This window comes from Pantoea sp. S-LA4, assembly GCF_054482835.1.
This window is the reverse complement of the sequence record NZ_JBTLRC010000004.1, coordinates 286,344-401,686: the sequence shown is the minus strand read 5'-3', so window position 1 is coordinate 401,686 and position 115,343 is coordinate 286,344. Positions and strand designations below refer to the sequence as shown.

Below are 115,343 nucleotides of genomic sequence, written 5' to 3'. Positions count from 1 at the left end.
CTCCGGCACGCTCGCGCAGAAAAAAAGCTGCCACGTCTGACCGTGACAGCCTTTGCACATTTAACCTTAACTGACGAGCATTACCCGCTTGCGGGGCTTTTTATTACTTCACGCATTTCGCGCAGTGTTGACGCTCGATGTGCTGGAAGAAATCGTTCCCTTTGTCATCCACCAGGATAAAGGCCGGGAAGTTTTCCACCTTAATTTTCCAGATCGCTTCCATCCCCAGTTCAGCATACTCCACGCATTCCAGATGCTTGATGCTCTGTTGCGCCAGTACCGCAGCCGGGCCACCGATGCTGCCCAGATAGAAACCGCCATGCTTCTGACAGGCATCGGTCACCTGCTGACTGCGGTTACCTTTGGCCAGCATGATTTTGCTGCCGCCGTGCGCCTGCAGCAGATCAACGTAAGAATCCATCCGGCCTGCAGTCGTCGGGCCGAGCGATCCCGAAGCGTAGCCTTCCGGGGTTTTGGCCGGGCCAGCGTAATAGACCGGATGATCTTTCACGTACTGTGGCAGACCTTCACCGTTATCAATGCGCTCTTTCAGTTTGGCATGGGCAATATCACGCGCCACGATGATGGTACCGGTCAGCGACAAACGCGTAGAGACCGGATAAGCCGACAGCTGCGCCAGGATCTGCTCCATCGGACGGTTCAGATCGACATGAATCACTTCACCTTCACCCTGCTGACGCAGTGCTTCAGGGATCAGACGACCTGGATTAGCTTCCAGTTTTTCAATCCAGATGCCGTCGCGGTTGATCTTCGCTTTGATATTGCGGTCTGCCGAGCAGGAGACGCCCATGCCGATCGGGCAGGAGGCACCGTGACGCGGCAGACGAATCACGCGGATATCATGGGCGAAGTATTTACCGCCAAACTGTGCGCCGAGGCCCAGTTGCTGCGCGGCTTCCAGCAGTTCCTGTTCCAGCTGAACGTCGCGGAACGCCTGACCATGCTCATTACCTTCGGTCGGCAATCCGTCGTAATAGTGGGTCGATGCCAGCTTGACGGTTTTCAGGGTGCTTTCGGCCGAGGTTCCGCCAATCACAAATGCGATGTGGTAAGGCGGGCAAGCGGCGGTACCGAGGGTACGCATTTTGTCGACCAGGTAATTCTTCAGCTTGCCAGGGCTGAGCAGCGCCTTGGTTTCCTGATAGAGATAGGTTTTGTTGGCAGAGCCGCCGCCCTTGGCGATGCAGAGAAACTTATACTCATCGCCATCCACGCTGTAGAGATCAATCTGCGCAGGCAGGTTGGTGCCGGTGTTGACCTCGTTATACATATCCAGCGCCGCATTTTGTGAATAGCGCAGGTTATCTTCGATAAAGGTGTTATAGACGCCCTGCGACAGCGCGGCTTCATCGCCACCACCGGTCCAGACCCGCTGGCCTTTTTTACCCATGATGATGGCGGTACCGGTATCCTGGCAGGTTGGCAGTACGCCTTTGGCGGCGATTTCGGAGTTCCTTAAAAACTGCAGCGCGACATATTTGTCGTTGTCGCTGGCGTCCGGGTCGTCAAGGATCGAGGCGACCTGCTGCTGATGCGCCGGACGCAGCATAAATGAGGCATCGTGGAACGCCTGCTGCGCCAGCAGTGTCAGGGCCTGCGGTGCCACTTTCAGCACTTCCTGACCATCAAATTCAGCGACTGAGACGTGCTCGCGGCTCAGCAGATAGTATTCGGTATCCTCGTGGGTAAGAGGAAAGGGGTTCTGATAGAAGAAAGGTTTGTTCGACATTTTTTCTCACTTAATGACCAGCTGAACCGTCGCGAAGGGCTGCGAGGGTCAACATCATCGGCGAATTAATCGTTTATTATATTTACCCGCCGCCGGGATGGCGGCGGGTAAGGTGTGGAATGGTATCTTATAACGCGTTGATCTGCATGTTAACCCGGTCAGAACATCCACACCATCCACGGATAGGCAATCAGCATCATTGAAGCCAGGAAGATGGCACCGAAGATGGTACCCAGACGCCAGTAGTCTTTGGTAGGCAGATAACCGCTGCCGTAATAAATCGGACTTGGACCGGTGCCGTAAGGCGTGATGATGCCCATCACACCGAGTGAGGTACACAGCATCAGACAGAAGACTGGCATGTTGATACCCGGAATAGATGCCGCAATGGTCAGCATGGCCGGTAACAGTGCGGTGGTGTGCGCAGTGGTACTGGCGAACAGGTAGTGCAGCAGGAAGAAGGCGATTAACAGCACCACGGCGGAAACCTGCGGGTCATATCCCTGTAACAGCATGCCGCCTTCTTTACCTAACCAGGCGATGAAGCCGACACGGGCCAGACCATCGGCCAGTGCGACCAGGGTTGCGAACCAGGCAAAGGTGTTCCAGGCCGCTTTGTTGCTGGTGATGTCATTCCAGTTCAGCACGCCGGTCCACAGCATCAGGATAATCACCAGCAGTGCCGCCATCGCCGGTTCGATCCAGGCCGTCGCGAAAATCCACATCAGCAGGGCACAGACAACAAATACCAGCAGCAGGATTTCGTTCCGGGTCAGTTTGCCCAGTTTTTCCAGTTCTGAGATTGCCCATTTTGGCACTTCATCATTGATTTTTACTTCAGGCGGATAGAACCAGTAAGCCAGCAGCGGCATGGTCAGAATCAGTAACACACCCAGCGGCAGGAAGGCGAGGAACCACATTCCCCATGAGATATCGAAACCGATAACGCTTTTCACCAGCGCCAGTGCTAACAGGTTCGGTGCCAGCGCAGAGAGGAACATTGAGCTGGTGATACAGGCCGCTGTAATGGCAACCCACATCAGATAAGAACCGATTTTACGTGCGCTCGGATCGTTAGGTTTAGAGCCGTACAGCGGCGGCAGGTTAGCAATAATCGGGTAGATGGTGCCGCCACTGCGCGCGGTGTTGGAAGGCGTAAACGGTGCCAGCAACAGGTCAGCAAAGGTAATGGCGTAGCCAAGCGTCAGGCTGCGGCGACCCAGATATTTCACCAGGATCAGCGCCAGTCGACGACCAAACTGGGTTTTGTCGTAGCCCGCAGCGAACATAAAGGCACCGAAAATCAGCCAGACGGTAGAGTTACCGAAACCGCTGACCGCCCACTTGAACGACTCACCGGCGAGTTTGAATTTCGGGTTAGCCAGCTCCGCCGGACTGAACAGCAAAAACTGACTGAACAGGGCGATGACGACGACACCGGTCAGACCGATCACCGCGCCAGGCAGTGGCTCAAAAATCAGCCCGACAATCACGCCGACAAAGATCGCGAAGAAGTGCCAGGCGTAGGGTTCGAGCCCGGCAGGAACCGGCACCAGTAGCAACAGCACCGCGACCAACACCGGTAAGGCAAGCATGATAGCTTTCTTTTTTCCCGCCGCAGCAGGGGCTGCTTTGGGCGGTTCATTCACAGCTGAGAGTGGTTTCATAGTATTTGTCTGCAAGTTGAGAAGAATGCGATTATGCGCCCCGATCGATCACTGACTGCTTTCTTTATTATTCTTAATAACGTGAATAAATCGTGACGCCGTTATTTTTTTGCCTGACAGCTGCAAGAGTAAGCAGCTTTTTAAATCAATGTGAATATGATGCGATTTCTGAAAATATAGATTTTTGATCCAGATCAATAAAATTAAATCGTTATTCCTGATTTTTAACATTTATTTTTAATTTATATCTCGCCGCTGGACCTTTCACGCTTTTTGTGATGCGGATCGGCAATCAGGTTACCGTCTGACTCACAAGCCTATGTTATAACTCCTTGATATGCAATAAAATGTTTTTAAAGTAAACGAAGGGTTGATTTTTGGTAACTCATGGTTAACAATTAATATAACTTCTGTTATTGTTTTCAGCAAATAAAAACTCTAAACCGTTTAAAAGTTTAAAAAGTAAATTTATCGCTTATATAAGCAAAGAAAATGGTATATTTAACCCATGACATCGGACCACTTAATTAAGCGATACTTTGCGTCCGCTAAAAATTTTCAGGCTTTTAAATTTTGGAGTTTATCGTAATGAATACTCTCACCCCGATTCTCACTCCCCTCACCCTTCCTGGCGGCGCGGTACTAAAAAATCGTTTAGTCATGGCACCGATGACCACCTGCACCGGTTTTTATGACGGCACCGTGACCAGCGAGCTGGTGGAATATTATCGTGCGCGCGCCGGCAGTATCGGCACCGTGATTGTCGAATGCTGCTTCATTGATAACCGTGGCCCGGCGTTTCCCGGCGCGATTGCCATCGACAGCGACAATAAAATCCCGGGACTGAAACGTATCGCTGACGCCATCAAATCAGAAGGGTCAACCGCGATCCTGCAGATTTATCACGGTGGCCGCATGGTGGAACCGGAGCTGATTGGTGGTAAAACGCCGGTGGCCCCCAGCGCGATCGCGGCACCGCGTGAAGGTGCAACCAAACCGCTGGCACTGAGCGCTGAAGAAGTCGAAACCATGATCACCAAATTTGGTGATGCGGTGAACCGTGCGATCAAGGCGGGATTTGACGGGGTAGAAATTCACGGTGCCAATACCTATCTGATCCAGCAGTTCTACTCGCCAAACTCTAACCAGCGCGATGACAAGTGGGGCGGCAGCCGCGATAACCGCGCACGTTTCCCACTGGAAGTGCTGGAAATCACACACAAGATGGCAGAGCGTTTTGCGCATAACTCCTTCATCATTGGCTACCGCTTCTCGCCGGAAGAGATTGAAGTACCCGGCATCCGCTTTGACGACACGCTCTATCTGCTGGAGAAACTGGCGGCGCGCGGGCTGGACTATGTCCACTTTTCGGTGGGTCAGCTGCTGCGTCCGTCGATTGTCGATACCCAGGACCCGACGCCGCTGATTGAAAAATTTGTGGCGATGCGTTCGCCGGTGCTGGCAAAAGTGCCGGTGATTGGGGTTGGCGGGGTAGTGAATAAATCAGATGCCGAGATGGCGCTGGAAAAAGGCTATGACCTGGTTGCAATCGGTAAAGCCTGTATCGCCTATCCGGACTGGACCGACCGCATCGTCAATAATGAGCATCTCGATCTCTACATCGACAGTAACAAACGCGAAGAGCTGCAGATTCCGGAACCGCTGTGGCGCTTCTCGCTGGTTGACGCGATGATCCGCGACATGAGCGAGTCAGGTCGCAAATACAAAGCCGGTGTTTATCAGGAAAAAGTGGAAGCCGAAGCGCTGAAGCTGAAAATCAACGTCACGCTGGATACCGACCGTATTACCGATATTTCGCTGGTCCCGGATGACACGCTGGATGTGGACTTCACCACCACCTTTGAGAACCTGCGTAACCGCATTCTGGTCGCCAATAGCCCGCATGTTGATGCGATTACCGGCGCCACGACGCAAAGTGAAGCCCTGAAGAAAGCCGTATCGCGCGCCCTGACTCATTCCAGCAAAGCGCACGTTATCGAAGAGGGCGGAAATCCTAACGCACCGCAGAATTACGATGTGGTGGTGGTGGGCAGCGGGGGCGCTGGCCTTGCCGCAGCCATTCAGGCGCATGATGAAGGTGCGCGGGTGGTCATTATCGAGAAGATGCCGACCATTGGCGGTAACACCATTAAAGCCTCAGTCGGGATGAACGCCGCGGAAACCCGCTTCCAGAAACTGAAAGGCATTGAGGACAGCAAAGAGCTGTTCTACGAAGAGACGCTGAAAGGCGGCAAATTCAAAAACAATCCGGTGCTGCTGCGTGAGTTCGTGGACCTGGCACCAGAAGCGATTGAATGGCTGGCCGACCACGGTATTGAACTCAATGACATCACCATTACCGGCGGGATGAGCATCGACCGTACTCACCGTCCGGCAGACCGTTCTGCCGTCGGCGGATTCCTGATCAGCGGGCTGGTGAAGAATATCAACAGCCGTAACATCGAAGTGCTGCTGGAAACGTCGGTGGCAGAAATCCTGTATGAAAATGGGGCGGTTGCCGGGGTAAAAGTGGTTGATGAGTACAACGACAGCCGTATCCTGAATGCCAAAAGCGTGATTGTCGCGACCGGCGGCTTCAGCGCTAACCGTGAACTGGTGGTGAAATATCGTCCCGAACTGGATGGCTTCGTTACCACCAACCACAAAGGCGCAACCGGTAGCGGTATCGCCATGCTGACCAAAATCGGTGCCGGCACGGTGGATATGGGCGAAATCCAGATTCACCCAACGGTAGAACAGACCACCTCTTATCTGGTTTCAGAGTCAATTCGTGGCGGCGGCGCCATCCTGGTGAGCCAGGCTGGACAGCGTTTCTACAATGAAATGGAGACCCGTGACAAAGTCTCGGCGCAGATTATCGCGCTGCCAGAGAAAAGTGCCTGGATCGTGTTTGACGAGCAGGTACGGATGAACAACAAAGCGGCCGATGAGTATATTGCGAAAGGCTTCGTGGTGAGCGCACCGACCGTGGGTGAACTGGCAGTGAAACTCAATATGGAACATCGCGCGCTGGAAGAGACACTGGCCCGTTACAACGGCTTTGTCATCCAGCAAAAAGATGAAGACTTTGGCCGCCAGACGGCGCTGCGTCATCCATTAAGCGAAGGTCCGTTCTACGCGATTCGCGTTGCGCCGGGCGTCCATCACACTATGGGCGGCGTCACTATCGACACCACCACGGCGGTACTGGATAGCCAGCAGCAGGTGATTAACGGCGCCTGGGCCTGTGGGGAAGTGGTCGGCGGCATTCACGGCGCTAACCGCATCGGCGGTAACGCAGTCGCCGATATCATTATCTTTGGCATCCTGGCGGGCGGTAACGCGGCAGCCTACGCGAAACGTTAACGCTCTCTCCGGCATCTGCGTCCTGCGGATGCCGGTTCTTCCTCTTCAAAGCAGAGTCGCCTATGTTAACTGATGCGCGTGTCTATGCTTACTCCGCGGTTCTGATGGGTTCGCCCATTCTGCTCAAACTGTTTGAACACAATGAACCCCTTGCCGGACAGGTTTTCCGCCTGATTAAACAGCAGGAGAACCTGTTTACCGTCAATCGTGCCGGTTCTGAAGTGATGGCGATTAACCAGGCGGCGGGTCAGCATCCGGTGGCGGTCAGTCAGCCGGTATTCGATCTGATCGCCTGCGCCCATGCTGTCAGCCTGCTGCCCGACAGCCGGTTCAACCTCGCGATTGGTCCGCTGGTGAAGTGCTGGAAAATTGGGTTTCAGGGCCATAGCGTGCCGCCTGCGGCGTCATTGCAGGCCTGTCTGGCACTGACCAATCCGCATGACGTGATGCTTGATCCGGCGACCCACAGCGTCATGCTGGCGAAAGCCGGGATGGAAATTGACCTTGGGGCGATCGCAAAAGGCTACATCGCCGATCGGGTGCAGGCGTTTTTGCGTCAGCAGGGAGTAAGCAGTGCGTTGATCAATCTCGGCGGTAACGTGCAGACGGTCGGCTCGCCGCAGGAGGAAGACGCAGCGGGATGGGCAATTGGCCTGAAAAAACCGTTTGGTGCGCCAGATGAACTGATCGGCGTGATTCACGTTGCCGATAAATCGGTGGTGACGTCCGGTATCTACGAACGCTTTTTCGAGCTGGATGGCGTCTGCTACCACCATATTCTTGATGACCGCAGCGGTTATCCACTCGATAACGAACTGCTGAGCGTGACGGTTATCTCTGACCGCTCAATCGATGGCGATATTTACACCACACTGCTGTATGGCATGGGCGTGGAAAAGGGAATTGCCTGCCTCGCCGATCAGCCTGATATTGAGGCGATCTTTGTGACCCGTGACAAGCAGATCATCTGCTCGTCACAACGTCACTTTTCCTTCCAGCAACTCGATCCTCATTACCGGCAGGCTTACTGACAATATTGCTTCAGCAGGGTGTGATATTCCGGCTGTAAGCGATAACGATAAACCGGTCTGCCGGTTACGCCATAGTGAATGCTGGTGAACAGAATATTAATCTGCGCCAGCCAGATCAGGTATTTACGGCAGGAAACCCGTGAAATATTCACCTCTGTTGCCAGCTCATCGGTGGAAAACTCGGTACCCGGATGCGCATCGATCCACAGGCACAGCGTACGTAACGTCTGTGGCGTCAGACCTTTTGGCAGCCGTTTCTGTTCACTGGCGCCAGGCGGGTTGCCGTGCAGCAGCTGATCCACATCTGACTGCTGGTAAAACTGGTGATTATCCATCAGCGCTTTTTTCTGCCGCCAGCCGGTCAGCGCCTCTTCAAAACGGGCAAACTGGAACGGTTTAATCAGATAATCCACGACGCCATAGTTGAGCGACGTTTTGATAGTGGCCGCATCCGCCGCCGAGGAGATGATGATCACGTCGACAGGCCGCCCGGCGCTGCGCAGTTCCGGCAGCAGGTCCAGACCGTTCTCCTGCTGCATATAGATGTCCAGCAGCACCAGATCAACCTGCGAATCAGCCTGTAACAACTGCTCTTTGGCCTGCTGTAACGTCGACGCGGTGCCGCAGCAGGTAAATCCGGCGATCTGAGCGATATAACAGCGATTCAGCTCGGCTACCATAGCATCATCATCGACAACTAAGACATTGATCATTCGACTTTTATTCCTCTCTCCCACGGGAGTTGCACTAAGAACTGGGTGAACACACCAGGCTCGGACTCAACGCTGACATTACCGCCCAGACTTTCGGTTTGCTGCCTGACCAGGAACAGCCCCACGCCACGATCGTCGCCCTTTGACGAGACGCCACGTTCAAAGATGGCGGCGAGCTGCGACCCGTCAATGCCGGGCCCATCATCACTGACTTCACACGCCAGCCAGCCATTCTGGTAATGCAGCATCAGGTGGATTTCACCTTCGGTTTCCGGGTCCAGCGCCTCAAGTGCGTTTTCGATTAAATTACCCAGCACGGTAATCAGTACAGCGCTCTGTTGTTCACTGCCGCAGTCGGGCAGAAAACTGGCCTCATCGATAATCAGCTGGTGCCCTTCATCGGTCACCCGACTGATTTTGCTTAACAGAAAGCCCGCAATCACCGGTGATTTGATCTTCTGTATCAACGAACCGATTTCGGTCTGGTAGTTATTCGCCGTTTTCAGGATGTACTCTTCCATCTGCGCATAATTTTTCATGTGCAGCAGCCCCAGAATCACATGCAGCTTATTCATGAATTCATGGGAGCGTTCACGCAACGCATCGACATAGTTTACCATGCCGTCCAGACGCTGCATCAGCTGGCTGATTTCGGTTTTATCCCTGAAGGTGGTTACTGCGCCGATAATGCGTTCGCCGCTGCGTACCGGCACGGTATTGCTAATCAGAATACGGCCGCCGAGAGTCAGCTCTTCGTCATGCCAGGCTGTGCCCTGGTGCAGCGCATCCTGTTGATGACTATGCATCACGCTCTCTTCCGGCAGGCGATCGCCACTGAGCATGGTTTTGCGGGTCGTTTCGTGCAGCAGCTGTTGCGCGGCCTGATTAATCAGGCTGACGCGTGACTGGTCATCCACCGCAATCACGCCCTCTTTAATCGAATTGAGAATGGCCTGACGCTGCTCAAACAGGCTGGAAATTTCATGCGGTTCCAGCCCCAGCAAAATGGTCTTGAGCCGTCTGACCAGAATATAGATGCCCAGCAAACCGACAAGGGTGCCAAATAAGACGGTCCAGACAATGTTCCAGCGGCTTTTTGCTATCTGCGCTGCCACATCATTGAGTGAAATACCGATAGCCACAACGCCAATTTGCTGATGACGGTCGTTAAAAACCGGGGTAAAAACCCGCAGGGCCTCAACCAGTACGCCGTGATTAACCGCGACATTTTCCCGGCCAGTCAGCGCCGGATTAAGATCGTCACCAATGAAATGTTTGCCAATCGCATCGGGATTAGGATGCGAAAAGCGGATGCCGCCCATATCGGTAACCACCACGAACAGCAGGCCGTTACGTTTGCGCGCCGCTTCGGCAATCGGCTGGATCAGCGTCTGACCGTCCGGGCGTCCCAGTCCGCGCTGGACCTCGGGGCTGTCTGCCACCGTACGTGCTACCGCCATCGCTTTATCTTTCAGGTGCGACTGGGCGAAATTATCGATCTGAATGAAATAGAGCAGATGGACGCACAGCAGGACGGTAAAAATCACCGCCGTCATCATCAGCGTGGTCAGCGTGCTGAGCTTCATCGGCCGTCGGTTAAGGGCGTATCGTTTATGTGACTGGATTTTCATGAGCGTTCGGTACGGGTAAGGGTATCGCCAGGAAACATACGCTAAGACGCGGCACCAGTACAGGATTAGCCGCGCGCGTGGCAGTAAAAACAGCGGCACAATATTTGCCTTAGGGGATTGAATAATTCAAAGCACACCCTTAATGTGTGGTTAAAATAGATAGCAAATTAAGTAAGCCTTTTGTAATTAAATTAAGGCGGAAATGCTATTTTTAATTTTATAACTATTTTCACATTAACTCATAAATAACATTATTTTAAACTTTGAGGACTTTTTTTAACCAGTGTTATTAAGTTAACAGTAGATTGCATAATGATTAGATCAACCAAAGTTATTCCTGCACTTTCCCTCGCGGCCTTGCTTGTTTCTTCAGCTCTCCACGCTGAAACTTCACCAGAGAAAACCGACGTACTGTTAATTGGCGGCGGCATCATGAGCGCCTCGATGGGGACCATGCTGGAAGAGTTACAGCCAGGCTGGAAACAGATCATGGTTGAGAAACTGGACGGTGTGGCGCTGGAATCCTCAAACGGCTGGAACAATGCCGGGACCGGTCACTCGGCCAACATGGAGCTGAACTATACGCCTGAGCGTAAAGATGGCTCGATTGACGTGACGAAAGCGCTGGAAATTAACGAAGCCTTTATGGTGTCGCGCCAGTTCTGGACCGCTCAGGTTAAAGAAGGCGTCCTGCACGATCCCCGCAGCTTCATCAACTCTACGCCGCACATGAGCTTCGTCTGGGGCGATAACGTCGACTTTCTGACCAAACGCTACGCGGCACTGCAGAAAACGGCGCTGTTCCAGGGCATGAAGTTCTCCACCGATCACCAGCAGATCGCTCAGTGGGCACCACTGGTGATGGAAGGCCGTGATCCGCAGCAGAAAGTGGCTGCGACCTGGACACCGGTCGGTACCGACGTTAACTACGGTGAAATCACCCGTCAGCTGATCGGCAGCCTGAAGAAAAATGACAACTTCCGTCTGGAAACCTCCTCTGAAGTGACGGACTTCAAACGTAACGGCGACAACTCGTGGCACGTTACCATCAAAGATGCCAAAAATGGCAATGAGCGTGCAGTTGACGCCAGGTATGTCTTCATCGGTGCCGGCGGCGGCGCGCTGAAGTTACTGCAGAAAACCGGCATTCCTGAAGCTGAAAACTATGCAGGCTTCCCGGTAGGTGGGTCGTTCCTGGTAACCGAAAACAGCGCGATTGCCGATCGTCATCTGGCAAAAGTGTACGGTCAGGCTTCCGTCGGCGCACCACCGATGTCGGTTCCGCATCTGGATACCCGTTACCTCGATGGCAAGCGCGTCGTGCTGTTTGGGCCGTTCGCGACGTTCTCGACTAAGTTCCTGAAAAATGGTTCGCTGTTTGATCTGCTCAGCACCACCACTACCCACAACGTGATCCCGATGACGCACGTTGGGATGGATAACTTCGACCTGGTGAAATATCTGGTGGGTCAGGTGATGCTGACTGACGATGACCGCTTTGCTGCGCTGAAAGAGTACTATCCGGATGCGAAGAAAGAGGACTGGAAACTGATTCAGGCCGGTCAGCGCGTCCAGATCATCAAGAAAGATGAAGAGAAGGGCGGCGTGCTGAAACTGGGCACCGAAATCGTGACCGATCAGCAGAAAACCGTTGCTGCACTGCTGGGTGCATCACCGGGTGCCTCTACTGCGGCGCCAATCGCACTGAACGTGATGCAGAAACTGTTCCCGGAAGAGTTTAAGTCAGCCGAATGGCAGGCGAAGATTCACAAAATGATCCCGGGTTACGGCCAGAAACTGAACGACAACGTTCCGCTGCTGCAGCAGGTCTGGAATGACACGGCATCAACGCTGCAACTAACCACCCCGCCGGTGATCCATATGGATGGCAACGCGACCGCAGCGCCAGCAGCACCGGCTGAGAAACCAGCCGTTTCACCACAACACGATATGGCGCTGTAACAGCCGCTTAATCGTCAAAAAGCCCGCGCCGGTTAGCCGACGCGGGCTTTTTATATTCCTCCGGCAACCGCGATTATTCCGGCTTGTTGCCACGCCAGCCCGCCCAGGGGTCCTCTTCAGCCGGCGGTGTTGCGTCAGTTTTCTCATCCAGCGACGCCAGATAGAGTGCTTCGACTTCGGCCCGCGCCCACGGCGTGCGGCGCAGAAACTTCAGGCTCGATTTCACGCTGGGATCGCTTTTGAAACAGTTAATGTTGATGCGTTTACTCAGTTCAGACCAGCCATACTGTGCAACTAAATGGTTTACCTGCATTTCGAGCGTGACGCCGTGCAGAGGATCTTTTGAGGTGTGTGCGTTCATGGTTTATCCGCCCGGTTCAGTTAATTGCGCACATCCTGACGATCGTCGCGCCGGAGTGCAAGCCTCCCAGGCGAAAAAGCGGAGCATCCGCCAGCCATCTCACCTTTTATGTGGCTGAGTTAACGCGATCCATACCCGTTCGGGTAATTTATCACCGATTATGCTAATCATAAGCGATTGATGCGACGACAAAAAGGATCACCTGCCATGTCCGATTCCGCAGATAAGCTGCTCAGTTCCGCCAGCCGTAAACGTGCCTTACTGGCCGGTTCGGTGGGCAATTTTATCGAATGGTATGAGTTTGCCGTTTATGGCTTTCTCGCCACCCTGATTGCGCAGAACTTTTTCCGGCTTGAGGGAGAGTCGGCGCTGACCGGGATTCTGCTGACTTATGCCTCGTTCGCTATCGCCTTCTTTTTCCGTCCGCTTGGGGCGATCATCTTTGGCCGGATGGGTGACCGCATCGGACGTAAGCCGACGCTGATTTTTGTGCTGATCATGATGACGCTGGCGACCACCGCCATCGGGCTGGTACCGACCTACGCCACGCTGGGGGTGCTGGCCCCGCTGATGATAACCGGGTTGCGGATTCTGCAGGGGCTGTTCGCGGGCGGCGAATATGGCGGGGCGGTCTCGTTGATGACCGAATTTGCGCCACGCGGTAAGCGCGGCTTGTTTGGTGCCTGGCAGTCGTTCACCGTGGCGCTGGGGCTGCTGGCGGGCGCAGGCATTGTGGCGCTGCTCTCACTGTTGTTAAGCCCTGAACAGATGCTGGCATGGGGCTGGCGTGTCCCATTCTTTCTCGCGCTGCCGTTGGGTGCGCTGGCGCTCTGGCTTCGGGTACAGATGGAAGAGACGCCGGCCTTTATCCGGCAACAGTCAGAACCCGTACCTGAAAGGGTGACGGCCAGCTTCGGCGCGACGCTGAAAACCATTCTGCTCGGCATCTGCCGGTTGATGGTCTGGTCGGCCGCCGGCTATACCTATCTGGTGATCATGCCAACTTACCTGCAGGCGTCGCTGCATACCGGTTTTAATCAGGCGTTACTGATTGCGGTGATTTCGAACCTCGGCTTTGCCGCGACCATTATTCCGGCCGGTATGCTGAGCGATAAGATTGGCCGTCGCGCGGTGATGGTGACCGCGGCGGTGCTGCTGTTGCTGCTGGCGCTGCCGCTGCTCAACGTGCTGCAGGCGGAAAGCAGTGGGCTCGGGCTGAAGGCGCTGGTGGTGTTTATTGCGGGCGGGATTGTCGGACTGCTGGCGGGACCGGGACCGGCGATGCTGGCGGAGATGTTTCCCACGCGGGTGCGCTATACCGGGCTGGGGCTGGCCTATTCACTCTCGAACGCCGTCTTCTCCGGCTGTGCCGGATTGATCATTACCGGGCTGATTAAACAGACCGGCAATCTGGATATTCCCGCCTGGTACGTGATGATCACCGCGCTGATCAGTATTGTGGCGCTGATGACCCTGAACAAGGATGACCATCTGCGGCTGCTGGATGAGCCGCCGTCGCGCTGAACCGACGGTTACAGGCATAAAAAAAGGCTCCCGGAGGAGCCTTTTTAACAACCGATGACTTACACCAGTTGCTGCGCGGTGGTTTCCACCAGAGTCAGCAGGATTTGAATGTCTTCCAGCGTGACGGTCGGGTTCAGCAGCGTCATTTTCAGGCAGGTGACGCCGTTAAATTCGGTGACGCCGACGTTGGCGCGACCTGACTCCAGCAGGGCATCGCCAATACGCTGATTCAGCAGCGCGATATCCGCATCGCTGAGGTGCGCCAGATGGGCCGGACGATAGCGGAACAGCACGCTTGCCAGCTGCGGCTTCATCACCAGTTCCAGCGCGGGCTGTTGTTCAACATAGTGAGCAACCTGCTGCGCCAGCGTCACACCGTGATCGATGATCGCGGCATACTGTTTCTGACCCAATGCTTCCAGGCCCATCCACAGTTTCAGCGCATCGAAACGGCGGGTGGTCTGCAGCGACTTCGACACCAGATTCGGTACGCCCTGCGCTTCATCAAACTCCGAGTTCAGGTAGGCCGCCTGGTAACGCATCAGCTCATAGTGACGCGCTTCCTTCAGCAGGAAAGCGCCACAGCTGATGGTCTGGAAGAACTGCTTGTGGAAGTCGAGCGTGATGGAGTCCACCAGTTCAATCCCATCCAGATAGTCGCGGTACTGCTCGGAGAGCAGCAGCGCGCCACCCCAGGCGGCATCGACGTGAACCCAGATCTGCTGTTCCGCCGCCAGCGTTGCGATCTCGCGCAGCGGGTCGATGGCACCGGCATCAGTGGTGCCTGCGGTCGCGACAATCGCCAGCACCTGCTCGCCGTTGGCCTGAGCCTGGGCCAGCTTGTGACGTAAATCGTCCAGATCCATACGGGCGAAGCGGTCCGTTTTGACCAGCGTCACCGACTGATAGCCGAGGCCCAGCAGCGCCATGTTTTTCTGCACGGAGAAGTGGGCATTTTCTGAACAGAAGACTTTGATCTTCTTCAGATCGCCGGTCAGACCATCCTGCTGTACGGAGTGTCCCTGGCGGGCAAACCAGGCATCACGCGCCAGCATCAGACCCATCAGATTGCTCTGGGTACCGCCGCTGGTGAAGACGCCCGCGTCGCCCGGCTGATAACCCACCTGCGTACGCAGCCATTCGATCAGCTTCATCTCAATGATGGTGGCGGAAGGGGCCTGGTCCCACGAATCCATGCTCTGGTTGGTGGCATTAATCAGGACTTCGGCCGCCTGGCTGATCACCAGACTTGGGCAGTGCAGGTGCGCGACACACTGCGGGTGATGCACTGACAGGCTGTCTTTCAGAAAGTATTCGATGGCGCGTTCAATCGCGGCCTGGTTGCCCAGGCCCTGAGGATTGAAGTCCAGCGTGATACGTTCACGCAGCTCAGCGACGGTTTTGCCCTGATACATCTCAGGTTGTTCCAGCCACTTAACGACCGCCGCGCTACTCTGGGCAATCGCCTGCTGGTAGGCCTCGGTGCTCTGTGCTGAGGCCGCCAGAATCGGGTTTAACCGGGACATTGCATTCACTCCACTCAAACGGGTTTCACGCCAGCTGACAGCAGGGCGTTTTCAAATTTATCCATAAACACGTCGAGTTCTGCATTGGTGATCAGCAGCGACGGCAGCAGACGCAGCACGCTACCGTGACGACCGCCACGCTCCAGAATCAGGCCGTTTTCAAAACATTTTTTCTGCACCAGCGCCGAGAGCTCGCCATCTGCCGGGAAGCTGCCCATGTGATCGGCGGCTTCGTCAGGTTTCACCATCTCGATACCGATCATCAGGCCCAGGCCACGCACGTTACCGATAACCGGATAACGCTGTTGCAGTTCACCCAGTTTACCTTTCAGCCACTCGCCCTGCGCCGCGACTTTATCTGCGATGTTGTTGTCTTTCAGCAGTTTCAGGGTGGTGAGGCCGGTTGCCATCGCCAGCTGGTTACCGCGGAACGTCCCGGTATGATGGCCCGGAGACCAGGCATCGAACTCTTTCTTAATGCCGAGTACCGCCAGTGGCAGACCGCCGCCAACCGCTTTCGACATCACGATGATGTCCGGCTCAATACCCGCGTGTTCAAAGGCGAAGAACTTACCGGTACGGGCAAAACCTGCCTGCACTTCATCCAGGATCAGCAGAATGCCATGTTCCTGAGTGACTTTACGGATGCGCTGCAGCCATTCCGCCGGGGCCGGGTTGACGCCGCCTTCACCCTGAACCGCTTCCAGGATCACGGCTGCAGGTTTGCGCACGCCGCTCTCAACGTCGTTGATCAGGTTTTCGAAGTAGTAGGTCAGCGCTTTGACGCCCGCTTCACCGCCAATTCCCAGCGGGCAGCGGTAAAGGTGCGGATAAGGCATGAACTGCACTTCCGGCATCATGCCGTCGACGGCTTCTTTGGGTGACAGGTTACCGGTCACTGACAGCGCGCCGTGGGTCATGCCGTGATAACCGCCGGAGAAGCTGATCACGCCGGAACGACCGGTGTGCTTTTTCGCCAGCTTCAGTGCGGCTTCTACCGCATCCGCACCGGATGGACCGGTAAACTGCAGGCAATACTCTTTGCCCTGGCCTGGCAGTAAAGAGAGCAGGTATTCAGAAAATTCATCTTTTAACGGCGTAGTCAGATCGAGGGTATGTAACGGCAAGCCGCTGGTAATGACATTTTGAATACTTTGCAGAACGTCTGGATGGTTATGGCCCAAAGCCAGCGTTCCGGCACCGGCAAGACAATCAAGATACTGATTATTCTCGACGTCGGTGATCCAGACACCTTGCGCTTTCGCAATCGCGAACGGCAATTTACGAGGGTAACTTCGAACGTTTGATTCAAATTCAGCCTGACGGGCTAAATAGGTTTCATTGTTTCCGTTTAAGGTCTGTGCATTCAAACTATCAATACGGACTTTATCCGTCATCATATCTCTCCTACAACCGGGACGGGTGTAACGTCGCAGTTGAATAAATGAATTAAAAAAGTAATGGGCATCGATAAAACGCGGCCAATATATTGGTTTTTCAGGTCCGACTCAATGATTAATTTCATCGGAAGTTTACGGATTATTTGCTTTGTTTATCAACGGTTTGATCTCTTTATGACCATTTTTATCGGCGCGATTCTTTACGGACGCTTTTAATAAAGCACGTAAAAACACGTGTTTACCCTGGCTGACCGTCATTACGTGGCGGTTAACCAGTTGTGTAAAAGGCTGTTTCTGGCAAAAAAACACGGTAAACGACGACGCAAAAATCGGTAAAAAAGCCTGTCGCGGTGTTCGGTTGCGTCCTGATTAAATAATCACGGCATTACAGTAAATTCGTTAAAATATTAAACCTTCTATTAACAATTAATTAATCTCACACCCGCTTACCGTGGTTAACCGCAACGGCAGGGTCGGCGTTATGACGATCTCTGTGTGCTAAACCCAGCGACATTGTTACCGGCACGCGTGCAGAGGGTGCTACCGGATAGGGCCCTGGCGGCGGACGCTGATCGTCTCACCGTGTGAATGGTTACAATTACTGACTCAAACCTTACCTGGCTGCCAGCCGCCGTGGTCAGGGCCTTCAGCGGCCGATGGCACCGCACAGACCGGATAAGCCTTCTCTGGATCAAACTGAGCCCGGCGGGGATACATATACTTTCTGCGACCCTTTCCATTCGCCGTTCAGGGAGTTCTTATGATTACGCTCCATCACGCAATAAAAATCACCGCTGCACGAAGCCAGGTCTATGCCGCCTTAACGGATATCACACAACTCGCCAGCTGGCAGCTGGGCGTGGTTGAAGGGACGATTGCGCCGGGCGAAATCCTGACGTTGCGACCCAGTCCGCACGCCCACATCAGCTGGCGAACCGATCAACTGGTGCCGGATGAAGAGCTGGTACAGACCTCGGTTGAAGAGCCGGACAGCCCGGCGGGAAAAACCCTGCGTATCACCCTGGCCGATTTCGGACCCGCTCAGACCATTGTGGCGCTCAGTCATGGTGGCTGGTCTGACCGCGATCCGCATCTGCCGTTCTGCAATACCCGCTGGGGCGAAGTGTTACTGCATCTGAAAAGCTGGGTAGAAGCCCGATAAGGAGAGAATCATGCCGCAAAAACGCCCGACCTCGTATCTTGAGGTAAAACCTGGCGACCCTCATCCACAAGGCTGGCAGGTGCCGCCGGTTAACGATCTGCGCTCGGCGATTGCCTTACTGCAAACGCTACCGGGTCAATACATTGAAACCGATCGCGAAGTCGATCCCATTGCCGAGCTGGCGGGCGTCTACCGCTACATTGGTGCGGGCGGGACGGTCATGCGACCCACCCGGATCGGTCCGGCCATGACCTTTAATACCATCAAAGGCTTTCCGGATGCGCGAGTGCTGGTGGGATTAATGGCCAGCCGTGAACGGGTCAGCGCGCTGCTGGGCGCGCCGGTGCGGGAGCTGGGGATTCAGATGGCCCAGGCACGACGCAACGTGACGCCGCCGGTAACGGTAGAGCAGCAGGACGCGCCCTGTCAGCAGGTGGTCTACCGCGCCGACGATCCTGGCTTCGATCTGCGCAAAATTCTGCCCGCGCCGACCAATACCACGGAAGATGCCGGACCTTTCTTCTGCCTCGGACTGGTGCTGGGCAGCGATCCGGACGACCGTAATAATACCGATGTGACAATCCACCGTCTCTGCGTGCAGGGTAGGGATGAGATGTCGATCTTTTTCGCGCCAGGTCGCCACATTGACGCATTCCGGCGCAAAGCTGAAGCGGCGGGTAAACCGTTGCCGGTCTCAATCAATATGGGGCTGGACCCGGCCATTACCATTGGTGCAGAGTTCGAAGCGCCCACCACGCCGTTTGGCTTCAATGAACTCTGTGTCGCGGGCGGGCTGCGTGGTCAGCCGGTGGAACTGGTGGAGTGTCTGACGATCGATCAGCGCGCCATCGCCCGGGCGGAGATTGTTATCGAGGGCGAGATTCTGCCTGACGTTCGGGTTGCGGAAGATCAGCACACCCACACGGGCAAAGCGATGCCGGAATTTCCGGGCTATACCGGCGACGCTAATCCTTCCCTGCCGGTGATCAAAGTGAAAGCCATTACCACCCGCCATCAGCCGATTTTACAGACGCTGGTCGGGCCGGGTGAAGAACATGTCAGCCTGGCGGGCATTCCTACCGAGGCCAGTATCTATCTGCAATGTGAGGATGCGCTGCCCGGACTGGTGAAAAACGTATATGCCCACAGTGCCGGTGGCGGCAAGTTTCTGGCGGTGCTGCAGGTGGCGAAACGCAATGCCGGAGATGACGGCATGACCCGCCAGGCGGCACTGATTGCGCTGGCGGTTTATCGCGAACTCAAGAACGTCATTCTGGTGGATGAGGATGTCGATCTGTTTGATACCGATGACGTGATGTGGGCGATGCAAACCCGCTTTGTGGGCGACCTCGATACGATATTCGTTCCCGGTGTGGCCGGCCACGTGCTCGATCCTTCACAGCAGCCTTTTTACGATCCGCGTATCAGCGACAAAGGCACCACCACCAAGACCATCTTCGACTGCACCGTGCCATTTAAACTCAAACCGCATTTCGTGCGTGCGCAGTTTGCCGAAGTCGATCCCAGCCTGTGGGCGCCTTCGCTGTTCCCGCGTTAACCTTTATGGGTTTTAGCCCGCCGCCATCGGGCGGCGGGTCCGCCTCAGTAAAGCGTTTCAAAATCCGCGGTGCCAGTTAGCTTCGCCTGTACGGCAGCGGCCAGTCGGGTCAGCATAATCGCGGCCAGCGCAAAGCCGCTGCCGATAGCGGTGGCCAGCAGGCGATCCTCCGCCACGTTGCCCTGCACCAGTCCGGTGAGCGAAATCATCAGCACCACCATCAGCGTGACAAAAAAGGTAAAAACAAAATAAGAACCGTTCGCCAGCCGGTAGGAGAGCGTAAACGCCAGGTAAGCGGAGAGGAGAAAGGCGGCTGCCAGCACGCCTGGCTGCGGAAGAAGGTGGGTAAGAATGCCCGCCGCCAGACAGCCGGATAAGGTGCCCAGCGTCCGGGCGGGGACCCGCAGCAGCGACTCGCGAAAATGGTTACGCAGGCAGAGTAGCAGCGTCATGCCGGTCCAGTAGCCGTTCTTCACCGAAAAATGCTGCACCGTCACCAGCGCGACACCCATAGCGATGACGGCAAACATCACCGACCAGCGCAGGTGTATTCTGGGCCGCGAGGTCTGTCGAAGGCGTCGCAGCGCGCTGCGCCAGCTCAGCCTGCTCAGCGATTGCAGCCGGAAATCTCCGTTTCGCAGTAGCAGGCAAATCAGCGTGAGCTGCACGGCACCGCCGAGCATCACCAGCCCGGCGCGGCTGGCAGCATGAGTGATATCGCCCGGAAAATAGCCTGAAATCATCCAGGCGATGGCTGACTGCTGAACCACCCAGCCAGCCGTCCCGTTGATCCCACTGATCACCGCGTAGCCAGCGGCAAACAGCATTGCACCGCTGACAAACAGCACCAGGCTGTGGGCCAGCGCACCCAAAAAAGCAAACAACCCGAGGCCGAGCAGCGTGACCAGCAGTAATTTTGCTGACGATCCCTCCCAGGTTTTACTGGCGCCAAACGCCAGCGGCAGCGCACCACTGGCCATCACGCTGGCCTCCCGTAGATGATCGGTGCCCAGTCCGAAGCCAAAAATTAGCAGGATCGCGGGCAGGCAGCAGAGCGCTAATCGCATGTCGTGTCTGCATTGCTGAAAATTGTTCACGGCGTTTCCCTGATTTGAATCGCGATGGCAACATTGCCGCGGCTAAAAGTGTGAACCAGATCTCATCGCTCAGCCAGGTTTTTACCCGGCCGGGCAGGGGGAATCGCCGGACAAGTGGCGGGTAAAGTGTGCGCGATGTCACATTATCGGGTTGCTAACCGGGGGCTTCCTTTCTATAGTCTGCCCGCATTTGCAGCGCGTCAGGACGATAGATGTCCGGCTCTGCGGTTTTGTTATCTGTTCAATCCATTGGGAAATTATGTTGTCAAAAAATAATCGGGAAACCGACGCTGCCGGCTTTGCCCGCTGGGCATTGCTGGCGCTGGCGCTGGGCGGATTCGGCATCGGCACTGGCGAGTTCATCATGATGGGCCTGCTGCCCGATGTATCACGATCGCTCGCGATTACTGAGCCGCAGGCGGGGAACGCCATCGCCAGCTATGCGCTCGGCGTGGTGGTGGGTGCGCCGGTTATTGCCGTACTGGCTGCGCGGATGGCGCGTAAGTCGCTGCTGCTGATCCTGATGGCGCTGTTCAGCGCGGGTAATGTCGCCAGCGCCATGGCTGACAGCTATCACGGGCTGATTGTGGCGCGCTTCCTGACCGGCCTGCCGCACGGTGCCTATTTTGGCGTGGCGTCACTGGTGGCCGCCTCGCTGGTGCCGATCGAGCGACGTGGCCGGGCGCTGGCGTCACTGATGCTCGGGCTGACGGTGGCAACCCTGGTCGGTGTACCGCTGGGATCGTGGATTGGGCAGTTGTTTAGCTGGCATGTAGTCTTCACCTTTGTCGGTGCCATTGGCGTGCTGACCTGTCTGCTGATTGGCCGTTATGTGCCTTACACGCCCGGTGATGCCGATGCGCATCCGTTGCGTGAACTGGGTGCGCTGAAAAACCCGCAGGTCTTGCTGACGCTGCTGGTGGGTGCGGTCGGATTCGGCGGCATGTTTGCCATCTTCAGCTACATCGCACCGACGCTGATCAACATTGCCGGTATGTCAGCGTCGCTGATTCCGTGGGCGATGGTGGCGTTTGGTCTGGGGATGATTATCGGTAACCTGGTGGGCGGTCGACTGGCTGACGGGCGGGTGCTGAATATCATTGGCTGGACGCTGTTATGGAATGTCATGGTGATGGCGGCGTTCCCGCTACTGGTGCAGCATGTGGCAACCGGTCTGCTGGCGACCTTCCTGATCGGTACCTGTTCTGCCATGTTGCCGTCGCTGCAGATCCGCCTGATGGATGTTGCCAATGATTCACAAACGCTGGCGGCAGCGATGAACCACTCCGCGCTGAACATTGCCAACGCGATGGGGGCGTATCTGGGAGGCCTGACGGTGTCGCTGGGCTTTGGCTGGATCTCTACCGCCTGGGTCGGTGTGGCGCTGGGCATCGCCGGTTTGCTGGTGTTCACCGTTACCGCTCGTCACGCTGCGCGACAGCAGCCTCAACCGGCATAATTACCCGCATCGAAAGCGCAACGAAATAAGATATTATCGTTGCGCTTTATCTGAACCTGTCCGGCATTAATATTTCTTGCTATTATCATGCGCCGGGTTATTTATTTTATTCGCACATGCTCTTATTTTCGGCGCCAGGCGAAGCGCGACATTTCCCGAAAGCAGAAAAGCCGCTGCGATTAAAAGCGCTCCGGACGTCTGGATGTTAAAATTAAATTAAAATAGTGTTTGATAAAAGCGATGATGCGTGGCTTAATAGCGTCATCGGTTTGGAACACAGACCTTATGAAAGCAGTTTTAGTAAAGCAGTCTTCAGTGCAAGCGATATCAAACGATACCCCTTCTTGTGAGTCTCCTCCTAAGTGCCTAGTAAGTATCCCTCTGAAAGACAGGCCATCTTCGCCACTTAGTGGCTCATAAATTAAGGAAGTATCGATGTCTAATAAAATGACTGGTTTAGTAAAATGGTTTGACGCTGGTAAAGGTTTTGGTTTTATCTCTCCTCAGGATGGCAGCAAAGATGTATTCGTACATTTCTCTGCAATTCAGGGTAACGATTATAAAACTCTGGATGAAGGTCAGCAGGTCGAATTCACTATTGAAAACGGCGCTAAAGGCCCATCAGCAGCTAACGTCAGCCCGCTGTAAATTTTAATTGTCAATGACGCTTACAAACGCGATGACGGTAACAACCTGAGCAGATAAGCGTAAAATTGATAATTAACAGAACCCGCCTTGTGCGGGTTTTTTGTTTTTTTAAAACGCCACAAAATCCGATAATTTATATTTTATCTCCGCAGTGAAATTTCCTCTTTCCGTTTCGCCTTTCGCCTTTCGCCTTTTGCCTTTTGCCATTGTCATGCCTGCACGCTCTGCGGCGCATAGATTGCCCCTCCTTCAGCCTGGCCTGATGCTATTTTTACCTGAGAATATCGGCGCGGGCCGGACTTCACAGGTGCTGCACGCGTGACAAACCAACGGGTTTAACTGACAGGCTGGAGATCACAATGAAGAAGATCGGCATTAATGGTTTTGGACGTATCGGCCGTCTGGTCCTCAGACGTATTCTTGAGCAGCAGGAAGCGGTGGAAATCGTGGCAATTAACGATTTAACCTCACCCGAAATGCTGGCCTATCTGCTGAAATATGATACCAACTACGGCGCTTTTCCGTTCAGCGTTGAGGCGGGTGACAAAGCGCTGCAGGTGGACGGCAAAAAGATCACCGTGTTCGCCGAGAAAGAGGCGCGCAACATTCCGTGGGGCGAACTGGGCGTCGACGTCGTCATTGAGTGTACCGGCTTCTATACCTCGGCAGAAAAAGCGCAGGCGCATATCGATGCGGGAGCAAAACGGGTACTGATCTCCGCGCCCGCCGGGGAGATGAAGACCGTGGTGTATAACGTTAACCACGACACGCTCAGCGCCGAAGACACCATTGTTTCCGTCGCCTCCTGTACCACCAACTGCCTGGCCCCGATGGCGAAAGCGCTGCACGACAATTTCGGCATCAAAGTGGGCACCATGACAACGATCCATGCTTACACCGGTACCCAGGCGCTGGTGGACGGGCCGCGCGGCAAAGATTTTCGGGCCTCGCGCGCGGCGGCAGAGAATATCATTCCGCATACCACCGGCGCGGCGAAGGCGATTGGCCTGGTGATCCCCGCACTCTCTGGCAAATTAAAAGGTCATGCGCAGCGCGTGCCGACCAAAACCGGATCGGTAACTGAACTGGTGTCGATTCTGGAGAAGAAGGTCACGGTCGGGGAGATTAACGCGGCGCTGAAGCAGGCGTGCGAAAACAACGAATCCTTTAAATATACCGAGGACCCGATTGTCTCTTCTGATGTGATCGGCCTGCCGTTTGGATCGATTTTCGACGCCAGCCAGACCGAAATCAGTGAAGCGGGCGATCTGCAACTGGTGAAAACGGTCTCCTGGTATGACAACGAATATGGTTTCGTTACCCAGCTAGTCCGGGTGCTGCACACCTTCGTTAATCTGTAAGCCTTTCAGGCCGTTCTCGCCGAACGGCCTTATTCGGTTAACGCAGGCTGGCGACCAGCCACTGCTGTAGCTCGTTCAGTTCCAGCTGCTGTTGCGGGAAATCGGCTTTGAGCTGGCTCATCACCGCGTCCAGCGCGTCCGGGCGATAGACGATGCCCTGTAACCGCTGCGCCAGCGTTTCCAGCGGCGTCGGGTTCAGGCTGTCGCTGAAAATCTGACAGCGGGTGATGACACCGCGCTCAATATCAAAATGAATCTCAACGCCGCCCCAGCTAAAGCGCTGATCCAGCAGATGCGAGAAATCCGGTGCCTGACCAAAGTTCCACTCCCAGCTACTCTGGCGGGCAAACAGCTGTTCAAAGCCCGGCAGGTCGGGCAGGGCATCCGGCGAAATATATTCAGGCTCGCAATGCACATTGAAATGTTCAAAACAGGCTTCAGTCACTGCGGAACAGATCGCCTCATAGCTGATGCCGGGGCTTAGCTCTGCCAGATTCGCCACTCTGGCGCGCACCGAAGTGATGCCTTTGGCCTGCAATTTTTTAACGTCAGGATTGAGGTAATCGGCCAGCCGCGACAGATCGGCGTCAATCAGAATGGTGCCGTGATGAAAGCCGCGATCGGGCGTTTCACGGTAGGCCGAACCGGATATTTTTCGCAGCCCGTCGGCAGTGTTAACCACCAGATCGTTACGTCCCGAGGCTTCCGCAGACAAGCCCAGTTTCGCCAGCGCACGCAGGATAATCGCGGTTGAGACGCTTTTATCGTAGCCCGGCTTGCCAGCCATAAAGGTGAAACAGCAGTTGCCGAGATCGTGAAACACCGCGCCGCCGCCGCTGCTACGCCGGGCCAGCCTGATGCCATCTTCTGCCATACGACGGGTATTACACTCTTTCCACGGGTTTTGCGCCCGTCCGATCACCACCGTCTCCGCATTGCGCCATAAAAACAGCACCCGCTGGGCCGCTGGCATCTGACGGAAAATGCACTCTTCCACCGCCAGGTTAAACCAGGGATCGTTCGACTCAGATAACAATAACCGTAAAAAGGACATCAACGACTCCCGTTCCTTTAGAGAATGCGCCCGGCTGTCAGGCAGATAAGAGAGTGTAACAGCAGAGCGGGGCGACATTAAGCTGATGGGGCGATGCAGAGAAGCAGGTCAGGTCGTCAGTAAGGATTAAAGATAGAGAGCACGACGTTATCATTTCGAGAGTTAACAGGGCTGGTTGGTGCAAGAGGAAACTGCTAGTATAAAGACCTGTTAAGCAGTCTCCGGAGAAACTATGCCGCATATTATTCTGAGTGACACCAGTGCCAGCGTCAGCGAACTGAAAAAAAACCCGATGGCGACCGTTAATGCTGGTGAGGGTTATCCTGTCGCCATTCTTAATCGCAATCAGCCCGCTTTTTACTGTGTGCCTGCGGAGTTATATGAGCAGATACTCGATGCGCTGGACGATAATGAACTGGTAAAGCTGGTTAACCAACGTAGCCAGCAGAAGCTGATTGACGTCGATCTGGACGATTTTCTGTGACTTACACAATAAAATTCAGAGAAGAAGCGTTAAAAGAGTGGCTAAAGCTGGATAAAGCCATTCAGCAGCAGTTTGCAAAGAAACTAAAGAAGTGTTGTGAGCATCCCCATATTCCCACTGCGGCTCTGCGCGGGTTAAAAGACTGTTATAAGATCAAACTCCGGGCGTCCGGTTTTCGCCTGGTCTATCAGGTCATCGACGATCAACTCATCATTGCGGTGGTTGCAGTAGGGAAACGTGAGCGCAGTGAAGTCTACAATCTTGCCAGCAAAAGAATGCGTTAGGGCGCTGGCGTAAGGCTCACATTCACCTGAACTGTCAATGGGCGTTAAGCCGCTAGCTCATCTTCCCCACCTCTGACAATCATTCATGCTGCCGCGCCGTGGCAAAAAAACATTAAATGCCGTCTCCCCGCCAATCCCGGCACATCCCGATTCGCCGTTATGCCAGTATTAACCTTCACGTCCCTAAGCACACTGATAATGCTGCTTATTTTACTCGTCCCGAAAGGTGCCCGCCGTTATGAATGCCTCTGCTGGCATAGCGATGAAAATCATGGCTGCATTAAGCTCGACGCTGATGCTGGCCTGCGTCAAAGGTCTCGACGGTGCCATTCCGGTCGGTGAGGTGATCTTCTTTCGATCGGTGCTGGCGCTGGTGCCACTGATGATCTGGCTGAAAACTCAGGGCAGCATAGTGGAGGGCATCCGCACCCGTAACGTGCGCGGTCATTTTCTGCGCGGTCTGGCGGGCACCGGTGGCCTCTATTTCAGCTACCTGTCGCTGCTCTATATCTCGCTGACCGATGCTACCGCCATTAACTATGCGGCTCCGCTGTTTACCGTGCTGCTGGCGGCGCTGCTGCTGCGAGAAAAAGTGCGGCATCATCGCTGGGTGGCAGTGATAGCCGGATTCAGCGGCATCATCGTGATGTTTTCCGGTCACCTGTCACTGAAAGCCAGCTTCTCACTGGCCGCTTCTGCCGGGATCCTGCTGGCACTGATGGCGGCGTTTTGCACCGCCTGCGCGCTGGTGCAGATACGCTTTCTCCATGGGAAAGAGAAGCCCGGTGCGATTGCCTTCTGGTTCGCGGTGACCACGGCAACGACCTCGCTGATCACGCTGGCGGGCGGCTGGATCGTTCCGCAGGGAACGCAACTGCTGCTGCTGGTGGGCTGTGGATTGCTGGGTGGCATCACGCAGATCCTGATGACATTAAGCCTGCGCTACGCCGAAGCCTCGTTACTGGCCCCGTTTGACTACACCACGTTGCTGTGGTCCGTGGCGGTCGGGTATCTGTTTCTGGGGAATCTGCCTGAATCCACCACCGTCATCGGTGCAATTCTGGTGGTGCTCGGCGGGCTCTATTCGCTGTTATATGAGCGTTACCGCTTTCGCCGGAACCGGGCGGTTAGCGCCAGCTCTTAACGCCTCGCCGATTAATTTTGCCAAAACCTCGCGGCGATCGCGTTTTCCGAATGGCGCGCTTCCCGGCGGGATGAACTGTGATCGCGGCGAAAGTTTGATCATTTGTAATCGATTACTTTACAGATCACCAACGGGTAATCGATGACAAATGACGAGGTTCTGATGATAGCGACAGTGCAGGAGAGTGCGCGTCAGCGCATGCAGCAGCGGCTGCTGGTTCCGCGTCTTTCCCTGATGATGTTTATGCAGTTTTTCATCTGGGGCAGCTGGTCAGTCACCCTGGGTCTGGTAATGACCCAGCATAATATGTCGCTGCTGATTGGCGACGCGTTTTCCGCCGGGCCGATCGCCTCGATTTTATCGCCCTTCGTGCTCGGTATGCTGGTGGATCGCTTCTTTCCGTCACAGAAGGTGATGGCGGTAATGAATCTCGCTGGCGCGGTGATCATGTGGTTTGTGCCACAGGCGCTGATTGCAGAGAACGGCACGCTGCTGATTGCGCTGTTGTTTGGCTATACCCTCTGCTTTATGCCGACGCTGGCGCTGTCGAATAACATCGCGTTTCACAGTCTGGCCAGCAGTGAGAAAAGTTTTCCGGTTGTGAGAGTGTTCGGCACCATCGGCTGGATTGTGGCGGGGATATTTATCGGCGTGACCGGCATCTCCGCCAGCACCGGCATCTTTCAGTTAGCGGCAATCTGTTCGCTGTTGCTGGCTATCTACAGCCTGACGTTGCCCCATACGCCAGCACCGGCCAAAGGGTTGCCGCTCAAAGTGCGTGACCTGTTCTGTGCCGATGCCTTTGCGCTGCTTAAACTGCGTCATTTCCTGGTGTTCGCGCTGTGTGCCACGCTGATTTCTATTCCGCTCGGCACCTACTACGCCTTTACCGCTTCCTGGCTGGCGGATGCCGGGATTCAGAACGTCAGTACGCTGATGTCGCTGGGGCAGATGTCGGAAATCGTCTTTATGCTGATCATTCCGCTGCTGTTCCGTCGCCTCGGCGTGAAATACATGCTGCTGATCGGCATGGCGGCGTGGTTTGTTCGCTATGCCCTGTTTGCGCTGGGAATGAGTGACGAAACGCGCAGCCTGATCTATCTCGGCATCCTGTTGCACGGCATCTGCTATGACTTTTTCTTTGTCGTAGGCTTTATCTATACCGATCGCATCGCCGGTGAAAAGGTTAAAGGTCAGGCGCAGAGCATGGTGGTGATGTTTACTTATGGCATTGGCATGTTGCTGGGATCGCAGATCTCCGGTGCGCTCTATAACCAGCTGGTGGCGGGCAATGCCAGCGCGGAGAGCTGGGCGATTTTCTGGTGGATCCCGGCGGTGGCAGCGGCGCTGATTGCGATTATTTTCCTCTTCTCGTTCAGATATCGGGATTAAGGGCGTTATTTAAGGAGGCGGGCATGAAAACAGTAAAAGGGCCGGGCATCTTTCTGTCGCAGTTTATCGGTGATCGGCCACCCTATAATTCACTGGCCGGACTGGCTGAATGGGCGGCGGGTCTGGGATACAAAGCGCTGCAGATCCCCTGTCATCAGCCCGCGATTTTTGATGTTGAGCAGGCGGCCATCAGCCAGACCTACTGTGACGAAATCCGTGGTCTGCTGGCAGGCTATGGGCTGGAAATCAGCGAACTCTCTACTCATCTGGAAGGGCAGTTGATCGCGGTGAACCCGGTGTTTGATGCTGCCTTCGACAGTTTTGCTCCGGCTGCGCTACGCGGCGATCCCGCCAGACGAACCGAGTGGGCCATCGCCACGCTAAAGCGCGCGGCAGCGGCCTCGGAAAAACTCGGCCTGCAGGCGCATGCGACCTTTTCCGGATCGCTGGCCTGGCCGTGGTTCTATCCGTGGCCACCGCAAAGCCCGGCGCTGTTCGACGAAGCCTTTGCCGAACTGGCGCGACGCTGGTTACCGGTGCTGGACACTTTCGATCGGCACGGCATCGATCTCTGCTATGAAATTCATCCGGGTGAAGATCTGCACGATGGCGTAACCTTTGAGCGATTCCTGGCGCAGGTTAATCATCATCCACGCTGCAACATTCTGTTCGATCCCAGCCATCTCTATCTGCAACAGATCGATTATCTGCAATTTATCGATATCTATCATGCGCGGATTAAAGCGTTTCACGTTAAAGATGCCGAATTTCTGCGTAATGGGCGCAGTGGCGTCTATGGCGGTTATCAGCCGTGGCTGTCGCGGGCCGGGCGTTTCCGCTCACCGGGCGACGGGCAAATCGACTTCAAAACCATTTTCAGTAAACTGGCGCAGTACGATTACTCAGGCTGGGCGGTGCTGGAGTGGGAGTGCTGCCTGAAAGAGGGAGAAACCGGCGCGCGCGAAGGCGCAGAGTTTATCCGTCGCCATATTATTCCGGTGGCCGATCGCGCTTTTGACGATTTTGCCGCCGCTGCCGCTGCACCGGTGCGCAGGCAACTGGGGCTGGATTAAGCCCTGTCGGTCAGGCGGGCGACGCAGCGGTTCCGCAAAGTGTGTTAGCCTGCCTGCCACCGATTTGAGCAAGGGTTGCCATGATGTCGATTCAGAAAATCGCCCGGCTGGCCGGAGTTTCGGTTGCCACGGTTTCACGGGTGTTAAATAACAGCGACAGTGTCAAAGATCGCAATCGCCAGAAGGTGCTGCAGGCGATCAAAGAGAGTAACTATCAGCCTAACCTGCTGGCGCGTCAGTTGCGCACCGCCCGCAGCTCAATGATTCTGGTGATGGTTTCGGATATTTCAAACCCGTTTTGCGCCGAAGTGGTGAAAGGGATTGAAGAGCAGGCTGAGAAAAATGGCTATCGCATTCTGCTGTGCAATTCAGGTTCAGATATTGAGCGGTCGCGCTCCAGCCTGCAGTTACTCTCTGGCAAAATGGTGGATGGCATCATCACTATGGATGCGTTCAGCAAACTGGCCGAGCTGAGCCAGCTGATTGGCACTGCGCCGTGGGTGCAGTGTGCTGAGTATGATGACAGTGGCGAAACCTCCTGCGTCGGCATTAATGACCGTGTTGCTGCACAGCAGGTCATTAGCTATCTGGCTGAACAGGGACGCCAGCGCATCGGACTGATCAATCACGATCTGAGTTACAACTATGCCCGGCTGCGTCAGGAGGGTTATCTGCAACAGCTGAGTGAACAACGGCTGAGCTGGCAGGCGATCGCCTATGCCAGTGAACTGAGTTTCAGCGCCGGTCAGGCAGCCATGAATCTGTTACTGCAGGGTGAGACGCGGCCAGACGCGGTGTTTGCCGTTTCTGATACGCTTGCGGCGGGTGCAATGGCCGCCATTCAGCAGGCTGGCTGGCGGATACCGGACGATATCGCGGTGGTCGGTTTTGACGGCACCGATCTGGCTGCCATGGTCTCGCCACCACTCACCACGCTGGTCCAGCCGTCGCGTGAAATCGGCCGTCAGGCGTGTGAACTGGTGCTGCAGAAAATAGCCCGCCCCGACGCCGCGCCGCAGCGCATCATCATGACCGGCGAGTTAATCCTGCGCGCCAGCAGCTAACCCCTCACTCACCCGCCTCCCGATTTCATGCGAAATAGCGCTTAACGTCATTGTCCACTAATCGGTGACAGTGATTGGCTTTTGACGCCATTGTTCGACGATCAGGTTTACTTATATGCTGTTTCTAACGAAGAGCACTCGCGCTTCACACCATTAAACAGCAGGTTAAGGGGCAGAACATGATTGAGCAAAGATTGTCAGAACAACGCGGCGTCGGTGATCACGGCTGGCTGAATTCTCGTCACACCTTCTCGTTCGCTAACTACTGGGACCCGAAACAGGTCGGCTTCTCAGACCTGCTGGTCATCAATGATGATCGGGTGGCAAAAGGACGTGGATTCGGTGCGCATCCTCACAGCAACATGGAGATTATCTCCTATGTACTGGAAGGCGCGCTGGAACATAAAGATTCAATGGGCACCGGTTCGGTTATCGTACCCGGCGACGTGCAGCTGATGAGCGCTGGCAGTGGCGTGACGCACAGCGAGTTTAACCACTCCAGTACTGACGGCGTGCACTTCCTGCAAATCTGGGTGGTGCCGGCAGAGAAAAACAGCCCGCCGGGATATCAGCAGGTTTCGGTCAGTGAGGCGGATAAACGCGGTCATCTGCGGCTGATCATTTCGCCGGAAGGGGAAAATGGCGCGCTGCGGGTGCGCCAGGATATCCGGATTTATGCTGGCCTGTTCGACGGTGACGAGCAGCAAACGCTGACGTTGCCGGACGATCGCTACGCTTATATCCATGTGGCACGCGGCAGTGTAGTCGTCAATGGACTGCAGTTTAATGCCGGCGACGGTGCGCGGGTCCGTAACGAGAAAACCCTGACCTTCAGTGGCGGCAAACAAGCGGAAGTGTTGGTGTTTGATCTGCGGCCAAATGAAGTGAATCATCCAACCCGTTAACCGTTAATAAATCACTGCGCGGCATTTACCGCGCAGTTTTTTTTTGCTGTTAACGCGCGTTCAGAAATGCCAGCAGATCCTGGTTCAGTTGATCCTGATGCGTCACCGCGAAACCGTGTGGCGCATTGTCATAGACCTTGAGTTCTGATCCTTCAATCATCTCTGCGGCCACTTTACCGGTGGATTCAAACGGCACCACCTGATCGTTACTGCCGTGGATCACCAGCGTCGGCACATTGACTTTGGCGATATCGGCACGGAAATCGGTCTCGGAGAAGGCCGTGACGCAATCGACGGTGCTCTTCAGTGAGGCCAGCAGCGCAATGTTCAGCGTCTGGGTCAGCACGCCTTCCGAAACGGTCTGACCGGCATTAAGGCCGTAGAACGGGGTGGCGAAATCACTGATGAACTGCGCACGATCTTTCAGCAGGCCATCGCGGATACCGGCAAACACCGAGAGATCGACGCCCTGCGGGTAATCAGCAATTTTGCCAAACACCGGCGTTACCGCACCCAGCAGCACCAGCGCTGCCACGCGGTCTGTGCCGTAACGACCGATATAGCGCGTCACGTCACCGCCGCCCATTGAGAAGCCCACCAGCGTAACGTCCTGCAGATCGAGATGATTGATGAGATCGTTAATATCCGAAGCAAACGTATCGTAATCATTGCCGGTCCAGGGTTGCTCGGAACGGCCAAAGCCACGACGGTCAAAGGCGATAACCCGGTAACCGCGCTCTGCCAGGAAATTCATCTGGCTGTCCCACATATCCGCATCCAGCGGCCAGCCGTGGCTGAAGAGTACAGGTTTACCGGTGCCCCAGTCTTTGAAATAGAGCTGGGTGCCGTCGGTGGTTTTGAGTGTGCTCATGGTATTGCCCTCTATGTGACGTGATGAATGAAAAGGTTGCTGTGCAGCCGGTCAGGCTGGTGCCACCAGGTATCGAACTTCAGGCGGATTTTCACCCTGATGAAAGGCGTTAACCCGACGCTGGATTTTTTGGTCGTTCATGGTGTAGCGCTCTTTCTGGCGTAAATGTTCTACCCAGGAGCCGACCACAAAGGTTTCGACGAAAATGCCAGGCTGGAGAATATCTTCATACACGGACCAGTTGATGGCACCGCCCCGGCGTCGGACGCGTCGCATATCCTGCATGCAGACGGCAAAGGCATGGGCTTCATCAATATTAATCCGGTATTCGTAATTCACCATCACCGGACCGCGTTCATGACGAATATCCATCGCGGGGGCGTTAACGCCATCACCGATCATATCGAGATTCAGATCGGGGTCCTGATCCAGTCGCCAGCGCCACACCGTGCTGCTGGCCAGCACCATGCCGAGCGTGGCGATACAGAGTGAAACCGGGATGCTGAAGTGTGAAGCCAGCTGTCCCCAGAGCGTGCTGCCCAGCGTCATTGAGCCAAAGAAGACCGTCAGATAAACCGCCAGCGCACGGGCCTTGACCCATTTTGCCGCACTGCGCTGTGCGCCCAGGTTGAGGGTCGACAGCACCGCAATCCAGGCGAAGCCGGTAAAGAACTCAAAGGCATTCAGCAGCCAGAAATGACGCACAAACGCCAGCGCCAGCATGGTCAGAGCGAATAACAGGCTGGCCAGCACCATCAGCCGATCGGAACTGAAGCGGCGGCGCAACCGCGGCAACATCACCGCGCCGGTAATCGCGCCAATGCCGATACAGGCCAGCATAATGCCGTAACCGCCCGGACCCAGGCCGAGGTCCCGACGCGCCACCAGCGGCAGCAAAGCCCAGCCGGCACTGCCGAACAGGAAGAAGGCGACCGTGCGCACCAGCACGTTGCGTAATACCGGCGCAGCGTGAACATAGCGCAGTCCGGCGCGAACGGCCGGGAAGAAGTGCTCCGGCGGCAGGCGCTGGACGCTGGGTTCCGCCTTCCAGCGATAGAGCACCCACGTCACGCCGAGCACCGACAGCGCATTCAGCAGAAATACCATCCACGGGCCGGTAAAGGAGAGGATCAATCCACCCAGCGCCGGGCCGATGGCACGGCTGATATTGATGCCCAGCGAATTCAGCGCAATCGCCGGACCCAATTCAGACTTGCTCACCAGATCCGGCACGATCGCCTGAAACGGTGGCGAACTCATCGCCGCACCGGTGCTGAGCAGGAAGGCGGCGGCCAGCAAAACCGTTGGTGTGACGTGGCCAGTGTAGGCCAGCACCGTCAGCCCGGCGGCGGCGATAAAGGTCCAGAGCTGGGAGAACAGCAGGTATTTGCGGCGGTCAACGATATCCGCCATCACGCCCGACGGCAGCGCAAACAGAAACATCGGCAGGCTGCTGGCCGCCTGCACCAGCGCCACCGCCAGCGGGTCGGCGCTGAGCGTCAGCATGGTCCAGTTGACGCCAACATCGTTCATCCATGAACCGATATTGGAGACTACCGTGGCAATCCATAGCATCCGAAACACCGGCTGATGCAGCGGCTGCATCGGAGAAACAGCGCTCGCTTTCGGCGCGTCGCTGATCTCCTGATCCAGCTGGTGAATGTCATTAACCTGCGCCATGGCGCACCTCCCGTTGCGTGCTGGCACCCAGCCGCCAGTTGCCCGGCCCGGTTAACGCCAGGGTGGTGAAAATAATCAGCAGCAGCCAGCCAAACTGGCCTTCAGCAATCGACCAGCCGGGATGAACCACCAGCATCGCCACCAGCAGCACCGCAATGATCGGCAGGCAGGCGAGGCGGGTCCCCCAGCCGAGGATGATAAAGATCGGACAGACAACCTCGGCCAGAATTGCCGGTAACAGACTCATCATCGGACCCAGCCCGAACGGGTCCTCGATACGCGTCAGTTCTTCGCTGAAATGCAGGATCTTCGGCAGCCCGTGCACATGTAACAGCAACAGGCTGCCCGCCAGGCGCAGGAAGAACAGCCCCGCGTTGAGACGGGGCGGCTGAGTGAAAAAGGTCTTCATGATCAAAACGCGAAGCAGCTGCAGCCGAGCGCGCCCCAGAAGGCGTTATCTTCGGCGACCGGCACGCTGGAACCCCGCGCGATATCGTGCGAGTGGCTGTGTACGCCGCACGGACCGCTACAATGGTGCGCAGCAGGCATCATGCCGACGCGGCTCTGGGCGACCGGCGGAGCGCTGCGGTAATGACCGGGCACGTTGACCACCGGAGACCACTCCGGCAGAACCGGAATCGCTGGTGGCGCTTCAGAGGTGAATGAACCGGCGGCATAGACGATGTTGCCATCGACCACGGTCAGCACCGATTCAATGCCTTTGATCTCCTCTTCAGGCACGCTGAAAAAGTCTTTGCTGAGTACGGCCATATCAGCCAGCTGACCGGCTTTGATCTGGCCTTTTTTACCCTGTTCACTGGAGAACCAGGCGCTGCCCTGGGTCCAGAGCATCAGGGCGGTTTCACGATCGAGACGGGCGTTAACGTCATACATCTGCATTCCGCCAACGGTGCGTCCGGATACCAGCCAGTAGAGCGCCGTCCACGGGTTATAGCTGGCGACGCGGGTGGCATCGGTGCCGAGTCCGACCGGGACGCCGGTTTCCAGCATCCGCGCGACCGGCGGCGTATGTCGGGTGGCCTCAATGCCGTAGCGTTCGGCAAAATATTCGCCCTGAAACGCCATGCGATGCTGAACCGCGATGCCGCCGCCCAGCTCCTTGATACGATCGATATTGCGCTGCGTGACCGTTTCCGCGTGGTCAAAGAACCAGTGCAGCCCGTTAAACGGAATATCGCGGTTGACCTTCTCGAACACGTCGAGCATCCGGCTGATCGATTCGTCATAGGTGGCGTGCAGGCGGAACGGCCAGCGATGCTCGACCAGATGACGTACCACGCGCTCCAGCTCATCTTCCATGCCTGGCGCTAAGTCCGGACGCGGCTCCAGGAAATCCTCAAAATCCGCCGCTGAGAACACCAGCATTTCGCCTGCGCCGTTGTGGCGGAAATAGTCGCTGCCCTGGCCCGGTGTCAGCATATCGGTCCACTTTTCGAAATCTTCCAGTTCGTGACCCGGCCGCTGGGTAAACAGGTTATAAGCGATGCGCAGTGTCATCTGCTTCTTCTGATGCAGTTCGGCGATCACTTCATAATCTTCGGGATAGTTCTGGAAACCGCCGCCCGCATCGATGGCGCTGGTCAGGCCGAGGCGGTTCAGCTCACGCATAAACTGGCGCGTGGAGTTAACCTGCTGCTCCAGTGGCAACTTGGGACCTTTGGCCAGCGTGGCGTAAAGGATCATCGCATTGGGACGGGCAATCAGCATCCCGGTCGGGTTACCGTTGCTGTCGCGCTGAATTTCGCCGCCCGGCGGATTTGGCGTCTCTTTGGTATAACCGACCACTTTCAGCGCGGCGCGGTTAAGCAGGGCGCGATCGTAAAGGTGCAGCACAAAGACCGGCGTATCCGGCGCGGCTTCATTGATCTCATCCAGGGTCGGCATCCGGCGTTCAGCAAACTGAAACTCTGTCCAGCCGCCTACCACGCGCACCCACTGCGGCGATGGCGTACGCAGCGCCTGTTCTTTCAGCATCCGCAGCGCATCCGCCACTGACGGAACGCCTTCCCAGCGTAATTCCAGATTGTAGTTCAGACCGCCACGAATCAGATGCAGGTGCGAGTCGTTCAGACCCGGCACGGCGGTATGACCTTTCAGATCGACCACTTTGGTGCCGTCGCAGTGATATTCCATCACCTCTGCCAGCGAGCCGACCGCGACAAATTTACCTTCGCGGATGGCAACGGCGTCGGCAACCGGATTACTGCGGTCAACAGTGTGAAATTTGCCGTTGGTTAATATCAGTTCTGCTTTACCCAGCGTAACCATAGATCCTCCTGAATGGGGTTGTCCGACTTGCAGCGGGACAGGAAGTGCGCTGCAGGGAGCAGGGCACGAATAGACCGGATTATGGTGAGTGGTCTGTTGGAGCGTCTAGTTATACGAAGGGATACCTATACCTTCGTATAGTTATACGCAGAGATAATAGTTTGCCCTCGCTCGCCGCCCTACACTGCGAACCAGACAGCCAGCGCAAGCCGCATTCAGGCGTGCTGCCCGTCCTTTTTGCTCCGTTACGGTTTACGGAAATCCAGTTACTTAACCTCTATGGGTGAACACATGTCCAACGCTAAACTTGAAGTCCTGACGCCACATAACAGCCAGATTATTTTCATCGACCAGCAGCCGCAGATGGCGTTTGGCGTGCAGTCAATTGACCGTCAGGTTCTGAAAAACAACACGGTTGCGCTGGCGAAAGCGGCCAAAGTTTTCAACATTCCCACCATCATCACCACCGTAGAAACAGAGAGCTTTTCTGGTCACACCTACCCGGAGCTGCTGGACGTGTTTCCGGGTCAGGACATTTTAGAGCGCACCTCAATGAACTCCTGGGATGACCAGAAAGTCCGTGATGCGCTGGCCGCCAACGGCAAGAAAAAAGTGGTGGTTTCCGGTCTGTGGACCGAAGTGTGTAACAACAGCTTTGCGCTGTGCGCGATGCTGGAAGGGGATTATGAAATTTATATGGTGGCGGATGCCTCAGGTGGTACCACCAAAGAAGCGCATGACTATGCCATGCAACGCATGATTCAGGCTGGCGTCGTGCCGGTTACCTGGCAGCAGGTGATGCTGGAGTGGCAGCGTGACTGGGCCAACCGCGATACCTATGATGCGGTAATGAATATCGCCAAAGAGCATTCGGGCGCTTACGGCATTGGCGTCGATTACGCCTACACCATGGTGCACAAAGCGCCATCACGTCAGAAGAGCGAGCATCGCACACTGGCGCCTGTTCACGCGCCTGTACGCTAAGTTGCGGGTGGCTGATCGGCACTTTGTGCCGGTCAGCACTGCCGCAAAACAGGAGCGGGATATGAGTCCACTACTGATTTCACTGGGTGCAGGCGTATTGATTGGCCTGCTGTATGCGCTGCTCAATGTCCGGTCACCAGCACCGCCCGCGATTGCGCTGGTCGGCCTGCTGGGTATGCTGCTGGGCGGCGCGCTGATGCATGCCTGGCTTCCGGCCTCCAGACCGGTGACCACGCTGCTGCAGCCGGCCGTTTCCGGCGATGCCACGTCACATCGGGTAGGCTAAAGATGATGAAATCTTACGCTATTTCTCTGATTGTCGGGCTGCTGGCCGGCGTAGTCTATGCCCTGATCGACGTTAACTCGCCGGCCCCGCCGGTGATTGCGTTACTGGGACTGTTTGGCATGCTGGTGGGTGAGCAGTTGATTCCACTGGGGAAACGCATCATTCGTCGCCAGCCGGTGACGCTGGCGTGGTTCCGCCACGAATGTGTGCCGAAAATCAGTGGCACACCGCCGCCGGGCGGCGATAAAGCACCCTAAGTTCTCGCAGACGGGAGGACTTTCAGAGGATAATTGCATGACGCTGTCACAGCGTATTGTCATTGTTGATGATGAACGCTCAGTCCGCAGTGGACTGAGTAATTTATTGCATTCTGACGGCTACACCACAGGATTATTTGAGTCGGGAGAGGCACTACTGGCCGATGACAATGCACTTTGTGATGCGAGCCTGTTGATTATTGATGTCGGGCTCAAAGGGATGAGCGGCTTCGAGCTTTTTACCCTTCTGAAACAGCGTCCCTCTCTGCCACCGGTCATTTTTATCTCTGCCGACCTGGAAGAGACCACCTTGTGGTATGCCATCGCGCTGGGCGCGCTGACCTTTTTCCGCAAACCGATTGAAGTTGATACCTTCCTGAACCTGATCCGCAGTGAACTGACGGCCGGGAAACAAGGCTAATCGATTCAGCCCCTGTCAAGCTGCGTGTGACGGCGCTGCTGCCGGTCCCGGATCGTACCGGTATCGCGCCTGGTCGCGCCTGAAAATCACCTGTGCGGTAAAAGTACACCGCTGCGGCGGGTCACCAGCCGCAGGCTGCCTCGCCTCAGCGGCGTCGGGTTTGGGCGATATTGAGCCGTTCTGCTGCCCGCACGAGATCAGACAATGAGCGCGCATTCATCTTTTCCATCACTCGCCGCTTGTGTACTTTGGCGGTAATTTCGCTAACGCCCATTTCAGCGGCGATCTGTTTGTTCAGCAGGCCGCTGATCGCCAGCAGCATCACCTCGCTTTCGCGTGGCGTCAGGGTCTGATGGCGCAGGGTCATCTCCCGTTTCTCCTGTGACGTCGCCATGTTCTGTTCAGCAATCCGCATCGCTTCGGAGACCGCCTGCAGGATACGGTCAGGATCAACCGGCTTGGTCAGAAACTCATAAGCGCCGGTTTTCATTGCCCGGACCGTCACAGGAATGGTGCCAAAGCCGGTTAAGAAAATGGTGGGGATGGTGTAACCGCGATCGATTAACACCTGAGCGACCTCAAATCCATCCGCGCCCGGCATATTAATATCCAGAATCAGGCAGCAGGGAAGCGGGGCAAAGTCGTGTGCCAGAAAATCATCTGCGGAAGAAAAAGAAATAACCTCGTAATTGTCTGAGCTGAGCAGATTGCTCAGGGCAGTGGTAACCGCGGCGTCGTCGTCAACGATATATACGATGTGATTCATAGAGATCTCATTCCAGCCAGTCAGAGAAGATTCACGTCTGGAGGATTTAATGTGATGAGCAGTTATTTCATTCTGTGCCTGTCAGCCACGGAAAACCGCCAGTGTTGATTGAATATTATCATAACAATTTTCATTATCATCTAATAATTACGTCATGGATGAAATTCAGATAACCAACTGAAAATAATGGTTAAATGATGAGCGAAAGTCGGAGTTTTCACCCGAATAATTGTGCTCTGCTAACCAACAAGCCGTCATCAAAGCCGATTAAGACTGTCATCATTTCGTCATTTTTTTTAGGTCAGCAGAATAGTGCTGCCTGCAAAGCGAAATAATCCATAGCACCATTAACGGCCCGCAATTGTCAGGGCGAGGGTTTAATCGGGCATTCTGACAAAAAGAAGCAGCCGGTACGTCATTATTTTTTATTATGTCAGCGCGCGGCTGTGAGTGGCTGGTTTATTTGCCAATAAACCAGGTCCATTAATTCTTCATCTTAATCCCGCCTAATGGAACAATTAAGGACAAGGAATTTTTGCCAGCCAGCCGAGGCTCAGCCATCAATGCAGGTAAACGGCGGAAAGAGTCCGCCTCTGGCGGTGGTGCCATTGAGCAACAGTGCCTGCATAGTTACAACATACTATAAGTAATCTCAGTAACAGGATGAGCACCGCAGCCGTAAATGGTCGTAAAGGGAAAAATTCAGTCCTGCTGCGCGTATCGGACCTATCCGTTTGTATAACTATCCATCTTCGACGCTGACCGGAATAATTGCTTCAGCCGGAAATAGCGCCGGCTGCGTTTCAGACACTTTCAGTGCAGAGGGCTTATGTGTGAGAAAGTAAGCAGTGAGGCGAAACCGCCTGCGCCTGACAGTCATAGCGTTAAGGCAATCGATGCCGTGGTCAGCGACATTTTGCCGTGGATCGAACAAAACCTGTTTGATGAACGGGTGCGGGTGAAAACCATCACCCGTAAAAGCGGCTACGGGCACTGGCATTTTCAGCGCGCCTTTCGCGACCGCACCGGTTACAACCTCGGGCAATATATCCGGCTTCGTCGGGTAATGCGTGCTGCGGTAGCGGTGATCGCCACCAACAAAAGCCTGCTGGATATCGCGGTCGAAAACGGCTTTAGCAGCCAGCAGAACTTTACCCGCACATTCCGTAAATATCTGCTCCTGACGCCAGGCGCATTTCGGGATCACTATGGTCACGATCTGCCCGCCTGCGAACGTTACCTGGCCGAACGGATCATTCCCGGCGCGGCGCCCTGGCTACGCGCTGCGCTGGCGGGGCATGAACATGGCACGGCTGTGAGCTGCGCAGCCTGATTGTCGCTGCGGTTCATGCGCGGGCACGTCGCTTTAACTTAATAAATCTAATCAAAAGAAACAGCTGCGTCGGTAGCGGCTGTCTGCTTTTCCCGCTTAGTAAAAAGTCATTACATTTTAAAAAAGTTTAGGATTCAGAGAGTAACCCCAATAAGCGTAGCGGTATCCGTGGCGTGGCTGTTAATCCTCACTAAGCTGAAGAGTCAACCCTATAAATACAGGGATATTTTTCGGCTGGAAGCTATTCGCAATGTCTTCATGAGGCTTATATGAGCGGAGAACACTGCACCATAATTTACAATGGTGAACGGTTAACCGGGTTAGCTGATCAACCCTTGATTGATTTTCTCGATGCGCAGGGAAAAAAACTGCCCCATGTCTGTTATCACCCGGCATTACCGCCTTTACAAAGTTGTGATGTCTGCTGGGTCGATGCCAATGGCGAGCGGGTTCGCGGCTGCACGTTGCGTACCCAGGAAGGATTAACGGTACAAAGCGAAGGCGAGGCGTTAAAAGCGGCGCAGCAGGAGGGGATGGATCGGATACTTAACCGCCACGAACTTTACTGCACCGTCTGTGAACATAATACCGGCGACTGCACGCTTCATAATGCGGTCGCGGATATGCATATTCCGATTCAGTATTACCCGCATCAGCCCAAGCCATACGCAAAAGATCATTCCAACCCGTTTTATACCTACGATCCTGACCAGTGCATATTATGTGGCCGCTGCGTGGAGGCCTGTCAGAATGTCGAAGTGAATGAAACCCTGTCGATTGACTATACCCAGGCACACCCGCGTGTGCTGTGGGATGGCGGCACCGAGATTGCCGGTTCAAGCTGCGTCAGCTGCGGACACTGCGTCACGGTCTGTCCCTGTAACGCGCTGCTGGAAAAAACCATGCAGCCAGATGCAGGACCCTTTACCGCGATGGATGAGGGACTGAAGCGCCCGTTGATCGACTTCGTTAAAACGCTGGAAAACAGTATCGGCATGGAGCCGATTACCGGCGTGTCAAAAATTGATATGGCACTGCGCCAGGCTGAGATTAAACGGACCAAAACCGTCTGCACCTATTGCGGTGTGGGATGCAGCTTCGAAATCTGGACGCGCGACCGCCACATCCTCAAAGTGCAGCCGGTGGCTGAGGCGCCCGCTAACGGCATCTCCACCTGCGTCAAAGGCAAATTTGGCTGGGATTTTGTCAACAGCCCGGAACGCCTGACGACCCCGCTGATCCGTGAAAATGGGCGCTTCCGGCCCGCCAGCTGGGATGAGGCGCTGCAGCGCGTCGCGGAGGGTTTACGGCGGGTGGCAGAGCAGTATGGTGGCGATGCGATTGGTTTTATCGGTTCGAGTAAAGCCAGCAATGAAGAAGCCTATCTGACCCAGAAAATTGCCCGACTGATCTTCGGCACCAACAACGTGGATAACTCCTCACGCTATTGCCAGAACCCGGCGACAGAAGGGCTGTTTCGCACGGTAGGCTATGGCGGCGATGCCGGCACCATTCGCGATCTGCAGCAGACGGAACTGATCGTGATCGTTGGCAGCAATCTGGCTGAGAATCACCCGGTCATCGCTTCGCACATCAAGCAGAGCCACAAGCATCAGGGACAGAAACTGCTGGTCGTTGACCCGCGCCGTCATGAAATGGCCGAGCGTGCCGACCGCTATCTGCGAATCAAGCCCGGTACCGACCTGGTGTGGGCGTCGGCTATGGCCAGATATATGTTTGATCACGGCTATGCCGATCAGGCATTCCTGGCACAACGGGTCAATCAGGTAGAGGAATACCGTGCATCGCTGGCTCCGTTTACCCTGGCCTATGCCAGCGAAATCTGTGGCCTGAGTCTGGATGAGCTGACCGCAGCAGCAGAGATGATCGGTCAGGCAGGCAGCGCCTGTATTCTGTGGGCAATGGGGATCACTCAGCATAGCCACGGAGCAGATACCAGCACCGCCTTATCCAACCTGCTGTTGGTCACCGGTAACTACGGTCGGCCGGGTACCGGCGGTTATCCGATGCGCGGCCATAATAATGTGCAGGGCGCCAGTGACTTTGGCTGCCTGAGCAATGTCTATCCGGGCTATGAAAAGGTCAGCGATGCCGCGGTGCGCGAGAAATGGGCGCGAGCCTGGGGCGTTGCGCCTGAGGCGCTGTCTGACCAGCCGGGCGCGGACAACTTTAAAATGGTGCAGCACGCCCATGAAGGAAAACTGCGCGCCATGTACATCACCGGAGAAGAAACCGCCTTTTCCGATGCGGATTCCACCAATGTGCATGAAGCCTTCAGTAATCTGGAGTTCATGGTGGTGCAGGACATTTTCATGAGCCGTACCGCGGAGTTCGCGGATGTGGTACTGCCGGGCTGCCCCAGCGTGGAAAAAGAGGGCACCTTCGTTAATACCGAGCGGCGCATCCAGCACTTTTCACCGGCGATGGCACCGCTCGGTGACAGCCGGCCTGACTGGCAAATCTTTACCGATCTGGCGGCGCGTCTGGGCCATCCGTGGTATTACCCGAATCCGGGCGCGATCATGGCTGAAGCCGCGGGTATTGCGAAAATCTTTGCCGGCGTCAGCTATGAGAATCTGGTCGGCTGGCAGTCGCAAATCTGGCCGGTCAGCGCCGACGGCGAGAGTACGCCACTCCTCTATACCGAACAGTTCCACTTCCCGGACGGCAAAGCGCGGCTCTATCCCTTGCAGTGGCAACCGCCGGCGGAACAGGAAGATGCGGAATACAATTTGCTGCTCAACAATGGCCGGATGCTGGAGCACTTCCAGTCCACTAATCAGACCGGCCAGGGCGGGCGTTTCATGTCGCTGTCACCGAACGCGTTTGTCGAAATCTCGCCGCAGCTGGCTGCCGAACGTGGTCTGACGGAAGGTGAATGGGTTCGGATTGCGTCGCGACGTGGTTCGATCGATGTGCCGGTGGTGATCACCGATCGCGTAGCGGGCAATGTGCTGTTTATGCCGATTCACCACGGCAAAGATGGCGTCAATACCCTGACCGGTGAACATCATGATCCGGCCGTCAACACGCCCGCCTATAAAGAGGTCGCGGTAAACATGAAACGTGTGGAGCGGCGTATCCAGCCAAATCCTATACCGTTACACAATTTTCGCTATGGCAAACGCACGCCGCTGGATCACCTGCCGGTCGAGCAAAAATGGCAGCAGGCTGGCTATCGCGAACCGCCTGAACATGTAGAAAAACCGGAGAAATTCTGATGGCTGAAAGGATGAAATATCAGGTCACGCCGACCCGAACTGAACCCACTGCCAGAGAGGCGATGGACGAGTTGATTGAAAATCTGCATCAGCATGGTTTTCTGCGGCTGGCGAACGATCTGGTCAAGTCGAACAGCGAGGTCAGCAAGATCCTGGTGTCCGGTCTGAACCAGCCCGGCACCCAGAGTGCGTTGCAAAACCTCTCACTGCTGATGATGACCTTAGGCAGCGTGCCGCCGGAACGGTTTAATCATCTGCTGCTCGCCCTGCGGGATGCGGCGATGGCGATTAAACCGGCCAGAGAAGAGGCTAACAGCGGGAAAGCTGCGCCAGGCATCCGCGGCATTATCCGGCTGCTCAATGATGATGAACTGTGGCGTGGCCTGAGCCCGGTTTTATCGGCACTCAAGGTGTTCTCACGGCAACTCGACGGCGAAGAGCAAAAGCCGATCACGCGCTTCAGCGGTAAGCGCAGCCTGGAGTAACCGCGTCAGAGGGTGCGCTTACCGCACCCTCTGCGACTCAGGCCGGTTTATAGATCAGATGTCCGGCTACGCCACCGGCACCGCCATCTTTAGGATGGTGGATGCCGTCGCTCACCGGCACATCGGTAAAATCAAACGGTGAAATCCCCGCCAGACAGGCAACGTTAACGCCATACTGGTCAGGCTGTGAGCGGCTCTGATGGAAGGTATAAATGCCGCAGACTGAACAGAAGTAGTGGCCAACCTGTTTGCTATTGAAGCGGTATTCGGTGAGCTGATCTTTGCCGCGCGTCACCTCGATTTCACGGGCAAATACCACCACAGCGCCGCGCATCCGACAGAACGAGCAGTTACAGCGCCGTACCGTATTAAATCCATCCTTCAGCGTTACGCTGAACGCCACTGCACCACAATGACATTGTGCTGACATCTCATTTTGCATGGTCAACTCCTGAACCGTCCGGACATCCGGATATAAAAATATAGGCCATGATGCTCTGTTGCGCGGAATACCGAATATTGCTTCGCCTGCCGCCGCATTGATTGCCAAAGCGTTTCATTTCTCCCACTGCTCTTGCTTTTTTACTGATCTGGATCGTGGTAAATCCTGAGCTGTCATGAAAAGGTGATCCACCTTCGGCCTGATAATAACGAGTAAGCAAGGAGCATGAATAACGATGGACACCACGACCTCAATATTGCCTGAGGGCATTGCGCTGACGCTTCGCCAGCCAGTCCAGCCCACAAAACATCCGGTCATCATTCTATGTCATGGCTTTTGTGGTATCAGAGAGATTTTACTGCCTGATTTTGCCGACGCCTTTACCCGCGCGGGTTTTGCTACCATTACCTTCGATTATCGTGGTTTTGGTGACAGTGAGGGTGAGCGCGGACGACTGGTGCCCGCGCAGCAAATTGCCGATATTCTGTCGGTTGTGAACTGGGCAAAACAGCAACCCGCACTGGATGAAACAAGAATAGGCCTATGGGGAACCTCGTTTGGTGGATGCCATGTTTTTGGCGCAGCGGCTGATAATGCCGACATCAAATGTATCGTCAGCCAGCTTGCTTTTGCTGATGGCGAAGCCATTGTGACAGGGCAAATGGATGCGGCAGAAAAAGCGGCTTTCTCGGCAACGCTGGAGAAGATGGCAGAGAAACGCACCAGCAGCGGCAAAGAGATGTTTGTCGCGATTACTCGCGTGTTAAACGATGTGGAATCTAAAACGTTCTTTGAAGAAAATCGACAGCACTATCCAAAAATGGATATTAAGATTCCTTTTCTAACCGTCCGGGAAACACTGCTATATAAACCCGCACTCAATGCGGCAAAGGTTCAGTGTCCGACGCTGGTCGTTATTGCCGGTAAAGATTCGGTCAATCCTCCAGAACAGGGACGGGCCTTATTCGAGGCGATAGCCGCAACGGACAAAAAACTTTATGAAGTGACTGACGCACGCCATTACGATATTTACACGGGTGACTTTTTTAGGCAGGTTGTGCAGGTCCAGACCGAATGGTTTGCTGAACATCTGTAACCAGAATTTGATATCGACTCAGGCGAGTTGATCCCGGCTCGCCTTATTTTTCCGTTAACCCTTCCAGTTGCACCCAGCGCCGTCCCGCCACTACCGTGATGGCGATAATGGTGATGCCAGCAGCCAGATGCATCGAAAAATCGATCAGGTGCAGATGGGTATCATGGCAGAGTGACAGCAGCATCGAAGAGCTGAACGCGCTGCCGCAACCCGCCAGCGCGAGGCTTTTTGCGGGATGCAAAGAGCGTGTACGCTGTAAGGCAATCACCGATAACAGCATCATCGGCAGGCTGGCAGAGAGCATAAACAGATAGCAGTGTATTCCTTCACCCAGGCGACCTGCGCTCGCTGGCGGCACTGAAGAAGAGAGATTGAACAGATTCAGCGTCAGCCACAGGCCCGCCAGCAGCCATAACCGATACAGGCTGACCGGTTTTCTACCCGCAATACTCAGAGTAAAGGCCGCCGCAACGCTGCTGCCAGCAATGACAAACGCGAGTAGCAGAGCACTCAGGGCGACCGCCGCGCCAGGCTGTGACCAGTCGGTCAGCCGGGTATGAAACGCCCAACTGCTGAGCGCGCCGCAGGGCAGGGCCGCGGCAATCCAGCCGGCAACGCGCCAGGGCGTTGGCCAGACGCGCTGCACCGGCTTGACGGATTCGGTCAACCGATCAATCAAGGGGTCATGATTTCTCATGATTGTTTCCATATTTTCGTAGGTTAAGCATTGCGCGATGCAGCAGCGATTTCACCGCTGACACCGACTGATTTGTTTCCGCCGCCGCCTGCGCCAGACTCTGTTCACGCAAATGAACCGATTCGACAATTTCACGCTGACGCAGCGGCAGATTGCCTAAGTAACCAGTGAGTTCATCTGCTTCAGGGGCGCTCTCGGCACTTTCAGCTGGCTGATGATTCAGCGCATCCTCATCCTGTACTTCCTGCCGACGTCCCCGCTGACGCAGGGCATCTATCGCTCTGGCAGAGGTAATCGCGGCGACCCAGGGCAGGATGGGACGTCGCGGATCGTAGGTATGCCGTACCCGATGAATCGCCAGCAAAGTCTCCTGGATCACATCCTCGACCAGCGCAGCATCACTGATTTTTTTGCACGCTAAAGCCCGGATGGCCGGAACCATCGCTTTCAGCAACTGGTTATAGGCGTATTTATCGCCTTCCTGCGCGCGGGCCATCAGCTGTGGCCATAACTGCGCGCGGTTGTCAGTCTCTGGCATTCATTATCAGCGGGTTAACCGCCTGGCACGCTGCCAGCGTGTTGATTCATCATGGGATTCACGTTTTCTTGCCGTTCTCCGTTGCCTGATCCAGCGCTGAAATTACGATCCGCGGCGTCAGAACCTGCGGTAATACCACCGGTTTGCCGCCATTGGCCGGATAGACGACATAGAGCGGCAGTCCGCCGCGGCCAAAATCGCTAAGTGCCTGTTCCACATCCGGATTGTATTTCGTTGAGTCCGCCACCATGTAAATGGTGCTGGTGCGCGCCATCGCCGCTTTGACCGCCTGAGTTGACAGTGAGGTGCGATCGTTAACCTGACAGGTAATACACCATGAGGCGGTAAAGTTCACCAGAATCGGCTTACCCTGGCCTTTAATCGCATCAACATTCTGTGGTGACCAGGCGACCGCGGCGGCGGCCTGTGAAGCCTCTTCGCTTTGTGGTGCTGAGGCAAAACTGTTCAGATTCAGTAATGGCGGAACCACTAATGCCACGAAAAAGGCGGTGGCGAGGTGCAGCGCCCAGTGACGCTGACCCATCATACGGCGTTTCTGCGCCATGCCATACAGCCAGGCCGCGAAACTGAGTAACAGGCAGCAGATGAGAATAGCGGCCAGCGCAGCTGAACCCACCTGACGCTCCAGCACCCAGATCAACCAGCCCACCGCACCTAGCATCGGGAAGGCCAGACCCTGTTTAAGTGTGATCATCCAGGCACCGGGTGCCGGTAAAATGCGCGCCAGCAGCGGGAAAAAGGAGATCAGAGTAAAGGGCGCAGCAAAACCCAGCGCCAGAGAGATAAAAATCACCAGGCTGACCATGGGCGGCTGAGTCAGCGCATAGCCAACGGCGCTGGCCATAAAGGGCGCGCTGCACGGTGTGGCGACAATAATGGCCAGCGCACCGGTCAGCGCCGATCCCAGCAGACCGCCACGGTCACTACCTACGCCGCCAACCCGTTGCACTGACAGTCCCACTTCAAACAGCCCGAGCAGATTCAGTGCAGAACCGAGCATCACCAGAATCAGCAGTGCGATCACCACCGGTGACTGCAACTGGAATCCCCAACCCACTGAAGCCCCTCCGGCACGCGCCAGCAGCAGCACCGCGCTCAGTGCGACCATCGTCACCACGACACCGAGCAGGAAGGCCAGCCCTTCACTGCGCGCATGGGCGGGCTGGTTGTGATGGCGAATCAGGCTCAGCGCTTTCAGTGAGATTACCGGAAAAACGCAGGGCATTAAGTTGAGAATAATGCCGCCCAGAAAGGCGGCTGCAATGGCTGTCAGCATGATGAACCTACTCGGAAAGTGAGATTAAGCCGGATTGGCCTGACGATATTTTTTAACCGCATCCATCGCTTTCTGGATATGGGCATCAGGATTTTTGTCGGTATAGCTGAGCAGAATTTTGCCGTCCGGCGCAATAACGTAAGAGGTACGGTCAGAGAGTTTCTGGCCTTTCATCTCCATGGTGCTGTTATATTCGGCCGCCACTTTTGCGCCAGGATCGGCCGCCACGGTGAATTTATCCCGGCATTCCAGCTGCGAGAATTTTGCAATCTGATCGGTGTTGCCCGCGGTCACGCCAATGACGGTCGCGCCCTGTTTTTTAAATTCATCAGTTGCTTCGGCAAAGTCGTGGGCTTCCAGCGTACAGCCGGCGCTAAACGCGGCGGGGAAGAAGTAGAGCACCACGGGTCCTTTCTGCAACGCCTGTTGCAACGAGAAGGTGGTCGCTTTACCAGCCAGCGCGGCTTCCAGCTTAAAGTCAGGCGCTTTTTCACCGACCTGCAGGGCAGCCAGGGCGGAACTGACCGGGACGCTGAGCGCCATCAGGGTGGCAATAGCCAGGGTTTTCAGGGTGGTTTTCATCGGCATAGCTCTCTCTCCGTTAACAGGCAGGCGGTGTCGCCTGATGACCTTATTAACAGGTTCGCTGGCCAGCTGAAAAAGTTGCGGGTGAGTTTCATTATTTTTTTATTTTTAACCGGCCGGAAATCAAACCGCCTGAACAGGCTGAGTGGATATTAACCATCCTGAATGATCCGGCTGCCAGCCGATTACAGGCTGAATCGTGTAATGCTTTTACTGTTTTCTTCACGCAAATGGCTGCAATAACTGTTAGCGCGTTCATCTTTGTGTGACTGAGCACGCATTAATGCGTCATTCTGATGAGCTTTTTTCAGCAGGTGAGACAGGTCACGTTTCTGTTAACGCGCAGCCCGTAGATTTCCCTTAAATCATGAAAAAACGATTCAGCAAAAGGGATAAATAATGAAGATAAAACTGGCGTTAACGGTACTGGCTCTGCTGGTTTCGGGTTCTGCAACCGCAAAAACCTGGGTGCTGACGAGTGCTGAACAGGGCATGGATAAAGGCAACTGGCAAATTTCCAGCAGTGAGCTGAAACTGTCAGGTAAGCCGTTCAGCATTGAACAGCAGGTGTTGCACGGCGGTAAGCAGCAAGGCAGTAAAATTCTGGTTATCAAAAGTCAGGATGGCCTGACTATTACGCTGAGCCCGACCCGTGGCATGAATTTATTGCGTGTTGAAGGGTTTGGCAGCCGTATGGGCTGGGATTCGCCAGTTAAAGAGGTGGTCAACCCGGCATTTATTAATCTGGAGAGCCGCAACGGACTGGGCTGGCTGGAAGGTTTCAATGAGATGATGGTGCGCTGCGGCTATGAATGGACCGGCCATCCGGTGACCGCCGACGGTAAAATTTATACGCTGCATGGTAAAGCCGGTAATACCCCGGTTTCTCAGCTGGAAGTGGAAGTGGCTGACGCGGCACCGCATGAGATTCGCATCCGCGGTTTAATCAAAGAGAGCACCTTTAAAAAAGCGGATCTGCAGACCCTGACTGAACTGCGCTACGTACCAGGCAGCAACAGTTTCAGCCTGCACGATGTGTTAACTAACCATGCAGATTATCCGCACGATTATCAGATCATTTATCACAGCAACTTTGGTACGCCGATTCTGGAAGAGGGTGCGCGTTTTATTGCTCCCATGTCAGGCATCAGCCCGTTCAACGATTATGCCAAAGCTGGTCTGAAAACCTGGCAAACCTATCAGGGGCCAACCAAAGGTTTTGATGAGATGGTGTTTAATGTCAAACCACTTGCTGATGATCAGCATCAGTCAGTCGCGGCGGTGGTGAATAAAGCCGGTAACCTTGGTGCCTCGATCCAGTTCGATACCCGTCAGTTGCCGGTGCTGTCGCTGTGGAAAAATACCGATACCCTGAAACAGGGCTATGTAACAGGAATCGAACCCGGCACCAGTTATGCTTATCCGGTCACCATTGAACGTGAGCAAAAGCGCGTTAAGCAACTGCAGCCCGGTGCCAGCACGGCTTTTGATCTGACTTATACCTTGCTGCACAGCAGTGAGCAGGTGAATGCGGTTGAGCAGCGGATCAAGACTATCCAGGGCGAGACAAAAATCGATGAAAACGCAACGCCAATAGCCAAAGAGTAACGGTACGATAAAAAATCCCGTTAACGTCAGTGGCGGTTGCGGGATTTTTTTCTGCTGATATTCTGCGGTATTGATCAGCCAGTGCGGGCTGCCGCGCGGAGCAGATAATGAGAGGTTTATTATCAGATTTCGGGGACGCAATGATTTCTAAAGAGAATGCTGAGCACTATCAATGGGGAGATGCCTGTGACGGATGGTATCTGCTGAAGCGCCAGGATATGTTAATCATTCACGAAAGAATGCCGCCTGATAGCCAGGAGAAACGCCATTTTCACTCGATTTCACGCCAGTTTTTCTTCGTGCTCGACGGCGTGCTGACCATGGAACTCAATGGCGAGAAGCATCAGATTGCTGCGAGGCAGGGAATTGAAATTCCACCTGAAGCTAAGCATCAGGCGCGAAACGAATTCGATAGCGCAGTAGAATTTATCGTCATTTCCCATCCAACGACGCGCGGTGACCGCTCTGACTTAGCCGGACAGTAGTGGGACGGGCAGCAGGGACTGGGCGCGTGAGTCTGGCAACCTGCTGGCAATGCGTTTGATTGGGCTTATTTAACATAAGATAGATTATGCGCACCTAATGTGTTAGACCAATTTAGTAATGTCACTTTTTAGCCATTTAGAAATGTCCCTTTTTTTGGCATAAAGACACTAAGCTTTTGCGACTAACCTGACGCTCCAGGACCGATTAATCAAAGAGATGCGACTCGAGGACATCAGCTGTATCGAGAAAGCCAATGTCTGGCTGGACAGCTCCATCCTGGACTGCAACCGCCGCTTTGCTAAGGCCCCCAGGCAGAGCATCGCCTGGAAAAGATACCAGATACTGCGGATAATAGATGGAGCAGTATACTAACAGTTAATAACTGATAGTAATCCTGATGGAGATATGACCATGCCAACCAGCGTAGCGCTCAGTCCTTACTTCGAAGCGTTCATCCGTGAACAGATAGAAAGCGGACGATATAACAACACCAGTGAGGTGATCCGTGCGGGACTCAGGGCACTGGAAGAACGGGAGCAGCAGATGAAACTTGAATCACTGCAAAAAGCGGTCAGTGCAGGTATAAACAGCGGCGAAAGCAAAAGTGCAGAAGAGGTGTTTGGTCGCCTGTCACAGAAATACCGACGTCAGGCTGAAGGCGGTAAGGCTTAATGAAACTGGGTATTTCACCTCTGGCAGAACAGGATATGGAAGCCATCGGCGACTATATCGCGGAGGATAACCCGGTGCGTGCGATGAGTTTCACGGCAGAGCTGTACGCTGATAGCTGAATCACCGGTCATCTACAGAGAAAGGCCGGAGCTGGGGCAGAACGTCAGAAGCTGTGCTTACGGGCGCTACCTCATCGTGTTCAGGGTGCTTGATACCGAAGTCCGCATAGAGAGACTGCTACATGGTTCGCGGGATATCAGCGGACTGTTCGCCGCCGCAGCGCCGCCAGACAACCCGCAGCGTTAGCTGGTTCTCTGTGAGCCGGATTGTGCCGCGATCCGCTTTCATCGCGTTCCGTACCGCGCAGAAATGAATGGACGTGCAGCGGTTACGCAGCCTGCATTATGCACACCAGGCGTGTTAGCCTAAAAGTGATAAACCCCGTTTTCTCCTGCTTTATCGACTTAGCTTTATCGACTTAACCTCAGCAGTCTGTCCCGAGCGACAAAATACACTGATATCAATCAGGACCTGTTCCGGCTTGCGCTGTATAATCCATTGCATATCGAAATGTGAGGACATTATGACAAAGCGCTTTTGGCAGGTATTGATTCCGGTTTTACTGATACTCCTTCCGCTCAGCTCCCAGGCATCACGCCAGATAACCGATCAGATTGGCCGTCAGGTCACGATTCCCGATCGTGTTGATCGTGTTGTGGTGCTTCAGCATCAGACGCTGAACCTGCTGGTGCAGATGAATGCCACCGACAAAATTGTCGGCGTAATGGCGAACTGGAAACAGCAACTGGGCGATGGCTATGCCCGGCTGGCTCCGACGCTGAATCAGAAAGCGGCGCTGGGCGATCTGACGCATGTCGATCCCGAAAAACTGGTGGCGCTGCATCCGCAGGTGGTGTTCGTGACCAACTACGCCCCACAGGAGATGATCGACAGCATTAGCGCGCTGGGGATTCCGGTGGTGGCTATCTCGCTGCGACATGATCAGCCGGGTGAAAAGGCCAAAATGAATCCGACTCTCAGCGACGAGGAAATGGCTTACGACAAAGGTCTGCGTGAAGGGATTACGCTTATCGGCGAGATCGTCAATAAACCCGCCGAGGCGAAAGCGCTGATTGAAGCCACCGATCAGGGTCGTAAAATCGTCAGCGATCGCCTGAAGGATATTCCGGCTGAGAAACGTATTCGTGCCTATATGGCAAACCCACAACTGACCACCTACGGTTCCGGTAAATATACCGGCCTGATGATGGCGCACGCTGGCGCGGTTAACGTGGCGGCGGCGACCGTGCAGGGATTTAAATCGGTGTCGATGGAACAGGTTATTGCCTGGAATCCGCAGGTGATTTTTGTGCAGGATCGTTATCCCTCCGTGATCGATGAAATCAACCATTCGCCACAGTGGCAGACCATCGATGCGGTTAAAAATCATCGGGTCTATCTGATGCCGGATTATGCCAAGGCCTGGGGTTACCCGATGCCGGAAGCAATGGGCATTGGCGAACTGTGGATGGCGAAAAAACTCTATCCGGAGAAGTTCCAGGATATCGACATGCGCAAGCGGGCTAACGACTGGTATCAGCGCTTTTACCGTACCTCATGGCAGGGAAGCGACTAATGCGCGTACTGGCGGCGGGCAGTCTGAAAAGCGTCTGGCCTGCGCTGATGGCGCACTTTCCACAACCCGTTGATACCCTGTTCGGTCCGGCCGGACTGTTACGTGAGCGCATTGAAGCCGGTGAACCCTGCGATCTGTTTGCATCGGCCAATAGGGCTCATCCCGCGTCGTTGCTGGATCAGGGACGCGCGCTGTCGATCGTCCCGTTTGCCAGCAATACGCTCTGTCTGACCGTTCGCAGCGATCTGCTGCACCCGGGAGACGACTGGCTCACCCTGCTCACCCGCAGAAATCTCCGTATAGCTACCTCTACGCCGGGCGCCGATCCTTCAGGTGACTACACGCAGCGGCTGTTCACCCTGATGGGTGACGCCGGGGAAGTGGTTCGCCAGCGGGCGATGGCCCTGGTTGGCGGCCGTGATACTCCGCCTGTTCCACACGGCAGGCTGGCGGCAGAATGGCTCATTCGGGAGGGTAAGGCGGATCTGTTTATTGGCTATGCCAGCTATCGGAGCGCTCTTAGCCAGATTGCCGGGCTGACGGTGCTGGAGATTCCGACGGTTTTTAACCCGCCAGCAGAATATGTTTGTGCGGTCATCACGCCTCAGGCAGAGGCGCTGGCGGTGTTTTTAGCTTCGCCACTGGCGAAATCGGTGCTGCGGCAGGCCGGTTTTGGTGGTTAACCTCAATCCCGATAAGGCTGCGTCCTGCCGTTGCGGTAACATCCCGTCAGCGCAACGGCTGACAGGATATCAATCCTAAAGCGTGGTGAGATCGACTTTTAGGGTATGGCTGATATGCTCAGCCTGTTCCCGGACGTTATCGCCCTCCCCGGTCAGCAGATAAGCAATCGCGAAGGCAAAATCAAAAACGGCACCCAGATCCTGCCCGCTGACCAGGTTGCCATCTTTAACTACTGGCGCATCGACATAGCGACCATCGGTGACATCCTGGTACGACGTTCCGGAGCTGACAAAGTGGCGACCTTTAAGCAGACCCTGTGGCGCCAGTACGCGTGCTGCCGCAGAACAGATCGGGCAAATCAGACGACCTTCCTGATCGTGACGGCGAATAAACGCGATTACCGCCTCATTTGCCGCGAGGTTTTTACTGCCATCCGGCCCGCCAGGAATAATCACCGCATCAAACAGCCTCTCCCGATTGTTTTCCAGCAGATCATCCGCCAGCACCTTCAGGTTGTGATAGCTGGTGACCTCTCTGGTGGACTGGCAGGCCAGCGTTACAACGTGAACGCCCAGCCGTGAAAGAATGTCCAGAGTGACGATGGCTTCGGCTTCTTCAAAGCCAGGCGCAAGCAAAAGAGCAACGTTCTTATCCATGAAATTAATCCTTTTTGCTGTAGATGAAATCTGATTCGGTGGAGAGGAGAATGAGAACCATCAAACCTAATCTGGCCGGGCAGCGGTTTTACTGATCCTTATCAAAACAGAGCACGTCGGCCATAGATTTACATCAGGTGAAGATGGCCAGGTGCCCTGCTCTTGGCTAAAACTCTTCCGGCTCGCCGGGCAGCGGCTCAGTCAGTTCCTGCCCTTTTACACCGGCATAGGTAATTACCAGTTCAGCCGGCTGGTCGAGGGTAAAGCCCCGATGCGCACTGTTAACCGTTTCATTCAACGCCTGTCCGGCATGAAAAGTTTGTTGTTCGCCGCTCTGTTTATCTTCAACAATCAGGGTGCCGGAAAGAACAAATGCCGCATTGGGCATCGGGTGTGTATGCCAGGGTAATGAGGTATTGGCCGGCAGAGAGAGACGCATTACGGTAAGCTCCGGCTGTCCGGCCGGATAGCATTCAATCCTTTCGCCGTTCCAGGCCTGACTGCTGCGCATCACTTCGACGGCGGTGACCTCTGAAGCGCTGCGGGTATCCTGTTTTGACATGGTTAATCCCGGTATTTAATCAGTGAAATCCAGGCGTCTGACGCCTGCTTTGCGCTCTAAGCATAGAATAAAAATGGTGATCTGCTTATCCATTCTGATAAGGCGGGTCGCCGACTTTCTGCCTTGATCGGAAGGGGCTTTATTGCCGCCATTGAAGGTGGTCATTCGGCGCGTAATAAATAACCCGCCTGAGTTGTTTAATTTATGAGCAATAGGATATTTTATGGTTATAAGTTATATCCCTCAGTCAGTACGCAACCTGGCCATTCTGTATTATCTTTGATGCCATCTATTACCTGAGGGATTTCTGATAATGAAAGGTCTGTTTACGGCGTTACTTGCCAGTTCTGTTTTATTATTATCCGCCTGCTCAAAAGATGACGACAACAAAGTTAAAGTAGCGATTAATACCGGGCCGGATGAAGCCATCTGGCAGGTGGTAAAACAGGTCGCAAAAGATAAATATCAGCTGGATGTGGAAGTGCTTAACTTCAACGATTACGTCTTACCCAATGAGGCGCTGAATAATAAAGAGGTGGATGCGAACGCCTTCCAGAGTCTGCCTTATCTTGAAGATCAATCTAAAGAGCGCGGTTACAAATTTGCCGTGGTCGGTAAGACCTTTGTCTTCCCGATTGCCGCTTACTCGCACAAAATCAAAAACATCAACGAGCTGCAGGATGGTGCCACTATCACTATCTCTAATGAAGCAACGACTTTGGGACGTAGCCTGTTATTGCTGCAGGCCCAGGGCCTGATTAAACTTAAAGAGGGTGTGGGTTATTTACCGACCTCACTCGATATTGTTGAGAATCCAAAACATCTGAAGCTGGTTGAAGTCGATACGCCACAACTGACCCGGACGCTGGATGATCCTAACGTTACCCTGTCGATCATTAATACCAACTTCTCGGCTCAGGCTGGATTATCAGCACACCGCGATGGATTATTTATGGAGAGTGCCGCCTCACCTTATGTCAACGCGCTGGTTTCGCGCGAAGATAATAAAGACAGCGATAAAATTCAGAAGCTGAAGTCAGCGCTGCAGTCACCTGAAGTCGCTGCGAAAGCGGAGGAAGTTTATAAAGGCGATGCCATAAAAGGCTGGTAATCAGCATCCATTAAAATCGAAAAGGCCGCAGTGATGCGGCCTTTTTCTATGTTGTGTCAGGAACAAACGCACTGTGTTTATGACACGCTTTCGGCGGTAAAACCCATCAGGCTGCGGCACCTTTTGGCTGGGCAGAGACGTGGCCTGCCCACAGGCTGGCAACCCACTTCACGCCTTTAGCCGTGAAACGTGCCTGGGAAAAGGCATGCTGATTTTCGCCCACGCCGGAGTGCAGCGTGAAATAACCGGCCTGCAGATGGTAATGCTGCGGCGTCAGTGTTCCTTTGGCGCGATACATGATATTGCGTTCCAGCAGGAACTGGCGAAATTCAGGTTCTTTCACTTTCAGCATCTTGCACAACTGGCGAAAACCCAGCGAATCCTCGACTTCGACGAAGTTATCGAATAAGGCCGCCTTGGGGGCGGAAAGCGCCAGCTGCTGTTCAGCGGCCTGACGCTGCTCGAACTGCTCAGCCCAGGCACGAGCGGCTTCTGCCGGATTGGTAAAGTCAGGCAGATGCGTGGTTTTTTCGCGATCCTGCCAGCGGTCCAGCACTTCAGCGGTAAAACCTGGCGACAGGCGTGCCACGGCCAGCAATGAGTCACGTTTGTTCAGCCGGTACTCCTGACGCACTTCCCCTTCCCGCTCATAGTCATTAACAACGATCGGCTGCGACAGGCGCTGGGCGGTCTCCAGGCTTTTAATTAACCGCTTAACTTCTCCATGCGTGATGCCGGTCATCTGCGCCAGTTCACGGCTGCTCATTGTGACCGATTGTTCCAGTGATTTGAGGCTTTCAGTCGAAATCATCATGGGTTGACCCCTCACTAACTCTACCAATACCCAGCGGGCAGTAGAATTATTATACAAACACCTGTTCAAATATCCAGTATTTTATTTAACCGATTGGTTAAAAGGAATCGATGACTTAAACGGGCAATTGAGTGGCGTGCCGTAACGGCCTGAAGACACCGCGAGCTGAAAGATTATCGATCGCACTCACCGCAAGGTTACCGGCCAGCAAAAAAGGGCTGCGACAGGCTCGCTAACGGAAAAGAACCTGCAATTTCACCCTTAAGCGCTGTTAAATAAAGCAAGATCGTTAAAGACGGACGGGGTCTGTTTACATTACAGTATCATCGTAGCGCTCGAATCCGCCTTCGACGCTGCCCAGCGCCCCGGCTATGGGGCAGCAGGACAACCTGATTTGTCCGCCGCTGGGTATCTGACCGTGCCAACCCGCGGGCCATCAGAGGCTCGCCGACAGGGTGGAAAGCGTGGCTTTCCGGGCTAAAACTATTAATCCGGTGGCGCAGGATGTTGACCTGGCCCATTTTCCCCCGGATGTCATCTTAACTGGAGTAAGTCATGCAGCCGTTGAAAGTCGCCTTTATCAAAGCTAACTGGCATAGCGAAATCGTTTCCCAGGCCCTGTCCGGATTTGAGCAGGAACTGGAGAGTCGCGGGACGCCGTATGAGATCAAAACATGGGATGTTCCCGGCGCTTTTGAAATGCCGCTGCTGGCGCAACGTCTTGCGCAGACCGGAAAATTCGATGCCGTAGTCTGTGCCGCACTGGTGGTCGATGGCGGTATCTATCGCCACGACTTCGTTGCGCAGGCGGTAGTCAGCGGTCTGATGCAGGCTCAGCTGGCCACCAATGTGCCGATTTTCTCCGTGTCGCTGACGCCGCACAACTTCCAGCCAGCGCCGGAATTTATCGATTTCTACACTGAGCACTTCGTGAAGAAAGGCAAAGAAGCGGCGCGCGCGGTCAGCCAGATCCATGCCATCGAACTCTGATTGACGGGTCAATGCTGCGGCTCAGCCTGATTGCAAGCGCGGGGAGATAAAGATGGAAAATGCACGTCCGCCTTTGCCGCCGTTTAGCGTGGCGCAACAGGCTATTGAAAAAGTGCGTCTGGCAGAAGATGCCTGGAACAGTCGTGATGCTGAACGGGTCTCACTGGCTTATACCGCCGACAGCCAATGGCGTAATCGCGATCTTTTCATTACCGGCCGCAGGGAAATTGTCGCTTTTCTGCAGCAGAAGTGGCTACGCGAGCAGCAATACCGGTTGATTAAGGAGCTGTGGAGTTTTGATGGCAACCGGATTGCCGTCCGTTTTGCCTATGAATGGCACGATGCCCATCACCAGTGGTTTCGCTCCTATGGCAATGAGAACTGGGCGTTTGACGACAACGGTTTGATGATGCAGCGCTACGCCAGCATTAACGATCTGGCGATCCCTGAGGAGCAAAGACTGTTTCACTGGCCTCAGGGTCGCCGTCCTGATGATCATCCTTCGCTCAGCGAGCTCGGCCTGTAAACAGCCTGTATGCAGATTCACCCAGCGGAAAGCCTGGCTTTCCGCTGCGCTCCCGATTCGCTGTTAACCCTGCTCGTCCGGATGTTCTACAAAGCTCGCCTTATTACGCGTGACGGTATAGGCCACTTTTTTGACGTCCTCAGGTGACGTTGTCACCTCTATCGGAGCAATAGTGACGCGCCCGAGCCCGAACAGAGTCGGAACATAACCGCCCACCTGATGCTTTCCTGCCGGAACATGCAGCAATTTGCTCTGACCATCAGGCAACTCACCCGCATCTTTGCCATCAACGGTTAAAAAGACATTAGAGCCATCATCTGCGCGGGTCTTGATGTGTGAGACATCAATCTGCGTAGGGCCAGCAGCAAAATCGGTGGCAGCATCAGTAGCGCCATGTCTGGCACAACCGGTCAACACAACGGCAGCCGTCGCAACGGCAAGTGTAAAACGATAACGCATTTGGCAGTCTTTCTCCTGGTCATTTGAACCGACTATTTTAGCGTTTTAGCCGGGGGATGAAAGGGAAAGAGAGCTCAGCATGCTCTTAAAAACGGGGGTGTTCGCTGTTTACATAAGCTGTTGTAGCCTGAGAAAACTTTACTGAGTAAATACACAGGCTTTTCCCGCGGGGATACCTGATCATTTAACCACCTGAACAGCCTAAGAATAACCCGCTTTTCAGGGCGAATAAGCGCAGCGTCAGGCGCGTAGCAGGCTGTTTTGTCTCAGTTCAACCCCTATCAATTTGCCTTTATGAGGTTCATAGTGGTTGTTCATCCCCGGTCAAGTCCGGCGGCCTTTCCCTCAGCAGAGGGCACGATATGCATTCTCATACTACTGAAACCATCTGTGCGATTACGGGTACCCATCCGGCGAACCTGAAACGCTGGATGAAACAGGGCTTATTATCGCCGCAGCACCCGCTGAAGCACTGGAGTGACGCACAGTTAAACGAAGTGCGCAGTCTGGTCGCGTTAACCGCAACCGGTGCCACGCTGCAGGAAATTAAACAGGGTCAGGATAGCGCATCCGCGATCATGACTTCGGGCTGGGCTGCGCGTAAAGGCGATATGTTGTGGCAGCTTGAATTTGGTACACCGCTGTCGCTATCGCGTCAGATGCATCAGATGTCCAGCGACTACAGCGGTGATGATTTTATCTATAACCTGTTACGTCCACTCAGCGACTGGCTGCGCGCCGACCGTCGACAGGGTGCCGGACGCCGGCTGGATCGTTTTCAGCAAACGGTGCAGCATCAGGCGGATAAAGTCATGCGCGCTTCCTCGCGCAGTGAAGAGTCCATTCCGCTATTTCTGGAAGCGGTGAGCGTACGCGACGAAACCGAAATCTGGATTGAAGCGATCCGGCTTTCCGCGATGGGCTTCGACGTCGATATTGCCTCGCATGTTACCGGCCAGCCGGCGATGAAAACCGATCTGCATCAGCATCACATCATGTGGTGTGGCGCGGGCATCAGCCAGACGATGCAGGACTATTTTGAACAGCAGCGCCAGGCGGGCAATCCGGTGATGCTGAGCGGCCCGGACCGTAACCTGCACTATATGATGCAGGCGAAAACCTCTTCTGCTGCCTGACTGCAGGCAGCCTTCTCCTTTCTTTCCTCCTTTTCTCTTCCCGTCTCTGGCAGATATTTTTTTCGGTTAAGAATCTCTTAAGCTGGCTGCGTATACTGACGCAACCACACAGACTCATTGACGAGACGATTATGAAAAAAACGTTGCTTGCCCTTAGCTTCTCCCTGTTGCCTTTCACTTTTACTGCGGCTCATGCCGACAGCTCTCTCACCGGTTGTGCCGCGAAGAAGCAGGAGATTGAAACTCAGCTCTCTTATGCTCGCCAGCACAGCAATACGCACCAGATTGCCGGTCTCGAAAAAGCGCTGAGTGAAGTGAATGCGAACTGTTCTGACAGCGGACTGTTGCAACAACGGCAGGAAAAAGTGGCAGAGAAAAAGGCTAAAGTTCAGGAGCGCGAACAGGAACTGGCAAAAGCGCAGGCGGAAGGCCGTAGCGCCAGTAAAATCGAAAAGCGTCAGCAGAAACTGGCAGAAGCACGTCAGGAACTGCAGGAAGCTGAACAGGCACTGCAGCAGTAATTTTATCGGGCCAGCTGCACGGCTGGCTCGCGATATCTCCCCTTTCATTTCTCCGTTATTTTCCCCACAGCGACCAGTAAGCGCTAATTACCTGATAATGCTTCGCTATCCTGACCTGACCCATTACTTAATGTAATCCTTTGATTACTTATTCTCATGCACTTAATTGGTGCAGCAAAGTCAATATCGACTGGATCAATTATTTAACTTTTTGAAGGCCTTCAAAGATCTGAAAAATGGTGATATTTGCTGATTTATGCAGTCACTATGCGCTCACCGCGCATGATTATTCGCCTATGGCGCTGCTGTTTTTCGGATAATTATTCACTGATATTGCCCCAAAATGGCGCAACTGCCTCCCTGTACGGGGGTGGCTCCACATCTTATTTGTTTCAGGAGTGTTAGATTATGTCGGCGCGCTACAACGCGCTCTACTTTCCCGGCTCCACACAATAAATAACTTCATTAAGAAAGGTTTTTTATGGATAAGTTATCTTATGCGTCTGAAAGCAGTACATCTGCCTGGTCCACCTACTTACAACAAATCGACCGGGTTGCGCCCTATTTAGGCGATCTTTCACGTTGGATAGATACTTTGCGTCATCCAAAACGTGCATTGATTGTTGATATCCCTCTGCAAATGGACGATGGCTCAATCCGCCATTTCGAAGGCTATCGCGTTCAGCACAACCTTTCACGCGGTCCGGGCAAAGGCGGCATTCGCTATCATCCGGATGTTGATCTCAACGAAGTGATGGCGCTCTCCGCCTGGATGACCATCAAGTGTGCTGCAGTTAACCTGCCCTACGGTGGTGCCAAGGGCGGAATCCGCGTTGATCCTTTCAAACTGTCCGACGGTGAACTTGAGCGACTGACTCGCCGTTATACCAGTGAGATCGGCATCATCATCGGGCCACAAAAAGATATTCCTGCGCCAGACGTCGGCACCAACAGCAAAGTCATGGCGTGGATGATGGATACCTACTCCATGAACCACGGCACAACGATTACTGGCGTTGTCACCGGCAAGCCGATTCACCTCGGCGGCTCCCTGGGTCGTGAAAAAGCCACCGGCCGCGGGGTGTTTATCACCGGACGCGAAGTGGCACGCCGTGCCGGTATTGAGATTGAAGGCGCACGCGTTGCGGTTCAGGGTTTTGGTAACGTGGGTAGCGAAGCGGCCCGCCTGTTTGATGAGGCTGGCGCACGGGTTGTGCTGATTCAGGATCACACCGCCACGCTGCTCAACACCGATGGCATCGACATGGCCGCCCTGACGGAATGGCAGATTGCTCACAAGCAGATTGCTGGCTTCCCCGGCGCGCAGGCGATTGAGAAAGAGGCGTTCTGGACCACAGAGATGGACATTCTGATCCCGGCGGCGCTGGAAGGTCAGATTACCCGTGAACGAGCGGAAGTCCTGAGCTGCAAAATCGTGCTGGAAGGCGCCAACGGTCCCACCTACCCCGACGCTGACGACATGCTCGCGACGCGCGGCATCATTGTGGTACCGGATGTGGTCTGTAACGCCGGCGGCGTCACGGTCAGCTACTTCGAGTGGGTACAGGACATGGCGAGTTTCTTCTGGAGCGAAGATGAAATTAACCGTCGCTCTGACAAGATCATGACGGAAGCGATGGTCCACGTCTGGGAGAAAGCCAAAGAGAAAGATTGTTCACTGCGCACCGCGGCTTATATTGTGGCCTGTGAGCGTATTCTGATGGCGCGTAAAGATCGCGGTATCTATCCGGGCTAATCTGTCGGGCGCTGCTCTCAGGCAGCGCCCGGTTCACGCCTGCTTCATCAGCACCTGAAACTGGGGATTAAACTCATCAAAGATCGGTAAGGCGGCCGCGCCCAGCGCAGCGGTATCACTGCCGGTCATGCCGGTTTTCAGGCGCATCGCATTCAGATAGCGTCCGCGCACCGACTGATAAAGCGGCGGCAAACGCTGCACCATCTGCTCCAGTAACGGCGCAGGCATCATCCCGCCAATAATCACCGCCTCAGCATCAAAAACCGACTCCAGAATATTGATCGCCTGCCGCAGCGGAACCAGCACGCTGTCAATCCACGCGGCAAAACGTGAGGGTTCGATCTGCAACAGATCCTCTGGTAGCGCGCGCATCGGGTCCAGCCCGCAAAATTCGTAGGCGGCCTGTAGCGAGACGTAACGCTCAAGGCAGCCCTGATTGCCGCAGTAGCAGTCGCGCCCACCCGGTTCGACCACGATGTGCCCTATTTCCCCGGCGTTGTGAGCGTGCCCGGTATAGATATGGCCGTCGGTGAAGATTCCCGCGCCCAGACCGGTGCCGATGTAGAGATAGATAAAGGAGCTGAGCTGGCGTGCCACACCGTGAAAGCGTTCGCCGATGGCGGCGACCGTGGCATCGTTCTCCAGCGTAACCGGCAACCCGCTGAGGGTTCTGAGTTCGGCTTCAATATCAACCTGTTCCCAGCCGTTCAGCGTTGTCGGACCTACCGAAGAAATGCCTTCAACGCCAAATGGCCCCGGCATCACCACGCCAATACCCAGCACCTTTTGCCACTGCGCGCCGAGAAAGGTGCGCATCTCATCCAGCACGCCAGCAATGCGCGCCAGGGTGGCAGCGGGCTGGGGCTTTTGCACCATGATGAGGCGGCGCAGGTGTACTTCACCGCTAAGATCGACCAGCACCAGCAGCAGCGTCTGATGATCGAGATGAATGCCAATCGACCAGGCGCTGGTGGGATTCAGCGTCACCGGAATCGAGGGCTGACCGCGCCCGCTGCGGCGCGGCTGGCGGCTGGTCAGCAGTTCTGCTTGCTCCAGTTCCGCCACTATATTGGAGACCGTCTGCGGCGTCAGCGCTGTCATGCGCGCCAGTTCAGCGCGCGTCAGCTCGCCATGCAGACGAATGGCTTCAATGACCACGCGTCGATTGTGCGCCCGCGCATGTTCAAGGTTAGTGCCCGAGGTTTTCATGTTGTTTTCCATTTCAGCGGGACCGACAGTATTAGTCCCTGACGCGGTGCGGGCAAATAATATCTTTGATCCTGCACACAAATTCATGCCAACAGGATAGGCAGTTATGGTGTAAAAGCGCAGTCTGAGTTTCAGCATTGTTACGGCATTGTTTCATCTGGTCCATCGTTTGTGGCACGCCGTTTGCTTATTCCTTTTCAGGTCAGTGCATTTACTGCGCCAGATTACGCCCCCGATTAAATCAATCAAATTGATTTAATTAATCGACATCCTGTTGCTGCAAAGTGGAGAAGATCATGTCACAGCGTTTTAATCCTCAACTCAAAGCGGGCACTGCCGCCCTGCTGATGCTCAGCGCCGGCAGTGCCGTTGCGGCCAGCCAGATCAATGCCCTGTTTATGACGCAGGCGGCCTACAGCGAAAATGATATTCGCGCCATGACGCAAAATTTCCAAAAGCAGCATCCGGACGTCAGCGTCAATCTGGAATTCGTGCCGTATGAAGCGCTGCACGACAAAATTGTTGCGGCGCGTGGTGCCGGCGGCAACGGCTATGACGTGGTGTTGTTCGATGCCATCTGGCCCGCTGAATTTACCCGTTTCGATCTGCTGCAGGATGTGAGTGCCCGAATTACTCCGGAAGAAAAGGATAAGGTCTTTCCTGGCGCGATGAACACGGTGATCTATAAAGGCAAAACCCTGGGGATGCCGTGGATTCTGGATACCAAATATCTCTACTACAACAAGGCGATGCTGAGCAAAGCGGGCATCACCACCCCGCCACAAACCTGGCAGCAGGTGCTGGATGACGCAAAAATCATCAAGCAGAAAAAGATCGTCAACTATCCGCTGGTCTGGAGCTGGTCGCAGGCTGAAGCGCTGGTGTGTGATTACACCACGCTGGTATCGGGCTTTGGCGGGCAGTTCTATCAAAACGGCAAGCTCAACTTCTCCAGCCCGGCGTCGCTTAAAGCGCTAAACCTGATGAAAAGTTCGCTCGATGACGGGCTGAGTAATCCGGCCTCACGCGAGTATCTGGAAGAAGATGTCCGTAAATCCTTCTCCAACGGCGATGCAGCGTTCGCGCTGAACTGGACCTACATGTACAACATGGCGAACGATCCGAAGCAGAGTAAGGTGGCGGGCGACGTCGGCATAATGCCTGCGCCAGGTGATGCACCGGGCCAGGCGGGCGGCGTCAACGGATCAATGGGGCTGGGTATCGCTAAAGGCAGCACCCATCCGGAGCAGGCGTGGCAGTACATTCAGTACATGACTTCACAGCCGGTACAGAATCAATATGCCCGACTCAGCCTGCCGATCTGGAAATCCTCTTATCAGGACCCGGCGGTGCAAAAAGATCAGGAGAGTCTGATCGCGGCGGCTGATAAGTCACTCAACGTGATGCTGTCACGTCCGGAAACCGCTGACTACTCCCGTCTGTCGAACCAGCTTCAGCAGCAGTTGCAGCAGGTGTTACTGGGTAAAACCACGGCCCAGGATGCAATGGCGGCGGTGGATAAAAGCGCTGCGCGCCTGCGTTAAGGAGTCATGATGCTGAGTTTGCGTCAACGCGAACAGCGTCAGGCATGGGTGCTGCTGGCACCCATGCTGCTGGTGATGCTGTTGCTTACCGCCTGGCCTTTACTGCGCACCATCTGGCTCAGTTTCACCGATGCAGCGCTGATTGGCAGCGGTGAAACGCCAGGCTGGATCGGACTGGAAAATTACGCCTATGCGCTGAGCGATCCCGATTTTCGGGCGTCGATTGGCCGTACGCTCTACTTCACCGTGGTCTCCGTCACCCTGGAGGGGATCATTGGTGTACTGGTGGCGCTGCTGCTTAACCAGAAGTTTGCGGGTCGCAATATCCTGCGGGTGCTGGTGATCTTGCCGTGGGCGCTGCCGACCATCGTCAACGCCATGATGTGGCGGCTTAACTTTAACCCGGACTACGGCAGCATTAATGCCTTGCTCACCCAGCTCGGGATCATTGACGGTTACCGCAGCTGGCTGGGCTCACCGGATGCCGCGCTCAATGCGGTGATGTTCGCAGATATCTGGAAAAACTATCCGCTGGTAACGCTACTGGTGCTGGCTGCATTGCAATCGATCCCTGAGGATCTGTTTGAAGCGGCCAGGCTGGATGGTGCTTCCGCCTGGCGTCGCTTCCGGGCCATCACCTTTCCGGCAATTGTTGCCCCGCTTGGCGTCGCGCTGGTCCTGCGCACCATTGATGCCTTTAAGATCTTCGACATTATCTACGTGATGACGCGTGGCGGACCGGTGGACAGCACTAAGACCCTGAGCTTTTTCGTCTATCAGGAATCTTTCAGCTATCTGCGAGCCGGCAGCGGTGCGGCCTATGCCATGCTGATGACGTTGATGTGCGCCCTGCTGATCACCCTGTATCTGCTGATGTTATGGCGTCAGCGCCGCCGGAGCTCTGCTTATGAAAACTAAACTGCGGCGGGTGTTGCGCTATGCTGCGGCGCTGCTGGTGGCGATCAGCATCCTGGCCCCTATGGGCTGGCTGTTCCTGATGAGTGTCAGTTCGGCCAGCGATCTGTCGCGTGTTCCGCTGGAGTGGCTGCCACGGCAGTGGGATTTCAGCCGCTATCACGGATTGGTTTCGCTGGCCCCTGACCAGCCGGGCAACATCTTTCTGCACGCGCTGGGTAACAGTCTGCTGGTCGCCAGTGTGGCGACAGCCATCTCGCTGCTGCTGGCGATTCCGGCGGCCTTCAGCTTCTCACGTTACGCGGGTCGCGACGGCTGGCTGTTTGGCGCACTGGCGATATACATGGTGCCGCCAGTCGCCTTTGTGCTGCCGCTCTACTTCCTGCTGCAGCAATTGGATCTGCTCAATACCCGGCCAGGCCTGGTGATCGTCTACTGCTCGCTGATCCTGCCGTTCCTGACCTGGATGCTGAAGAACCAGTTTGATTCGCTGCCGCGTGACATTGAACAGGCTGCGCGCCTTGATGGTCTGCGTTTCTGGCAGGTGCTGCTGCGTATAACCCTGCCGCTGGCAAAGCCGGTGCTGGGCGCGGCTGCACTGTTTGGCTGGCTGCTGGCGTGGGATGAATTTTTCTATGCGCTGCTGTTTACCAGCAATATTGCGGCCCAGACGCTGCCGGTCGCCATTGCTGGCTTTACCGCCGGACGGGCCACCGATGACGGGCTGATCGCCGCGATCGGCATTCTGGCCTCGGTGCCGCCACTGTTTATCGCCATCTGGCTGCAGAAGACGCTGGTTAGCGGTCTGGCCAGCGGCGGAAGTAAGGGATAACGATGCTAAACACGACTTCATCCACGCTTTACGTAGTGGGCAATATTAATGTGGATTTGATCATGGGCACGCTCAGCGACTGGCCACAGCGCGGTACCGAAGTGATGCTACAACACAGCGAGCTGCGTCCGGGTGGTTCCGCCGGTAACTGTGCGCTGGCGCTGGAAGCGATGCAGGTGCCGCACCGTGCCATCGCCAACCAGGGCAATGATGGATTCAGTCAGTGGCTCGCCGGTCACTTTCCGCATAGTGCGGCGCACTGGCCGCGTTATGCCTGCGAAACCTCGCTGACGGTGGGCGTGACGCATCCTGACAACGAGCGCTCATTTATCAGCAATTTTGGACACATCACGCAAATGACGGCTGAGGATGTGCTGAAACAGCTGCCCGCACAGGCCACACCGGGCGATATTGTGCTGCTGTGCGGAACCTTTCTCTGTCTGGAACTCTATCAGGCCTATCCGAGGCTGCTGGCGGCGTTACAGCAACGAGGATTTACGGTAGCGGTCGATACTGGCTGGCCGCCCGCAGGCTGGAGCGACGATCTCCGTCACCAGGTTCATCGCTGGTTAGCTGATTGTGACTGGCTGTTGCTGAACGAGGTCGAAACGCGCGGCCTGGCCAATGATGACTCACTGGAACAGAGCGCGGCCCAACTGGCATCCCGGCTCAGTGGACGCGGTGGCTGTGTAGTGAAAAGCGGCGCAGACGGCGCGCGGCTGTGGTCTGCCACCCAGACGCTGCACGTGGCGGCACAACCGGTGACGGTGGTCGATACCATCGGTGCCGGAGACAGCTTCAATGCCGGATTTCTGGCGGCGTTGCTCTACCGTCACGCGGCGTCGACGGCGCTGCGCTGGGGAATTGAGGTCGCTTCACAGGCGATCAGCAGCTCGCCGCGCCGCTATCCCGGCTGGCAACAACTCCAACTTTCAAACGAGGTGCGCTAATTATGGCCAGTGTTGAACTTGTACAGGTGGCGAAGCGCTACGGTAAGCAGAGTGTGCTGCACCCGCTGGACTTAACCATTCCCGATGGCAGCTTTACCGTGCTGGTCGGTCCTTCTGGCTGTGGTAAATCGACGCTGTTGCGCTTACTGGCGGGTCTGGATAGCGTCTCTGACGGCGCGATCATGCTCGATAAAAAACGCATCAACGATCTCGATCCCGCCGACCGCGATATCGCAATGGTGTTTCAGAGCTATGCGCTCTACCCGCACCTGACGGTCGCCGAGAACCTGGCGTTTCATATGCAGGTCAAAAAGGTGGCGCGCGACGAGCAGAAGAGCAAGATTGCCCGCATTGCCGGGATTCTCGGCATCGGCCAGCTGTTGCAGCGGTATCCGCGGGCGCTCTCGGGCGGCCAGCGGCAACGCGTGGCGATGGGACGTGCAATGGTGCGCAATCCGCAGGTGTTCCTGTTCGATGAACCGCTCTCCAACCTTGATGCCCAGTTACGCATGGAGCTGCGTGCCGAGATCAAATCGCTGCATCAGCGCTTTAAAACCACCATGGTGTATGTGACGCACGATCAGGTCGAGGCGATGACGCTGGCCGATCAGATTGTGGTGATGAAAGATGGCGTTATCGTGCAACAGGGCGCGCCGCTGGCGATCTACGATCGTCCGGTGAATACCTTTGTGGCCCGGTTTATCGGTTCGCCGCCGATGAATCTGCTGGATGCGCAGTTCCAGCCGCGTGACGGCGAGCCGGGCGTGCTCTGTGGTCAGCAGTGGCTGCCGCTGCCGTCACGCTGGCACCGTGCGGCGCGTGAGCAGGCGGACCAGCCGGTGACGCTGGGCGTTCGCCCTCACGACCTGATCAGCGCGCCCGATGGACAACCGGCTGATGTCGGTATCGTCGAAATTACTGGTGAATCGACACTGTTACATCTGAACTGGCAGGGTTTTGCCCTGCATATGCAGCTGAGCGGGCGCAGTGACGCGACGCCGGGCGGTACGCTGCCGGTGACTGTAAATCCCGACAAGATGCACCTGTTCGATGCGCACAGCGGTGAGCGCCTGATCGAACAGTAACCCACAAAAAACCCGCCATCAGCGTAATGCTGATCAGCCAGGGTTAAATGTGCAAAGGCTGTCACGGTCAAATGTGGCAGCTTTTTTTTTGGGCGAGCGTGCCGGAGTGCGGGCCTGAGCACCTCTGCTGCTGCCGGGCCGTCCTCGCGCCTCAGCGCTGCGGATAGCCCTTTTCGCAGCAGAGGCGCTCAGGCCTCTATCATCGTGCCCTTTTTAACAATACACACTGTGAAGTTTCAGAGCGGCACCAGACTGCGTTATCACCTGCCGCTTAACTGACTGGCATTACGCCATCGGCGGGTTTTTCTCTTATCAGACACCCAGGCGGGTTAAGCCAGGTGGAACTGCTCGACCGTCTGCGCCAGCTGCTGCGCCTGGTCTTCCAGCGAACTGGCCGCAGCCGACATCTGCTGGACCAGCGCGGCGTTCTGCTGGGTCGTGCCATCCATTTCGTTAACCGCAATCGTCACCTGGGTAATGCCGCGCGCCTGCTCATCAGAAGCGGAAACGATCTCCCCAATAATGCCCTGCACTGAATTGACCGCCTGTGTCATCTCCTGCATGGTCTTACCGGCATCATTCACCAGCCTGACCCCGCTTTCGACCCGCACGCTTGACTCTTCAATCAGCGCGGCGATCTCTTTCACCGCACTGGCGCTGCGCTGCGCCAGATTACGGACTTCAGATGCCACCACCGCAAAGCCGCGTCCCTGCTCACCCGCGCGCGCGGCTTCTACCGCGGCATTGAGCGCCAGAATGTTGGTCTGGAAGGCGATGCTGTTGATCATGGTGGTGATGTCACCGATCTTTTTCGAACTGTCATCGATCTGCGCCATCGTCTGCACCACCTGGCCCACCAGCGTGGCACCGCGACTGGCGATATGAGTGGCATTTTCTGTCAGGCTGGTTGCCTGCTGAGCGTTATCGGCGTTGAGGCGGATGGTGGCGCTGATCTGCTCCATACTGGCTGCGGTCTGTTCCAGTGCGGCTGCCTGCTGCTCGGTACGGGATGCCAGGTTAAGGTTGCCGCTGGCAATTTCGCCCGCGCCCTGACGCACCGATTCACTGGCATCTTTAATCTGGCCGACAATGCTCCGCAGCTGGCTTTGCATCGTCTGCAAGGCGAAGAACAGGCTGCTGCGGTCGTCGGCTTTGACTGCAATCGCATTGTCGAGCTTGCCCTCCGCCACGGCCAGCGCAATTTTGGCCGCTTCGGCCGGCTCGCCACCAATCGGGCGTAGCACTTTACGGCTGAACAACATGCCCAGCACCGCGCCGACCAGCAGAATGCTGAACACCATCAGGCCAATGGCCCAGCTGAGCTGCCGGTTAGCGGCGGCCATCACCTGACTCACCGGCGCCACCACCCCGAGATACCAGGGTTTATCGCTGTCGCCAATCACTACCGGTTGCCAGGTCACTAACGCCTCTTCACCCAGCACCGCATCAAAATGCTGCATCACCCGTGAACTGAAGTGATCGCTTTCCCCTTTCCACGGCTTGCCCGCTTCCTCTTTCACCGGTGAAGAGACGACCTTTCCGCCATTCGAAAGCAGCAGTGCATAGCCGCTGCCCTGCCAGGGTTTGATCTGATTAACTTTCTGTTGCAGCGAAGCCAGTGAAATGTCGGAGGTCACAATGGCTTTTAAGGTGCCCTTATCGATGATCGCCGCCGCCACCGAGGTTAACAAGGTGGGTACGCCGTTATAGGCGTAGCTGTAAGGCTCGATCAGGGTATCTTTTTTCGACTGCTGCGGTATCTGGTAGTAGTCACCCTGGCCTGGAGTCAGGATGGAGAGCAGCGGATGCATGGCGTAATGACCGGCCTGATCGCGATCCACAAACCAGGCATAGCGACCCTGCGGGGCCTGTCCCGGCTGGTTAACAAATTCGGCATCGCGACCGTCGAAGGCGTTTGGTTCGAAGATGACTGACATCGACAGATAATCAGGATTGGCGCGCAGTGAATATTCCATGATCTTATCGACCACTTTACGATCCGTAATGCCTGCCTGCGGTAAGGCGATCAGGCTTTGTCCCAGATGGCTGGCCACATCGCGCGCATGACTCAGCTCCTGTTGCACCTGTAAGCCGCGGCTTTGCGCGATTTGCTGCAGATATTTTTCCGCCAGCGCCTTCTGCTCTTTACCGGACTGCCAGCTCAGAACACCGATCGTCACGCTAAATCCCAGCATAATGGTCAGGCCGCCGGTAATAAGCATCTGCGCCCGGGTACTCATCTTCTTTTTATCGTTTAACTGACTGGCCATATTGGTTCCCCTGGAATTTACCTTTTTGCGACCTCCTTGTGGTTTACGTGCTCCTGAGATCATCTATCGGCGCCGTTTTTTTGAACTTTAACGGCGGCTTGGGGAACGTCAGATGAGGTAAAGCCGGCGAAGTTGATCCTCAAAGGGTTCTGACTTCAGCAATGAATCCGCTTTTTTTGATCTGCAGCAATATCGGCCGACGCAACTACTGTCAGTTTATGTAAACAGACGTTGTCGTCCCTTATCATCGTGGAGAGAAATCAATGGCCGGTAAACTTGGATTAGCAGGCGGAATGATTATCTGGTTAGCGTATGTTGCCTGGATCGTGCATTACTATTCAGACACCTTTTTGCAGTTCTCCCGCTAAACAGACAGGACCTTCGGGTCCTGTTTTCTTTTCTGCATGACTCCCGCATCGATTGTCTTCTGAGCCAAAAATTCGCTACTATTGACTCATTATGTGAGCCGATTAAAAGATGCTATTCGGCTCATTCACCCGAAAATGAGCCGAATATGACCACAGAATGGATCTGGCAACAGGCCGACTGGCCACAGTTCTACTGGCAGGAGGCTGTGCTGCTGCCTCGCCTGCGGCAGCTGCAACAGCAGCGAGGCGTACTGCTGGGCCGGGCCAGCCTGCAGGTCAGTGATGAACAGCAAACGCTCGACACTCTGCTCAGCAATATCCTCTCCTCCTCGGCGATTGAAGAAGAACGGGTGAACGTGCAGTCGGTACGTTCATCTCTGGCGCGCCGCTTAGGCGTGACCGAACAACAGCCTTATCCGGTTTCGGATCGATCGGAGGGACTGGCGGCGATGATGCTGGATGCCATTAACAACCGCAGCCAGCCGCTCACGCTGGCGCGTCTTTACCAATGGCATCGCTGGCTGTTTCCTGCCGATGAGTGGTCGGTGCAGCGTCTGAGCGTGGGTACGCTACGCGGCAGTGAGCCAATGCAGGTGATCTCCGGACGGATCGATCGCCCAACGGTGCATTTTGAAGCGCCGCCGCGCAGTGGACTGGAGCCACAGCTGACGCAGTTTATTGACTGGTTTAACCGCAGCGAGCAGGACGTCATGCTGGACCCGCTGCTGCGCGCCGCCATCTGCCATCTCTGGTTTGTTACCCTGCACCCGTTTGATGACGGTAATGGCCGCATTACGCGTGCCTTAACCGATCTGGCGCTGGCACAGGCGGACAGTCAAAGCATCCGGCTCTATGCCATGTCACCGGCGATTCTGGCGCATCGGGCGGACTACTACCGCATTCTGGAGCGGACGCAGAAAGGCGGACTGGATATCACCGACTGGCTGATGTGGTTCCTCGATATGCTGGATGAGAGCCTGCAACAGGCGATGAACAGCATCGCCCGCACCCAGATCAGGGCGCGCTTCTGGCTACAGCATCGGGAACGCTCTCTGAGCAAAGAGCAGGTAAAAGTACTGAACCGGCTGCTGGATGGCGGCGAGCAGGGTTTTGAACAGGGGATCAGTGCCAGTCAGTATCAGAAGGTGGCAAAAGTGAGTAAGGCGACGGCAACGCGTCATTTAGCGGATTTGCTGGAGAAAGGCTGTCTTTACCGGCTGGAAGGTGGCGGGCGCAGCACGCGCTATCAGGTGAAAACAGACTGAGAGAATGATGCGCGCGCTCAGCCAGTAAAATAACCACGCCGGAAATGGCTTCCGGCGTGATGGGGATCAGGCTGCTTTCACCGCGCGCACTTTCTTGCTGCTGGCGGTTTCTGCTACGGCGGCGTCATCAGAACGCTCCGACACCGTTTCAGGCTGAGCGGCAGTGACGGCCACAGGCTCAGGCAGTTTGCTGGTGCGGAGAATATGCTGCACGGCATCTTTCTGCTCAGCGATCAGCAAGCCCAGCGTTTCTGCCTGCGTCTCATCCAGTGCGGGTTGATGCTGTAACAGCCAGTCGGTGAAGGCTTCGGCCATATCGAGCATTTTGTCGTAGGCATCGGCCTCTTTCTTGTTGGCAAACGTCATCTTCTCTTCACCCTTTCTGACTACTACAAATTTTGTTTCGACAGCCATGTTTTTGCCCTCAGATACTGTGTATACATACAGTATATCACGACGTTGATGCTTTTCCAGCAGAGAATAGAGTTTATCGGTTGTACGCCGCATAACCTTAACCGGGCGCAGGTTTTGGGGTGAAACCGCGTCGCCGGTTACACCTGAAGTTCCTCAAGAAAATCGGCCAGCGCTTTGCGCGGGTCATCCTCTTCCGAGACGATCATCTCGATGCCCCACTGCCCCAGTACCTCTTTTGCCACCGGATTATTGCGGTTGGTAAACAGATAGGACTTGGGACGCGCGGTGGCCAGCCCGGTACGGCCCCACATTTTCGTCAGGCGGTAGAACAGCAGACGAATATTAAAATCGCTGATGCTGTAGCCAACAAACAGCACCGAATTGCCCATCACGTCATGGGTCAGTTTGATGTCGAGCGGTGAATCAAAATAGAGCCGTTCAAAGTAGCTGCTTTCATCGAGCACGATAGAGGTATCGTCATCGAAATCACCGTGCAGCTTGATGATGTGGCGCTTATCTTCGGTCAGCGACACCAGGTCGGCGGCATTAGCCACTTTGTAATAGGGAACGCCATGCGCATCGTGCGCCGCTTCCAGCCAGCGATCGTAATTGGTGGTGTAGATACGCGAGAAGTTGCCCTGGGTAATCATGGTGTGAATTTCTGACGTCCGGACATCAATATCCGGGCGGTGCCATTCGCGATCCATCCAGCTGCGCAGCGGGCCGAGTGACCCTTTCTTCTGTTTGTAATATTCCGCCAGCGACAGGTGGGTACCGTAGGTATTGAAGATTTTAGGATCGTAGCCCAGCTCATTGGCGAGATGGGCAATCAGCTCATGCCACTCCGGCAGGCCAAGGTTGCGTGAGATGCCCGCACCGGCAAACAGAATCAGCTTACCGGAGTCATAGGCACGTTTAAGTTCTGGTTTCATGCAACACTCCGGGCCGTTTTCAAAAAGGTGGCGAAGCGATCGAGCGCGATGCGCCGCATGGAGATCTCATTCTTGAGCTCGCCCATTTCGGCGAAGGTCTGATCGTAGCCTTCCGGGATAAAGACGCAGTCCCACTGAAAGCCGCGGGTACCGGCAGGCTCGGCGGCGATGGTGCCGCGCAGTTCACCTGAAAACTGGTACATCTTGCGGCCATCACAGTAGCCGAGTACGGTTTTTGCCGTCACGGCCTGGCTGTCGAGTCCCTGAACCAGGGCAGTAAAGCGTTCTGCATCCAGCCGGTTCCAGAAAATGCGGGTCAGCCCGGCAGGCAGGCCATTGAGGCCGTCGAGATAGAGTCCGGTATGCTCGACGAAGAGCGGTCGCCCAATCAGTGAAAAGGCTTTGGTCAGTTTATCGCGCACCAGATCGAGTTCATTTTCAGTCTGGATCTCTTCGATGCGACGGGAGATGGGCAACACTTCGACCCCGACAGGTTCGAGGATTTTGCGCACCTCCGCCAGCTTTTGCTCATTGGCAGAAAGGAATCTGATTTTCATGGGGCTTCCAGGTTAATTGCTCCGCCGCGCGCTGAATCGACAGGCGGGCAGGATAGATCACTAACGCTGGAGAGTGTAGCGCAATTCCGGGGTCGATCGCCGTGACAACGGTTCTGTGGCGTGGAGGGTAACGCTGAATAAACGGCGCCGAAGCGCCTGAGAGGCATCAGTACTGAATGCCAGGAGGATTGACCGTGGAGTGGGCAATGGCTTCATCCTGTTCACCCCAGCGCGTCAGCACCTGCTGATACTGCCCGCCGCGAATGGCACCATCGATGGCGGCCTGCAGGGCCGGAGCCAGCCCATTGCCCTTTTTGGTGGTGACCGCCACCCAGGCGCGAAACGGCCCGCTGCCGACCAGCTTTGTCTGGCCGCGTGAAGCCACTTTCCAGGCTGCCATCGAGTGCGGACCGAACATCGCATCGGCCCGTCCCGACAGCAGAGAAAGCGTGGCTGAGGCGTCATCGGTCAGATAGATCGGCGTCACCGCAGGCAGCCCTTTCGCCTGGTTTTGCTCATCCCAGCTCAGCAGGATACGCTCCTGATTGGTGCCGGAGGCCACGATGATGCGCTTACCGGCGATGTCAGCGGGCGCGTTGATCGTGGTGATTTTGCTGTCACTTTTCACCGAAAAGGCGTGGTTATCGGCGCGATAGGTGGCGAAATCAAACTTCTTTTTACGCTCTTCGGTCACCGCGATATTGAACATCGCCACATCGTAACGGCCCGCGCTAATGCCGAGCGGCCAGTCTTCCCACGAAGCGGGCACCAGCTTCAGCTTTAATCCCAGACTGTCGGCCAGCAGCCGGGCAATGTCGGGATCGCTGCCAATGCGTGAGACATTATCCGACCCCAGCAGCGACAGCGGTGGTGAGTTGGTGGCGGAAGTCGCCACCGTCAGGGTTCCCGGTTCAATAAAAGCAAAGCTGGCCGGAATTTTAGCGATCGCCGCCGGATTGGCGGGCGCATGAATCGGCGTCTCATTTTGCCGGGTATCACGCTGCTCAGCGGCGGAAACCCCCAGCGGCGCCAGCAGCGCCAGCACCAGCAGTGACAGAGGATTCAGCTTCATCGTCACCCTCACAGTACGCGCGCCAGGAAGCGTCGGGTTCGCTCATGACGCGGATTGTTCAGCACCTGCGTGGTGCTGCCCTGCTCAACGATCCGACCATCGACCATAAACACCACGTTATCCGCCACTTCGCGGGCAAAGCCGATCTCGTGAGTGACGATCACCAGCGTGGTGCCGGAACGCGCCAGCTTCTTAATCACGTCGAGCACCTCGCCGACCAGTTCCGGATCGAGCGCCGAGGTCGGTTCGTCAAACAGCATCACCCGGGGATTGAGCATCAGGGCGCGGGCGATGGCGATACGCTGCTGCTGACCGCCCGACAGATGGCGCGGCCAGGCGTCAGCTTTATGCCGCAGGCCAACAATATCCAGCAGTTCACCGGCGCGCTGTATCGCTGCCGCTTTGGTGAGCTGGCGATGGGCAATCGGTGCCTCAATCAGGTTGTCCAGCACGCTGAGGTGCGGGAACAGATTGAAATTCTGAAACACATAGCCGACGTTGATGCGCTGACGCAGGATCGCCTGCTCTTTCAGTTCATAGAGCTTATCGCCGCGTTGCTGATAGCCTATGTAATCGCCATCGATCTGGATAAACCCTTCATCTACCCGCTCCAGATGGTTGATGGTGCGCAACAGCGTTGATTTGCCGGAGCCGGAAGGGCCGAGGATCACCGTCACCGATCCCGGCGCCAGCGACAGAGAAACCCCATCCAGCGCTTTATGTTTGCCAAAACTTTTACTGACGCCGGTAATGCTGATGGCACCGGTGGTGTGTGATGTGCGGTAATCAATGGCTTCGGACATGGCTGATCTCCTCGGTTGGATTAAGCGGCGTAACGCGGTTGCGCCACTGCCGCCAGCGCGACGGCTGCGGCTCACGGGTCACGCTGCGGGCCAGCCAGCGTTCAACGCTGTGCTGAATCACCGACAGTACGGTGGTAATAATCAGATACCAGGCGGCACCGACCATCAGCAGCGGGATCACTTCCTGGTTGCGGTTGTAGATCATCTGGATGGTGTAAAACAGCTCCGGCATCGCCAGCACGTAAACCATCGCCGTGCCCTTCGCCAGGCTGATGATTTCGTTAAAGGCGGTGGGAATGATGGCGCGTAACGCCTGCGGCAGAATGATGCGGAAGGTGCGACGGGTTGCCGACAGCCCCAGCGCGGAGGCGGCCTCAACCTGGCCATGATCCACACCCAGAATCCCGCCGCGAATGATCTCCGCGCTGTAAGCCGCCTGCACCAGCGTTAAGCCAATCACCGCCGCCGGAAACTGTCCCAGCACATTGATGGTCTGAAACGCTCCCCACGACAGCGTGGTAAAGGGGACCCCGATCGACAGGGTGTCGTAGAGATAAGAGAAGTTGTACAGGATGATCAGCACGACGATCAGCGGCAGCGAGCGGAACAGCCAGATATATCCCCAGGCCAGACTGCTCAGCAGCCATGACGATGAGAGGCGGGCCAGCGCCAGCAGGCCGCCAAAAATCAGGCTGAATACCGTGCCGAGCAGCGTCAGCAGCAGCGTCTGCCCCAGCCCATGCAGGATCACCGGATCGAAGAACCAGCGGGCAAATACGCCCCATTCCCAGCGCGGATTAAACGCGACCGACTGAATGACGCCAGCCAGAATAAACAGGGCGACGATCGCGCCAAGGGTGCGGGCCGGATAACGCGCGGGCACCACCTGCAGATGTTGATGCTTGCTCATGATCTCTCCTTAACTCGCCTGTGCAACGTCCTGCACGCCGATCACTTTAATAAAACGCAGCCGGCCATCGTGTGGCGGCGCTCCGTAGCGTTCGAGATCGCCGCTGAGATCAAACTGCGGCTGATAGCCGTGGCCGGTATAAAGCCGTACCGCCTCCGGCTGACGAAAACCGGTAGTAAGAAACAGCCGCTGATAGCCCGCCCGAAGCGCACGCCGCTCCAGCTCCTGCAACACCACCAGCGCCAGCCCCTGACGCCGCAAATCACTGCGGGTCCAGATGCGTTTCAGCTCCGCAGTCTGCGGGTCATAAGGTTTGTAAGCACCCATCGCGATGATCTCGCCGTCGCGCTCCAGCACGATGAATAATCCCTGCGGCGGCAGATACCACTCGGTGAGCTCCTGCTCCTTATGGCGGGCAAAATAGTCGCCGTAACGGGCGGCGTATTCACCGAACAGGCCGGTCAGAATCGGTTGCAGTTCCGGGGCTTCCGGCGAAACTTCACGAAATATGGCTTCACTCATCGTCTGCTCCTTAATCGCCCAGTCCGGCCGGGTTAATTTCGGAACGATCAATGCGCTCCACGCCTTCGCCCCAGCGGTTCAGCACCTGCTGGTAATCGCCGTTTTTCATCACGCCGTTGAGCGCGGTACTGATCGGTTCAGCCAGGCCGCTGCCTTTTTTCACCGTCACCGCAATGTGTGCCGCTTTTGGCCAGCCGCCATCGACACTGCCCACCAGCCGGGTTTTGCCATTAAGCGCCGCTTTCCATGCGCCAATCACGTTAGGGCCGAACCAGGCGTCGGCCCGGCCGGCCTGCAGCGCCAGCGTCTGGGCGGCATCATCTTTGGTATAGATCGGGGTAAATGCTTTCAGCCCTTTCGCCTGATTCTCTTTATCCCACGCCAGCAGGATCGCTTCCTGATTGGTGCCGGAGCCGACGATGAGGCGTAGTCCGGCAATATCTTCGGCTTTGGTCAGTGATTTAATCGGGCTGCTGGTTTTGACGTAGAAACCGAGAGAATCTTTGCGGTAGGTGGCGAAATCGAACTTCTCTTTACGATCTTTGGTGACGGTGATGTTAGAGATCGCCGCGTCATATTTGCCGGAGGCGACGCCCAGCGGCCAGTCCTCCCAGGAGGTCGGCACAATGTTGAGCTTCAGGCCGAGGCTGTCAGCCACCAGGCGGGCGATATCGACTTCGCTGCCGAGCAAGGTTTTGTTGTCATCAGAGAAGACCGTCAGCGGCGGGGAGTTTTGCGCCGCGACCGCCACGGTAAATGAACCCGGCACCGCAAAGCGATGTCCGGCCGGCAACTGCGCGACCGCCTGCGGATTTTTCACGCTGTGAATCGGCGCTTTGTTGGCGTCGAGGCTGACCCGCTGGCCGTTGTAGGCCACGCTGGTGCCGTCTGCCAGGGCGCTGCCGCTGGCGGCAAGCATAATCAGGGCGATGAGTTTTTTATTTTTTTGCATAGCACAGGCTCTTATTGTGAGGTGAACTGATTTACCGGCGGCTTCAGGTCGAAACTGTCGCGCAGGGTTTTCCCAGGATAGTCGCGGCGGCTCAGGCCGCGCGCCTGCAAAATCGGCACTACGCGGTCAACAAAGCGCTCAAAGGTATCTGGCGTGCCGCCATTGATGATGAAGCCATCGGTGGCCGCGGTTTCAAACCAAAGTTGCAGGCCATCTGCCACCTGCTCGGGCGTGCCGTGGAACAGCGGACGAGGCGTTGCGGCTTCCAGCGCAGCCTGCCGCAGCGTATGGCCGTGCTCGCGCGCTTTGCGTTTGATCTCATCAGTGGTGCTGCGGAAACTGTTCTGCCCGAGATCACCAAGGTCGGGAAAGGGCTGATCCAGCGGATACCGGGAAAAGTCGTGATGGTCGAAGAAGCGGCCAAGGTAATTGAGTGCATCATTAATCGATACCAGCGCCGCGGTGGTCTGGTACTGCCGCTCAACGTCTTGCGCATCATCGCCAACAATCACGCTCACGCCCTGAAAGATGTGCAGATCCTCTGGCTGACGGCCATTCGCCACCAGCTGCTGTTTAACATCACGGTAAAAGGCCTGTGCCTCTTCACGCGTTGGCTGGTGGGTGAAAATGGCATCGGCATGGCGGGCGGCCAGCTTTTTGCCGTCTTCTGAAGCACCGGCCTGGAAGATAATCGGACGGCCCTGCGGGGTGCGCGAGATGTTAAGCGGGCCTTGCACCTGAAAGAAATCACCGTGATGATTCAGCGTATGCAGCTTCGCCGGATCGAAAAACTGGCCGCTCTGCTTGTCGCGCACAAAGGCATCCGGCTCCCATGAATCCCACAATCCTTTCACCACCTGCAGGTATTCGTCGGCGATGCGATAGCGCAGCGCGTGCTCCGGATGCTGCTGACGCGAGAAGTTTTTAGCCGAGCCTTCCAGCGGCGAAGTCACCACGTTCCAGCCGGCACGGCCACCGCTGAGATGATCGAGGCTGGCAAACTGACGCGCCACGGTGAAGGGTTCGCTGTAGGAGGTTGAAACGGTACCGACCAGCCCAAGATGTTCTGTCACACCCGCCAGCGCCGACAGCAGCGTCAGGGGTTCGAAGCGGTTGAGAAAATGCGGGATCGACTTTTCATTGATGTATAAGCCGTCGGCGACGAACAGAAAATCGAGCTTGCCCTGCTCCGCTTTGCGGGCAATTTTTCGGGCGTAATCGAAGCTGATGCTGGCATCGGCCTGGGCCGCCGGATGACGCCAGGCGGACATGTTTCCCGAGGCGCCGTGCAGCATAGTGCCCAGCCGAAGTTGTCTTGTGCTCATGATGCTCTCTCTTTTTTTAGTCAAAGCGGTGCCTGAACGGCGGTCATGACGACCGCCGCAGTGGGATATCAGTAGATAACAATCAGGTCAGAATGGCTTCCCGACATCGCGCGTTAAGCTGTTGCAACGCCTGTTGGGCCAGTTGCGCAAAGTAGTCCGCCGCGGGGGCGATCAGCGCTTCATCGGGGTTAAAGCTGGCGTGGTGCAGGCCATAATCGCTGGCGCTGCCGATGCTGACGAAGACGCCAGGCACCTGTTGTAAATAGAAGGCGAAATCTTCGCCCAGCAGATGCAGTCCGGCGGGCTGCACCCGGTAGCCGAGCTGTTGCGCCACGTCACTGCTGAACTGTGCCCAGTCGGGATCGTTGACCAGCACCGGCGGACCCGGATGCCAGCTCAGCGTCGCCTCTGCGCCACTGGCCTGGGCAAAGTTTTCCACCAGCGTGCGCACCCGCTGTTCCAGCTCGGCCCGCAGCTGGAGATCGTGTGTACGGGCAGTCCCGCCAAACTCCACGCCGCCGGGCAGCACATTCCAGGTTTTCCCGCCGTCAATCCGGGTAATGCTCATGACCAGACTGTCGAGCGCGCTGAAGCTGCGGCTGGTGAGACCCTGTAAGGCCTGAATGATCTGGCTGGCGACCACGATGCTGTCGACGCCCTGTTCCGGGTGCGCGGCATGAGCGCCTTTACCAGTGACGCGAATAATAAATTTATCGGTGTTGGCGTAGAACGCGCCGCTGCGGGTGGCGAAGGTGCCGACCGGTAACGCTGGTTCATTGTGCATACCAAAAATGGCCTGCACCTCATCCAGCACGCCTGCGGCGATAAACTGCCGTGCGCCACGGGCGATCTCTTCGGCGGGCTGGAACAGAATGCGTACCCGTCCCGCCAGTTGCGGCTCACTGGCTTTAAGCTGGAGCGCCGCGCCTAACATCACCGCGCTGTGCAGATCGTGGCCGCAGGCGTGCATCACGCCGGGATGACGTGAATGAAAGCGTACGCCACTCGCCTCGTGAATCGGCAGGGCATCAATATCCGCCCGCAGTGCGATCACCGCATCACCCTGTCCAATCTCCGCCACGACGCCGGTTTCAAGCGGATAATCAGACAGCCGGATACCGGCTTCCTGCAGCCAGCGACGCAGCCGTTCCGTGGTGGCAAACTCCTGGCCCGACAGCTCCGGCCAGGTATGCAGCTCGCGCCGCCATTCGATCAGTTGTGATGCATTCGGCTTCATGATGACTCTCCGCTCAGGGCGATCAGGCTGCGACCAGATGATGCGTGGCCAGTAATGCCAGCGAATGGTGGCGTGCGACTGGCTCGGCGATCGGCGTATCAATAATAAACTCGTCGATACCAAAGTTATGATGCAGGGCATCGAGCTGGGCATGGACCTGTGCTGCGGTCCCTTTCAGCAACGACGGCGTGCGCGGCTCTATCTGGTAATCACGGTAGCCGCCCTGACGTACATAACGTTCGGCCTGTTCCAGGCTGGCGACATTCACGCCCGGACCATCTTTCACCGACACATGATAATGGCGAAGCGAAGAGACCAGCAGATCCGCGCCGGCGGGTGAATCGGCCACCACCACCTGAACCGCCACCAGCGCCCGCTGGCCGTTGCTCAGGCGTGAATAGGTGCTGAGCACCTGCTCAAGTAACTGGCGGTCACCGTTCAGATGGGCGGCGAACACCAGCTGCCAGCCGAGACTCGCGGCCAGTCGGGCGCTCTCTTCACTGGCACCCAGCAGGAAACGGTTCACTGGCCGTGGCGGCAACGGTGTGGCCTGTAGCCGTTCATCGTCATCGTGACTGTTGCGGTCGGGTTGCAGCCAGTTATCCAGCAGTTGCAGCTGCTCGGCAAAACTGCCCTTCTCTGACGGCTGCACGCCCAGCTGAAGCGCACGGGTCGAAAGCGGTAATCCGCCCGGCGCTTTGCCGATACCTAAATCGACGCGGCCCGGTGCCAGTGACGCCAGCAGATTGAAATTTTCCGCCACCTTGTAGGGACTGTAATGCTGAAGCATCACCCCGCCCGATCCGACGCGAATATGTCGGGTCTGGGCAATGATCCAGGCAATTAACAGTTCCGGTGACGGACTGGCCAGCTGCGCGGTGTTGTGATGTTCCGCCAGCCAGAAGCGGTGATAACCCCACTCCTCCGCCTGCTGCGCCAGTTGCAGCGTGCGCTGCAGCGCGGCGGCAGGCGATTCCCCCTCTGCAACGGGCGCTTTGTCTAACAGACTTAATCGATATGCCATTCACCTGATCCTTATTATTCCGGTTGCTGACCAGTGTGCGGCGGCTGTGTTATCAGGTAAAACATCATATTGTTTTATGGTTTTTTAATTTATTCATATCGGAAAAGATAGAGGCGAGGTAAATAATAATGAGCTTTTAAAACATATAGTTAAATTTAATGATGGCGAGAATTTAAATGACGGGGACTGTTTCGGGCTTAATCCAGATTAATCGGGAATGGTTTGCAGAAAAGCGTATTAAGCCCTCATCAGCTGAGGAGAAAGTTAATTTAGCCGCAAATATGAAGATCAGCAGAAATGTTGCTGTCAGAAAAGAGGCAGAAAAATGCCTGGCCGATCCGGGCTCTTAATCACCACGGCAGCTGAGCGTGCAGATATTTAATATTGCCTGCTTATCCGTTCGCGTGGTGGATGAGTGCGCCAGAGGAATTAAGCAGGTAATACGGCATGTTCAGCCCGATCTACGCCTTGCCATTAAAGGCTTCGAACGGCAGATTAAACCGCGCTGCCAGACGCGCTTTATGTTTATCCGTTAAGGATCGTTGACCACGCAGAATACGGCTCACGTAAGAGCGCTGGCCAATTTCTTCAGTAAACGAGGATTGATTAAGGCCATACTGATCCATCAGTACTCGCAGTAACGCAACGCCCTGTGGCATTTTTGCAATGCGGGCGTTAAACTCAGCGAATTCAGGTGAATTATCTTCGTAACGGGCCACTTTATCAGCCAGCATATCAATTAGCGGGCTATCAGGTTGATGCTCTACCAGATACTCCACCAATTCCAGTGCCTGTTCATAATCCTTTTTCTGAGTGCTCCCTCCTAAAAAAGGAATAATTTCAATCAGTTGGTTGGTAGCCTGAATAGCTTCGGTAATCATTCTTTCTGCTCCCGATACTTCTTTATAAGCCTGTAGTATTCCGGATGCGTAACGATATGCTTGATGAAAATTTTGCTTCGCTCAAAATCAACGAAAAACATTATCCTCAGGTTATTACCGCCTGCATCAATTACCCACCATTTCTCCCGATATTTCATCCGGTCCAGGCTGGGAAATCGCTTTTTTAATGCGTCTGGCGACCTAAAATTTTCGCCTTTTAACACCAGATATATGGCATCCAATGCAGTGGCGTCGTTTGGAAACTCTGCTGCTTCCCTGAATGGCTCCCTTGAGATAACGTGCATGCTTCCCTCGCCTGTCCGGACTCAGTAAGCAGCGTATCGCATTTTCACTAAGTTTCCAACAAGGAAACATAGGGGTTAAATCATCGCAGCTGAGCCTGCCATTCTGCTTTTGCCATCCTTCATCTGATCTCTACCGCAACCGCAATAAAGGTGATATCAATCACATTTTCCATATTAGAAACATTTACAAATAAATTCCCACAACAAAAAGATTGAATGATAATGATTAACATTTACAATCTTCGCATAACAAAAACAGCGATATACGCTGATTAAACCACAAATAAACTACGGAATTTCACATTTTACAGGCAAAAGTGCTATCCCGCGCTGCTGGCAGGGTTTTTGTCTGGTTAGTTAACGTAATGTTTACTGGAGCTTTTGAGCTGATGCCCACACTGACGGTTTTATGCCGGCAGCGTCAATTGGTTACAGCACAGGAACTCAACATGGTCTTACGCTCATCTGTTCAATCGGTACCTGACTCGTCTGATTTGCCTCCCGTCAGCGGTGCCGAAGCGTCACTGTTTAACGATCGGCAACTGGCAGCCTGGTCCCGGCAGACGCAGGAAGTGCTGACGCTGATGACCCGTACCCTCAGTCAGGTGGAAAAACCGTTCAGCGGTATTCTGCCTCATGAACTGGCTGCGGAATTTAGCGGCGTCAATCTGGATCAGCCCCTCGGCAATAACGACGCCGCGCTGGCGGAGCTGAACCAGCTCTATCTGCGCGACGCCGTCTGGTTTCACCACCCGAAATATCTGGCACACCTCAACTGTCCGGTTGTGCTTCCCTCACTGATGGCTGAGCAGATTATGGCGGCGGTCAACAGTTCGGTGGATACCTGGGACCAGAGCGCAGGCGGCACGCTGATTGAGCAAAAGGTGATTGACTGGACGCTGGCACGAATCGGCCTGCCCGCCGGGTCGGATGGCATTTTTACCAGTGGCGGAACCCAGTCCAATCTGATGGCGATGCTGCTGGCTCGCGATAGCTGGTGCGCTGCCCATCATGCCGGTCATTTGATCAAGCAGCGCGGCCTGCCTGAAAACGCCGCCCGATGGCGGGTATTGACCTCAAAACTGAGCCACTTCAGCATTCAGAAATCGATGGCGATTCTGGGGCTGGGCTATGACGCCGTCATTCCGGTCGATCACGATGCGCACTACCGGATGGATGCCCGACGGCTGGAACAGGAAATAGCCCGCTGTCACGCTGAAGGATTGATTCCGATTGCCGTAGTGGCGACCAGCGGCACCACAGATTTCGGCAGTATCGATCCGCTGACAGACGTGGCGCAAATCTGCCAGCGTTATGGTCTGTGGATGCACGTTGATGCCGCCTACGGCTGTGGTCTGCTGGTTTCCGAACAGCATCGCGCCCGCCTGGATGGCATTGAGCTGGCGGACTCCGTGACCGTGGATTATCACAAGTCATTCTTCCAGACGGTGAGCTGCGGCGCGTTTTTCGTACGCGACAGTCAGAATCTGAAACATGTCACCCACCACGCCGACTATCTCAATCCGCTCAGCGCCCAGCAGGAAGGCACGCCCAACCTGGTCAATAAAAGTATTCAGACCACCCGCCGCTTCGATGCGCTGAAAATGTGGCTGACGCTGCGCGTGATGGGACCGGCGGCGCTGGGCGAGGCTTTCGATAGCCTGCTGCGGCTGACCCAAACCGCCCATCGCTTGCTAAGCGCACATCCGGCGATCGAGGTGCTGCACGCGCCGGAGCTGACTACGCAGATCTTTCGTTATCTGCCCAGAGCGGGCATCAGCGATAGCCAGCTTGATGAGGTCAACGCCGCCATCCGTAAAGCGCTCTTCCGCTCCGGCAATGCGGTGATTGCCGGTACCAAAGTTGACGGCCGGCAATACCTGAAATTCACCCTGCTTAACCCCACCACTACCGCCGCCGATATTGAAGACGTTATCGGCCTGATTGCGCACTATGGCCGTGAACATCTGCGGGCATCGGCGCTGAATGCGGCTAATCAGTGAGAGCGCCAACATGAATAACACCATTTATGATTTTATCGGTATTGGCATCGGCCCGTTTAACCTGAGCCTGGCGTGCCTGAGTGAGCCGGTTGAGGGACTGAATGGACTGTTCCTTGATGAGAATCCGGGGTTTGACTGGCACACCGGCATGATGCTGGAAAGCGCCCATCTGCAGACGCCGTTTATGGCGGATCTGGTCACGCTGGCCGATCCTACCAGTCCCTACAGCCTGCTTAACTATATGAAGCAAAAGGGCAAGATCTACTCGTTTTACATCCGCGAGGACTTCTTCCTGATGCGCAAAGAGTATAACCAGTACTGCCAGTGGGCCAGCACGAAACTCAGTAATCTGCGCTGGAACAGTCACGTTGATGATGTCCGTTACGATGAGGCGAGCGGTGCCTACCGTCTCAGCGTGACCGATACCGTCAGCGGCAAGACGCAGCAGTGGCTGGCGCGCCATCTGATCCTTGGCACCGGCCCTACCGCCTGGATGCCGGAATGCAGCGCGCCGCATCGCGCGCGCCTGACCCACTCCAGCGAATATCTGCGTAACAAAGCCAGGTTACAGAACCAGCGTTCGATCACCGTGTTAGGCAGCGGGCAGAGCGCAGCGGAAATTTACTACGATCTGCTGGGTGACATTGACCGCTTCGGCTATCAGCTTAACTGGATCACCCGCGCGCCGCGTTTCTACCCGCTGGAATACACCAAGCTGACGCTGGAGATGACCTCGCCGGAATGGGTCGATTATTTCCACAACCTGCCGGCTGAACGACGCGATGAACTGAACGCCAACCATAAAAACCTCTACAAAGGGATCAACAGCAGCCTGATCAACGATATCTACGATCTGATGTATATCAAGCAGCTGGACGGCGATCTCAACGTCAATCTGTTCACGCACGCCGCCCTGACCGACATGCGCTGGCTGCCGCAGGGAGAATTTGAACTGACGCTGCATCAGGAGGAGCAGGACGCAACTTTTACCCGTCGGACCGAAGGGCTGGTGATGGCGACCGGCTATCACTATCGCCCTCCGATGTTTCTGGAAGGGATTACTCAGCGGCTGCGCTGGGATAGCAAGGGTCGCTACGATGTGCAACGCAACTACAGCATCGATTATCACAACCAAATCTTTGTTCAGAACGCGGAGCTGCATACCCACGGTTTCGTCACCCCCGATCTCGGCATGGCCTGCTACCGCAACTCGGTGTTACTGCGCGAACTGACCGGACGGGAAATCTATCCGGTTGAACGTCAAATCGCCTTCCAGACCTTCCCGGCACAATCGGAGCGTTGATATGTCCTCACCTGTTCTTTTTAGCGCGCCACGTCCGGCGGGCAACTTCAGCCTCAGGCCGCTTGATGCCACAGATATCCCGCTGATCCATCAGTGGGTAAGTGGCGATTACGCGCGCTTCTGGGGAATGCAGCAGCAGCGTCCTGAGCAGGTTGCGGCGTTCTACCAGACGCTGACGGCAGCCGATCCCCATGCGGCGCTGATCGGCTGCTGTGATGAGCGGCCAGTCTGTTTGATCGAATGCTATCGCGCCTGTGACGACGAGGTCGGCAAATACTATCCCGCCGCGCCGGATGATTACGGGATGCACATTCTGATTGCACCCGCCACCCAGCCGATCATGGCCTTTAGCTGGCAGGTTTTCACCCTGGTGATGGACTACCTGTTCAGCCGGCCAGAAGTGGGTCGGGTGGTGGTTGAGCCGGATGTGCGCAACGAGAAAATCCACCGTCTCAACCGGCGTGCCGGCTTCCGCTACCAGCACACCATCGATATGGGTCACAAAACCGCCTGGCTGGCGTTTTGCCAGCGTGAAGATTATCAACACGCTCTACTGCAGGAGTCGCAGACTATGAACACCACACCATCATTACTCAATGGCGCGCATCTGGCGGGCGACAACTGGGCGCGGGCTAACCGTTTGCTGATCCGTAAAGCGATTGCTGAATTTGCCCATGAAAAAATCATCGCCCCGGCTGAAACCGGTCCGGGCAACTACACGCTGGCGGTGCCGGGCGGCGAGGCGGTTTATCAATTCCAGGCGTCCCGGCTGGCGCTGGATCACTGGGAGATCGAGGCGGATTCGCTGAGCAAACAGGAGAATGGACGTCCGCTGCCGCTGGATGCCTTGCAGTTCATCGTGGAGTTCAACGCGCAGATCGGCATCACCCAGGCGCTGCTGGCGACCTATATGGAAGAGATCAGCAGCACGCTGTGCAGCAGCGTCTATAAGCTGCAAAAGAACAATCCCGACAGTCAGGCGCTGGTTAAAGCGGATTTCCAGACGGTGGAAGCGGCGATGACCGAAGGGCATCCCTGCTTTGTTGCCAACAATGGCCGTATCGGCTTTGACGCCCGCGACTATCTGGCGTATGCCCCCGAAGCAGCGGCACCGATCACGCTGATCTGGGTGGCGGTACACCAGCGCAATGCGCACTTCTCCAGCCTGAGCAACCTGAGTTACCAGCAACTGATGCGCGATGAGCTGGGTGAGGAGACGGTTGACCGTTTTCATCAGCAACTGATCGGCAAAGGGCTGGCGGCTGAAGCGTATATTCTGATGCCGGTTCACCCCTGGCAGTGGCAGAACAAGCTGCTGACGGTGTTTGCCGCTGACATCGCCAGCAACGATATTGTCTATCTCGGCGAGGGTGACGATCGTTACCAGGCACAGCAGTCTATTCGTACCTTCTTCAACCGCAGCCAGCCGACAAAACGCTACGTCAAAACGGCCCTGTCGGTGCTTAACATGGGCTTTATGCGCGGTCTGTCGCCCTATTACATGTCGACGACGCCCGCCATCAATCAGTGGCTGGAAACGCTGGTGGCTGACGACGCGTGGCTGCAGGCGTGTGACTTCCGCATCCTGCGCGAAGTGGCGGCGGTCGGTTATCACAACCGCTACTACGAACAGGCGATCACAGGCGACTCGGCTTACAAAAAGATGTTTGCCGCCCTGTGGCGCGATAATCCGGTGACCAGCCTCAGGCCCGGCCAGCGGCTGATGACGATGGCTTCCTTCCTGCACATCGATCAGCATCAGCAGCCCCTGCTGCCGGCGCTGATCGCCGACTCCGGTATAGCGGCGAAGCCGTGGATCGATCGCTATCTGCGCTGCTATCTCAGCCCGCTGCTGCACTGTTTTTATCAGCACGATCTGGTCTTCATGCCCCACGGCGAGAACCTGATTATGCTGCTGGAAAACAACGTGCCGGTCAGCGCTTATATGAAGGATATCGGCGAGGAGATTGCGGTGATGAATCCGGATGCGGTATTGCCGGACATGGTGCAGCGGCTGGCGGTGGACGTGCCGGAAAATCTCAAACTGCTGTCGATCTTCACCGACGTGTTTGACTGCATTTTCCGCTTTATCAGCGCGGTTCTGCATCAATCCGGCACGCTGGCGGAAGACGATTTCTGGCAGGCGGTGGCGCAGTGCGTTAAAGATTACCAGCAGGCGCATCCGCATCTGGCCGATAAGTTTGAGCGCTACGATATGTTTGCTCCGGCGTTTACCCGCTCCTGCCTGAACCGTCTGCAGCTGGCGAATAATCAGCAGATGATTAACCTCGCCGATCCGGCCGAAAACCTTAAATTTGCCGGTACGCTGGATAACCCGATTGCCCGCTGGCGCTGATCGTCTGCAGGCAGATTGACGTCAGATTAGGTGACGCGGTCACTTTGGTGGCCGCGTCATTTTTTTATCAGCAATGTTCATTTCAGGACGCTTTCCGTTATGGCTTTATTACCCTCGGTTTCTCTCCGGATGCGCCGCCATCTTATCTTTCCGCTGTCGCTGGTGTTGTTTGAATTTGCCACCTATATCGCCCATGACATGATCCAGCCGGGGATGCTGCTGGTGACCCAGGAGTTTGGGGTCGGCCCGCAATGGGTCTCCGCCTCGCTCACCGCCTACCTCATCGGCGGCATGACGCTGCAGTGGTTGCTGGGTCCCCTTTCCGACCGCTTCGGACGGCGTCCGGTGATGCTCAGCGGGGCGGCCTTTTTTATGCTCACCTGCCTGGCAACCCACTGGGTAGAGAGCATTGAGCAGTTTGTCCTGCTGCGTTTTCTGCAGGGCTTCAGCCTCTGTTTTATTGGCGCGGTGGGTTACGCCGCCGTGCAGGAAGCCTTCAGCGAAGCGGTCAGCGTGAAGATCATGGCGTTAATGGCGAATGTGGCGCTGCTGGCACCGCTGGCGGGTCCCCTGGCGGGCGCCGCGTTTCTGTCAGTGGGTGACTGGCGCGCGCTGTTCGGGGTATTTGCCGCCCTGACCGCGCTGGCGCTGGCAGGCCTGTGGTATGCCATGCCGGAAACTTCAGATAAGCCGGCAGCGCCGCTGTCGCTGGCGTCGATCGGCAAAGGCTACCTTGCGCTGTTACGGGATCGTCAGGTGATGCGCGGCTCGCTGGCAATTGGTCTGGTCAGCCTGCCCTGTCTGGCGTGGGTGGCGCTGTCGCCGGTGATTTTGATTCATGATGCCGGACTGAGCCGGTTCGACTATGCCCTGCTGCAACTGCCAGTTTTCGCGACGATGATTGCCGGAAATCTGACGCTGAGCCGCCTCACCAGCCGCCTGCCGATTGCGCAACCGTTGCGACTGGGTGCCTGGCCAGTGGTCGGTGGGCTGGCAATTGCCCTGTTTGCCAGCCTGATTAGCCCGCAGAGTTATGGCTGGCTGACGGCCGGGCTCAGCCTTTACGGCTTCGGCACCGGGCTGGTCAGCGCCGGGCTCTACCGCTTGGCGCTCTTTTCCAGCCACGCCGGAAAAGGCAGCGTGGCGGCTATGCTGGGGATGGTGAGTATCCTGGTGATTGCGCTGGGAATAGAAGCGGCGAAAACTGCCTGGTTCAGCAGCGGCAGCCGGGGTTTCAGTCTGGTGAACCTTAGCTGTGGCCTGCTGTGGCTGGGGCTGTTGTCCGGTTTTTTACGTGAAAATCAGCGCCGCCAGGCGCTGATGAGTGCGGAGTAACCCTCGTCCTGCCCGCGCGCCGGGCGGGCGTTCATCCTGCTGAGCCTGCTGCCCGCTGTCGGGTATTTATTTTTTTCAGATAAGCTTGGACCAATTCATTAGTTCATCTGCGTGTGGCGCCATTCGATGATGATTCCGTCTGTTGAGATAATTGATAACAAAGGAATTCATCATGAAGACGTTTTTTCACCGTGCGCCACCTTTACGTGCGCTGGTTTTGACTTTACTTGCCGGGAGTATTGCCGTAAACGCCGTGGCCGCACCGGTCAAAGGCGGAACGCTGATTTATCTGGAGCAGCAGGCACATACTAATCTCTATCCGCCGGCCGGCGGCTTTTATCCTAATGGCGGTATTCTGAATCAGATTACCGACAAGCTAACCTGGCAGAACCCCGAAACCCTGCAGGTGGAACCCTGGATTGCCGAGAGCTGGACCACCAACGCCGATAAAACGCAGTACACCTTTAAACTCCGTCCCGGCGTGACCTTCTCCGATGGCACACCGTTAGATGCCAATGCGGTGGCGAAAAACTTCGATACCTACGGGCTGGGAAACAAAGCCCTGCGGCTGCCGGCGTCAGAGGTGATCAATAATTATGATCACAGCGAGGTCATCGATCCGCTGACGGTGAAATTCTATTTTAAAAAGCCGTCACCGGGATTCCTGCAGGGCACGGCGACTATCGGCTCCGGGCTGGTTTCACTCAGCACGCTGGCGCGCAGCTTCGATCAGCTGGGTGATGCCCGCCATATCATTGGTTCGGGTCCCTTCGTGGTCAGCGATGAGAAGCTGGGGCGCGAAGTCGATCTGGTGGCGCGTAAAGATTACCAGTGGGGACCGAAAAGCAGCCCGCAACAGGGCCCGGCCAATCTGGACGGCATTAAAGTACTGGTTACCCCGGAAGATAGCGTGCGCATCGGCGCGCTGCTGGCCGGTCAGGCCGATCTGATCCGTCAGGTACAGGCCTATGATGAGAAACAGGCCAGCGAGCAGAAGTTCCCGATCTATGCGGCGCCGACCCGTGGCGTCAACGACAGCCTGAGCTTCCGTCCGGACAATCCGCTGGTGAGCGATATCCGCGTCCGTCAGGCGTTGCTGCATGCCACCAACGCGAAACAGGTGGTGGATACGCTGTTCTCACCCAATTACCCGCAGGCTAGGTCGGTCGTGGCCTCTACGGCGGCCGGTTACGTCGATCTGTCAGACAAACTGACCTTTGACCAGGCGAAAGCCAAAGCGCTGCTGGATCAGGCGGGCTGGCAGCCGGGTGCCGATGGTATTCGGCAGAAAGCGGGTCAGCGGCTGGCGCTGACCGTATATGAATCGTTACCGCAGCCACAGAACAAAGAGGTGCTGCAGCTGGTGGCGCAGCAGTGGCGTCAGGTGGGCGTTGCCCTGACGGTGAAAGCCGGCGATGCCGGCAGTAAAACGCTGGACAATCTCGATCCCCTCAAAACCCCGCTTAACGTCACCGAAGTGGGCCGCGCCGATCCGGATGTGATCAAGAGCAGTTTCTATCCCGCTAACCGCGACAACCTGCTGCAAAAAGGCGGCTCCAGCGACAAGGTGAAAAACTTCCGCGACGATCGGCTTAATCAGCTGCTGGTGGCTATCTCAGCCGAGGTCGATCCGGCTAAACGGCTGCAGCTGACTGGCGACGTGCAGCGTTATCTGCTCGATCAGGCCTACGTTATCCCGATCTTCGAAGAGCCGCAGGTCTTTGCCGGTGCGCCCTGGCTGAAAGGGGTGAAGTTTGAAGCGGTAGGCCGTCCGGCGCTGTATGGCGCCTGGCTGGAAAAACATTAAACCGGAGTCTGTGATGCGCCATTACTTGTTGCATCGGGCTGGGCTGGGGCTGCTGGTTCTGTGGGCCGCATTCAGCCTCTCTTTCGTGCTGTTGCAGGTGCTGCCCGGCGATGCAGTGCTGATTAAGTTTCAGAATCCCGATCTCGGCCTCAGTCCGCAGCAGATTGCAGAGATGCGTCAGGCTTATGGCGCTGACAATCCGCTGTGGCAGCAATATCTGCATACGCTGGCCGCCATGCTGCACGGTGACTTTGGTTATTCGGTTCAGGCTGGCGTGCCGGTGAGCCAGCTGATCATCAGTAACCTGCCGGGCACCCTGCGCCTGGCGCTGTGCGGATTTTTGCTGGCCGCGCTGCTGGCGTTTGCGCTGGCCGCGCTCTGCCGCCTGCCCGCGCTACGCAGCCTGCGCAATCTGCTGCAATCGCTGCCGGCACTGTTTATCTCGGTTCCCACCTTCTGGCTGGGGATCGCCTTAATACAGCTGTTCTCATTCCAGCTGCGCTGGATACCGGTGATCAATCCCTCGCCGTGGCAGGGACTGATTCTGCCGATTATCACCGTGGCCATCCCGATCTCCGCGCCGCTGGCGCAGATTCTGCTGCGCAGTATTGATGAGGTTTCAACCCGTCCGTTTGTGGCGGTGGCACGGGCCAAAGGCGCCAGCGAAAGCGACGTGCTGTGGCGGCACGTATTGCGCAACGCTCTGCTGCCGGTGCTGACCGTGGCGGGCCTGCTGCTGGGTGAACTGATCGCCGGGGCGCTGATTACCGAGACGGTATTTGGTCTGGGCGGGCTCGGCCAGCTGACCCAGCAGGCGGTTAACAATCAGGATGTCGCGGTGCTGCAGGCGGTGGTAGTGATTTCGGCGCTGGGCTTTGTGGTGATTAACCTGGCGGTGGATTTGCTGATGCCGCTGCTCGACCCGCGCTTACAACTGTTAAAGGGGACACCATGAGTCTGGTTGATTATGCCGCGGCGCGGCTTCCGGCACGGTCCGGAAAAAGCCGCTCTCCCCTGCAGCCTGGTTTGTGGCTGGCAGGTCTGGTGATGCTGCTGGCTTTGCTGGCGGCGCTGTTTCCTGGCCTGTTTACCGATGCCAGTCCGGTCGAGGGCATCGCTGGCGCGCAACGGCTGGCACCGCAGGCGGGCCACTGGCTCGGTACCGACCAGCTGGGACGTGACCTGTTTGCCCGCATCGTTTACGGCGCGTCGCACTCGCTCTCCGCAGCGTTTATCGCGGTCACCATCGGGCTGGTGGCGGGTACCGCCCTGGGCTTGATCGCCGGTGCCACCGGCGGCAAAACGGAATCGGTGCTGATGCGTGCCGTTGATGTGCTGCTGGCGATTCCGGCGCTGTTACTCTCGCTGAGCCTGTTAATTCTGCTCGGTTTCGGCACGCTGAACGCGGCGCTGGCCGTGGGGATTGCGTCGATCGCCAGTTTCGCCCGGCTGGCGCGCGCTGAAGTGGTGCGCATTCGTCACAGTGAATATATCGAAGCCGCGTATGGCAGCGGCGGCCGTTTTTTCACCGTGCTGTGGCGTCACATTCTGCCGAATGCGCTGAGCCCGGTCATCGCCTATGCCGCATTACAGTTTGGTCAGGCGATTCTGGCACTCTCGACCCTGAGCTTCCTCGGTTACGGCACGCCGCCGCCGATTCCGGAGTGGGGATTGCTGATTGCCGAAGGCCGTAATTATCTGGCCACCGCCTGGTGGCTGACCACCTTTCCTGGCGTGGTGGTGGTAGCGGTGGTACTCGCCGCGAACCGCATCAGTCAACAGCTTGCAGGAGGACGCCGATGAGCAGGCAACCGTTACTGGCGGTCGATCAGCTGACGCTGAGTTATCGCAGCGGCAATCTATGGCAACCGGTGGTGCATAACGTCAGTTTTGAAATTAACCCCGGAGAGATGGTAGCGCTGGTGGGCGAATCGGGTTCCGGCAAAACCACTACCGCTCAGGCAATTATCGGCCTGATGGCGGACAATGCCCGGCGCGACCACGGCGAAATCCGGCTTAACGGCGTGGATATCAGTCAGTGGTCGCAAAAACGTTACGATTCGCTGCGTGGTGCCCGCATCAGTCTGGTGCCTCAGGACCCCGGTAATTCACTCAATCCGGTGAAGACCATCGGTGAGCAGGTGGCTGAGATCCTGCGGCTGCATCTGAAAATCGGCGCGGCGCAACGTCAGCAACGGGTGATTGAGTTGCTGACACGCGTCGGACTGAGCCATCCGGAGCAGCGTGTTCACCAGTATCCGCATCACCTGTCAGGAGGCATGAAGCAGCGGGTACTGATCGCCATTGCGCTGGCGCTGCAACCCGAACTGATCATTGCGGATGAGCCGACCAGCGCGCTGGATGTGACCGTTCAGAAGCGCATTCTCGATCTGCTGGATCAGTTGCGGCGTGAGTCGGGCACCGCGGTGCTGTTTGTGACCCACGATCTGGCGCTGGCGGCCCAGCGGGCTGACCGCATTATGGTGTTCCGCCACGGTGAAATTCAGGAATCCGCGCCGGCAGCCAGACTGATCGACGCCCCGGCGCATCCTTATACCCGCCAGTTGCTGCATGACGCGGCCCCGCAGCGGCGAACCCGCACGCCGCCACAACGTTCCTCTTTTGCTGCCCCTGCTATTCAGGCCACCGCGATCGCCAAAAGTTTTGCGCTCGGTAAACAGCAGCGGTTACAGGCACTGGATCAGGTCAGCTTTCAGGTGGCTCGCGGCACAACTCATGCGCTGGTCGGTGAATCCGGTTCGGGCAAAACCACGCTGGCGCGCATCGTGATGGGATTTGAAACGGCAGACAGCGGCACGGTTTCGCTGGATGGGCGGATCGTCAGCGGACTGCGCGGCGAAGCGCTGCGCCAGCTGCGGCGTAAAATCCAGTTCGTCTATCAGAATCCCTTTGCTTCGCTCGATCCGCGTCAGACGCTGTATGAGATCATCGAGGAGCCGTTACGTAATTTTGAACGTCTGAGCCGGGAAGTACGACGGCAGCGGGTTGAAGCGGTGACCACCCGAGTGGCGCTGCCGCTGGCGATGTTAACGCGTCGGCCACACCAGCTTTCTGGTGGTCAGCGTCAACGGATCGCGCTGGCGCGTGCGCTGATCACCGAGCCGGATATTCTGGTACTGGATGAAGCGACTTCCGCGCTTGATGTCACCGTGCAGGCGCAGATCCTTGATCTGCTACAGCAACTCCAGGCAGAGTCCGGGCTCACCTATCTGTTCATCACCCATGATTTAGCCACGGTGCGGCAGATCGCTGACAGCGTGACGGTGTTGAAAGCGGGAGAAGTGGCTGAGCAAGGTGACGTTGTCACAATATTTTCTGCGCCCCGCCATCCTTACACACGCGAACTGATCGCCGCCATTCCGCCCCTTATTCCCCTGAACACGCTTTCCCAGAAAACTAAGGAGTCAGCATGACCCGTCGCCTCGGCTTTTTTACCCGACTGCTGGATAAGGTGCCGGCCGGACAGCGTTACCGGCTGGCAACCGAACAGATTCAGCACGCGGAGCGATGTGGCTTTGATAATGCCTGGGTCGCGCAGCACCATTTTCATCAGGATGAGGGCGGCCTGCCTTCACCGCTGCTGTTTCTGGCGCACGTTGCCGCGCTCACCCGTCGCATCCGGCTCGGTACGGCCATTATCACCCTGCCGATGGAGAATGCGCTGCGGGTAGCGGAAGATGCCGCCGTGCTGGATCAGCTGGCGGAAGGACGGCTGGAGATCGGGCTGGGATCGGGTGGCACGCCCTCTTCGTTTCAGTCATTTGGTCAGCGTTTTGAGGCACGCGGCACGGTGTTTGCTGAACATCTGCATACGCTGCTCAGCGCCTGGCGTGGTGACTCGCTCGGTCATCCGGATAACCATCTCTATCCGGCTGCGGCGCAACTGGCCAATCGCGTCTGGATCGCCACCTTTTCGGTGGAAGGTGCCGTGCGTGCCGCCCAGGGCGGCCACGGTCTGATGCTCTCCCGCACCCAGCCGCGTCCGGCCGATCAACCGGCGTTGCCGCTTGATGCCTTGCAGAATCCGCTGATCGACGCCTATCTGGCTGCGCTACCGGCGGGCGTAACGCCCCGCATTCTCGCCTCACGGACCGCTTTTGTTGCCGACTCGACCGCCTATGCGCGCCAGATTGCTGAGCCGGGCATTCGCCAGCAGGCGCAACAGTATCAGGCTGCCGGACATCGGTTACGTGGCGAACGGTTTGACGATCTGCTGGCGCAGTTTGATGCGCACGTAGGTGACGTTGCTGCGGTGCAACAGTCGCTGGCGCAGGACAGCACGCTGTCGCGCGTTACTGATATCTCTTTCCAGGTGCACTCCGTTGAGCCGTCGCACGCGGACACGCTGCGCTCGATCGAACTGATTGCCGACCATCTTGCGCCAGCGCTTCGTGCGGCTGGCGAATCTCGCTAACAGGAGCACGTTATGACTCAACCTGACGATCTGCTAAACGCACTGGCCGATATCGATCCCGATTCTGATCTGGCCCGCGCGCGCCAGGTCCGCCACGCTGCGACCCAACATACCCAGGGCAGTTATGCGCTGCTCTTCAGCCAGCAGGATGAGGACTTTCCGCTGCCTGACCGGCTGACACTTGCCGCGCAGCTGGCGGAATGGCACGCCCAGCCAGGCTTACAGGCGCACTATTTACAACAGCGATCATTGCAGCCGGATCGGCCAGCTGGCGGTGCATCTGAGCGCGATCGGGCCGCCGACGCGTTTGCCCATCGCCTGACCTTTGAACCGGTCAGCGCGGCACCGGCACACATTGCCGAGTTGCAGCAGGCGGGCTGGAGTCCGCGCGGTATTGTCACGCTGGCGCAGCTGGTGGCGTTTATCAGTTTCCAGAGCCGGTTGCTGGCGGGTCTGCGGGCCTTGCAGGGCGATGCAGCTCAGGGTGAAACCGCATCGGTGGTGGCCGGACACTGGCACGACGCGCCGCTCACCGCCAGCGGCAACACGGCCGTCACCGCCTTTACCCAGCGAGAACTGGGCTGGGAGCCCTGGCTGGCGGCGAAACCGCTGGCGGAGTTTAGTGCGGATGAGCAGGCCACACTGGCTAAGTTTGGTCATAGCGACTCCGATTATTTCCGCCTGCTGGCGCGCAACCTGCCGCTGCTGGAACAGCGCACCCTGACCGATAAAGGCATTTTTTACACCGCGGGCGGCCTGCCTCGTGCAGAGCGTGAACTGGCGGCAACGGTGGTGAGTAAGGTTAACGGCTGTATCTATTGCGCTTCGGTCCATGCGCGCAAAGCCAGTCAGCTGTCAAAGCAGGATGAGGCGATTCAGAAGCTGCTGAACGTGGCGCCGGGGACGGTGTTATCTCACGGACAAAGCCCGCGCTGGCAGGCGCTGATCGCTTTTTCAGCGGCGTTATCCGTTACGCCTTCTCAGCTGACGCAACAGCATATTGATGCGCTGCTGGAACAGGGGCTGGACACGCTGGCCCTGCTCGATCTGATTCAGTCGACCGCCTTTTTTGCCTGGGCGAATCGGCTGATGCTGACGCTGGGTGAACCTTTTCTGCCGCAACAACAGGGATAATCATGACATTGCTTTCAACTGACCAACTGGTGCAGTGGCGTCGCGAACTGCATCAGCATCCGGAATTATCCAGTCACGAATTTGCCACCACCGAACGTATCACCCGCTGGCTGGGCCAGGCGGGCATCCGTCTGCTGCCGCTGGGACTGAAAACCGGCGTCGTGGCGGAATTGGGCGACGGACCGGCGCTGATCGCGCTGCGGGCCGATATCGATGCGCTGCCGATTGAAGAAGCCACTGACCGCCCGTGGCGTTCACAGCAACCGGGCGTGATGCACGCCTGCGGACACGATCTGCATACCTCGGTGATGCTGGGCGTCGCCCTGCAACTGAAACAGCGTGAAGCTACGTTGCCTGGCCGGGTGAGGATTCTGTTTCAGCCCGCAGAAGAGACTTTTACCGGCGCGCGTCAGCTGATCGACGCCGGTGCGCTGGAGGGCGTGCAGGCGATTTTTGGTCTGCACAATGCGCCGGATCTGCCGCTGGGTACGCTGCAGACCCGGCCGGGCGCGTTCTACGCCAACGTAGATCGCTTTGTGATCCGGGTTAAAGGCAAAGGCGCACACGCCGCGCGGCCCCAGGAAGGCATCGATTCTATTGTGATTGCCAGCCACATCGTCACCGCTTTGCAGACGCTACCGAGCCGGGTGTTCAGTTCGCTGGAAACGGTCGTGGTAAGCGTGACGCGCTTTACCGCCGGTAACACCTGGAATGTTCTGCCAGAGAGCGTGGAGCTGGAGGGCACGGTACGGACCCATAATGGTGAGATACGGGCGCAGATCCCGCACCGGATGACCGCGCTGATTCAGGGGATCGCCGCCGGCTTTGGTGCCACCGCCGAACTGGAGTGGATTGAGGGGCCGCCTGCGTTAATCAATACGCCAGCCTGGGCCGATGTGGCGCTGGAACTGGCGCAGGAAACGGGCTATCTGGCCCAGCGGGCTGCAGCGCCACAAATGGGTGGCGAAGATTTTGCCTTCTATCTTCAACAGGTGCCCGGCGCCTTTGTCAGCATCGGTAGCGCCAGCAAATTTGGTCTGCATCATGCGGGCTTCGATCCCGATGAAGCGCTGATCGAACCCGCGGTGAATTACTTCACTCACCTCGCCCCCCGCGCTCTGCAGATTGTGGCGGCGCAATGACCAAAAGAAGGAATCTGCTTATGTCTGTGCCTGTGCCGCAACCGATTCTCGATCATGCCGTGATTAATGTTGCCGATCAGCTTGATGCCGCCCAGGCGCTGTTCCGGCGGCTCGGTTTTCAGCTGACCGAACGCGGCCATCATTCGCTGGGTTCCAGCAATCATCTGGCGGTGTTCGGCGAAAATTACCTCGAACTGCTGGGCTATGAGTCGGGCAATGCCGGTCGGCGCGCCGATCTCTGGCAATCGCCGCCCGGCCTGAGCGGCCTGGTCTGGAAGAGCAGCGATGCGGAAAGTGAATATCAGCATCTGCAGCGTCAGGATCTGGATGGCGATCCCCCTGGCAGCTTTCACCGGCCGGTTACGCTGCCCGATGGGTCGGTGAGTGAAGCGCGTTTTCGCACCGTGCGTCTGCGTCCCTCTTTAATTCCCAACGGGCGCAGCTTTTTTTGTCAGCATCTGACGCCGGAGGCTGTCTGGCAACCGGCATGGCAGTTGCATCCGAATGGCGTTCGCAATATCAGTGAGTTTGTGATTGTGGCGCAGGACCCGGCTTTATCGGCGCAGGTTTATAGCCATCTGTTTGGCAGCGCAAAAATCATCGCCTGCCCGGAAGGCGCATTTGTGCTGCGTGCTGGTGCCGCCACGGTGCGTTTTGCTTCGGCAGCCTATGCGCAGCAGCGATTTGGTCCGCTGCCGGAAGATTACGATGGCAGCGCGCGGATGGTGGCGCTGGGTTTTGTCACCGACGATCTGAACCGGGTAAAAACGGCGCTGCAGACGGGAGACGTCAGGTTTGAACAACAATCAGCGGCGATTCTGGTTGCAGCGGGACAGGGTTTTCATCTGGCTTTACGCTTTACCTGAGGGTGACAACGGCCAGATCACCAAAAAACGCCTCTGCAGAGTCATGCTCGTCAGTTAAGCGACAGGTGATAACGCAGGCTGGTGCCGCTCAGGGGCTGGCGGTCCTCGCGCCGCTGCGCGGTTCCTTCACGTCATTCCTCTGCCTGACGGACCGGCGGGGATGGCACATCCTGTGCCGCCCCGCCTTTCGCCCGCGTCCTGCGGGCTCTCCTGGCCGACTCATTCTGTTCAGCGCTGCGGATTGCCTGCCCCTGATCGACCCCAGCCTGCTCTGAAACTTCAGTGCGTGCTGTTAAAAAGGGCGCTCCGGCCCGCATTGCGGCATGCTCACCCAGTAAAAAGGCTGCCATGTTTGACCGTGACAGCCTTTGCACATTTAAACTTCACTGACGAGCACTACCTCTGCAGAGGCGTTTTTTCCTTCATCAATAAAGAGAATCAGAAGGTGTAGCTGGCGGTAACCGAGACGTTACGCGGTTCGCCATAAACCACGGAGCTGGCGACGTTGGTGTCATACTCTTTATCGAACAGGTTATTCAGGTTGCCCTGCAGCGTCAGGTTTTTGTTGACCTGATAGCGGGCAAACAGATCAACCAGCGCGTAGCTTCCCTGGCGGGCGCGCCAGGTACCGTTGCCTTCCGGCGCACCGACATCATTCCAGACGTGGGTTTGCCAGTTCACCCCGCCGCCCAGCGTCAGCTGTTGCAGCGCAGGCAGGCGATAGCTGGTGAACAGGTTAAAGCTGGTCTGCGGCAGTTGCGGGTTGAAAGTGCTGCCGTCACGGTTTTCCGCAATGTAACGCGTGCCGCCAAACGTCATCTGCCAGTAATCGGTTAATGCACCGTTAACTTCAAACTCAACGCCACGGCTGACCACGCCTTTACGGCCAATGTAGGCCACGTCACCGGAACCTTTTACCGTCTGGGTGGTGGCTTCGCCCACGTTATCCAGTTCGGTGCGGAACACCGACAGTGAGGTCGTAAAACGGCTGTTCATCCAGTCCGACTTCAGACCCGCCTCGTAGTTCTTACCGATCACCGGTGCCAGATACGATCCGTTGACGTCGCGATAATCCTGCGGCTGGAACACCGAGGTGTAGCTGGCATAAGCGGACCAGTTTTCTGCGAAGTCATAGATCAGCCCGCCGTAAGGGGTAGTGTTATTCTTCTCCAGCTCGCCAGTCAGCGTTTCGCGGTTCCAGTTGGTGTAACGGGCACCCACGATCAAGTGCAGCGGATCGGCAAGTGAGATGCGGGTTGCCATATAAGTCGATTTCTGACGAACCAGCTGCGTGTCATTGGCAGGCAGCCGCGGCGTCCAGTCAGACTCAGGATACTGGCCGTTGAAATCATTGAAATTCCCCAGCGACTCAGAAGAGATATTTTCGAAGGTGCTGAAATATTTGTTGTCCTGACGGCTGTAGTTCACGCCGACCATCAGTTCATGCTGGCGGCCAAACAGCTCATAAGGACCGCTGGCAAAGGCATCAACAGCATCAACTTTGCGTTTGCCGGTGTTGTAACCGGTTCCGCCCACCACCGGGTAATTCGCGTAGGAGGAGTATCCGACGCCGGTGTTCTTATCGAAGAATCCATCCAGATAGAGCTGTTTACTGTCCAGTCGCATCTCGTTGTGCACACCGTTCAGCGTGATGTTCCAGCCGTTGTCGAAGTCCTGTTTCAGGTTAACAAAGAGTTTGCGGTTCTCTTTGTCGTTATAGGCCCAGTCCGGCGCGGTATTGTAACCACGACGGCTATGAATCTGGCTGCCGTCGGTGTACCAGCGAGGCGCTCCGCCCCACATGGTGGCGTCCGTATTCACCTGGCTGAACTCATAGCCCACGGACAGCGTAGTGGAGTCGGTCAGATCGGCATCAACCACGCCATAAACAAACTGTTTTTTCGCGCCGTAACGCTCAATGAAACTGTTGTTATCCTGCCAGCCAGCAATCAGACGGCCACGCACGTTGCCGGATTCGCTCAGCGGCGCGGAAAGGTCAGTGACATAACGCTGTTTGTTCCAGCTGCCGTAGCTGGCGGAGACGGTGCCGCCAAACTCTTTGCTGTCGGCGTGCTTACGCACCATATTGATTGCCGCTGAAGGATTGCCCGGCCCGGTCAGCAGGCCGGTTGCACCCCGCACCACCTCGACCCGCTCATAGAGCGCCATATCGGTTTGCGCGTCGCCCAGGTTCCAGCGTGAGGCGAACGCAGTCGGAATGCCGTCCACCATGTAGTTATCGATCATGAAACCACGGGCATAGTAGTTGGTGCGATCCATGTCACCACTGATTCCGCGGATACCGGTGGTGTTAGAGAGCACATCATTCAGCGACTGAAGCTGTTGATCTTCCATTCGCTGCTTACTGACAATGCTGACTGACTGCGGCACATCGCGAACGGTACCGAGCATTTTAGTGCCGGCACGGGTGACCGGGACGCTGTAATCGGTGGCCGGCGAGCTGTCTGTTGCGCCGTCTGCCGCGGCTGTGGCGCTGACCGTCATAGTCTGACTGTCAGTGGCGGCCGGTGTGGCTGTTTCAGCGGCGTAAGCACTTGTTTGCGCCAGCGAGGTGGCGATCATCGCGGCCAGTAGTGAGATGCGCAGCGGGGCTGAGGTGCCCGCTTCCCTGGCGTGCTGAACTTGAAAAGACATCGTTAATTCCTCAAATTTATTATGTTTTTTGCTGCCACTGTTCACGACCATGCTTCCTGCGGGCATCTGTGCCCTGCTTATGGTTTGAGGAACCAGAAACCTTTCCCTGAGCGCCTGAGCGCCTGAGCGCGGGTGTGATGTTGTATTTAAAACAAATGAGAAATATACGCATTGCGATTATCATTGCAAGATTTTGTTAGCAAATGATGCGAATTTATTCAGTAATCCGTGAGAATGCAGATTGAATTGCGGCGGGATCATTGCAGGGTATGAAAATAAAAAACCGGCTTAATTATTTCAGGGCGCAGAACGACATTTATTCCGGGCGAGTGTCATTTGGGAGCGAAATTGGCGCGCTGATATCTTTTCATTGACCTGAGGTTGTCGTTTTTTATGCCAGAATGCCCGGCATTACGCTTTAGTTTGGCTTTTTCACAACACCAGATTCACAGGATACTGCTATGCGGTTATTTAAAAAACCGGGCGCATTGTTGGTTATTTTAAGTCTTTGCAGCGCTGGTTCAGTTCATGCCGGGACTATTTCGCAAAACCTCAGTGCAGGCTGGGACAATTTCAGTAATAAGGTCTCGACCACCTGGCAACAGCCCGATGGCACCGACTTCTATCTGCCCGCTATCACCTGGCACAACCGGGCAACCTACGATCGCGAACATATTGAAAAATATAATGAAAGACCGTGGGGTGCAGGCGGTGGGATTTCCCGTTACGACGAAAAAGGTAACTGGAATGGCCTCTATGTGATGGCATTTAAAGACTCCTATAATAAATGGGAACCCTTTGGTGGCTATGGCTGGGTAGCGACGTGGCGACCCCTTGCGAACGATAAATTTCACTGGGGTGCCGGTTATACCGCCGGCGTTACGGCCAGGCATAACTGGAAATATATTCCGGTGCCGGCAATCCTGCCGCTGGCGTCAGTCGGATACGGCAAGCTGGATTTTCAGATGACCTATATTCCCGGCACGCATAATAACGGAAACGTCTATTTTGCCTGGTTGCGTTATCATTTCTGACAGCCGTAACGGGATATTTAGCGCGACATCGCCATAACAGAGATCTCATTCAGGTTCAGCGTTTCGCCATCAAAGCGGTGACGTAAATCGGCATAACTTTCGCATCCAATGATCTGTTCAACCGCAGCGGAATAAGCATCCATTGCGCTGCGCATCTGTGTCAGGTAGTCGTGCGTATCATAGACACGGTCGATGCCTTCCAGTGCATGATTCATAATTTTCCTGGCGACATCGTTAGGGGTGTCCAGCGCGGAAAGTTTGGAGCGGGCCGTCCGGCGTAAATCGCGCGGCGTAAAAGGCTCCAGCCCCAATCCACGCGGGGCGCGGATCATACGGCGTAAGGCCTGATTCAGCGCCCCTTTCGACAGGGGAAGTTGAGGATCGCGCGGTGCCGGAACCAGCCAGGGCGAATCGCGATCGGCCGCCTGCATCAGCGCATCAATGCACATCCGCATCAGCGGTGAAATCGGCAGAATATGTTCGCGCTGAGATTTATTACGGGTGCCCTGCTTCCACAGGCCGAGCGCCAGATCAAATTCTGCTTTCTGCGCCTGTACAATTTCATCTGGCCGACGCGCGCTGACCAGACACAACCGCAGCGCCCAGCGTGCCTGCTCCGATAACGCCCAGTTATCCAGTCCATGCCAGAACACCCAGATTTCCGCATCCGTCAGCTGACGACTGCGCGGTGGCGTCGCGCGTCCGGCGACATCACGCTTTTTCATCGAGGCGATCGGGGAGTGATCAAGATAGCCCTGCATCTCTGCCCAGGCGAGGAACTGCTTGGTCAACGCAAATACCCGTCGCGCCTCCTCTTTCTTGCCGTCAGCGATCAGAATGTTATAGAGACGGTTGAGTCGTAAACGGGTGATCGATTTAAGCGGTTGCGATCCAATATTCGGCAGAACATGTTTCAGCAGTGAAGAGACGGCAATTTCCGGGCGGCGGCGGCTGATCAGCAGGGATAATTTGACCCAGACCTTCATCACCTGCTCAACTGAGCCTTCATCACCAAAATTATCCAGTTCACCTAATGAGGCTGTTCTCACCTGAGCAAGCCAGATCAGTACATGGCGGCCGACATGAGGTGAACGTAATTCTGTTAGCGTCACAATGATCCTTTTACTGTTCCGTGCAGGCTGCGAAGTCACACAGTTTAGCGTCAGATCATTTATGACTCCAGACCTAATAAGTCTGGAGTCACAATGACGCGTTCTGATGAATTCTGGGCGAGTGATCAAGAACTTTATCCACGTTAAACAACGTGCTGCTGGGTAAAAACTCACCCGCTGCAATGGTCAAAAACCCGATCAGAAACAGTCAGGAGGCCGGCTATCCGGACAACCACGCTATGATGGACTGGCAACAACGTCGCCGGTTGCTGTCTGCTGGTCCAACGAGCTTGTTTTTTGTCTTTGTAATCCTGCGACTCTATCGGAGCCTCAAGGCATGAGATGTGCGCCACCCTCGTTCAGCAGCAGATATATGTATTGCTGTTCGCTAATCAGGATTGGTCTGTTGCCTGGATGATCAGAAATTCAAACAGGTCTGGTTGCTGATTCTTCAGTGTGATCAAAGCCAAACGTTGCAATTGCTGGTGACATCAGCTGCACACAGCATCGGAGAGTGACAGTCATCGCAAGCTGTTCCGGTTAAATGTTTGTTGCAATATGAATATATAAAGTTAATCATATATTCTTTATTTTATTTATCCATGTCTATCCCAACTGCAGAATATTTATCTGTAAAGAAACCCACCGCAGCATTATAGTTTTTTATCGGATAGTTTATTTATGGAGAAACAGATGGCTGAATTTTGTTTTTATAAAAAACATAACCAGGTCGCGGTAGTGAGTAAATCGGAGACTTCAAAAGCCGCTTCCCTTGTCGGCAAGGGCTGGAAGAAAATGTTTGAAGAGGTCAGAGCCGCTGATGCAGAAAGTGCACTGGCCCGGTTAGCTGAAATACGTAAGGAGGAGATAGCCACAGAACGTTTTGTGATCTCAGGAACGGCATTCAGTGAGTTTCTGATAGCGTTCCTCAAGTAGTAACAGGTTACTTCACTCAACGTAAACACGCATATTTACTGGCAGAGTCAATGACAGTTAATAAGATCGTGGGGGTTTTTTCAGGGAATCGTCAGGCTGCCATTTCTTCATCTATGTTAACAATCATAATGCCCTGCATCAGAAAATAAACACTATAGCCTGATGCTTTTCATCATGAAAAACTTCATCTTGTATTAAATTTATCCTTACATTACAACGAGTTGTGTTAGTTATTTGCTCGGGTGGCATAATGCTTGAGTGTGGCGGTTTCTATGCGGCTCTCTATCAACACAATATAAATGAAAATGATTCATGCTGGTGCTAATAGCTGCATTGCACGTATACTTTCATTGCCCGCATCAGCGTTCTTAGTGTATTCGGGTTTTCATTGTTATTATTCTGATATAAGAGGATTTATGAGCACAAGGAAATCTGTTATGCTGGCCTTTCTGGCTTTAGTTGTCGGTGGAGTGTTAGGATATATAGTCAACAATCTGACGATATCTAAATATAACACCATTAATGCCACCTGTACTCTGCTTAATGTGGCTGTAGATAATCAGATGTTAAGTCCGGAGAAGATTGTTGAACTAGGACGCCTGACCAAAGAAAAACTTGGCGATGCCCAGTCTGCAAAAGCATTCAGCCTGAGTACTAAACAGATAAATGCAGCCTCTGAATCATCAAACTGCTCTCAGTTTATGGTTGGAATGAACCAGGTTAAATGATTCCGGAAGATCATTTCCTGTGCTGCGTTTAACATTAAATTTAACAGGGAGAGTTCAAAATGGTGCTAAAGAGAATTCGACTACTTGCGCTCTTAGCCCCTTTTTTTCTGGTGGCGTGTACCCTCTCTCAGAATAATGGCGTCAGTAAAAATATGCCTGCACAGCAGGGAAATGATCTCCTTTCAATGGCCAGTCCGGCAGGCCGCTATGCCGCCGTTATTCAACGAGCCGTTGAAAAAAAAATGTATCAACCGGATGCCTGGCGGGGAAAAGTCTGCACGGTCAGAATGTCGCTCCGATGTGATGGCGTAGTCGAAAATGCAGTTGCAGAAAGCGGTGACGCCAGACTGTGTAAAATGGCTCTATCTGCCGTAAAGCGAGCTGAGATCCCTCCTGCGCCTGATGAAGCAACGTGGAAGTTATTTAGAAACGCTCCGCTGGAATTCAGGCTGTAGTGTGATCCTTATCATTCAGCCCTGAATCAGGAATCACAAAAGGCCCTTCTCGCAGTCAACACGCGACAACAGGAAAAATATCGGTATAAGGCGTATAAGCAAAAGCCCATGCGATAACAGTATTTATAAAACGAATAAGAGGAGATAGTCTGTTTCAGAATGAGCAAGGCGCCTGGAATAACTAAATTTGCATAGAAAAAAACTCTCTATACGCAGGCTTTATCAGCAAGAAATTGTGGTTTGCGGATGTGTAAAATCAGGAGTTCAAATAAAGTGATCGCGGATACCAGGTATTTCAGAAGGTGTTCTCTTATCGCACTCAGCATAAAAAATATAAACCGATTCGGATGAGCAAATTTTAATTCATACTCTTCTCTGACGGCCCTCTGTTGTTAAGGGTATTCCTGATGAGTTATAAGAAACGCATCAGGTAATATGAAATTCTGAGCAGGATTATTCATTGGGTCTGCAGAGATTTCTGAAACTTTGGTTAGTATCCACTATTTTGCTTTACGTCATAACCTTGCAAGCGTCATTATTCAATCTCTCTTGCTGTCAGCCGCAACACGGTTGCATATGAAGAGTAATTTCATCGAAGTCAGTAACAATCGTTGATTAAAAGGATATAAATATATGGACATAACTATGATTGATACCCGGAAACCCTTATATATCGGTCTGCTGCTGTCGGCAGTTATGCTAAGCGGTTGTACGGCCGAAAACAGTCTGGAAAGAAATGCTCACCATACCGCCTCACAGATAGCTAAACTCCATTTTGACCCCAATACGCGCCCACTCACTGCTGATAATTATCGGATAGCAAAGCAGTTCCTGAGTCAGTTTTATGAACTGGGTAAACAGGATCGTGCCGCTGGCCTGAGCGAAGAGCAGGCACAGCAGCGTGTAAATAGTTTTACGGCGGTCCGGCAAACTCAGCAGGGCGATCAGATCGATGAATCTTGTACGAGCCCTTTTAGCGCCGCCGCACAGAAAAGTAACTTCCTTAAGCAATCCTTCAGCGCAGACCGGCCGCAGAAACGGGCTGAAATAATGTTAGAAAGCGCCACAAAAAGCTACTGGGATGGCTTTAACGGACGTTTATAGTCGCAGCCAATGCGCGCGGTTGAAAAGGCCGCGCCATCATGTTTTAGCATCAGCCGCAGTCTGTTTCGATCATCCTGACGAAATCAGAAAGAAGCCTGGTTGAGGGTTTAAATATTCTCTGGCCGGGCTCCGATACTGCCGCAGGGTCATCATCATAAGGAAGGACTGAGCGGGTATAAGAGGCAGTGCTGCTGCAACTCCGCACCGGCTTAACTCTTCAATGAAGCCAGTATTGAATACCGAAGCAGCAAGATTGATTCCAGATCCTTTCTGACACTGGAAATTTTGTTTTGAACGGGCTCAGGCTTTTGGATGGCGCAATACACAGCTCAGCCAGCGAAAAGGTCGTGACGTTATCGCTGGCTGAGCTGTAATTGCGGGGTCCTTTCAATACGTAAAAGCAGCCCCGCCGGATGCCTCTCGTTGCCTGATTAATTGGCTGAAGGACGTAACGCCACCAATACCCCTTTGCCACTTAACGTAAAGACAGAGATAAAGGTAAACAACAGCGCGGTCAGCCCCAGGACCAGGTAAGCGCCGTGAAAACCCACGCGGTCATACATAAATCCAGCGAACAGCGACATGAAAATCATCGCCAACTGTTTGAAAAAACAGAAGCAGACGAGATAAATAGTGGCTGAGAACTTCACTTCAAACTGAGTAGTAATATATTTAAAGCAGCCGACGATTAAAAAAGGCACTTCAAACATATGGAGTGATTTAAGCAACACCACTTCTACTGCCGTAGTGGCAAATGACGAGCCGATAATACGTACCGACATGATCGTTCCGGCCAGCAGGAGTGCATTTTTACCGCCGATGCGGTTCACTATTAACGGGGCAAAAAACATGATGCAGGCATTGAGCAGTTCCCCCATCGTGGTGACATAACCAAACACCCTGGTTCCCTGATCGGCGCTGCTAAAAAATGAGGTGAAAAAGTTGGCAAACTGCTGATCAAATACATCGTAAGTGCAGGAAACACCCACAACGTAAAGTGTTAAGAACCATAATTTCGGTTGTCTGAACAATTGCATCACCAGACGCAGGCTGAACTGAGATTGGTTTGCGCCCAGTGAGTCGGCCACCTCTGCTGATGATTGTGCCTGAGGTCTGGAAAGAAACAGTAAAATGGCGAGGATCACCGCACATCCGGAACCGAGCCAAAAAAAATAAACTGGTTATTAATGGTGAACATGATACCGACAATAGACGCGCAGAGCGCCCAGCCTACACAGCCAAACAGGCGCGCACGACCAAATTCGAACTGGCTACGCCGACTGACACGCTCAATGTAGGCTTCAATCGCAGGCGCGCCAGCGTTGTAGATAAAACCGAGATAGATACCGCCGACAATTGAGCCTAACAAAATATGAGTTTGCAGTAGCGGACCAAACACGTAGATAAAGAATGGAGCAAACATCACCAGCATTCCGGTGATAATCCATAATAAATGCTTTTTCAGCCCCAGTTTGTCAGACAGTAAACCAAATACTGGCTGGAACAGTAACGAAAAGAAAGAGATTGCGGCGAAGATAATACCGGTATCGCTTTTACTGATGTGATTAATATCATGTAACCAGATAGGGAAGAACGGGAAATAGGCTCCCATGATGAAGAAGTAGAAGAAAAAGAACAGCCCGAATATCCAGAAATTATTATTCTTTAAGTAATACATGATTACATCCTTTTTTAATAACTAAAGCGTCCGGGAAATCTGCCAGCCTTGAGACCCTGGTATAAGACGGCTGATGAGGCATCCTGTTGCATGTCGGACCGGGCCTGCCCCGTGCCGAGGATGGGTTAAACGCAAAACAGGCTGTTGTGCCGGAACCGTTGGCAAAGTAACCTTCAGTACTGTGAGCGAGTAACATTTTAAGCCATTACCTGTGTGAGTTGTGAGCGCTTCATCGTGATCCTCCTGCCAGACTCACCTTCTGTTGAGCCTGAAAACAGCCTGCTCGTGCTTGTAGCAGAGAGGTAATGGCATGCTGCCAGCACGCTTCAGAACACCAAAGCCGCTGTGATAGTGGAGATTTTTAACTCGCTTCCACCCTGTTCTGCCTGTAATGCCAGGAGATTGCTGAGATTACAGGTAAGAGACACGACGAGCCTCTGCTCAGGCTAAATACGCTGTTGCATGATGCTTTGTGCGTCGGCAACCGTGCTGCATTAAGGTAGCGTCCTCCATGATCACTGCCTTTTCCTGATTGTTATGCGCTCACATTTCTGGGGGTACAATAGAGTTTGGCTGTTATTGAAGTAAAGCGCGCTCTGGGTATTAGGTGACGAGGGTCACAGTTTAAGCCGGTTTTATACCGACATTGTTCACTGATCAGCAGAGAGCCAGGCCCGCATCTGCTCATTGGTCATGATCTTATTCCGCAGCACCACCTGGCCCACAACCTCTTAACTTCTTGCATGGATCATCACCGCCCTACTCGTCGGCTATACATTGTTAGCGCCTATCAAGGCGTTATCCTGTTGCCGGTTAATCCTCTCTCTTTGTCGTCACCAGAAGCGGATTTTGCGGAAGTTTCCCGCAGCGTTGATCGCTGGCGGTTTTCTGGTTCATTGAATAACGGCCTGCGCCAACACAGGCAGCGTGTCCGCGGCTGGCTGAAACGCCATTGCGGCAGATGTTGCCTGGCTAATCCGGAATGCGGCAGGACCACGTTGTGCGCTGGGATTACGCACTGCGTAGCCTGATTTCTGCGTGTGGTCTGGCGCGCTGAATGCTGGGATATGATTCTGCACTTCTCCTCAAGCCCTTCCCTTATGCATCGCAAGCGATAACGGAAAAGTTCCCGATTATAGTTGTAAAATGATAATCATTATCATTATTATACGCATTTGCTTACATACCTTAACGATTCAGGGAGATTTTCTAAGTGAATGTAACTATGCATGTCCGGAAGCGCCCCGTTGCGCTGCTACTGGCGGGAATATTAAGTTCTTCCGCCTCTGCCGCGAACGACGCTGAGACAGAAATGCTGGCCGACGACCAGACTATGCTGGTCACTGCTGAACAGGAGTTAAAGCAACAGCCTGGCGTCTCGGTGATTACCGCGCAGGATATTGAAAAGAACCCGCCGGTTAATGACCTGTCCGACATCATCCGCAAAATGCCGGGTGTTAACCTCACCGGCAACAGCGCCAACGGCGTCCGCGGCAATAACCGCCAGATCGACATTCGCGGCATGGGACCGGAAAATACCCTGATTCTGATTGATGGTGTACCGACGACCTCAAGAAACTCAGTGCGTTACAGCTGGCGTGGCGAGCGGGATTCGCGCGGTGACTCTAACTGGGTACCGGCGGAAATGGTTGAGCGCATCGAAGTGATCCGCGGGCCGGCGGCTGCCCGTTATGGCTCTGGCGCTGCCGGTGGCGTGGTCAATATTATCACAAAGCGCCCGACGGATGACTGGCATGGCTCGCTGTCACTGTTCACCAATCAGCCGGAAGATGACAAAGAAGGCGCTACCCGCCGCGCCAACTTTAATCTCAGCGGTCCGCTGGCCGGTGACGCGCTTACCATGCGGCTCTACGGCAACATCAATAAAACCGACAGTGATGCTTTTGATATCAACCAGTCGCAGAATGGTTCTGCCGCCGCCGGACGCGAAGGCGTGCGCAATAAAGATATTAATGGCGTACTCTCCTGGAAATTAACGCCGTTGCAGGTGGTTGATTTCAGTTACGGTTACAGCCGTCAGGGCAATATATATGCTGGCGATACCCAATACAGCAACGGTGCGGGCAATGCTCTGATTGAATCGCTGGATGGTTCAGAAACTAACCGTCTTTATCGTCAGACCTATGGCATTGCCCACAACGGGATCTGGGATTGGGGCCAGTCGAAACTGACCTTCAATTATGAAAAAACCAACAATACCCGCCTCAACGAAGGAACCGCAGGCAGCGGTGAGGGACGAATTAACAGCACGACGTTCTCCACCAGCCGCTTCGAGAGTTACCGCGCCGGTGGCGAAGTCAGTTTCCCGCTGGAGATAGTGCGGGAACAGACGGTGACGCTGGGTGCTGAGTGGAATCGCGACGAGTTAAACGATCCCAACTCAATGAATGGCACCAGCGCACCAGGCGTCTCTATTGGTGGGATCAATGGCGATGCAGGTAGCCGCAACAGTAAAAACAGCGCGACTCTGAGTTCGCTCTATTTCGAGGATAATATTGCCGCCACCGACAGCACGGAGCTGATCCCGGGTCTGCGTTTTGATTATCACGATACCTTTGGCGCGAACTGGAGTCCGTCGATCAATATTTCCCAGGGACTGGGCGAGAACTTCAAACTCAAGGCCGGTATTGCCCGTGCGTTTAAAGCCCCTAACCTCTATCAGTCAACGGAAGGCTATTTACTGGCGACCCGCGGCAACGGTTGCCCGATCGGTATCGGCGGGAGTTGTTATTTGCTGGGCAACGAGAACCTTGATCCTGAAGTCAGCGTAAATAAAGAGCTGGGCATTGAGTTTAGTCAGGATGGCTATATTGCCGGGATCACCTGGTTCCGTAACGATTATAAGAACAAAATCGTGGCGGGCACCGAGCGGATTGGTTTTGCCTCCAACGGCAATAATATCCTGCAGTGGAGCAACGGCGGTAAGGCAGTGGTAGAAGGTCTGGAAGGGAATATGACGATTCCGTTAGTGCGCGATGCGCTGGAATGGCGGACCAACGCGACCTATATGATTGAGTCGAAGGATAAAGAGACCGGAAATCCGCTGTCGATCATCCCGGAATACACCATCAACACGATGCTCGACTGGCAGGTGACAGAGGATTTTTCCACCAGCCTGAACTGGACGATGTATGGCCGTCAGAAACCGCGTGAAAATGCAGAATCGCGTACCGAAGCCAGTTCACTGTCGACGCGTGAAGTCGGAGCCTATTCGGTATTTGGGCTGAATCTTAACTACGACGTCACCAAAAATCTGCGTGCTAATGCCGGTATCAATAACCTGCTCGATAAGCGTATTTACCGTGAAGCCGAAGGTGCATCCACCTACAACGAGCCGGGCCGTGCCTATTACGCCGGTCTGACTCTCTCTTTCTGATTCTCATTGCGACAGGCGCTTCCATTCGGAAGCGCTTTTTCTTGCCGTAGGTCTGACTCTCTTTCCTGATTGTCTCTCTTTCAGCCGGGTCTGGCCGGTATCTTTTAATGCGCTACCGTGACGTTGTCACCTAATTTGGTACTGGAACTGTTATGACACGGAAATAATCTTATTGATTAAACCCGGAAAGGAAGCGCTGAAACCGCGTCGATCTGTGGAACTAAAAGGTATGAATAGAGGCAAAGACAGCCTGGCTCAGTGAGCCAGGCCCGGTGATTAACGTACCAGATGCAGGAAATGCAGGTGTTTTTCGTACTGGTCAAGAATATCGTTGATAATCTGCTCCTGCGTCCAGCTCATCACATCGTAATCCTGCCCGCCCTCTTTCAGGTAGACCTCTGCACGGTAGTAGCGATGCTCTTCTTTTTTCTCATCGCCTAATCCGGCCAGGGCAAAGGTAGGCTGAATATAGGAACGAAGCCGCACTTCATAAACAAAGTTGAGTTCATTTCCCAGATCCACTTCAAAATGCACCCGATCGTCTGCACTGTCATTAATGTGAGAAACGGTACTTTGCTTCAGCAGTTCGCCGCTGACCATATGCATGGCAGGCTGAATCACTTCATTCATAAAGCGTTTCACGTTTGAACGCTTGGGGAAATAAGCAATATTCCGCAACCGGCGTTGCCACGAAATCGGGTTTCGTGAAGCCGGCGAGGCGATGGTGGTGATCTGCTTACTCTCGCGTTTGTAATAATCAATGCGCAGCGCTTTGAACAGCCCGTATATCGACGTCAGAAGTATAATGGCAAAGGGCAACGCACTGGCGATGGTCACCGTTTGCAGCGCTTTCATGCCGCCTGCCAGTAACAGCACGATGGCAACAACCCCCATCATTGATGCCCAGAAAATACGCTGCCAGACCGGCGTGTTATCGGTGCCTCCTGACGCTAAGGTATCAACCACCATCGCGCCGGAATCAGCGGACGTCACGAAAAAGACGACCACCATGGCCATAGCAATAAACGACAGTACCGAGCTGAAGGGGAAATGCTCAAGGAAGTTAAATAACGCGAGGGTCTGATCGGACTGTACGGTCTCTGCCAGATCGCGTGCTCCTTTACTCACGATCAGCCAGATCGCGCTGTTACCGAAAAATGTCATCCACAGCAAGGTGAAACCGGCTGGCACAAACAGTACGCCGGTTACGAACTCACGAATGGTGCGTCCACGCGAAACGCGGGCAATAAACATCCCGACGAAGGGCGACCAGGCCAGCCACCAGCCCCAGTAAAACAGGGTCCAGCCTCCCAGCCATTTGCTGGATTTGGGCTCATAGGCATACAGGTTAAAGGTCTTGTTCACGATTTCTGAAAGGTATCCGCCGGTATTCTCAACAAACGATTTCAGCAGCAGAACCGTTGGCCCCATCGCACCCACCAGAACCAGCAACAGCACCGCCAGCGTCAGGTTGATTTCTGAAAGTATGCGGATCCCTTTATCCAGTCCCGACACTACCGACAAGGTGGCGAGGCCGGTAATAACCACAATCAGTATGACCTGGATGGTTTGGTTAACCGGAACCCCGAAGAGGTGGTTGAGCCCGGCATTAACCTGCAAAACACCATAACCCAGCGAGGTTGCTACACCGAGCACGGTACCGATAACGGCAAAAACATCGACGGCATGCCCTATCGGCCCATAAATTTTTTCGCCAATAATCGGATAGAGTGCCGATCGCAGCGTCAGCGGCAGGCCGTGACGATAACTGAAGAAGGCCAGTATCAAAGCCACGATGGCATAGATTGACCAGGCATGCAGTCCCCAGTGAAAGAACGTGATGCGGAGTGCCTCCTTGGCGGCCTCAACGCTCTCCGGCGTGCCTGACGGTGGCGCCATGTAATGCATCACCGGCTCGGCTACGCCAAAGAACATCAGTCCTATGCCCATACCGGCTGAAAACAGCATGGCAAACCACGATAGGTAGCT

100 protein-coding genes and 2 pseudogenes (1 of these 102 only partly in view) are annotated in these 115,343 nt (G+C 55.4%); 60 read left to right on the top strand and 42 right to left on the bottom strand.

Annotation, left to right across the window (positions count from 1 at the left end; translation table 11 throughout):
• Positions 1-103 precede the first annotated feature (103 nt).
• Together fumA and ACX3P5_RS22395 are read right to left on the bottom strand one after the other, a co-directional pair.
• Positions 104-1,750 (bottom strand): class I fumarate hydratase FumA, encoded by a 1,647-nt coding sequence (gene fumA, locus ACX3P5_RS22400; RefSeq protein ID WP_458969426.1) that lies wholly within the window; start codon positions 1,748-1,750, stop codon positions 104-106.
• Positions 1,751-1,908: 158 nt separating this feature from the next.
• Positions 1,909-3,417 (bottom strand): anion permease, encoded by a 1,509-nt coding sequence (locus ACX3P5_RS22395; protein WP_233988694.1) that lies wholly within the window; start codon positions 3,415-3,417, stop codon positions 1,909-1,911.
• A 588-nt stretch (positions 3,418-4,005) separates the two neighbouring features.
• On the opposite strand from ACX3P5_RS22395, the gene ACX3P5_RS22390 reads away from it, so the two are divergent.
• On the top strand, positions 4,006-6,783 hold the full coding sequence (locus ACX3P5_RS22390) for a flavocytochrome c (protein ID WP_233988695.1): 2,778 nt from the start codon (positions 4,006-4,008) through the stop codon (positions 6,781-6,783).
• A gap of 62 nt (positions 6,784-6,845) precedes the next feature.
• Complete coding sequence (locus ACX3P5_RS22385; protein WP_458969425.1) at positions 6,846-7,814, top strand: FAD:protein FMN transferase; 969 nt, start codon at positions 6,846-6,848, stop codon at positions 7,812-7,814.
• Here the strand turns inward: ACX3P5_RS22385 and dcuR are convergent.
• Complete coding sequence (gene dcuR / locus ACX3P5_RS22380) at positions 7,808-8,527, bottom strand: two-component system response regulator DcuR (RefSeq protein WP_233988697.1); 720 nt, start codon at positions 8,525-8,527, stop codon at positions 7,808-7,810. The two genes, ACX3P5_RS22385 and dcuR, sit on opposite strands and share 7 nt — an antisense overlap.
• Complete coding sequence (locus ACX3P5_RS22375) at positions 8,524-10,158, bottom strand: sensor histidine kinase (RefSeq protein WP_458969424.1); 1,635 nt, start codon at positions 10,156-10,158, stop codon at positions 8,524-8,526. The genes dcuR and ACX3P5_RS22375 overlap by 4 nt, the downstream gene beginning before the upstream one ends.
• A 312-nt stretch (positions 10,159-10,470) precedes the next feature.
• Here ACX3P5_RS22375 and mqo point away from each other — a divergent pair, with 312 nt between their 5' ends.
• A complete protein-coding gene (gene mqo / locus ACX3P5_RS22370) occupies positions 10,471-12,120 on the top strand; it encodes a malate dehydrogenase (quinone) (protein ID WP_458969423.1) in 1,650 nt (549 codons plus the stop codon).
• Positions 12,121-12,193: 73 nt separating this feature from the next.
• On the opposite strand, the gene ACX3P5_RS22365 is transcribed toward mqo, so the two are convergent.
• Positions 12,194-12,481 (bottom strand): VF530 family protein, encoded by a 288-nt coding sequence (locus ACX3P5_RS22365; protein ID WP_233988700.1) that lies wholly within the window; start codon positions 12,479-12,481, stop codon positions 12,194-12,196.
• Positions 12,482-12,688: 207 nt separating this feature from the next.
• Between ACX3P5_RS22365 and ACX3P5_RS22360 the strand changes: the two genes are divergently transcribed.
• Positions 12,689-14,005 (top strand): MFS transporter, encoded by a 1,317-nt coding sequence (locus ACX3P5_RS22360; protein ID WP_336756212.1) that lies wholly within the window; start codon positions 12,689-12,691, stop codon positions 14,003-14,005.
• Between the two features lie 59 nt (positions 14,006-14,064).
• On the opposite strand, the gene ACX3P5_RS22355 is transcribed toward ACX3P5_RS22360, so the two are convergent.
• Positions 14,065-15,531 carry a pyridoxal phosphate-dependent decarboxylase family protein gene (locus ACX3P5_RS22355; RefSeq protein ID WP_233988702.1) on the bottom strand — a complete coding sequence of 489 codons (1,467 nt, stop codon included), beginning with the start codon at positions 15,529-15,531 and terminating at the stop codon, positions 14,065-14,067.
• A 14-nt stretch (positions 15,532-15,545) separates the two neighbouring features.
• Positions 15,546-16,928 carry a diaminobutyrate--2-oxoglutarate transaminase gene (locus ACX3P5_RS22350; protein WP_233988804.1) on the bottom strand — a complete coding sequence of 461 codons (1,383 nt, stop codon included), beginning with the start codon at positions 16,926-16,928 and terminating at the stop codon, positions 15,546-15,548.
• Positions 16,929-17,691: 763 nt separating this feature from the next.
• Here ACX3P5_RS22350 and ACX3P5_RS22345 point away from each other — a divergent pair.
• The gene (locus tag ACX3P5_RS22345) at positions 17,692-18,093 is read left to right on the top strand and encodes an SRPBCC family protein (protein WP_458969422.1); all 402 of its coding nucleotides are present in this window, start codon (positions 17,692-17,694) and stop codon (positions 18,091-18,093) included.
• Between the two features lie 10 nt (positions 18,094-18,103).
• Complete coding sequence (locus ACX3P5_RS22340) at positions 18,104-19,651, top strand: UbiD family decarboxylase (protein WP_458969421.1); 1,548 nt, start codon at positions 18,104-18,106, stop codon at positions 19,649-19,651.
• Positions 19,652-19,695: 44 nt separating this feature from the next.
• Here ACX3P5_RS22340 and ACX3P5_RS22335 read toward each other — a convergent pair whose 3' ends face one another.
• Positions 19,696-20,718 carry an FUSC family protein gene (locus ACX3P5_RS22335; protein ID WP_458969420.1) on the bottom strand — a complete coding sequence of 341 codons (1,023 nt, stop codon included), beginning with the start codon at positions 20,716-20,718 and terminating at the stop codon, positions 19,696-19,698.
• A 289-nt stretch (positions 20,719-21,007) separates the two neighbouring features.
• Here ACX3P5_RS22335 and ACX3P5_RS22330 point away from each other — a divergent pair, with 289 nt between their 5' ends.
• The 3 genes from ACX3P5_RS22330 to gap all read left to right on the top strand — a co-directional run bounded on the left by ACX3P5_RS22330 (position 21,008) and on the right by gap (position 24,216).
• Complete coding sequence (locus ACX3P5_RS22330) at positions 21,008-22,207, top strand: MFS transporter (protein WP_458969419.1); 1,200 nt, start codon at positions 21,008-21,010, stop codon at positions 22,205-22,207.
• A gap of 435 nt (positions 22,208-22,642) precedes the next feature.
• Complete coding sequence (gene cspE, locus ACX3P5_RS22325; RefSeq protein WP_031374430.1) at positions 22,643-22,855, top strand: transcription antiterminator/RNA stability regulator CspE; 213 nt, start codon at positions 22,643-22,645, stop codon at positions 22,853-22,855.
• A gap of 359 nt (positions 22,856-23,214) precedes the next feature.
• Positions 23,215-24,216, top strand: coding sequence for a type I glyceraldehyde-3-phosphate dehydrogenase (gene gap, locus ACX3P5_RS22320; protein ID WP_293000369.1), 1,002 nt, complete (start codon positions 23,215-23,217; stop codon positions 24,214-24,216).
• 37 nt (positions 24,217-24,253) lie between these two features.
• On the opposite strand, the gene ACX3P5_RS22315 is transcribed toward gap, so the two are convergent.
• On the bottom strand, positions 24,254-25,270 hold the full coding sequence (locus tag ACX3P5_RS22315; protein ID WP_458969418.1) for a lipoate--protein ligase A: 1,017 nt from the start codon (positions 25,268-25,270) through the stop codon (positions 24,254-24,256).
• A 232-nt stretch (positions 25,271-25,502) separates the two neighbouring features.
• On the opposite strand from ACX3P5_RS22315, the gene ACX3P5_RS22310 reads away from it, so the two are divergent.
• The 7 genes from ACX3P5_RS22310 to ACX3P5_RS22280 all read left to right on the top strand — a co-directional run bounded on the left by ACX3P5_RS22310 (position 25,503) and on the right by ACX3P5_RS22280 (position 31,616).
• Positions 25,503-25,754, top strand: coding sequence for a type II toxin-antitoxin system Phd/YefM family antitoxin (locus ACX3P5_RS22310; protein WP_336756204.1), 252 nt, complete (start codon positions 25,503-25,505; stop codon positions 25,752-25,754).
• Positions 25,751-26,038: a type II toxin-antitoxin system RelE family toxin gene (locus ACX3P5_RS22305; RefSeq protein ID WP_233988710.1), complete on the top strand. Its 288-nt coding sequence runs from the start codon at positions 25,751-25,753 to the stop codon at positions 26,036-26,038. The genes ACX3P5_RS22310 and ACX3P5_RS22305 overlap by 4 nt, the downstream gene beginning before the upstream one ends.
• Before the next feature lie 238 nt (positions 26,039-26,276).
• Positions 26,277-27,182 (top strand): DMT family transporter, encoded by a 906-nt coding sequence (locus tag ACX3P5_RS22300; RefSeq protein WP_458969417.1) that lies wholly within the window; start codon positions 26,277-26,279, stop codon positions 27,180-27,182.
• Positions 27,183-27,344: 162 nt separating this feature from the next.
• The gene (locus ACX3P5_RS22295) at positions 27,345-28,574 is read left to right on the top strand and encodes an MFS transporter (protein ID WP_233988712.1); all 1,230 of its coding nucleotides are present in this window, start codon (positions 27,345-27,347) and stop codon (positions 28,572-28,574) included.
• Between the two features lie 23 nt (positions 28,575-28,597).
• Positions 28,598-29,647, top strand: a complete 1,050-nt coding sequence (locus tag ACX3P5_RS22290; protein ID WP_458969416.1) for a sugar phosphate isomerase/epimerase family protein — start codon at positions 28,598-28,600, stop codon at positions 29,645-29,647.
• An 83-nt stretch (positions 29,648-29,730) separates the two neighbouring features.
• Entirely contained in the window at positions 29,731-30,711 is a 981-nt protein-coding gene (locus tag ACX3P5_RS22285) for a LacI family DNA-binding transcriptional regulator (protein WP_458969415.1), read from the top strand.
• A 179-nt stretch (positions 30,712-30,890) separates the two neighbouring features.
• Positions 30,891-31,616 carry a pirin family protein gene (locus ACX3P5_RS22280; RefSeq protein WP_336756200.1) on the top strand — a complete coding sequence of 242 codons (726 nt, stop codon included), beginning with the start codon at positions 30,891-30,893 and terminating at the stop codon, positions 31,614-31,616.
• 49 nt (positions 31,617-31,665) lie between these two features.
• Here the strand turns inward: ACX3P5_RS22280 and ACX3P5_RS22275 are convergent, their stop codons facing one another.
• The 4 genes from ACX3P5_RS22275 to ACX3P5_RS22260 are packed head-to-tail and all read right to left on the bottom strand — an operon-like array spanning position 31,666 to position 36,456.
• Positions 31,666-32,487: an alpha/beta fold hydrolase gene (locus ACX3P5_RS22275; RefSeq protein WP_233988716.1), complete on the bottom strand. Its 822-nt coding sequence runs from the start codon at positions 32,485-32,487 to the stop codon at positions 31,666-31,668.
• Between the two features lie 51 nt (positions 32,488-32,538).
• Positions 32,539-34,167 carry an MFS transporter gene (locus ACX3P5_RS22270; RefSeq protein ID WP_458969414.1) on the bottom strand — a complete coding sequence of 543 codons (1,629 nt, stop codon included), beginning with the start codon at positions 34,165-34,167 and terminating at the stop codon, positions 32,539-32,541.
• Positions 34,154-34,576 (bottom strand): DoxX family protein, encoded by a 423-nt coding sequence (locus tag ACX3P5_RS22265; protein WP_336756196.1) that lies wholly within the window; start codon positions 34,574-34,576, stop codon positions 34,154-34,156. Before ACX3P5_RS22265 ends, ACX3P5_RS22270 begins: the two co-directional genes overlap by 14 nt.
• Before the next feature lie 2 nt (positions 34,577-34,578).
• A complete protein-coding gene (locus ACX3P5_RS22260; RefSeq protein ID WP_233988719.1) occupies positions 34,579-36,456 on the bottom strand; it encodes an amidohydrolase in 1,878 nt (625 codons plus the stop codon).
• Between the two features lie 291 nt (positions 36,457-36,747).
• Here ACX3P5_RS22260 and ACX3P5_RS22255 point away from each other — a divergent pair, with 291 nt between their 5' ends.
• The 4 genes from ACX3P5_RS22255 (at position 36,748) to ACX3P5_RS22240 (ending at position 38,404) form a co-directional block, all read left to right on the top strand.
• Positions 36,748-37,440 carry a hydrolase gene (locus ACX3P5_RS22255; RefSeq protein ID WP_233988720.1) on the top strand — a complete coding sequence of 231 codons (693 nt, stop codon included), beginning with the start codon at positions 36,748-36,750 and terminating at the stop codon, positions 37,438-37,440.
• A gap of 61 nt (positions 37,441-37,501) precedes the next feature.
• On the top strand, positions 37,502-37,726 hold the full coding sequence (locus tag ACX3P5_RS22250; protein WP_233988721.1) for a DUF1427 family protein: 225 nt from the start codon (positions 37,502-37,504) through the stop codon (positions 37,724-37,726).
• A gap of 2 nt (positions 37,727-37,728) precedes the next feature.
• Positions 37,729-37,983, top strand: coding sequence for a XapX domain-containing protein (locus ACX3P5_RS22245; protein WP_233988722.1), 255 nt, complete (start codon positions 37,729-37,731; stop codon positions 37,981-37,983).
• Positions 37,984-38,020: 37 nt separating this feature from the next.
• Entirely contained in the window at positions 38,021-38,404 is a 384-nt protein-coding gene (locus ACX3P5_RS22240) for a response regulator (protein ID WP_233988723.1), read from the top strand.
• 145 nt (positions 38,405-38,549) lie between these two features.
• Here the strand turns inward: ACX3P5_RS22240 and ACX3P5_RS22235 are convergent, their stop codons facing one another.
• Positions 38,550-39,170, bottom strand: coding sequence for a response regulator transcription factor (locus ACX3P5_RS22235; protein WP_233988724.1), 621 nt, complete (start codon positions 39,168-39,170; stop codon positions 38,550-38,552).
• Between the two features lie 829 nt (positions 39,171-39,999).
• Here ACX3P5_RS22235 and ACX3P5_RS22230 point away from each other — a divergent pair.
• From ACX3P5_RS22230 to ACX3P5_RS22220, 3 genes are all read left to right on the top strand, one after another.
• Positions 40,000-40,503 (top strand): helix-turn-helix domain-containing protein, encoded by a 504-nt coding sequence (locus ACX3P5_RS22230; protein WP_233988725.1) that lies wholly within the window; start codon positions 40,000-40,002, stop codon positions 40,501-40,503.
• Between the two features lie 269 nt (positions 40,504-40,772).
• Positions 40,773-43,745: a formate dehydrogenase subunit alpha gene (fdhF, locus tag ACX3P5_RS22225; protein WP_458969413.1), complete on the top strand. Its 2,973-nt coding sequence runs from the start codon at positions 40,773-40,775 to the stop codon at positions 43,743-43,745.
• Complete coding sequence (locus tag ACX3P5_RS22220) at positions 43,745-44,230, top strand: helical membrane plugin domain-containing protein (protein WP_233988727.1); 486 nt, start codon at positions 43,745-43,747, stop codon at positions 44,228-44,230. Before fdhF ends, ACX3P5_RS22220 begins: the two co-directional genes overlap by 1 nt.
• Positions 44,231-44,267: 37 nt before the next feature.
• Here the strand turns inward: ACX3P5_RS22220 and ACX3P5_RS22215 are convergent, their stop codons facing one another.
• Positions 44,268-44,672 carry a GFA family protein gene (locus ACX3P5_RS22215; RefSeq protein WP_458969412.1) on the bottom strand — a complete coding sequence of 135 codons (405 nt, stop codon included), beginning with the start codon at positions 44,670-44,672 and terminating at the stop codon, positions 44,268-44,270.
• Between the two features lie 235 nt (positions 44,673-44,907).
• Between ACX3P5_RS22215 and uilS the strand changes: the two genes are divergently transcribed.
• Positions 44,908-45,768, top strand: a complete 861-nt coding sequence (uilS, locus tag ACX3P5_RS22210; protein WP_458969411.1) for a UilS family quorum-quenching N-acyl-homoserine lactonase — start codon at positions 44,908-44,910, stop codon at positions 45,766-45,768.
• Between the two features lie 43 nt (positions 45,769-45,811).
• Here the strand turns inward: uilS and ACX3P5_RS22205 are convergent, their stop codons facing one another.
• Genes ACX3P5_RS22205 through ACX3P5_RS22190 form a run of 4 tightly spaced genes read right to left on the bottom strand, consistent with a single transcriptional unit; the run spans position 45,812 to position 48,888 of the window.
• On the bottom strand, positions 45,812-46,465 hold the full coding sequence (locus ACX3P5_RS22205) for a DUF1109 domain-containing protein (RefSeq protein WP_336756187.1): 654 nt from the start codon (positions 46,463-46,465) through the stop codon (positions 45,812-45,814).
• Positions 46,452-47,003, bottom strand: coding sequence for a sigma-70 family RNA polymerase sigma factor (locus ACX3P5_RS22200; RefSeq protein ID WP_233988733.1), 552 nt, complete (start codon positions 47,001-47,003; stop codon positions 46,452-46,454). The genes ACX3P5_RS22205 and ACX3P5_RS22200 overlap by 14 nt, the downstream gene beginning before the upstream one ends.
• A 58-nt stretch (positions 47,004-47,061) precedes the next feature.
• Complete coding sequence (locus ACX3P5_RS22195) at positions 47,062-48,300, bottom strand: protein-disulfide reductase DsbD family protein (protein WP_458969410.1); 1,239 nt, start codon at positions 48,298-48,300, stop codon at positions 47,062-47,064.
• Positions 48,301-48,324: 24 nt separating this feature from the next.
• Positions 48,325-48,888 carry a peroxiredoxin gene (locus tag ACX3P5_RS22190; protein ID WP_233988735.1) on the bottom strand — a complete coding sequence of 188 codons (564 nt, stop codon included), beginning with the start codon at positions 48,886-48,888 and terminating at the stop codon, positions 48,325-48,327.
• Between the two features lie 396 nt (positions 48,889-49,284).
• On the opposite strand from ACX3P5_RS22190, the gene ACX3P5_RS22185 reads away from it, so the two are divergent.
• The 6 genes and pseudogenes from ACX3P5_RS22185 to ACX3P5_RS22160 all read left to right on the top strand — a co-directional run bounded on the left by ACX3P5_RS22185 (position 49,285) and on the right by ACX3P5_RS22160 (position 53,970).
• Positions 49,285-50,493 carry an aldose 1-epimerase family protein gene (locus ACX3P5_RS22185; protein ID WP_458969409.1) on the top strand — a complete coding sequence of 403 codons (1,209 nt, stop codon included), beginning with the start codon at positions 49,285-49,287 and terminating at the stop codon, positions 50,491-50,493.
• A gap of 140 nt (positions 50,494-50,633) precedes the next feature.
• Complete coding sequence (locus ACX3P5_RS22180) at positions 50,634-50,978, top strand: cupin domain-containing protein (protein WP_233988805.1); 345 nt, start codon at positions 50,634-50,636, stop codon at positions 50,976-50,978.
• Positions 50,979-51,390: 412 nt separating this feature from the next.
• Positions 51,391-51,651, top strand: coding sequence for a type II toxin-antitoxin system ParD family antitoxin (locus ACX3P5_RS22175; protein ID WP_233988737.1), 261 nt, complete (start codon positions 51,391-51,393; stop codon positions 51,649-51,651).
• Positions 51,651-51,957: pseudogene (locus ACX3P5_RS22170) on the top strand (type II toxin-antitoxin system RelE/ParE family toxin). Before ACX3P5_RS22175 ends, ACX3P5_RS22170 begins: the two are co-directional and overlap by 1 nt.
• Before the next feature lie 277 nt (positions 51,958-52,234).
• A complete protein-coding gene (locus tag ACX3P5_RS22165) occupies positions 52,235-53,287 on the top strand; it encodes an ABC transporter substrate-binding protein (RefSeq protein ID WP_458969408.1) in 1,053 nt (350 codons plus the stop codon).
• Positions 53,287-53,970, top strand: a complete 684-nt coding sequence (locus tag ACX3P5_RS22160; RefSeq protein ID WP_458969407.1) for a molybdate ABC transporter substrate-binding protein — start codon at positions 53,287-53,289, stop codon at positions 53,968-53,970. Before ACX3P5_RS22165 ends, ACX3P5_RS22160 begins: the two co-directional genes overlap by 1 nt.
• Before the next feature lie 75 nt (positions 53,971-54,045).
• Here ACX3P5_RS22160 and ACX3P5_RS22155 read toward each other — a convergent pair whose 3' ends face one another.
• Positions 54,046-54,627: a DJ-1/PfpI family protein gene (locus ACX3P5_RS22155; RefSeq protein WP_336756181.1), complete on the bottom strand. Its 582-nt coding sequence runs from the start codon at positions 54,625-54,627 to the stop codon at positions 54,046-54,048.
• 166 nt (positions 54,628-54,793) lie between these two features.
• The gene (locus ACX3P5_RS22150) at positions 54,794-55,189 is read right to left on the bottom strand and encodes a cupin domain-containing protein (RefSeq protein WP_233988741.1); all 396 of its coding nucleotides are present in this window, start codon (positions 55,187-55,189) and stop codon (positions 54,794-54,796) included.
• 313 nt (positions 55,190-55,502) lie between these two features.
• Here ACX3P5_RS22150 and ACX3P5_RS22145 point away from each other — a divergent pair, with 313 nt between their 5' ends.
• Positions 55,503-56,300, top strand: a complete 798-nt coding sequence (locus ACX3P5_RS22145; RefSeq protein ID WP_233988742.1) for a MetQ/NlpA family ABC transporter substrate-binding protein — start codon at positions 55,503-55,505, stop codon at positions 56,298-56,300.
• Positions 56,301-56,406: 106 nt separating this feature from the next.
• Here ACX3P5_RS22145 and ACX3P5_RS22140 read toward each other — a convergent pair whose 3' ends face one another.
• The gene (locus ACX3P5_RS22140; protein WP_458969406.1) at positions 56,407-57,114 is read right to left on the bottom strand and encodes a phage antirepressor KilAC domain-containing protein; all 708 of its coding nucleotides are present in this window, start codon (positions 57,112-57,114) and stop codon (positions 56,407-56,409) included.
• 555 nt (positions 57,115-57,669) lie between these two features.
• Here ACX3P5_RS22140 and ACX3P5_RS22135 point away from each other — a divergent pair.
• Together ACX3P5_RS22135 and ACX3P5_RS22130 are read left to right on the top strand one after the other, a co-directional pair.
• Positions 57,670-58,104 (top strand): 6,7-dimethyl-8-ribityllumazine synthase, encoded by a 435-nt coding sequence (locus tag ACX3P5_RS22135; RefSeq protein WP_233988744.1) that lies wholly within the window; start codon positions 57,670-57,672, stop codon positions 58,102-58,104.
• Positions 58,105-58,156: 52 nt separating this feature from the next.
• A complete protein-coding gene (locus tag ACX3P5_RS22130) occupies positions 58,157-58,630 on the top strand; it encodes a nuclear transport factor 2 family protein (RefSeq protein ID WP_336756177.1) in 474 nt (157 codons plus the stop codon).
• Between the two features lie 63 nt (positions 58,631-58,693).
• Here the strand turns inward: ACX3P5_RS22130 and ACX3P5_RS22125 are convergent, their stop codons facing one another.
• Positions 58,694-59,089, bottom strand: a complete 396-nt coding sequence (locus tag ACX3P5_RS22125) for a hypothetical protein (protein ID WP_233988746.1) — start codon at positions 59,087-59,089, stop codon at positions 58,694-58,696.
• A gap of 362 nt (positions 59,090-59,451) precedes the next feature.
• On the opposite strand from ACX3P5_RS22125, the gene ACX3P5_RS22120 reads away from it, so the two are divergent.
• From ACX3P5_RS22120 to ACX3P5_RS22110, 3 genes are all read left to right on the top strand, one after another.
• Entirely contained in the window at positions 59,452-60,225 is a 774-nt protein-coding gene (locus tag ACX3P5_RS22120; protein WP_233988747.1) for a MerR family transcriptional regulator, read from the top strand.
• Positions 60,226-60,356: 131 nt separating this feature from the next.
• Positions 60,357-60,746, top strand: a complete 390-nt coding sequence (locus tag ACX3P5_RS22115; protein WP_233988748.1) for a DUF1090 domain-containing protein — start codon at positions 60,357-60,359, stop codon at positions 60,744-60,746.
• 481 nt (positions 60,747-61,227) lie between these two features.
• Positions 61,228-62,502: a Glu/Leu/Phe/Val family dehydrogenase gene (locus ACX3P5_RS22110; protein ID WP_233988749.1), complete on the top strand. Its 1,275-nt coding sequence runs from the start codon at positions 61,228-61,230 to the stop codon at positions 62,500-62,502.
• A gap of 33 nt (positions 62,503-62,535) precedes the next feature.
• Here the strand turns inward: ACX3P5_RS22110 and ACX3P5_RS22105 are convergent, their stop codons facing one another.
• On the bottom strand, positions 62,536-63,711 hold the full coding sequence (locus ACX3P5_RS22105) for an ROK family transcriptional regulator (protein ID WP_458969405.1): 1,176 nt from the start codon (positions 63,709-63,711) through the stop codon (positions 62,536-62,538).
• 296 nt (positions 63,712-64,007) lie between these two features.
• Between ACX3P5_RS22105 and ACX3P5_RS22100 the strand changes: the two genes are divergently transcribed.
• The 5 genes from ACX3P5_RS22100 to ACX3P5_RS22080 are packed head-to-tail and all read left to right on the top strand — an operon-like array spanning position 64,008 to position 69,037.
• Positions 64,008-65,255: an extracellular solute-binding protein gene (locus ACX3P5_RS22100; RefSeq protein WP_458969404.1), complete on the top strand. Its 1,248-nt coding sequence runs from the start codon at positions 64,008-64,010 to the stop codon at positions 65,253-65,255.
• Between the two features lie 9 nt (positions 65,256-65,264).
• Positions 65,265-66,173: a carbohydrate ABC transporter permease gene (locus tag ACX3P5_RS22095; protein WP_233988806.1), complete on the top strand. Its 909-nt coding sequence runs from the start codon at positions 65,265-65,267 to the stop codon at positions 66,171-66,173.
• Positions 66,163-67,002: a carbohydrate ABC transporter permease gene (locus tag ACX3P5_RS22090; protein WP_233988752.1), complete on the top strand. Its 840-nt coding sequence runs from the start codon at positions 66,163-66,165 to the stop codon at positions 67,000-67,002. The genes ACX3P5_RS22095 and ACX3P5_RS22090 overlap by 11 nt, the downstream gene beginning before the upstream one ends.
• Positions 67,003-67,004: 2 nt before the next feature.
• A complete protein-coding gene (locus ACX3P5_RS22085) occupies positions 67,005-67,952 on the top strand; it encodes a carbohydrate kinase family protein (protein ID WP_458969403.1) in 948 nt (315 codons plus the stop codon).
• Positions 67,953-67,954: 2 nt separating this feature from the next.
• Positions 67,955-69,037: an ABC transporter ATP-binding protein gene (locus tag ACX3P5_RS22080; RefSeq protein ID WP_233988754.1), complete on the top strand. Its 1,083-nt coding sequence runs from the start codon at positions 67,955-67,957 to the stop codon at positions 69,035-69,037.
• Between the two features lie 329 nt (positions 69,038-69,366).
• Here ACX3P5_RS22080 and ACX3P5_RS22075 read toward each other — a convergent pair whose 3' ends face one another.
• Positions 69,367-71,307, bottom strand: a complete 1,941-nt coding sequence (locus tag ACX3P5_RS22075; protein ID WP_458969402.1) for a methyl-accepting chemotaxis protein — start codon at positions 71,305-71,307, stop codon at positions 69,367-69,369.
• A gap of 514 nt (positions 71,308-71,821) precedes the next feature.
• Here ACX3P5_RS22075 and ACX3P5_RS22070 point away from each other — a divergent pair.
• The gene (locus ACX3P5_RS22070; RefSeq protein ID WP_458969401.1) at positions 71,822-72,940 is read left to right on the top strand and encodes a Fic family protein; all 1,119 of its coding nucleotides are present in this window, start codon (positions 71,822-71,824) and stop codon (positions 72,938-72,940) included.
• A 66-nt stretch (positions 72,941-73,006) separates the two neighbouring features.
• On the opposite strand, the gene ACX3P5_RS22065 is transcribed toward ACX3P5_RS22070, so the two are convergent.
• The 13 genes from ACX3P5_RS22065 to ACX3P5_RS22005 form a co-directional block, all read right to left on the bottom strand.
• Positions 73,007-73,354 (bottom strand): YebG family protein, encoded by a 348-nt coding sequence (locus ACX3P5_RS22065; protein ID WP_458969400.1) that lies wholly within the window; start codon positions 73,352-73,354, stop codon positions 73,007-73,009.
• A 137-nt stretch (positions 73,355-73,491) separates the two neighbouring features.
• Positions 73,492-74,286 carry an SIR2 family protein gene (locus ACX3P5_RS22060; protein ID WP_233988758.1) on the bottom strand — a complete coding sequence of 265 codons (795 nt, stop codon included), beginning with the start codon at positions 74,284-74,286 and terminating at the stop codon, positions 73,492-73,494.
• Positions 74,283-74,843, bottom strand: coding sequence for a non-canonical purine NTP pyrophosphatase (locus tag ACX3P5_RS22055; protein ID WP_233988759.1), 561 nt, complete (start codon positions 74,841-74,843; stop codon positions 74,283-74,285). Before ACX3P5_RS22055 ends, ACX3P5_RS22060 begins: the two co-directional genes overlap by 4 nt.
• A gap of 166 nt (positions 74,844-75,009) precedes the next feature.
• Positions 75,010-75,915, bottom strand: a complete 906-nt coding sequence (locus ACX3P5_RS22050; RefSeq protein ID WP_336756164.1) for an ABC transporter substrate-binding protein — start codon at positions 75,913-75,915, stop codon at positions 75,010-75,012.
• Positions 75,916-75,923: 8 nt separating this feature from the next.
• On the bottom strand, positions 75,924-76,718 hold the full coding sequence (locus ACX3P5_RS22045; protein WP_233988761.1) for an amino acid ABC transporter ATP-binding protein: 795 nt from the start codon (positions 76,716-76,718) through the stop codon (positions 75,924-75,926).
• The gene (locus ACX3P5_RS22040; RefSeq protein WP_233988762.1) at positions 76,702-77,628 is read right to left on the bottom strand and encodes an amino acid ABC transporter permease; all 927 of its coding nucleotides are present in this window, start codon (positions 77,626-77,628) and stop codon (positions 76,702-76,704) included. Before ACX3P5_RS22040 ends, ACX3P5_RS22045 begins: the two co-directional genes overlap by 17 nt.
• Positions 77,629-77,637: 9 nt before the next feature.
• On the bottom strand, positions 77,638-78,150 hold the full coding sequence (locus ACX3P5_RS22035) for a GNAT family N-acetyltransferase (RefSeq protein WP_233988763.1): 513 nt from the start codon (positions 78,148-78,150) through the stop codon (positions 77,638-77,640).
• A 10-nt stretch (positions 78,151-78,160) separates the two neighbouring features.
• Entirely contained in the window at positions 78,161-79,102 is a 942-nt protein-coding gene (locus tag ACX3P5_RS22030; protein WP_233988764.1) for an ABC transporter substrate-binding protein, read from the bottom strand.
• An 11-nt stretch (positions 79,103-79,113) separates the two neighbouring features.
• Positions 79,114-80,427: an LLM class flavin-dependent oxidoreductase gene (locus ACX3P5_RS22025; RefSeq protein ID WP_458969399.1), complete on the bottom strand. Its 1,314-nt coding sequence runs from the start codon at positions 80,425-80,427 to the stop codon at positions 79,114-79,116.
• Positions 80,428-80,509: 82 nt separating this feature from the next.
• Positions 80,510-81,664: an amidohydrolase gene (locus ACX3P5_RS22020; protein WP_233988766.1), complete on the bottom strand. Its 1,155-nt coding sequence runs from the start codon at positions 81,662-81,664 to the stop codon at positions 80,510-80,512.
• 22 nt (positions 81,665-81,686) lie between these two features.
• Positions 81,687-82,688, bottom strand: coding sequence for an MsnO8 family LLM class oxidoreductase (locus ACX3P5_RS22015; RefSeq protein WP_233988767.1), 1,002 nt, complete (start codon positions 82,686-82,688; stop codon positions 81,687-81,689).
• A gap of 461 nt (positions 82,689-83,149) precedes the next feature.
• Positions 83,150-83,569, bottom strand: coding sequence for a helix-turn-helix domain-containing protein (locus tag ACX3P5_RS22010; RefSeq protein WP_458969398.1), 420 nt, complete (start codon positions 83,567-83,569; stop codon positions 83,150-83,152).
• Positions 83,566-83,874, bottom strand: coding sequence for a type II toxin-antitoxin system HigB family toxin (locus ACX3P5_RS22005; RefSeq protein ID WP_458969397.1), 309 nt, complete (start codon positions 83,872-83,874; stop codon positions 83,566-83,568). Before ACX3P5_RS22005 ends, ACX3P5_RS22010 begins: the two co-directional genes overlap by 4 nt.
• Before the next feature lie 449 nt (positions 83,875-84,323).
• Here ACX3P5_RS22005 and ACX3P5_RS22000 point away from each other — a divergent pair, with 449 nt between their 5' ends.
• The 12 genes from ACX3P5_RS22000 to ACX3P5_RS21945 all read left to right on the top strand — a co-directional run bounded on the left by ACX3P5_RS22000 (position 84,324) and on the right by ACX3P5_RS21945 (position 100,255).
• The gene (locus tag ACX3P5_RS22000; RefSeq protein WP_458969396.1) at positions 84,324-85,877 is read left to right on the top strand and encodes a pyridoxal phosphate-dependent decarboxylase family protein; all 1,554 of its coding nucleotides are present in this window, start codon (positions 84,324-84,326) and stop codon (positions 85,875-85,877) included.
• Positions 85,878-85,887: 10 nt separating this feature from the next.
• Positions 85,888-87,180, top strand: a complete 1,293-nt coding sequence (locus tag ACX3P5_RS21995; RefSeq protein WP_233988771.1) for a lysine N(6)-hydroxylase/L-ornithine N(5)-oxygenase family protein — start codon at positions 85,888-85,890, stop codon at positions 87,178-87,180.
• Between the two features lies 1 nt (position 87,181).
• A complete protein-coding gene (locus ACX3P5_RS21990; protein WP_458969395.1) occupies positions 87,182-89,536 on the top strand; it encodes a GNAT family N-acetyltransferase in 2,355 nt (784 codons plus the stop codon).
• Between the two features lie 99 nt (positions 89,537-89,635).
• Positions 89,636-90,871 (top strand): MdfA family multidrug efflux MFS transporter, encoded by a 1,236-nt coding sequence (locus ACX3P5_RS21985; protein WP_458969394.1) that lies wholly within the window; start codon positions 89,636-89,638, stop codon positions 90,869-90,871.
• A gap of 172 nt (positions 90,872-91,043) precedes the next feature.
• Positions 91,044-92,678, top strand: coding sequence for a TIGR04028 family ABC transporter substrate-binding protein (locus ACX3P5_RS21980; RefSeq protein ID WP_458969393.1), 1,635 nt, complete (start codon positions 91,044-91,046; stop codon positions 92,676-92,678).
• Between the two features lie 13 nt (positions 92,679-92,691).
• Positions 92,692-93,633, top strand: coding sequence for an ABC transporter permease (locus ACX3P5_RS21975; protein ID WP_233988775.1), 942 nt, complete (start codon positions 92,692-92,694; stop codon positions 93,631-93,633).
• Positions 93,630-94,481 carry an ABC transporter permease gene (locus ACX3P5_RS21970; RefSeq protein WP_336756148.1) on the top strand — a complete coding sequence of 284 codons (852 nt, stop codon included), beginning with the start codon at positions 93,630-93,632 and terminating at the stop codon, positions 94,479-94,481. The genes ACX3P5_RS21975 and ACX3P5_RS21970 overlap by 4 nt, the downstream gene beginning before the upstream one ends.
• Positions 94,478-96,112, top strand: coding sequence for a dipeptide ABC transporter ATP-binding protein (locus tag ACX3P5_RS21965; RefSeq protein ID WP_458969392.1), 1,635 nt, complete (start codon positions 94,478-94,480; stop codon positions 96,110-96,112). The genes ACX3P5_RS21970 and ACX3P5_RS21965 overlap by 4 nt, the downstream gene beginning before the upstream one ends.
• A complete protein-coding gene (locus ACX3P5_RS21960; protein WP_336756145.1) occupies positions 96,109-97,113 on the top strand; it encodes a putative FMN-dependent luciferase-like monooxygenase in 1,005 nt (334 codons plus the stop codon). The genes ACX3P5_RS21965 and ACX3P5_RS21960 overlap by 4 nt, the downstream gene beginning before the upstream one ends.
• Positions 97,114-97,125: 12 nt before the next feature.
• Positions 97,126-98,247 (top strand): alkylhydroperoxidase domain protein, encoded by a 1,122-nt coding sequence (locus ACX3P5_RS21955; protein ID WP_233988779.1) that lies wholly within the window; start codon positions 97,126-97,128, stop codon positions 98,245-98,247.
• Positions 98,248-98,249: 2 nt separating this feature from the next.
• A complete protein-coding gene (locus tag ACX3P5_RS21950) occupies positions 98,250-99,389 on the top strand; it encodes an amidohydrolase (RefSeq protein WP_233988780.1) in 1,140 nt (379 codons plus the stop codon).
• Positions 99,390-99,409: 20 nt separating this feature from the next.
• A complete protein-coding gene (locus ACX3P5_RS21945; protein WP_458969391.1) occupies positions 99,410-100,255 on the top strand; it encodes a VOC family protein in 846 nt (281 codons plus the stop codon).
• Positions 100,256-100,693: 438 nt separating this feature from the next.
• On the opposite strand, the gene fhuE is transcribed toward ACX3P5_RS21945, so the two are convergent.
• The gene (gene fhuE, locus ACX3P5_RS21940) at positions 100,694-102,910 is read right to left on the bottom strand and encodes a ferric-rhodotorulic acid/ferric-coprogen receptor FhuE (RefSeq protein WP_458969390.1); all 2,217 of its coding nucleotides are present in this window, start codon (positions 102,908-102,910) and stop codon (positions 100,694-100,696) included.
• Between the two features lie 461 nt (positions 102,911-103,371).
• Between fhuE and pagP the strand changes: the two genes are divergently transcribed.
• Positions 103,372-103,944 (top strand): lipid IV(A) palmitoyltransferase PagP, encoded by a 573-nt coding sequence (gene pagP, locus ACX3P5_RS21935; RefSeq protein ID WP_233988250.1) that lies wholly within the window; start codon positions 103,372-103,374, stop codon positions 103,942-103,944.
• A gap of 17 nt (positions 103,945-103,961) precedes the next feature.
• Here the strand turns inward: pagP and ACX3P5_RS21930 are convergent, their stop codons facing one another.
• Complete coding sequence (locus ACX3P5_RS21930) at positions 103,962-105,062, bottom strand: tyrosine-type recombinase/integrase (RefSeq protein ID WP_458969480.1); 1,101 nt, start codon at positions 105,060-105,062, stop codon at positions 103,962-103,964.
• A 687-nt stretch (positions 105,063-105,749) separates the two neighbouring features.
• Between ACX3P5_RS21930 and ACX3P5_RS21925 the strand changes: the two genes are divergently transcribed.
• From ACX3P5_RS21925 to ACX3P5_RS21910, 4 genes are all read left to right on the top strand, one after another.
• Positions 105,750-105,992 (top strand): hypothetical protein, encoded by a 243-nt coding sequence (locus ACX3P5_RS21925; protein ID WP_458969389.1) that lies wholly within the window; start codon positions 105,750-105,752, stop codon positions 105,990-105,992.
• Positions 105,993-106,429: 437 nt separating this feature from the next.
• The gene (locus ACX3P5_RS21920) at positions 106,430-106,720 is read left to right on the top strand and encodes a hypothetical protein (RefSeq protein ID WP_458969388.1); all 291 of its coding nucleotides are present in this window, start codon (positions 106,430-106,432) and stop codon (positions 106,718-106,720) included.
• Positions 106,721-106,779: 59 nt separating this feature from the next.
• On the top strand, positions 106,780-107,175 hold the full coding sequence (gene tolA / locus ACX3P5_RS21915; RefSeq protein WP_458969387.1) for a cell envelope integrity protein TolA: 396 nt from the start codon (positions 106,780-106,782) through the stop codon (positions 107,173-107,175).
• A gap of 633 nt (positions 107,176-107,808) precedes the next feature.
• A complete protein-coding gene (locus ACX3P5_RS21910; RefSeq protein WP_458969386.1) occupies positions 107,809-108,279 on the top strand; it encodes an Exc2 family lipoprotein in 471 nt (156 codons plus the stop codon).
• A 431-nt stretch (positions 108,280-108,710) separates the two neighbouring features.
• On the opposite strand, the pseudogene ACX3P5_RS21905 reads toward ACX3P5_RS21910, so the two are convergent.
• Positions 108,711-109,957, bottom strand: a pseudogene (locus tag ACX3P5_RS21905) (oligosaccharide MFS transporter).
• 1,225 nt (positions 109,958-111,182) lie between these two features.
• Here ACX3P5_RS21905 and ACX3P5_RS21900 point away from each other — a divergent pair.
• Positions 111,183-113,354 (top strand): TonB-dependent siderophore receptor, encoded by a 2,172-nt coding sequence (locus tag ACX3P5_RS21900; RefSeq protein ID WP_458969479.1) that lies wholly within the window; start codon positions 111,183-111,185, stop codon positions 113,352-113,354.
• A gap of 276 nt (positions 113,355-113,630) precedes the next feature.
• Here ACX3P5_RS21900 and ACX3P5_RS21895 read toward each other — a convergent pair whose 3' ends face one another.
• Positions 113,631-115,343 carry the 3' portion of a BCCT family transporter gene (locus ACX3P5_RS21895; RefSeq protein ID WP_458969385.1) on the bottom strand. Its footprint extends 279 nt past the window's final position, so only the last 1,713 of its 1,992 coding nucleotides appear in the window; its start codon lies off the right edge, out of view; it ends in the stop codon at positions 113,631-113,633.

Excerpts from the sequence above, each read along its gene's own strand:
- ACX3P5_RS22025 (WP_458969399.1), bottom strand. The coding sequence starts at position 80,427 with ATGAGCACAAGACAACTTCGGCTGGGCACTATGCTGCACGGCGCCTCG.
- ACX3P5_RS22245 (WP_233988722.1), top strand. The coding sequence starts at position 37,729 with ATGATGAAATCTTACGCTATTTCTCTGATTGTCGGGCTGCTGGCCGGC.
- ACX3P5_RS22310 (WP_336756204.1), top strand. The coding sequence starts at position 25,503 with ATGCCGCATATTATTCTGAGTGACACCAGTGCCAGCGTCAGCGAACTG.
- ACX3P5_RS22165 (WP_458969408.1), top strand. The coding sequence starts at position 52,235 with ATGACAAAGCGCTTTTGGCAGGTATTGATTCCGGTTTTACTGATACTC.
- ACX3P5_RS22290 (WP_458969416.1), top strand. The coding sequence starts at position 28,598 with ATGAAAACAGTAAAAGGGCCGGGCATCTTTCTGTCGCAGTTTATCGGT.
- ACX3P5_RS22255 (WP_233988720.1), top strand. The coding sequence starts at position 36,748 with ATGTCCAACGCTAAACTTGAAGTCCTGACGCCACATAACAGCCAGATT.
- fumA (WP_458969426.1), bottom strand. The coding sequence starts at position 1,750 with ATGTCGAACAAACCTTTCTTCTATCAGAACCCCTTTCCTCTTACCCAC.
- ACX3P5_RS22040 (WP_233988762.1), bottom strand. The coding sequence starts at position 77,628 with ATGAGCAAGCATCAACATCTGCAGGTGGTGCCCGCGCGTTATCCGGCC.
- ACX3P5_RS22115 (WP_233988748.1), top strand. The coding sequence starts at position 60,357 with ATGAAAAAAACGTTGCTTGCCCTTAGCTTCTCCCTGTTGCCTTTCACT.
- ACX3P5_RS22375 (WP_458969424.1), bottom strand. The coding sequence starts at position 10,158 with ATGAAAATCCAGTCACATAAACGATACGCCCTTAACCGACGGCCGATG.
- ACX3P5_RS22175 (WP_233988737.1), top strand. The coding sequence starts at position 51,391 with ATGCCAACCAGCGTAGCGCTCAGTCCTTACTTCGAAGCGTTCATCCGT.
- ACX3P5_RS22090 (WP_233988752.1), top strand. The coding sequence starts at position 66,163 with ATGAAAACTAAACTGCGGCGGGTGTTGCGCTATGCTGCGGCGCTGCTG.
- ACX3P5_RS22200 (WP_233988733.1), bottom strand. The coding sequence starts at position 47,003 with ATGCCAGAGACTGACAACCGCGCGCAGTTATGGCCACAGCTGATGGCC.
- ACX3P5_RS22070 (WP_458969401.1), top strand. The coding sequence starts at position 71,822 with ATGACCACAGAATGGATCTGGCAACAGGCCGACTGGCCACAGTTCTAC.
- ACX3P5_RS22270 (WP_458969414.1), bottom strand. The coding sequence starts at position 34,167 with ATGGCGCAGGTTAATGACATTCACCAGCTGGATCAGGAGATCAGCGAC.
- ACX3P5_RS22345 (WP_458969422.1), top strand. The coding sequence starts at position 17,692 with ATGATTACGCTCCATCACGCAATAAAAATCACCGCTGCACGAAGCCAG.
- ACX3P5_RS22340 (WP_458969421.1), top strand. The coding sequence starts at position 18,104 with ATGCCGCAAAAACGCCCGACCTCGTATCTTGAGGTAAAACCTGGCGAC.
- ACX3P5_RS22145 (WP_233988742.1), top strand. The coding sequence starts at position 55,503 with ATGAAAGGTCTGTTTACGGCGTTACTTGCCAGTTCTGTTTTATTATTA.
- ACX3P5_RS22240 (WP_233988723.1), top strand. The coding sequence starts at position 38,021 with ATGACGCTGTCACAGCGTATTGTCATTGTTGATGATGAACGCTCAGTC.
- ACX3P5_RS22315 (WP_458969418.1), bottom strand. The coding sequence starts at position 25,270 with ATGTCCTTTTTACGGTTATTGTTATCTGAGTCGAACGATCCCTGGTTT.
- ACX3P5_RS21955 (WP_233988779.1), top strand. The coding sequence starts at position 97,126 with ATGACTCAACCTGACGATCTGCTAAACGCACTGGCCGATATCGATCCC.
- ACX3P5_RS22035 (WP_233988763.1), bottom strand. The coding sequence starts at position 78,150 with ATGAGTGAAGCCATATTTCGTGAAGTTTCGCCGGAAGCCCCGGAACTG.
- ACX3P5_RS22160 (WP_458969407.1), top strand. The coding sequence starts at position 53,287 with ATGCGCGTACTGGCGGCGGGCAGTCTGAAAAGCGTCTGGCCTGCGCTG.
- ACX3P5_RS22005 (WP_458969397.1), bottom strand. The coding sequence starts at position 83,874 with ATGCACGTTATCTCAAGGGAGCCATTCAGGGAAGCAGCAGAGTTTCCA.
- mqo (WP_458969423.1), top strand. The coding sequence starts at position 10,471 with ATGATTAGATCAACCAAAGTTATTCCTGCACTTTCCCTCGCGGCCTTG.
- ACX3P5_RS22300 (WP_458969417.1), top strand. The coding sequence starts at position 26,277 with ATGAATGCCTCTGCTGGCATAGCGATGAAAATCATGGCTGCATTAAGC.
- fhuE (WP_458969390.1), bottom strand. The coding sequence starts at position 102,910 with ATGTCTTTTCAAGTTCAGCACGCCAGGGAAGCGGGCACCTCAGCCCCG.
- ACX3P5_RS22365 (WP_233988700.1), bottom strand. The coding sequence starts at position 12,481 with ATGAACGCACACACCTCAAAAGATCCTCTGCACGGCGTCACGCTCGAA.
- ACX3P5_RS21970 (WP_336756148.1), top strand. The coding sequence starts at position 93,630 with ATGAGTCTGGTTGATTATGCCGCGGCGCGGCTTCCGGCACGGTCCGGA.
- ACX3P5_RS22020 (WP_233988766.1), bottom strand. The coding sequence starts at position 81,664 with ATGAAGCCGAATGCATCACAACTGATCGAATGGCGGCGCGAGCTGCAT.
- ACX3P5_RS22060 (WP_233988758.1), bottom strand. The coding sequence starts at position 74,286 with ATGAAACCAGAACTTAAACGTGCCTATGACTCCGGTAAGCTGATTCTG.
- ACX3P5_RS22155 (WP_336756181.1), bottom strand. The coding sequence starts at position 54,627 with ATGGATAAGAACGTTGCTCTTTTGCTTGCGCCTGGCTTTGAAGAAGCC.
- ACX3P5_RS22235 (WP_233988724.1), bottom strand. The coding sequence starts at position 39,170 with ATGAATCACATCGTATATATCGTTGACGACGACGCCGCGGTTACCACT.
- ACX3P5_RS22080 (WP_233988754.1), top strand. The coding sequence starts at position 67,955 with ATGGCCAGTGTTGAACTTGTACAGGTGGCGAAGCGCTACGGTAAGCAG.
- ACX3P5_RS22030 (WP_233988764.1), bottom strand. The coding sequence starts at position 79,102 with ATGCAAAAAAATAAAAAACTCATCGCCCTGATTATGCTTGCCGCCAGC.
- ACX3P5_RS22150 (WP_233988741.1), bottom strand. The coding sequence starts at position 55,189 with ATGTCAAAACAGGATACCCGCAGCGCTTCAGAGGTCACCGCCGTCGAA.
- ACX3P5_RS22085 (WP_458969403.1), top strand. The coding sequence starts at position 67,005 with ATGCTAAACACGACTTCATCCACGCTTTACGTAGTGGGCAATATTAAT.
- dcuR (WP_233988697.1), bottom strand. The coding sequence starts at position 8,527 with ATGATCAATGTCTTAGTTGTCGATGATGATGCTATGGTAGCCGAGCTG.
- ACX3P5_RS22230 (WP_233988725.1), top strand. The coding sequence starts at position 40,000 with ATGTGTGAGAAAGTAAGCAGTGAGGCGAAACCGCCTGCGCCTGACAGT.
- ACX3P5_RS21985 (WP_458969394.1), top strand. The coding sequence starts at position 89,636 with ATGGCTTTATTACCCTCGGTTTCTCTCCGGATGCGCCGCCATCTTATC.
- ACX3P5_RS21990 (WP_458969395.1), top strand. The coding sequence starts at position 87,182 with ATGTCCTCACCTGTTCTTTTTAGCGCGCCACGTCCGGCGGGCAACTTC.
- ACX3P5_RS22055 (WP_233988759.1), bottom strand. The coding sequence starts at position 74,843 with ATGAAAATCAGATTCCTTTCTGCCAATGAGCAAAAGCTGGCGGAGGTG.
- ACX3P5_RS22330 (WP_458969419.1), top strand. The coding sequence starts at position 21,008 with ATGTTGTCAAAAAATAATCGGGAAACCGACGCTGCCGGCTTTGCCCGC.
- ACX3P5_RS21920 (WP_458969388.1), top strand. The coding sequence starts at position 106,430 with ATGCTGGCCTTTCTGGCTTTAGTTGTCGGTGGAGTGTTAGGATATATA.
- ACX3P5_RS22260 (WP_233988719.1), bottom strand. The coding sequence starts at position 36,456 with ATGGTTACGCTGGGTAAAGCAGAACTGATATTAACCAACGGCAAATTT.
- ACX3P5_RS22010 (WP_458969398.1), bottom strand. The coding sequence starts at position 83,569 with ATGATTACCGAAGCTATTCAGGCTACCAACCAACTGATTGAAATTATT.
- ACX3P5_RS22065 (WP_458969400.1), bottom strand. The coding sequence starts at position 73,354 with ATGGCTGTCGAAACAAAATTTGTAGTAGTCAGAAAGGGTGAAGAGAAG.
- ACX3P5_RS22295 (WP_233988712.1), top strand. The coding sequence starts at position 27,345 with ATGATAGCGACAGTGCAGGAGAGTGCGCGTCAGCGCATGCAGCAGCGG.
- ACX3P5_RS22185 (WP_458969409.1), top strand. The coding sequence starts at position 49,285 with ATGAAGATAAAACTGGCGTTAACGGTACTGGCTCTGCTGGTTTCGGGT.
- ACX3P5_RS22350 (WP_233988804.1), bottom strand. The coding sequence starts at position 16,928 with ATGACGGATAAAGTCCGTATTGATAGTTTGAATGCACAGACCTTAAAC.
- ACX3P5_RS22120 (WP_233988747.1), top strand. The coding sequence starts at position 59,452 with ATGCATTCTCATACTACTGAAACCATCTGTGCGATTACGGGTACCCAT.
- ACX3P5_RS22275 (WP_233988716.1), bottom strand. The coding sequence starts at position 32,487 with ATGAGCACACTCAAAACCACCGACGGCACCCAGCTCTATTTCAAAGAC.
- ACX3P5_RS22190 (WP_233988735.1), bottom strand. The coding sequence starts at position 48,888 with ATGCCGATGAAAACCACCCTGAAAACCCTGGCTATTGCCACCCTGATG.
- ACX3P5_RS22135 (WP_233988744.1), top strand. The coding sequence starts at position 57,670 with ATGCAGCCGTTGAAAGTCGCCTTTATCAAAGCTAACTGGCATAGCGAA.
- ACX3P5_RS22095 (WP_233988806.1), top strand. The coding sequence starts at position 65,265 with ATGCTGAGTTTGCGTCAACGCGAACAGCGTCAGGCATGGGTGCTGCTG.
- pagP (WP_233988250.1), top strand. The coding sequence starts at position 103,372 with ATGCGGTTATTTAAAAAACCGGGCGCATTGTTGGTTATTTTAAGTCTT.
- ACX3P5_RS21925 (WP_458969389.1), top strand. The coding sequence starts at position 105,750 with ATGGCTGAATTTTGTTTTTATAAAAAACATAACCAGGTCGCGGTAGTG.
- gap (WP_293000369.1), top strand. The coding sequence starts at position 23,215 with ATGAAGAAGATCGGCATTAATGGTTTTGGACGTATCGGCCGTCTGGTC.
- ACX3P5_RS21945 (WP_458969391.1), top strand. The coding sequence starts at position 99,410 with ATGTCTGTGCCTGTGCCGCAACCGATTCTCGATCATGCCGTGATTAAT.
- ACX3P5_RS21965 (WP_458969392.1), top strand. The coding sequence starts at position 94,478 with ATGAGCAGGCAACCGTTACTGGCGGTCGATCAGCTGACGCTGAGTTAT.
- uilS (WP_458969411.1), top strand. The coding sequence starts at position 44,908 with ATGGACACCACGACCTCAATATTGCCTGAGGGCATTGCGCTGACGCTT.
- ACX3P5_RS21975 (WP_233988775.1), top strand. The coding sequence starts at position 92,692 with ATGCGCCATTACTTGTTGCATCGGGCTGGGCTGGGGCTGCTGGTTCTG.
- ACX3P5_RS22180 (WP_233988805.1), top strand. The coding sequence starts at position 50,634 with ATGATTTCTAAAGAGAATGCTGAGCACTATCAATGGGGAGATGCCTGT.
- ACX3P5_RS22265 (WP_336756196.1), bottom strand. The coding sequence starts at position 34,576 with ATGAAGACCTTTTTCACTCAGCCGCCCCGTCTCAACGCGGGGCTGTTC.
- ACX3P5_RS22335 (WP_458969420.1), bottom strand. The coding sequence starts at position 20,718 with ATGCGATTAGCGCTCTGCTGCCTGCCCGCGATCCTGCTAATTTTTGGC.
- ACX3P5_RS22395 (WP_233988694.1), bottom strand. The coding sequence starts at position 3,417 with ATGAAACCACTCTCAGCTGTGAATGAACCGCCCAAAGCAGCCCCTGCT.
- ACX3P5_RS22220 (WP_233988727.1), top strand. The coding sequence starts at position 43,745 with ATGGCTGAAAGGATGAAATATCAGGTCACGCCGACCCGAACTGAACCC.
- fdhF (WP_458969413.1), top strand. The coding sequence starts at position 40,773 with ATGAGCGGAGAACACTGCACCATAATTTACAATGGTGAACGGTTAACC.
- ACX3P5_RS22250 (WP_233988721.1), top strand. The coding sequence starts at position 37,502 with ATGAGTCCACTACTGATTTCACTGGGTGCAGGCGTATTGATTGGCCTG.
- ACX3P5_RS22130 (WP_336756177.1), top strand. The coding sequence starts at position 58,157 with ATGGAAAATGCACGTCCGCCTTTGCCGCCGTTTAGCGTGGCGCAACAG.
- ACX3P5_RS21900 (WP_458969479.1), top strand. The coding sequence starts at position 111,183 with ATGCATGTCCGGAAGCGCCCCGTTGCGCTGCTACTGGCGGGAATATTA.
- ACX3P5_RS22385 (WP_458969425.1), top strand. The coding sequence starts at position 6,846 with ATGTTAACTGATGCGCGTGTCTATGCTTACTCCGCGGTTCTGATGGGT.
- ACX3P5_RS22075 (WP_458969402.1), bottom strand. The coding sequence starts at position 71,307 with ATGGCCAGTCAGTTAAACGATAAAAAGAAGATGAGTACCCGGGCGCAG.
- ACX3P5_RS22125 (WP_233988746.1), bottom strand. The coding sequence starts at position 59,089 with ATGCGTTATCGTTTTACACTTGCCGTTGCGACGGCTGCCGTTGTGTTG.
- ACX3P5_RS22280 (WP_336756200.1), top strand. The coding sequence starts at position 30,891 with ATGATTGAGCAAAGATTGTCAGAACAACGCGGCGTCGGTGATCACGGC.
- ACX3P5_RS22050 (WP_336756164.1), bottom strand. The coding sequence starts at position 75,915 with ATGAAGCTGAATCCTCTGTCACTGCTGGTGCTGGCGCTGCTGGCGCCG.
- ACX3P5_RS22360 (WP_336756212.1), top strand. The coding sequence starts at position 12,689 with ATGTCCGATTCCGCAGATAAGCTGCTCAGTTCCGCCAGCCGTAAACGT.
- ACX3P5_RS22015 (WP_233988767.1), bottom strand. The coding sequence starts at position 82,688 with ATGGCATATCGATTAAGTCTGTTAGACAAAGCGCCCGTTGCAGAGGGG.
- ACX3P5_RS22205 (WP_336756187.1), bottom strand. The coding sequence starts at position 46,465 with ATGAGAAATCATGACCCCTTGATTGATCGGTTGACCGAATCCGTCAAG.
- ACX3P5_RS22195 (WP_458969410.1), bottom strand. The coding sequence starts at position 48,300 with ATGCTGACAGCCATTGCAGCCGCCTTTCTGGGCGGCATTATTCTCAAC.
- ACX3P5_RS22105 (WP_458969405.1), bottom strand. The coding sequence starts at position 63,711 with ATGAAAACCTCGGGCACTAACCTTGAACATGCGCGGGCGCACAATCGA.
- ACX3P5_RS22390 (WP_233988695.1), top strand. The coding sequence starts at position 4,006 with ATGAATACTCTCACCCCGATTCTCACTCCCCTCACCCTTCCTGGCGGC.
- cspE (WP_031374430.1), top strand. The coding sequence starts at position 22,643 with ATGTCTAATAAAATGACTGGTTTAGTAAAATGGTTTGACGCTGGTAAA.
- ACX3P5_RS21950 (WP_233988780.1), top strand. The coding sequence starts at position 98,250 with ATGACATTGCTTTCAACTGACCAACTGGTGCAGTGGCGTCGCGAACTG.
- ACX3P5_RS21910 (WP_458969386.1), top strand. The coding sequence starts at position 107,809 with ATGGACATAACTATGATTGATACCCGGAAACCCTTATATATCGGTCTG.
- ACX3P5_RS21960 (WP_336756145.1), top strand. The coding sequence starts at position 96,109 with ATGACCCGTCGCCTCGGCTTTTTTACCCGACTGCTGGATAAGGTGCCG.
- ACX3P5_RS22100 (WP_458969404.1), top strand. The coding sequence starts at position 64,008 with ATGTCACAGCGTTTTAATCCTCAACTCAAAGCGGGCACTGCCGCCCTG.
- ACX3P5_RS22355 (WP_233988702.1), bottom strand. The coding sequence starts at position 15,531 with ATGTCCCGGTTAAACCCGATTCTGGCGGCCTCAGCACAGAGCACCGAG.
- ACX3P5_RS22140 (WP_458969406.1), bottom strand. The coding sequence starts at position 57,114 with ATGATGATTTCGACTGAAAGCCTCAAATCACTGGAACAATCGGTCACA.
- ACX3P5_RS21980 (WP_458969393.1), top strand. The coding sequence starts at position 91,044 with ATGAAGACGTTTTTTCACCGTGCGCCACCTTTACGTGCGCTGGTTTTG.
- ACX3P5_RS22110 (WP_233988749.1), top strand. The coding sequence starts at position 61,228 with ATGGATAAGTTATCTTATGCGTCTGAAAGCAGTACATCTGCCTGGTCC.
- ACX3P5_RS22285 (WP_458969415.1), top strand. The coding sequence starts at position 29,731 with ATGTCGATTCAGAAAATCGCCCGGCTGGCCGGAGTTTCGGTTGCCACG.
- ACX3P5_RS22045 (WP_233988761.1), bottom strand. The coding sequence starts at position 76,718 with ATGTCCGAAGCCATTGATTACCGCACATCACACACCACCGGTGCCATC.
- ACX3P5_RS22215 (WP_458969412.1), bottom strand. The coding sequence starts at position 44,672 with ATGCAAAATGAGATGTCAGCACAATGTCATTGTGGTGCAGTGGCGTTC.
- ACX3P5_RS22000 (WP_458969396.1), top strand. The coding sequence starts at position 84,324 with ATGGTCTTACGCTCATCTGTTCAATCGGTACCTGACTCGTCTGATTTG.
- ACX3P5_RS21995 (WP_233988771.1), top strand. The coding sequence starts at position 85,888 with ATGAATAACACCATTTATGATTTTATCGGTATTGGCATCGGCCCGTTT.
- tolA (WP_458969387.1), top strand. The coding sequence starts at position 106,780 with ATGGTGCTAAAGAGAATTCGACTACTTGCGCTCTTAGCCCCTTTTTTT.